Annotated in this window: 117 protein-coding genes and 1 tRNA gene (1 of these 118 cut by a window edge); 45 read left to right on the top strand and 73 right to left on the bottom strand. The window is 68.0% G+C overall.

Annotated features, from left to right (window positions below):
• The 14 genes from moaA to coxB form a co-directional block, all read right to left on the bottom strand.
• Positions 1 to 61 carry the start of a GTP 3',8-cyclase MoaA gene (gene moaA, locus ACE3N9_RS06960; RefSeq protein ID WP_374282224.1) on the bottom strand. It extends 944 nt beyond the left edge of the window, so only the first 61 of its 1,005 coding nucleotides appear in the window; it begins with the start codon at positions 59 to 61; its stop codon lies off the left edge, out of view.
• Positions 62 to 65: 4 nt separating this feature from the next.
• On the bottom strand, positions 66 to 386 hold the full coding sequence (locus ACE3N9_RS06955) for a Rossmann fold domain-containing protein (RefSeq protein WP_374282222.1): 321 nt from the start codon (positions 384 to 386) through the stop codon (positions 66 to 68).
• A complete protein-coding gene (locus ACE3N9_RS06950) occupies positions 386 to 757 on the bottom strand; it encodes a dihydroneopterin aldolase (protein ID WP_374282220.1) in 372 nt (123 codons plus the stop codon). The genes ACE3N9_RS06955 and ACE3N9_RS06950 overlap by 1 nt, the downstream gene beginning before the upstream one ends.
• A 21-nt stretch (positions 758 to 778) precedes the next feature.
• Positions 779 to 1,678 (bottom strand): class I SAM-dependent methyltransferase, encoded by a 900-nt coding sequence (locus tag ACE3N9_RS06945; RefSeq protein ID WP_374282218.1) that lies wholly within the window; start codon positions 1,676 to 1,678, stop codon positions 779 to 781.
• Positions 1,679 to 3,079, bottom strand: coding sequence for a threonine synthase (gene thrC / locus ACE3N9_RS06940; RefSeq protein ID WP_374282216.1), 1,401 nt, complete (start codon positions 3,077 to 3,079; stop codon positions 1,679 to 1,681).
• 12 nt (positions 3,080 to 3,091) lie between these two features.
• Positions 3,092 to 3,676, bottom strand: a complete 585-nt coding sequence (locus ACE3N9_RS06935; protein ID WP_374282215.1) for an SURF1 family cytochrome oxidase biogenesis protein — start codon at positions 3,674 to 3,676, stop codon at positions 3,092 to 3,094.
• Positions 3,676 to 4,074 (bottom strand): DUF983 domain-containing protein, encoded by a 399-nt coding sequence (locus ACE3N9_RS06930; protein ID WP_374282213.1) that lies wholly within the window; start codon positions 4,072 to 4,074, stop codon positions 3,676 to 3,678. The genes ACE3N9_RS06935 and ACE3N9_RS06930 overlap by 1 nt, the downstream gene beginning before the upstream one ends.
• Positions 4,074 to 4,895, bottom strand: a complete 822-nt coding sequence (locus ACE3N9_RS06925; protein ID WP_374282211.1) for a cytochrome c oxidase subunit 3 — start codon at positions 4,893 to 4,895, stop codon at positions 4,074 to 4,076. The genes ACE3N9_RS06930 and ACE3N9_RS06925 overlap by 1 nt, the downstream gene beginning before the upstream one ends.
• 100 nt (positions 4,896 to 4,995) lie before the next feature.
• Positions 4,996 to 5,553, bottom strand: a complete 558-nt coding sequence (locus ACE3N9_RS06920; RefSeq protein ID WP_374282209.1) for a cytochrome c oxidase assembly protein — start codon at positions 5,551 to 5,553, stop codon at positions 4,996 to 4,998.
• A 2-nt stretch (positions 5,554 to 5,555) separates the two neighbouring features.
• The gene (locus ACE3N9_RS06915) at positions 5,556 to 5,687 is read right to left on the bottom strand and encodes a hypothetical protein (protein WP_374282207.1); all 132 of its coding nucleotides are present in this window, start codon (positions 5,685 to 5,687) and stop codon (positions 5,556 to 5,558) included.
• A gap of 5 nt (positions 5,688 to 5,692) precedes the next feature.
• Complete coding sequence (locus ACE3N9_RS06910; RefSeq protein WP_374282205.1) at positions 5,693 to 6,604, bottom strand: heme o synthase; 912 nt, start codon at positions 6,602 to 6,604, stop codon at positions 5,693 to 5,695.
• A 27-nt stretch (positions 6,605 to 6,631) separates the two neighbouring features.
• A complete protein-coding gene (locus ACE3N9_RS06905) occupies positions 6,632 to 7,603 on the bottom strand; it encodes an alpha/beta fold hydrolase (protein ID WP_374282203.1) in 972 nt (323 codons plus the stop codon).
• Between the two features lie 71 nt (positions 7,604 to 7,674).
• Positions 7,675 to 9,360, bottom strand: coding sequence for a cytochrome c oxidase subunit I (ctaD, locus tag ACE3N9_RS06900; protein ID WP_374282201.1), 1,686 nt, complete (start codon positions 9,358 to 9,360; stop codon positions 7,675 to 7,677).
• Between the two features lie 32 nt (positions 9,361 to 9,392).
• Positions 9,393 to 10,490 (bottom strand): cytochrome c oxidase subunit II, encoded by a 1,098-nt coding sequence (coxB, locus tag ACE3N9_RS06895; protein ID WP_374282199.1) that lies wholly within the window; start codon positions 10,488 to 10,490, stop codon positions 9,393 to 9,395.
• A gap of 195 nt (positions 10,491 to 10,685) precedes the next feature.
• On the opposite strand from coxB, the gene pyrE reads away from it, so the two are divergent.
• The 7 genes from pyrE to ruvX are packed head-to-tail and all read left to right on the top strand — an operon-like array spanning position 10,686 to position 16,011.
• Complete coding sequence (gene pyrE, locus ACE3N9_RS06890; protein WP_374282197.1) at positions 10,686 to 11,270, top strand: orotate phosphoribosyltransferase; 585 nt, start codon at positions 10,686 to 10,688, stop codon at positions 11,268 to 11,270.
• Positions 11,267 to 11,998: a pyridoxine 5'-phosphate synthase gene (locus ACE3N9_RS06885; protein WP_374282195.1), complete on the top strand. Its 732-nt coding sequence runs from the start codon at positions 11,267 to 11,269 to the stop codon at positions 11,996 to 11,998. The genes pyrE and ACE3N9_RS06885 overlap by 4 nt, the downstream gene beginning before the upstream one ends.
• Positions 11,995 to 12,396, top strand: a complete 402-nt coding sequence (acpS, locus tag ACE3N9_RS06880) for a holo-ACP synthase (RefSeq protein WP_374282193.1) — start codon at positions 11,995 to 11,997, stop codon at positions 12,394 to 12,396. The genes ACE3N9_RS06885 and acpS overlap by 4 nt, the downstream gene beginning before the upstream one ends.
• Positions 12,397 to 12,416: 20 nt before the next feature.
• Positions 12,417 to 13,319, top strand: a complete 903-nt coding sequence (gene lepB / locus ACE3N9_RS06875) for a signal peptidase I (RefSeq protein WP_374282191.1) — start codon at positions 12,417 to 12,419, stop codon at positions 13,317 to 13,319.
• The gene (locus tag ACE3N9_RS06870) at positions 13,319 to 14,431 is read left to right on the top strand and encodes an AI-2E family transporter (RefSeq protein ID WP_374282189.1); all 1,113 of its coding nucleotides are present in this window, start codon (positions 13,319 to 13,321) and stop codon (positions 14,429 to 14,431) included. Before lepB ends, ACE3N9_RS06870 begins: the two co-directional genes overlap by 1 nt.
• A 3-nt stretch (positions 14,432 to 14,434) precedes the next feature.
• Positions 14,435 to 15,544, top strand: coding sequence for a DUF3089 domain-containing protein (locus ACE3N9_RS06865; protein WP_374282187.1), 1,110 nt, complete (start codon positions 14,435 to 14,437; stop codon positions 15,542 to 15,544).
• Positions 15,526 to 16,011 (top strand): Holliday junction resolvase RuvX, encoded by a 486-nt coding sequence (ruvX, locus tag ACE3N9_RS06860; RefSeq protein WP_374282185.1) that lies wholly within the window; start codon positions 15,526 to 15,528, stop codon positions 16,009 to 16,011. Before ACE3N9_RS06865 ends, ruvX begins: the two co-directional genes overlap by 19 nt.
• Positions 16,012 to 16,015: 4 nt before the next feature.
• On the opposite strand, the gene ACE3N9_RS06855 is transcribed toward ruvX, so the two are convergent.
• From ACE3N9_RS06855 to ACE3N9_RS06840, 4 genes are all read right to left on the bottom strand, one after another.
• On the bottom strand, positions 16,016 to 16,411 hold the full coding sequence (locus tag ACE3N9_RS06855) for a CZB domain-containing protein (RefSeq protein ID WP_374282183.1): 396 nt from the start codon (positions 16,409 to 16,411) through the stop codon (positions 16,016 to 16,018).
• Positions 16,412 to 16,502: 91 nt separating this feature from the next.
• Positions 16,503 to 17,408, bottom strand: coding sequence for a transposase (locus ACE3N9_RS06850; protein ID WP_374282181.1), 906 nt, complete (start codon positions 17,406 to 17,408; stop codon positions 16,503 to 16,505).
• Positions 17,396 to 18,373: a hypothetical protein gene (locus ACE3N9_RS06845; protein WP_374282179.1), complete on the bottom strand. Its 978-nt coding sequence runs from the start codon at positions 18,371 to 18,373 to the stop codon at positions 17,396 to 17,398. Before ACE3N9_RS06845 ends, ACE3N9_RS06850 begins: the two co-directional genes overlap by 13 nt.
• 15 nt (positions 18,374 to 18,388) lie before the next feature.
• The gene (locus tag ACE3N9_RS06840; RefSeq protein WP_374282177.1) at positions 18,389 to 18,538 is read right to left on the bottom strand and encodes a hypothetical protein; all 150 of its coding nucleotides are present in this window, start codon (positions 18,536 to 18,538) and stop codon (positions 18,389 to 18,391) included.
• A 120-nt stretch (positions 18,539 to 18,658) separates the two neighbouring features.
• Here ACE3N9_RS06840 and ACE3N9_RS06835 point away from each other — a divergent pair, with 120 nt between their 5' ends.
• Positions 18,659 to 19,135, top strand: a complete 477-nt coding sequence (locus tag ACE3N9_RS06835) for a PaaI family thioesterase (RefSeq protein ID WP_374282175.1) — start codon at positions 18,659 to 18,661, stop codon at positions 19,133 to 19,135.
• The gene (locus tag ACE3N9_RS06830; protein ID WP_374282173.1) at positions 19,132 to 19,536 is read left to right on the top strand and encodes a PaaI family thioesterase; all 405 of its coding nucleotides are present in this window, start codon (positions 19,132 to 19,134) and stop codon (positions 19,534 to 19,536) included. Before ACE3N9_RS06835 ends, ACE3N9_RS06830 begins: the two co-directional genes overlap by 4 nt.
• Here the strand turns inward: ACE3N9_RS06830 and ACE3N9_RS06825 are convergent.
• Genes ACE3N9_RS06825 through argH form a run of 4 tightly spaced genes read right to left on the bottom strand, consistent with a single transcriptional unit; the run spans position 19,520 to position 23,164 of the window.
• Positions 19,520 to 20,275, bottom strand: coding sequence for a bifunctional precorrin-2 dehydrogenase/sirohydrochlorin ferrochelatase (locus ACE3N9_RS06825; RefSeq protein ID WP_374282171.1), 756 nt, complete (start codon positions 20,273 to 20,275; stop codon positions 19,520 to 19,522). The genes ACE3N9_RS06830 and ACE3N9_RS06825 overlap by 17 nt on opposite strands.
• Positions 20,275 to 21,537, bottom strand: coding sequence for a diaminopimelate decarboxylase (lysA, locus tag ACE3N9_RS06820; RefSeq protein ID WP_374282169.1), 1,263 nt, complete (start codon positions 21,535 to 21,537; stop codon positions 20,275 to 20,277). Before lysA ends, ACE3N9_RS06825 begins: the two co-directional genes overlap by 1 nt.
• An 11-nt stretch (positions 21,538 to 21,548) precedes the next feature.
• Positions 21,549 to 21,785 (bottom strand): lipoprotein, encoded by a 237-nt coding sequence (locus ACE3N9_RS06815; protein WP_374282167.1) that lies wholly within the window; start codon positions 21,783 to 21,785, stop codon positions 21,549 to 21,551.
• Between the two features lie 5 nt (positions 21,786 to 21,790).
• Positions 21,791 to 23,164, bottom strand: a complete 1,374-nt coding sequence (argH, locus tag ACE3N9_RS06810; protein WP_374282349.1) for an argininosuccinate lyase — start codon at positions 23,162 to 23,164, stop codon at positions 21,791 to 21,793.
• A 172-nt stretch (positions 23,165 to 23,336) separates the two neighbouring features.
• On the opposite strand from argH, the gene ACE3N9_RS06805 reads away from it, so the two are divergent.
• The gene (locus ACE3N9_RS06805; protein WP_374282165.1) at positions 23,337 to 23,741 is read left to right on the top strand and encodes a TlpA family protein disulfide reductase; all 405 of its coding nucleotides are present in this window, start codon (positions 23,337 to 23,339) and stop codon (positions 23,739 to 23,741) included.
• Positions 23,742 to 23,750: 9 nt separating this feature from the next.
• On the opposite strand, the gene ACE3N9_RS06800 is transcribed toward ACE3N9_RS06805, so the two are convergent.
• The 4 genes from ACE3N9_RS06800 to ACE3N9_RS06785 form a co-directional block, all read right to left on the bottom strand.
• Entirely contained in the window at positions 23,751 to 24,116 is a 366-nt protein-coding gene (locus tag ACE3N9_RS06800; protein WP_374282163.1) for a cytochrome c family protein, read from the bottom strand.
• Between the two features lie 111 nt (positions 24,117 to 24,227).
• Positions 24,228 to 26,441 (bottom strand): catalase/peroxidase HPI, encoded by a 2,214-nt coding sequence (gene katG, locus ACE3N9_RS06795; RefSeq protein WP_374282161.1) that lies wholly within the window; start codon positions 26,439 to 26,441, stop codon positions 24,228 to 24,230.
• A gap of 133 nt (positions 26,442 to 26,574) precedes the next feature.
• Positions 26,575 to 27,903 (bottom strand): ATP-binding protein, encoded by a 1,329-nt coding sequence (locus ACE3N9_RS06790; RefSeq protein ID WP_374282159.1) that lies wholly within the window; start codon positions 27,901 to 27,903, stop codon positions 26,575 to 26,577.
• The gene (locus ACE3N9_RS06785; protein ID WP_374282158.1) at positions 27,900 to 28,568 is read right to left on the bottom strand and encodes a response regulator; all 669 of its coding nucleotides are present in this window, start codon (positions 28,566 to 28,568) and stop codon (positions 27,900 to 27,902) included. Before ACE3N9_RS06785 ends, ACE3N9_RS06790 begins: the two co-directional genes overlap by 4 nt.
• A gap of 87 nt (positions 28,569 to 28,655) precedes the next feature.
• Here ACE3N9_RS06785 and ACE3N9_RS06780 point away from each other — a divergent pair, with 87 nt between their 5' ends.
• Genes ACE3N9_RS06780 through ACE3N9_RS06770 form a run of 3 tightly spaced genes read left to right on the top strand, consistent with a single transcriptional unit; the run spans position 28,656 to position 34,140 of the window.
• Positions 28,656 to 29,765, top strand: coding sequence for an efflux RND transporter periplasmic adaptor subunit (locus ACE3N9_RS06780; RefSeq protein ID WP_374282156.1), 1,110 nt, complete (start codon positions 28,656 to 28,658; stop codon positions 29,763 to 29,765).
• A gap of 2 nt (positions 29,766 to 29,767) precedes the next feature.
• Positions 29,768 to 32,878: an efflux RND transporter permease subunit gene (locus ACE3N9_RS06775; RefSeq protein WP_374282154.1), complete on the top strand. Its 3,111-nt coding sequence runs from the start codon at positions 29,768 to 29,770 to the stop codon at positions 32,876 to 32,878.
• Positions 32,875 to 34,140, top strand: coding sequence for a TolC family protein (locus ACE3N9_RS06770; RefSeq protein WP_374282152.1), 1,266 nt, complete (start codon positions 32,875 to 32,877; stop codon positions 34,138 to 34,140). Before ACE3N9_RS06775 ends, ACE3N9_RS06770 begins: the two co-directional genes overlap by 4 nt.
• A 15-nt stretch (positions 34,141 to 34,155) precedes the next feature.
• Here ACE3N9_RS06770 and ACE3N9_RS06765 read toward each other — a convergent pair.
• The 4 genes from ACE3N9_RS06765 to ACE3N9_RS06750 form a co-directional block, all read right to left on the bottom strand.
• A tRNA-Val gene (locus ACE3N9_RS06765) sits at positions 34,156 to 34,231 on the bottom strand.
• Positions 34,232 to 34,295: 64 nt separating this feature from the next.
• A complete protein-coding gene (locus tag ACE3N9_RS06760; RefSeq protein ID WP_374282150.1) occupies positions 34,296 to 35,291 on the bottom strand; it encodes a MarR family transcriptional regulator in 996 nt (331 codons plus the stop codon).
• 70 nt (positions 35,292 to 35,361) lie between these two features.
• On the bottom strand, positions 35,362 to 35,895 hold the full coding sequence (locus ACE3N9_RS06755) for a murein L,D-transpeptidase family protein (RefSeq protein ID WP_374282148.1): 534 nt from the start codon (positions 35,893 to 35,895) through the stop codon (positions 35,362 to 35,364).
• Positions 35,895 to 37,184, bottom strand: coding sequence for an adenylosuccinate synthase (locus tag ACE3N9_RS06750; protein WP_374282146.1), 1,290 nt, complete (start codon positions 37,182 to 37,184; stop codon positions 35,895 to 35,897). Before ACE3N9_RS06750 ends, ACE3N9_RS06755 begins: the two co-directional genes overlap by 1 nt.
• Before the next feature lie 321 nt (positions 37,185 to 37,505).
• On the opposite strand from ACE3N9_RS06750, the gene ACE3N9_RS06745 reads away from it, so the two are divergent.
• Positions 37,506 to 38,327, top strand: a complete 822-nt coding sequence (locus tag ACE3N9_RS06745) for an alpha/beta hydrolase (RefSeq protein WP_374282347.1) — start codon at positions 37,506 to 37,508, stop codon at positions 38,325 to 38,327.
• Here ACE3N9_RS06745 and ACE3N9_RS06740 read toward each other — a convergent pair.
• The 3 genes from ACE3N9_RS06740 to ACE3N9_RS06730 form a co-directional block, all read right to left on the bottom strand.
• The gene (locus ACE3N9_RS06740) at positions 38,324 to 39,448 is read right to left on the bottom strand and encodes an ATP phosphoribosyltransferase regulatory subunit (RefSeq protein ID WP_374282144.1); all 1,125 of its coding nucleotides are present in this window, start codon (positions 39,446 to 39,448) and stop codon (positions 38,324 to 38,326) included. The two genes, ACE3N9_RS06745 and ACE3N9_RS06740, sit on opposite strands and share 4 nt — an antisense overlap.
• A 28-nt stretch (positions 39,449 to 39,476) precedes the next feature.
• A complete protein-coding gene (gene serA, locus ACE3N9_RS06735; RefSeq protein WP_374282142.1) occupies positions 39,477 to 41,060 on the bottom strand; it encodes a phosphoglycerate dehydrogenase in 1,584 nt (527 codons plus the stop codon).
• Between the two features lie 103 nt (positions 41,061 to 41,163).
• Positions 41,164 to 42,294, bottom strand: a complete 1,131-nt coding sequence (locus tag ACE3N9_RS06730; protein WP_374282140.1) for a phosphoserine transaminase — start codon at positions 42,292 to 42,294, stop codon at positions 41,164 to 41,166.
• A 182-nt stretch (positions 42,295 to 42,476) separates the two neighbouring features.
• On the opposite strand from ACE3N9_RS06730, the gene ACE3N9_RS06725 reads away from it, so the two are divergent.
• Positions 42,477 to 43,145, top strand: a complete 669-nt coding sequence (locus tag ACE3N9_RS06725; protein ID WP_374282138.1) for an extensin family protein — start codon at positions 42,477 to 42,479, stop codon at positions 43,143 to 43,145.
• A gap of 129 nt (positions 43,146 to 43,274) precedes the next feature.
• Here the strand turns inward: ACE3N9_RS06725 and ACE3N9_RS06720 are convergent, their stop codons facing one another.
• The 4 genes from ACE3N9_RS06720 to ACE3N9_RS06705 form a co-directional block, all read right to left on the bottom strand.
• Positions 43,275 to 44,030, bottom strand: coding sequence for a peptidase (locus ACE3N9_RS06720; protein WP_374282136.1), 756 nt, complete (start codon positions 44,028 to 44,030; stop codon positions 43,275 to 43,277).
• A 129-nt stretch (positions 44,031 to 44,159) separates the two neighbouring features.
• Complete coding sequence (locus tag ACE3N9_RS06715) at positions 44,160 to 44,975, bottom strand: transglutaminase domain-containing protein (RefSeq protein ID WP_374282134.1); 816 nt, start codon at positions 44,973 to 44,975, stop codon at positions 44,160 to 44,162.
• Entirely contained in the window at positions 44,975 to 45,922 is a 948-nt protein-coding gene (locus ACE3N9_RS06710) for an alpha-E domain-containing protein (RefSeq protein ID WP_374282132.1), read from the bottom strand. The genes ACE3N9_RS06715 and ACE3N9_RS06710 overlap by 1 nt, the downstream gene beginning before the upstream one ends.
• A 5-nt stretch (positions 45,923 to 45,927) precedes the next feature.
• Complete coding sequence (locus ACE3N9_RS06705; protein WP_374282130.1) at positions 45,928 to 47,355, bottom strand: circularly permuted type 2 ATP-grasp protein; 1,428 nt, start codon at positions 47,353 to 47,355, stop codon at positions 45,928 to 45,930.
• 97 nt (positions 47,356 to 47,452) lie between these two features.
• Here ACE3N9_RS06705 and ACE3N9_RS06700 point away from each other — a divergent pair, with 97 nt between their 5' ends.
• Positions 47,453 to 47,914, top strand: coding sequence for a globin (locus ACE3N9_RS06700; RefSeq protein WP_374282128.1), 462 nt, complete (start codon positions 47,453 to 47,455; stop codon positions 47,912 to 47,914).
• A gap of 4 nt (positions 47,915 to 47,918) precedes the next feature.
• Here the strand turns inward: ACE3N9_RS06700 and ACE3N9_RS06695 are convergent, their stop codons facing one another.
• The 4 genes from ACE3N9_RS06695 to ACE3N9_RS06680 form a co-directional block, all read right to left on the bottom strand.
• Entirely contained in the window at positions 47,919 to 48,701 is a 783-nt protein-coding gene (locus ACE3N9_RS06695) for a dimethylarginine dimethylaminohydrolase family protein (RefSeq protein ID WP_374282126.1), read from the bottom strand.
• Positions 48,702 to 48,777: 76 nt separating this feature from the next.
• Entirely contained in the window at positions 48,778 to 49,029 is a 252-nt protein-coding gene (locus ACE3N9_RS06690) for a GlsB/YeaQ/YmgE family stress response membrane protein (protein ID WP_374282125.1), read from the bottom strand.
• Between the two features lie 135 nt (positions 49,030 to 49,164).
• Complete coding sequence (locus ACE3N9_RS06685) at positions 49,165 to 49,722, bottom strand: DUF3617 domain-containing protein (protein WP_374282123.1); 558 nt, start codon at positions 49,720 to 49,722, stop codon at positions 49,165 to 49,167.
• A gap of 70 nt (positions 49,723 to 49,792) precedes the next feature.
• Entirely contained in the window at positions 49,793 to 50,155 is a 363-nt protein-coding gene (locus ACE3N9_RS06680; RefSeq protein WP_374282121.1) for a PilZ domain-containing protein, read from the bottom strand.
• 181 nt (positions 50,156 to 50,336) lie between these two features.
• On the opposite strand from ACE3N9_RS06680, the gene ACE3N9_RS06675 reads away from it, so the two are divergent.
• Entirely contained in the window at positions 50,337 to 51,533 is a 1,197-nt protein-coding gene (locus tag ACE3N9_RS06675) for an acyl-CoA dehydrogenase family protein (protein ID WP_374282119.1), read from the top strand.
• A gap of 152 nt (positions 51,534 to 51,685) precedes the next feature.
• Positions 51,686 to 52,816 carry an acyl-CoA dehydrogenase family protein gene (locus ACE3N9_RS06670; protein WP_374282117.1) on the top strand — a complete coding sequence of 377 codons (1,131 nt, stop codon included), beginning with the start codon at positions 51,686 to 51,688 and terminating at the stop codon, positions 52,814 to 52,816.
• A gap of 303 nt (positions 52,817 to 53,119) precedes the next feature.
• Here the strand turns inward: ACE3N9_RS06670 and ACE3N9_RS06665 are convergent, their stop codons facing one another.
• Genes ACE3N9_RS06665 through ACE3N9_RS06650 form a run of 4 tightly spaced genes read right to left on the bottom strand, consistent with a single transcriptional unit; the run spans position 53,120 to position 56,648 of the window.
• Positions 53,120 to 54,649, bottom strand: a complete 1,530-nt coding sequence (locus ACE3N9_RS06665) for a hypothetical protein (RefSeq protein WP_374282115.1) — start codon at positions 54,647 to 54,649, stop codon at positions 53,120 to 53,122.
• A 54-nt stretch (positions 54,650 to 54,703) separates the two neighbouring features.
• Entirely contained in the window at positions 54,704 to 55,477 is a 774-nt protein-coding gene (locus ACE3N9_RS06660) for an SDR family NAD(P)-dependent oxidoreductase (RefSeq protein WP_374282113.1), read from the bottom strand.
• The gene (locus ACE3N9_RS06655) at positions 55,477 to 56,070 is read right to left on the bottom strand and encodes a hypothetical protein (protein WP_374282111.1); all 594 of its coding nucleotides are present in this window, start codon (positions 56,068 to 56,070) and stop codon (positions 55,477 to 55,479) included. Before ACE3N9_RS06655 ends, ACE3N9_RS06660 begins: the two co-directional genes overlap by 1 nt.
• A complete protein-coding gene (locus ACE3N9_RS06650) occupies positions 56,070 to 56,648 on the bottom strand; it encodes a hypothetical protein (protein ID WP_374282109.1) in 579 nt (192 codons plus the stop codon). Before ACE3N9_RS06650 ends, ACE3N9_RS06655 begins: the two co-directional genes overlap by 1 nt.
• 161 nt (positions 56,649 to 56,809) lie before the next feature.
• Between ACE3N9_RS06650 and uvrB the strand changes: the two genes are divergently transcribed.
• From uvrB to ACE3N9_RS06635, 3 genes are all read left to right on the top strand, one after another.
• The gene (gene uvrB / locus ACE3N9_RS06645; protein ID WP_374282107.1) at positions 56,810 to 58,996 is read left to right on the top strand and encodes an excinuclease ABC subunit UvrB; all 2,187 of its coding nucleotides are present in this window, start codon (positions 56,810 to 56,812) and stop codon (positions 58,994 to 58,996) included.
• A 98-nt stretch (positions 58,997 to 59,094) separates the two neighbouring features.
• Complete coding sequence (locus ACE3N9_RS06640) at positions 59,095 to 59,385, top strand: type II toxin-antitoxin system RelE/ParE family toxin (RefSeq protein ID WP_374282105.1); 291 nt, start codon at positions 59,095 to 59,097, stop codon at positions 59,383 to 59,385.
• On the top strand, positions 59,309 to 59,677 hold the full coding sequence (locus tag ACE3N9_RS06635) for a HigA family addiction module antitoxin (RefSeq protein ID WP_374282103.1): 369 nt from the start codon (positions 59,309 to 59,311) through the stop codon (positions 59,675 to 59,677). The genes ACE3N9_RS06640 and ACE3N9_RS06635 overlap by 77 nt, the downstream gene beginning before the upstream one ends.
• Before the next feature lie 9 nt (positions 59,678 to 59,686).
• Here the strand turns inward: ACE3N9_RS06635 and ACE3N9_RS06630 are convergent, their stop codons facing one another.
• From ACE3N9_RS06630 to tsaD, 5 genes are all read right to left on the bottom strand, one after another.
• Positions 59,687 to 60,376, bottom strand: a complete 690-nt coding sequence (locus ACE3N9_RS06630; RefSeq protein ID WP_374282101.1) for a hypothetical protein — start codon at positions 60,374 to 60,376, stop codon at positions 59,687 to 59,689.
• A gap of 94 nt (positions 60,377 to 60,470) precedes the next feature.
• Complete coding sequence (locus ACE3N9_RS06625; RefSeq protein WP_374282099.1) at positions 60,471 to 61,202, bottom strand: OmpA family protein; 732 nt, start codon at positions 61,200 to 61,202, stop codon at positions 60,471 to 60,473.
• A 49-nt stretch (positions 61,203 to 61,251) separates the two neighbouring features.
• The gene (locus ACE3N9_RS06620) at positions 61,252 to 62,766 is read right to left on the bottom strand and encodes a lipopolysaccharide biosynthesis protein (RefSeq protein ID WP_374282097.1); all 1,515 of its coding nucleotides are present in this window, start codon (positions 62,764 to 62,766) and stop codon (positions 61,252 to 61,254) included.
• Positions 62,763 to 63,758, bottom strand: a complete 996-nt coding sequence (locus ACE3N9_RS06615) for an NAD(P)H-dependent glycerol-3-phosphate dehydrogenase (protein WP_374282095.1) — start codon at positions 63,756 to 63,758, stop codon at positions 62,763 to 62,765. The genes ACE3N9_RS06620 and ACE3N9_RS06615 overlap by 4 nt, the downstream gene beginning before the upstream one ends.
• Positions 63,755 to 64,795, bottom strand: a complete 1,041-nt coding sequence (gene tsaD, locus ACE3N9_RS06610) for a tRNA (adenosine(37)-N6)-threonylcarbamoyltransferase complex transferase subunit TsaD (protein ID WP_374282093.1) — start codon at positions 64,793 to 64,795, stop codon at positions 63,755 to 63,757. The genes ACE3N9_RS06615 and tsaD overlap by 4 nt, the downstream gene beginning before the upstream one ends.
• A gap of 44 nt (positions 64,796 to 64,839) precedes the next feature.
• Here tsaD and hemC point away from each other — a divergent pair, with 44 nt between their 5' ends.
• The 3 genes from hemC to ACE3N9_RS06595 are packed head-to-tail and all read left to right on the top strand — an operon-like array spanning position 64,840 to position 67,477.
• Positions 64,840 to 65,775 carry a hydroxymethylbilane synthase gene (gene hemC, locus ACE3N9_RS06605; protein ID WP_374282091.1) on the top strand — a complete coding sequence of 312 codons (936 nt, stop codon included), beginning with the start codon at positions 64,840 to 64,842 and terminating at the stop codon, positions 65,773 to 65,775.
• Positions 65,776 to 65,779: 4 nt separating this feature from the next.
• A complete protein-coding gene (locus ACE3N9_RS06600; protein WP_374282090.1) occupies positions 65,780 to 66,469 on the top strand; it encodes a uroporphyrinogen-III synthase in 690 nt (229 codons plus the stop codon).
• Positions 66,470 to 66,511: 42 nt separating this feature from the next.
• Positions 66,512 to 67,477 carry a hypothetical protein gene (locus ACE3N9_RS06595; RefSeq protein ID WP_374282088.1) on the top strand — a complete coding sequence of 322 codons (966 nt, stop codon included), beginning with the start codon at positions 66,512 to 66,514 and terminating at the stop codon, positions 67,475 to 67,477.
• A gap of 17 nt (positions 67,478 to 67,494) precedes the next feature.
• Here ACE3N9_RS06595 and ACE3N9_RS06590 read toward each other — a convergent pair whose 3' ends face one another.
• Together ACE3N9_RS06590 and ACE3N9_RS06585 are read right to left on the bottom strand one after the other, a co-directional pair.
• Positions 67,495 to 68,709 (bottom strand): FAD-dependent monooxygenase, encoded by a 1,215-nt coding sequence (locus tag ACE3N9_RS06590; RefSeq protein WP_374282086.1) that lies wholly within the window; start codon positions 68,707 to 68,709, stop codon positions 67,495 to 67,497.
• Between the two features lie 10 nt (positions 68,710 to 68,719).
• Positions 68,720 to 70,399 (bottom strand): alkaline phosphatase family protein, encoded by a 1,680-nt coding sequence (locus ACE3N9_RS06585; protein WP_374282084.1) that lies wholly within the window; start codon positions 70,397 to 70,399, stop codon positions 68,720 to 68,722.
• 69 nt (positions 70,400 to 70,468) lie between these two features.
• Between ACE3N9_RS06585 and ACE3N9_RS06580 the strand changes: the two genes are divergently transcribed.
• Positions 70,469 to 72,568 (top strand): protein-disulfide reductase DsbD family protein, encoded by a 2,100-nt coding sequence (locus ACE3N9_RS06580; RefSeq protein WP_374282346.1) that lies wholly within the window; start codon positions 70,469 to 70,471, stop codon positions 72,566 to 72,568.
• Between the two features lie 34 nt (positions 72,569 to 72,602).
• Positions 72,603 to 73,790 carry a serine hydrolase domain-containing protein gene (locus tag ACE3N9_RS06575; protein WP_374282082.1) on the top strand — a complete coding sequence of 396 codons (1,188 nt, stop codon included), beginning with the start codon at positions 72,603 to 72,605 and terminating at the stop codon, positions 73,788 to 73,790.
• A 4-nt stretch (positions 73,791 to 73,794) separates the two neighbouring features.
• On the opposite strand, the gene ACE3N9_RS06570 is transcribed toward ACE3N9_RS06575, so the two are convergent.
• A complete protein-coding gene (locus tag ACE3N9_RS06570; protein WP_374282080.1) occupies positions 73,795 to 74,880 on the bottom strand; it encodes a DUF5694 domain-containing protein in 1,086 nt (361 codons plus the stop codon).
• Positions 74,881 to 74,954: 74 nt separating this feature from the next.
• Positions 74,955 to 75,710 carry an SDR family NAD(P)-dependent oxidoreductase gene (locus tag ACE3N9_RS06565; RefSeq protein ID WP_374282078.1) on the bottom strand — a complete coding sequence of 252 codons (756 nt, stop codon included), beginning with the start codon at positions 75,708 to 75,710 and terminating at the stop codon, positions 74,955 to 74,957.
• A 171-nt stretch (positions 75,711 to 75,881) separates the two neighbouring features.
• Between ACE3N9_RS06565 and ACE3N9_RS06560 the strand changes: the two genes are divergently transcribed.
• Together ACE3N9_RS06560 and ACE3N9_RS06555 are read left to right on the top strand one after the other, a co-directional pair.
• Complete coding sequence (locus ACE3N9_RS06560; protein WP_374282076.1) at positions 75,882 to 76,262, top strand: protocatechuate 4,5-dioxygenase subunit alpha; 381 nt, start codon at positions 75,882 to 75,884, stop codon at positions 76,260 to 76,262.
• Positions 76,255 to 77,142: a class III extradiol dioxygenase family protein gene (locus tag ACE3N9_RS06555; protein ID WP_374282074.1), complete on the top strand. Its 888-nt coding sequence runs from the start codon at positions 76,255 to 76,257 to the stop codon at positions 77,140 to 77,142. The genes ACE3N9_RS06560 and ACE3N9_RS06555 overlap by 8 nt, the downstream gene beginning before the upstream one ends.
• Positions 77,143 to 77,282: 140 nt before the next feature.
• Here ACE3N9_RS06555 and hemN read toward each other — a convergent pair whose 3' ends face one another.
• From hemN to ccoN, 10 genes are read right to left on the bottom strand one after another with little or no spacing between them, the layout of a single operon-like run.
• Positions 77,283 to 78,596, bottom strand: a complete 1,314-nt coding sequence (gene hemN, locus ACE3N9_RS06550; RefSeq protein ID WP_374282072.1) for an oxygen-independent coproporphyrinogen III oxidase — start codon at positions 78,594 to 78,596, stop codon at positions 77,283 to 77,285.
• A 32-nt stretch (positions 78,597 to 78,628) separates the two neighbouring features.
• Complete coding sequence (locus ACE3N9_RS06545) at positions 78,629 to 78,877, bottom strand: hypothetical protein (protein ID WP_374282071.1); 249 nt, start codon at positions 78,875 to 78,877, stop codon at positions 78,629 to 78,631.
• Positions 78,874 to 79,041, bottom strand: a complete 168-nt coding sequence (ccoS, locus tag ACE3N9_RS06540; RefSeq protein ID WP_374282069.1) for a cbb3-type cytochrome oxidase assembly protein CcoS — start codon at positions 79,039 to 79,041, stop codon at positions 78,874 to 78,876. The genes ACE3N9_RS06545 and ccoS overlap by 4 nt, the downstream gene beginning before the upstream one ends.
• Positions 79,038 to 81,161 carry a heavy metal translocating P-type ATPase gene (locus ACE3N9_RS06535; protein WP_374282067.1) on the bottom strand — a complete coding sequence of 708 codons (2,124 nt, stop codon included), beginning with the start codon at positions 81,159 to 81,161 and terminating at the stop codon, positions 79,038 to 79,040. The genes ccoS and ACE3N9_RS06535 overlap by 4 nt, the downstream gene beginning before the upstream one ends.
• Complete coding sequence (locus ACE3N9_RS06530) at positions 81,158 to 81,616, bottom strand: FixH family protein (RefSeq protein WP_374282065.1); 459 nt, start codon at positions 81,614 to 81,616, stop codon at positions 81,158 to 81,160. The genes ACE3N9_RS06535 and ACE3N9_RS06530 overlap by 4 nt, the downstream gene beginning before the upstream one ends.
• Positions 81,613 to 83,058, bottom strand: coding sequence for a cytochrome c oxidase accessory protein CcoG (gene ccoG / locus ACE3N9_RS06525; RefSeq protein ID WP_374282063.1), 1,446 nt, complete (start codon positions 83,056 to 83,058; stop codon positions 81,613 to 81,615). The genes ACE3N9_RS06530 and ccoG overlap by 4 nt, the downstream gene beginning before the upstream one ends.
• A complete protein-coding gene (gene ccoP, locus ACE3N9_RS06520; RefSeq protein ID WP_374282061.1) occupies positions 83,045 to 83,962 on the bottom strand; it encodes a cytochrome-c oxidase, cbb3-type subunit III in 918 nt (305 codons plus the stop codon). The genes ccoG and ccoP overlap by 14 nt, the downstream gene beginning before the upstream one ends.
• Entirely contained in the window at positions 83,952 to 84,140 is a 189-nt protein-coding gene (locus ACE3N9_RS06515; RefSeq protein ID WP_374282059.1) for a cbb3-type cytochrome oxidase subunit 3, read from the bottom strand. Before ACE3N9_RS06515 ends, ccoP begins: the two co-directional genes overlap by 11 nt.
• A complete protein-coding gene (ccoO, locus tag ACE3N9_RS06510; protein ID WP_374282057.1) occupies positions 84,137 to 84,916 on the bottom strand; it encodes a cytochrome-c oxidase, cbb3-type subunit II in 780 nt (259 codons plus the stop codon). Before ccoO ends, ACE3N9_RS06515 begins: the two co-directional genes overlap by 4 nt.
• Positions 84,917 to 84,928: 12 nt before the next feature.
• On the bottom strand, positions 84,929 to 86,584 hold the full coding sequence (gene ccoN, locus ACE3N9_RS06505; RefSeq protein ID WP_374282055.1) for a cytochrome-c oxidase, cbb3-type subunit I: 1,656 nt from the start codon (positions 86,582 to 86,584) through the stop codon (positions 84,929 to 84,931).
• A 251-nt stretch (positions 86,585 to 86,835) separates the two neighbouring features.
• On the opposite strand from ccoN, the gene ACE3N9_RS06500 reads away from it, so the two are divergent.
• Positions 86,836 to 87,522 carry an OmpW family protein gene (locus ACE3N9_RS06500; protein WP_374282054.1) on the top strand — a complete coding sequence of 229 codons (687 nt, stop codon included), beginning with the start codon at positions 86,836 to 86,838 and terminating at the stop codon, positions 87,520 to 87,522.
• Positions 87,523 to 87,545: 23 nt separating this feature from the next.
• Here the strand turns inward: ACE3N9_RS06500 and ACE3N9_RS06495 are convergent, their stop codons facing one another.
• The 9 genes from ACE3N9_RS06495 to ACE3N9_RS06455 all read right to left on the bottom strand — a co-directional run bounded on the left by ACE3N9_RS06495 (position 87,546) and on the right by ACE3N9_RS06455 (position 94,422).
• On the bottom strand, positions 87,546 to 88,244 hold the full coding sequence (locus tag ACE3N9_RS06495; protein WP_374282052.1) for a Crp/Fnr family transcriptional regulator: 699 nt from the start codon (positions 88,242 to 88,244) through the stop codon (positions 87,546 to 87,548).
• Positions 88,245 to 88,282: 38 nt separating this feature from the next.
• Positions 88,283 to 89,026 (bottom strand): sigma-70 family RNA polymerase sigma factor, encoded by a 744-nt coding sequence (locus tag ACE3N9_RS06490; RefSeq protein WP_374282050.1) that lies wholly within the window; start codon positions 89,024 to 89,026, stop codon positions 88,283 to 88,285.
• The gene (locus ACE3N9_RS06485; RefSeq protein ID WP_374282048.1) at positions 89,023 to 91,125 is read right to left on the bottom strand and encodes a flagellar biosynthesis protein FlhA; all 2,103 of its coding nucleotides are present in this window, start codon (positions 91,123 to 91,125) and stop codon (positions 89,023 to 89,025) included. Before ACE3N9_RS06485 ends, ACE3N9_RS06490 begins: the two co-directional genes overlap by 4 nt.
• Before the next feature lie 18 nt (positions 91,126 to 91,143).
• On the bottom strand, positions 91,144 to 92,007 hold the full coding sequence (locus ACE3N9_RS06480) for a transglycosylase SLT domain-containing protein (RefSeq protein WP_374282046.1): 864 nt from the start codon (positions 92,005 to 92,007) through the stop codon (positions 91,144 to 91,146).
• A 66-nt stretch (positions 92,008 to 92,073) separates the two neighbouring features.
• Positions 92,074 to 92,433: a flagellar protein FlgN gene (locus ACE3N9_RS06475; protein ID WP_374282044.1), complete on the bottom strand. Its 360-nt coding sequence runs from the start codon at positions 92,431 to 92,433 to the stop codon at positions 92,074 to 92,076.
• The gene (gene flgM / locus ACE3N9_RS06470; protein ID WP_374282042.1) at positions 92,430 to 92,729 is read right to left on the bottom strand and encodes a flagellar biosynthesis anti-sigma factor FlgM; all 300 of its coding nucleotides are present in this window, start codon (positions 92,727 to 92,729) and stop codon (positions 92,430 to 92,432) included. Before flgM ends, ACE3N9_RS06475 begins: the two co-directional genes overlap by 4 nt.
• A gap of 81 nt (positions 92,730 to 92,810) precedes the next feature.
• Positions 92,811 to 93,305, bottom strand: a complete 495-nt coding sequence (locus tag ACE3N9_RS06465) for a flagella basal body P-ring formation protein FlgA (RefSeq protein WP_374282040.1) — start codon at positions 93,303 to 93,305, stop codon at positions 92,811 to 92,813.
• Positions 93,306 to 93,313: 8 nt separating this feature from the next.
• A complete protein-coding gene (locus ACE3N9_RS06460) occupies positions 93,314 to 93,757 on the bottom strand; it encodes a hypothetical protein (RefSeq protein WP_374282038.1) in 444 nt (147 codons plus the stop codon).
• The gene (locus tag ACE3N9_RS06455) at positions 93,754 to 94,422 is read right to left on the bottom strand and encodes a MotA/TolQ/ExbB proton channel family protein (protein WP_374282036.1); all 669 of its coding nucleotides are present in this window, start codon (positions 94,420 to 94,422) and stop codon (positions 93,754 to 93,756) included. The genes ACE3N9_RS06460 and ACE3N9_RS06455 overlap by 4 nt, the downstream gene beginning before the upstream one ends.
• A gap of 191 nt (positions 94,423 to 94,613) precedes the next feature.
• Between ACE3N9_RS06455 and flgB the strand changes: the two genes are divergently transcribed.
• The 16 genes from flgB to ACE3N9_RS06375 are packed head-to-tail and all read left to right on the top strand — an operon-like array spanning position 94,614 to position 106,711.
• Complete coding sequence (gene flgB, locus ACE3N9_RS06450; RefSeq protein ID WP_374282034.1) at positions 94,614 to 94,961, top strand: flagellar basal body rod protein FlgB; 348 nt, start codon at positions 94,614 to 94,616, stop codon at positions 94,959 to 94,961.
• Positions 94,958 to 95,368 carry a flagellar basal body rod protein FlgC gene (flgC, locus tag ACE3N9_RS06445; protein ID WP_374282032.1) on the top strand — a complete coding sequence of 137 codons (411 nt, stop codon included), beginning with the start codon at positions 94,958 to 94,960 and terminating at the stop codon, positions 95,366 to 95,368. The genes flgB and flgC overlap by 4 nt, the downstream gene beginning before the upstream one ends.
• The gene (locus tag ACE3N9_RS06440; protein ID WP_374282030.1) at positions 95,365 to 95,649 is read left to right on the top strand and encodes a flagellar hook assembly protein FlgD; all 285 of its coding nucleotides are present in this window, start codon (positions 95,365 to 95,367) and stop codon (positions 95,647 to 95,649) included. The genes flgC and ACE3N9_RS06440 overlap by 4 nt, the downstream gene beginning before the upstream one ends.
• A 9-nt stretch (positions 95,650 to 95,658) precedes the next feature.
• Positions 95,659 to 96,471 carry a flagellar hook-basal body protein gene (locus tag ACE3N9_RS06435; protein ID WP_374282028.1) on the top strand — a complete coding sequence of 271 codons (813 nt, stop codon included), beginning with the start codon at positions 95,659 to 95,661 and terminating at the stop codon, positions 96,469 to 96,471.
• 11 nt (positions 96,472 to 96,482) lie between these two features.
• Positions 96,483 to 97,226 carry a flagellar basal body rod protein FlgF gene (locus ACE3N9_RS06430; protein ID WP_374282026.1) on the top strand — a complete coding sequence of 248 codons (744 nt, stop codon included), beginning with the start codon at positions 96,483 to 96,485 and terminating at the stop codon, positions 97,224 to 97,226.
• Between the two features lie 13 nt (positions 97,227 to 97,239).
• Complete coding sequence (flgG, locus tag ACE3N9_RS06425) at positions 97,240 to 98,028, top strand: flagellar basal-body rod protein FlgG (RefSeq protein WP_374282024.1); 789 nt, start codon at positions 97,240 to 97,242, stop codon at positions 98,026 to 98,028.
• Positions 98,029 to 98,030: 2 nt separating this feature from the next.
• Positions 98,031 to 98,711, top strand: a complete 681-nt coding sequence (locus ACE3N9_RS06420) for a flagellar basal body L-ring protein FlgH (protein ID WP_374282023.1) — start codon at positions 98,031 to 98,033, stop codon at positions 98,709 to 98,711.
• A 14-nt stretch (positions 98,712 to 98,725) separates the two neighbouring features.
• On the top strand, positions 98,726 to 99,826 hold the full coding sequence (locus ACE3N9_RS06415) for a flagellar basal body P-ring protein FlgI (RefSeq protein ID WP_374282021.1): 1,101 nt from the start codon (positions 98,726 to 98,728) through the stop codon (positions 99,824 to 99,826).
• Complete coding sequence (locus ACE3N9_RS06410; protein ID WP_374282019.1) at positions 99,823 to 100,119, top strand: rod-binding protein; 297 nt, start codon at positions 99,823 to 99,825, stop codon at positions 100,117 to 100,119. The genes ACE3N9_RS06415 and ACE3N9_RS06410 overlap by 4 nt, the downstream gene beginning before the upstream one ends.
• Before the next feature lie 3 nt (positions 100,120 to 100,122).
• Positions 100,123 to 101,451 carry a flagellar hook-associated protein FlgK gene (gene flgK / locus ACE3N9_RS06405; protein ID WP_374282017.1) on the top strand — a complete coding sequence of 443 codons (1,329 nt, stop codon included), beginning with the start codon at positions 100,123 to 100,125 and terminating at the stop codon, positions 101,449 to 101,451.
• Positions 101,452 to 101,467: 16 nt separating this feature from the next.
• Positions 101,468 to 102,370, top strand: a complete 903-nt coding sequence (locus ACE3N9_RS06400) for a flagellar biosynthesis protein FlgL (protein WP_374282015.1) — start codon at positions 101,468 to 101,470, stop codon at positions 102,368 to 102,370.
• A 47-nt stretch (positions 102,371 to 102,417) separates the two neighbouring features.
• Positions 102,418 to 103,281 (top strand): flagellar motor stator protein MotA, encoded by an 864-nt coding sequence (gene motA, locus ACE3N9_RS06395; RefSeq protein WP_374282013.1) that lies wholly within the window; start codon positions 102,418 to 102,420, stop codon positions 103,279 to 103,281.
• Between the two features lie 3 nt (positions 103,282 to 103,284).
• Positions 103,285 to 104,133, top strand: a complete 849-nt coding sequence (locus tag ACE3N9_RS06390) for a flagellar motor protein MotB (RefSeq protein ID WP_374282011.1) — start codon at positions 103,285 to 103,287, stop codon at positions 104,131 to 104,133.
• Positions 104,134 to 104,157: 24 nt separating this feature from the next.
• Positions 104,158 to 104,841, top strand: a complete 684-nt coding sequence (locus ACE3N9_RS06385) for a DJ-1/PfpI family protein (protein WP_374282009.1) — start codon at positions 104,158 to 104,160, stop codon at positions 104,839 to 104,841.
• A gap of 25 nt (positions 104,842 to 104,866) precedes the next feature.
• The gene (locus ACE3N9_RS06380) at positions 104,867 to 106,024 is read left to right on the top strand and encodes a glutathione S-transferase family protein (RefSeq protein ID WP_374282007.1); all 1,158 of its coding nucleotides are present in this window, start codon (positions 104,867 to 104,869) and stop codon (positions 106,022 to 106,024) included.
• 12 nt (positions 106,025 to 106,036) lie between these two features.
• Entirely contained in the window at positions 106,037 to 106,711 is a 675-nt protein-coding gene (locus ACE3N9_RS06375; RefSeq protein WP_374282005.1) for a nitroreductase, read from the top strand.
• The last annotated feature ends 99 nt before the right edge of the window (positions 106,712 to 106,810 follow it).

Raw genomic sequence — 106,810 nt, 5'->3', positions numbered from 1 at the left:
ACAGCCGCAGATAGGAAATGCGGCGGTTGAACTGGTCGATCAGGAGCATGGGCGCCGACATGGGCTCAGCCTATCACAGATCCGGCACCCAGGTCATCCAGGTCGAGCAATTGCCCGGTCAGCCCGGACGCCCCGGCAAGGTAGGCCCGGGCCGAAGCCACCGCTGCATCGCCGCCCCCGGCCACGGCATTGACCCGGCCCGGCGCCCGCTCGCGCGCCAATTGCTGGACGGCGGCCAGCCGCCAGCCGCGATGGGTGTGATCGGCTGCATCGAACCTGATTAACAGGTCGCCCTCAGCTGGAAGTTGCGGCAGCACCTGGGCATGGAATTCCGCCGCCGCAGCCAGCGCGCCCGCAGGCAGGCCGGTTGCCGCCAGCAGGTGCATCAGCGGCGCTCCCGGGTCAGCGTCATGCCGATTTCCTCGCCATTCTCGCTGATCGCCAGCTTCACGATCTTGACCGTCAGCGCCTGGACCCGCGCGTCCTGCACGAACAGCGTGTCGCAGATATGATCCGCCACCGCCTCGATCAGCTTGAAATGCACGCCCTGGGGCAAAGCTTCGGTCGCGGCGAACTTGAGGTCCATGTAATTCTTGCTGGCATCGAGCGGGGTGTCCGGCTCGAACCGGTCAGCCGGCTTCAGCCGCGCCTGGATCGTGATGCGCAGCGGCTGCGGGCGGCCGGTCTCCTCCGAATAGATGCCGGTCAGCACATCGGTTTCGAGATTGGCAACTTCGAGGATCAGGCTGTCGGTCATTTTGTATGCTCTACTTACTAATCAGCCGCTCGTCGAGTCGTTGCGCCAACGCGCGAAGATCGCGGTGGGCAGCAGGCGTCCGTCCGGCCCGTCCTCGCGCACGGCAAGGTCGCCGAATTCGATCGTGCCGGGCAGGTGCGCCAGCGCTTCGGCCAGCAGGCCGGCGATCGCCAGCGCGCTCATCCGCACGGCATAGACGGTCAGGAACAGGAACCGGCTGTCGCCATCAAGCAGCCGAGCGCAGTCCTCGACCAGGCCGGGCAGGTGTTCCTCCAGCCGCCAGATTTCGCCTTCGGGGCCGCGCCCGAACTTGGGCGGATCGAGGATGATCCCGTCATAGCGCCGCCCGCGCCGCACCTCGCGCGCGGCGAACTTGGCCGCATCGTCGACGATCCAACGCACCGGGCGCTGCTCCATCCCTGATAGCGCGGCGTTGGCGCGGGCCTGTGCGACCGACTTCTTGCTGGCATCGACGTGGGTGACCGAACCGTACTGTGACAGCGCCAGGGTGCCGACGCCGGTATAGCCAAACAGGTTCATCGTGCTGGCATCGCTGCGCCCGGCGAGCTGTTCACCCATCCAGTCCCACACCGGGGCCATGTCGGGGAAGAAGCCAAGGTGGCGGAACGGGGTGCACTGCGCGGTGAAGCGCACGTCGTTCCAGGCGAGCGGCCAGCCTTCCTGCGGCACCGGGCGGGCGAACTGCCAGCGACCGCCGCCGTCCTCGTCGGACCCGGGCACGAATTCGCCGTGCGAGGCCCAGCGTTCCAGCCGCGGGGTCCACAGCGCCTGGGCATCCGGGCGAATGAACTGGTAATCGCCATAGCGTTCCAGCTTGCGGCCGTGACCGCTGTCGATCAGGCCATAATCGGCCCAGCCCCCGCCCGACAGGATCAGGGGTTCAGGCGCAAGCCGTGCCATTTATCCCCGCGGCACCGCGTGACTGGCAACGTAATCGGCAATCGCGTCATAGTCGCCCGGCAGCTCGGCATAACGTTCCTCGCGTTCGAACAGGTCGCCGATCCGGGCGGGCAGCGCAGGACGCTGGCCGGTCGCGCGCTCCACCGCGTCGCGGAACTTGGCCGGGTGCGCCGTGGCCAGGGTGACCACCGGGACATTGCCGGGCAGGTTCGCGGCCAGCGCGGCGTGCAGTCCGATCGCGGTGTGCGGATCGAGCAGTTCGCCGGTGTTTTCCCAGGCCCAGCGAATCGCCTGGGCCATGTCGGCCGCATCCGCGCGGTGGCTGGTGAACAGCCGGGCGGCGCCTTCGCGCTGGGCATTGGTCAACTGCATCGCCTTGCTGGCTTCGAACCCGGCCATCTGCGCCGCCAGGGCCGCGCCGTCGCGGCCATTCAGGTCAAACAGCAGGCGCTCGAAGTTCGAGGACACCTGGATGTCCATCGACGGCGCAGCCGTGGGCGTCACGGTTCCGGCGGAATAGTCCCCCTGGCTGAGCGCGCGGTGCAGGATGTCGTTGACGTTGGTCGCCACGATCAGCCGCGCCACCGGCAGGCCCATCTGCGCCGCGACATAGCCGGCGAACACATCGCCGAAGTTGCCGGTCGGCACTGCAAAGGCCACTTCGCGGTGCGGCGCGCCCAGTTGCAGCGCGGCGGCGAAGTAATAGACCACCTGCGCCATCAGGCGCGCCCAGTTGATCGAATTGACCGCGCCGATGCTGAACCGGCTGGTCATCGCGGCGTCGTTGAACATCCGCTTCACCATCGCCTGGGCATCGTCAAACGTGCCCTCGATCGCGATGTTGCGGACGTTGGGCGCCAGCACCGTGGTCATCTGGCGGCGCTGGACGTCGCTGACACGGCCCTTGGGGTGAAGCATGAAGATATCGACCCGCGCCCGGCCCGCAACCGCGTCGATCGCGGCCGAACCGGTATCGCCCGACGTCGCCCCGACGATGGTCAGCGGATCGCCGCCACGGCCAAGGAATTCCTCGAACAGCAGGCCCAGCAGTTGCAGCGCCACATCCTTGAACGCCAGGGTCGGGCCGTGAAACAGTTCGAGCAGCCACTGCTGTTCGTCAAACTGCTTGAGCGGGGTCACCGCCTTGTGCGCGAAGCGGCCATAGGCCTGGGTGGTCAGCTCCAGCAGCCGCTCAGGCGTCAGGCAATCGCCCACGAAGGGCTGCATGATCCGCTGCGCCAGCTCGGCATAAGGCAGCCCGGCCATGGCCGCGATCTCGTCCTGGCTGAATCGCGGCCATTCGCGCGGCACGTAAAGCCCGCCGTCGCTGGCCAGACCGGCCAGCGTCGCCTGTTCGAAGTTCAGCGCCGGAGCGCTGCCACGGGTGCTGATGTATTCCATTGCGCGGGCGCGTTAGCCCCCCTCGCCCCCGGCGGCAAGCCGCTTCCGCAGCGCCAGGGCATAGATCGCCAGCGCCGAGGCGGCGAAAGCGAACCACTGCAGGGCATAGGACAGGTGGTTGTTGGGCAGGCTGGCCGGATCGGGCCGGGCATTGGCGGCAAGGCCCGCAAGCGGTGGATCGGCCACCAGCGCGCCGCTGCCGTTGATCATGCCGTGCACGAGCCCGCCATTCCAGCTGACCGTGCCGGGCGCGACGGCCCAGCCCAGCACCACGTCGATCCGGCCGCCTTGCTGCAACCGGCAGGGGGCGATCCGCACCCACCCGGTTTCGCCGCCCGCATCGTGCCCAGCCCGCGCAGTGATCGACCCGACTTCGGCGCAGTCGATCCACACCCGGCGATAAAGCAGGCCATCGGGAACCCGCTCACCCTGCCAGGCGTCGAGCGCCCGTTCGGGCAGTTTTTCGGTCGCCGCATAGCGCAGCACCAGCGCTTCCTTTTCGGCCTTGCGGTCAAGCTGCCACAGACCAAGCTGGACCATCACCACGACCGCGATCAGCACGATCAGCGTGGCCACCACGGGCAAGCGCCTGAGCATCAGTCCTGCTTGAGGTCCCTGGCCCCGGCTTCATGCGCGCGGCGCTGGTATTCGGAAACGAGCAGCGCGGCCTTGCCCACGCGCAGACCCCACAGCGTCGCCCCGGCGGTGAGCGGCACCCACAGCACCACGTGAACCCAGACCGGCGGATGGAACGTAAACTCGACCCACAGCGCCAGCCCGACAATCACTGCGCCCAGGATCATGGTCAGGAAGGCCGCCGGGCCATCACCGACGTTAAACCGGCCAAAGTCGAGCCCGCATGACTGGCACGCAGGGGCAAACCGGGCCGCGCCGCCGAACAGGCTGCGCGCGCCGCATTGCGGGCAGAGACCGAAAAGGGCAGCCGGAACGAGTCCCGGCTGCCCTTCGGATTGCTTGACGCTGTCGTCAGTCATCAGTGGATCGGGTGGCCCCAGCCGCCCCAGATGTAGATGGCGACGAACAGGAACAGCCACACCACGTCAACGAAGTGCCAGTACCACGCAGCGGCTTCGAAGCCGAAGTGCTGCTTGGGGGTGAAGTCACCGTTGTAGGCGCGCTTCAGGCAGACGATCAACATGATAGTGCCGACGATCACGTGGAAACCGTGGAAGCCGGTCGCCATGTAAAAGGCGCTGCCATAGGTGTTCTGGCCGAAGGCGAACGGCGCGTGGGCGTATTCGTAAGCCTGGATGCTGGTGAACACGAGGCCGAGCAGGATCGTGGCCCACAGGCCCTTCTTGAGGCCATCGCGATCGTTGTGGATCAGCGCATGGTGCGCCCAGGTCACGGTGCAGCCCGAGCACAGCAGGATCAGGGTGTTGAGCAGCGGCAGGTCGAACGGGTCCATGACGGCTTCGATCGCCTTGGGCGGCCACTGGCCACCGACCACTTCGGACAGGGCCGAGGGGAACAGCGAGAAATCGAAGAAAGCCCAGAACCAGCCGACGAAGAACATCACTTCCGAAGCGATGAACAGGATCATGCCATAGCGCTGGTGCAGCTGCACCACCGGGGTATGATCGCCAGCCTGCGCTTCGCGCACGATCTTGGTGAACCACTGGAACATCGAGGCCAGCAGAATCGCCAGGCCCGCCCAGGGAACAACATGACCGCCCGGCAGCTTGTGCATGAACAGCACCATGCCGCTGGTGAAGGTCAGCGCGCCGATCGTGGTGGTCAGCGGCACCAGATCAGGCGGCAGAATGTGGTAATCGTGGTTCTTGGTTCCAGCCATGGTGCTTAGGTCCCCGTTGATTCCCTTGTGGCCAGGGTGTCAGCCCCCCGGCGATTTGCAGATGCCCTTATCTTGCCCGTCCCGCGTGGTCCAGTGCAATTCAAGCGCCATTTGCAGAGATGTGGAAAGTGTAGCTCAGCGTGATTTGCTGGATGTCCTTCGTCTCGGGATCGGTCATGATCGCCGGGTCGACGTAATAGAGCACCGGCATGTCCACCGACTGCCCCGGTTGCAGCGTCTGCTGGTTGAAGCAGAAGCATTGAATCTTGTTGAAGTACTTGCCCGCCAGGTCGGGCGAGACGTTGAAACTGGCCACCCCGGTGATCGGCTTGTCCGACAGGTTCTGCGCGCGGTACAGCGCCATCTTGCGCTGGCCGATCCGCATTTCCTGCGTGGTCTGTTCCGGCCCGAACTTCCACGGCATGCCGCGATCGACGTTGCCATCGAAGCGCACCGAAATGGTCCCCGCAGCCAGCTTGACCTGCGCGGCCTGCGCTTCGCTGACCCGCATGGTCGTGCCGCCAAAGCCGGTGACCTGGCAGAAGATCCGGTAAAGCGGCACCGAAGCGAAGCCCAGGGCCAGCATCAGCAGCGCCCCGCCCAGGGCCATCAGCCCGGTGCGGCGCAGGTTGGCGGGATGGGGTGTGGCGGCCGGCATGATCAGTGATTCAGCTTGGCAATGGTGATGAAGAAGAACAGCAGGGCGAAGCCGGCCAGTACCAGCCCCAGCGCGCGGTTGCGGCCGCGGATGATCCGCTGGCGCTGCGCTTCGAATTCTTCAGGCGTGGTCATCGCATTCATCCCATGATCCAGCGGTCCGCCACCAGGGCAGCGAACAGCGCGAACAGATAGAGCACCGAATAGGCAAACAGCCGCTTTTCCGGGCGCATGTCCATATCACCGGCCAGGCCGCGAAACACGGCCACGCGTAGCGACAGCAGCACGAACACCGACGAAAGCAGCAAAGCGGACGCGCCATAGACCGGGCCCGCCCCGGCAAACCAGAACGGCGCTAGGCTGAGCGGGAGTAGCAGCACGGCATAGACCAGGATCTGGCGGCGCGTGCTGTGGTGACCGGCGACCACGGGCATCATCGGAATGTTCGCCTTGGCGTAGTCCGTCTCGACGAACAGGGCGAGCGCCCAGAAATGCGGCGGCGTCCAGAAGAAGATGATTGCGAACAGCAGCACCGGCATCAGGGTGACTTCGCCCGTAGCTGCGATCCACCCGATCATCGGCGGGAACGCCCCTGCCCCGCCGCCGATCACGATGTTCTGCGGCGTGCGCGGCTTCAGCCAGATGGTGTAGATCACCGCGTAATAGACGATCGACACGGCCAGGATCACGGCAGCGAGCCAGCCCACGCCGACCCCCATCACGAAGACCGAGGCGAGACTGAGCACCAGCCCGAAAGTCAGCGCGGATTGGCGTTGCATCCGCCCAGCCGGCAATGGACGACTGGCGGTGCGCTTCATCACCGCGTCGATATCCGCTTCCCACCACTGGTTGAGCGCCGCCGCCCCGCCCGCGCCCAGCGCGATGCACAGGATGGCGGTAAAGCCCAGCACCGGATCGACCGGGACCGGCGCGGCCAGCAGCCCGCACAGCCCGGTGAAGATCACCAGGCTCATCACCCGCGGCTTGGTCAGCGCGAAGAAATCGCGCCAGTCGGCGGGCAGGGCTTGCGAAGGGATGGTTGCTGCGGTCATGATTCCGTGTCGGGCTATAGTGCGGGGTTAGAGCCGCTTCAACCAGTCTAGCAGCAGGGCGTTGACCTCATCCGGGCGTTCCTGCTGGGTCCAGTGGCCACAGCCGTCCAGTACGTGCCCTTCGACGCGCGGCGCGAAAATCCGCATCATCGCCACCGGATCGGCCACCGCCCCGAACAGCGAGGTGGCGGGATCACGGCTGCCACCGATAAACAGGCAGGGCTGTTCGAGCTGCTTGCCCTGCCAGGGCTTGAGCCACTCATAGTCCGCCTCGTGGTTGCGATAGCGGTTGAGCGGGCCGCGAAAGCCCGATGCCTTGAACTCGGCCGCGTAGAACGACAGGTGGGCATCGTTCAGCCAGGCGGGCAGACCTTCGGGATCGGCGACGTCGGGCAGACCCTGCAGGAAGATCGCGCCGGCAGGCTTGCTCCAGTAATCACCCGGCGGCACGTCGCCCGAGATCGAATACATCATCTTGCGCACCCAGGCGCGGGGATCGGCTTCGGCCTCGGCCTCGGCCACGCCGGGCTGCTGGAAGTATTCCTGGTAGAAGAACCGCCCCTTGGAGGTGAAGGCTTCGCGGAACACATCGGTAAAGGGGCGCAGCGGCGCACCGGCGAAAGGCACTGACATGCCGGCAACGGCGCGGAACACATCAGGCCGGGTAAAGGCCGAATTCCACACGATTGGCGCGCCCCAGTCATGCCCGATCAGCACCACCTGCTCGCCGGGGGCCAAGGCATTGCGCAGCCCGACCAGATCGCCGACCAGCCGTTCCATCGCATAGTCGGCCACCGCTGGCGGCTTGTCCGAACCGCCATAGCCGCGCACGTCGATCGCGCAGGCGGTAAGGCCAGCCGCTGCGATCGGACCAATCTGATGGCGCCAGGAATACCAGCTTTCAGGGAAGCCGTGGACCATGATCGCCAGCGGGCCATCGCCTTCGATGGCACAGCGCAGCGAAACTTCGCCGACGTTTACCGCACGCATTTCAACCATCGCGTCCTCTCCTCGCGAAAACGCCCCGGCCTTGCGGCCAGGGCGTGATCGGTTCAGCCATTCGGCCGTTCTCAGTGGTGACCCTTGTCCTCGATGACAGGCAGGGTTTCGAACTGGTGGAACGGCGGCGGGCTCGACAGCGTCCATTCGAGCGTGTCGGCGCCTTCACCCCAGTAGTTGGCGTCAGCCTTCTTGCCGGCAGTATAGGCGTAGATGATGTTGATGAACCACACCACCAGCGACGCGGCCATGATCTTGTACCCGAGCGTCGAGATCGAGTTCCAGTATTCATAGGCCGGAGCATAGTCCGGATAGCGGCGCGGCATGCCGTTCAGGCCCAGGAAGTGCTGGGGGAAGAAGATCATGTTCACGCCGACGAAGAAGATCCAGAAATGGACGTGGCTGAGGAACTCGCTGTGCATGCGGCCGCTCATTTTCGGGAACCAGTAGTAGAAGCCCGCGAACAGCGCGGTCACCGCACCCAGCGACAGCACGTAGTGGAAGTGCGCCACCACGAAGTAGGTATCGTGCACCACATCGTCCACGCCGCCGTTGGCCAGGTACACGCCGGTAACGCCGCCCACGGTGAACAGGAAGATGAAGCCAAGCGCCCAGACCATCGGGCTCTTGAACGAGATCGACCCGCCCCACATCGTCGCGATCCAGCTGAAGATCTTGATGCCGGTCGGCACCGCGATCACCATGGTTGCGGCGGTGAAGTACATCTTGGTGTTGAGCGACAGACCGGTGGTGTACATGTGGTGCGCCCACACGATGAACCCGACGACGCCGATCGCGACCATCGCGTAAGCCATGCCGAGGTAGCCGAACACCGGCTTCTTCGAGAAGGTCGAGATGATCTGGCTGATGATGCCGAAGGCCGGCAGGATCATGATGTACACTTCGGGGTGGCCGAAGAACCAGAACAGGTGCTGGTAGAGCACCGGATCGCCGCCGCCGGCGGGATCGAAGAAGGTGGTGCCGAAGTTGCGGTCGGTCAGCAGCATGGTGATGGCGGCGGCCAGCACCGGCAGCGACAGCAGCAGCAGGAAAGCGGTAACCAGCACCGACCACACGAACAGCGGCATCTTGTGCAGGGTCATGCCCGGTGCGCGCATGTTGAAGATAGTGGTGATGAAGTTGATCGCGCCCATGATCGAGGCCGCACCGGCAAGGTGCAGCGAGAAGATCGCGAAGTCTACCGCCGGGCCGGTTGCCCCGTAGGTCGACAACGGCGCATAGGCGGTCCAGCCGATCCCGGCACCGTTGCCCGTACCACCCGGCACGAACGCCGAGCACAGCAGCGAGACGAAGCCCGCCACGGTCAGCCAGAACGAGATGTTGTTCATGCGCGGGAAGGCCATGTCCGGCGCGCCGATCATGATCGGCACGAACCAGTTGCCGAAGCCGCCGATGATCGCCGGCATGACCATGAAGAACACCATGATCAGGCCGTGGGCGGTAATCAGCACGTTCCACAGGTGGAGCGACTGGTCGAAGGTCGGGTTGGCTTCACCGAACCAGCGGGCGAAGGTGTCGAGGTACTGGATCCCGGGCTGGGCCAGTTCCAGGCGCATCATGCCCGAGAAGGCGCCGCCGATGAGCCCCGCGAAAATCGCGAAGATCAGGTACAGCGTGCCGATGTCCTTGTGGTTGGTCGACATGAACCAGCGGGCGAAGAACGCCGGCTTGTGATCATGGTCGTGATGTCCGTGGGCTTCGTCATGAGCCTGGAAGTGGTCTGCGGTGGTGGCCATGGTGTGGAACCTTGTCCTTGCTAAATTCGGGCTCAGGCGGCGGGCTTGGCCGCGGCGGCTTCGGCCGGCGCGGCGGCGGCGGCGGGAGCCGCGGCCACGGCCGGCGCTTCGGGCGCGCCGTCGATCTTGCCACCGGCCTGGGTCAGGACCCAGGCGTTGAACTTGTCACGCGGCAGCGCTTCGATCGCGATCGGCATGTAACCGTGGCGGACGCCGCACAGTTCCGAGCACTGGCCGTAGTAGACGCCCGGTTCCTTGATGAACAGCTGGCGCTCGTTGATCTTGCCCGGAACGGCGTCGATCTTGAACCACAGCGAAGGGACGGCGAAGGCGTGGATCACGTCGGCGGCAGTCACCTGCAGGCGGATCGGTTCGCCGGCCGGAACAACCATGCGGTAGTCGGCGGCAAGCTGCGGCGGTTCACCATTGGCGATCGCCTTTTCATCGGACAGCATATTCGAGATCACTTCGACCCCGCCGTTGTCGGGATAAGAGTAGGTCCAGAACCACTGGTTGCCGGTGGCCTTGATCGTCAGCGCCTTGGCCGGGGCCGGCTCGTAAGTCTGCTTGATCAGCTTGATCGACGGCACCGCGATCACGACCAGGATCAGGATCGGCACCGCCGTCCAGACCACTTCCAGCACAGTGTTGTGGCTGGTCTTCGACGGCACCGGATTGGCGCGGGCGTTGAAACGTACCGCGACCACGACCAGCAGCAGCAGGATCAGCACGGCGATCGCCGCCGCCACATAGAGCAGCAGGTTGTGCAGCGGCTGCGCCTGTTCGCCAACCGGAGAATACTGCGTCTGCACATCCAGCGCGGAATCGACCGGCTGCCCCTTGCCCGCGGTGGGCTTCATCGGGGTGTAGCCGCCGGGCGCGACCTTGAAATGCGGATCGTTGGGATCGATCTTCGGCGCTTCCGGAGCCGGAGCGGCCGCGACCGGCGCGGCGGCGACCGGTGCCGCCACGGCGGCATCAGCCGCAGAGGCGCTCGCTTCAGCGGCGGGGCTGGCGGCCGCGGCGGCGGGCGCAGCATGCAGCGCCTGCGGAGCCGCAAGCAGCGCCAGCGAGAGTCCGATTGCCTTGATTGCGCGGGCGGTGCCGCGGGCAGTTTGGCCGAATGTCATCGTTCGAGTGCTTTCGCTTTCCTTTGCCGGCGAGAGAACACGCAGCGCCCCCTCCCGCCCCCGTGGGAGACATGTTTGGCAGGGCCTATACGCGCGCTTGCGGGTCACCTCAAGCGCCTCTAGGGGATATTTTTGACGAAGTTCAATGACGCCGCTTTTCGCAGCGTGACGAAATCAGGAAAGGCACCGAATCCGATGCAGGAAGAAGACGTTCTGGCCGAATTCCGCGCCAGCAAGGCGTTGCTCGAAGGCCACTTCCTGCTTTCGTCCGGTCGCCACAGCGCGCATTATCTACAGTGCGCGCGCGTGCTGATGGATCCGGCGCGCGCTTCGCGCCTGGCAATCGCGCTGGCCCAGCGAATCCCCCGCGAGGTGCGCAAGGACATCCAGAAAGTGGTCTCGCCGGCGATGGGCGGGGTGATCATCGGCCACGAGATGGGCCGCGCGCTGGAAGTCGAGGCGATGTTCGTCGAGCGCCCCACCGGCACGTTCGAGCTGCGCCGCGGTTTCGCGCTGGAGCCGGGCGACCGGGTGCTGATGGTGGAAGACGTGGTCACCACCGGCCTGTCGAGCCGCGAGGCGATCAAGGCGATCGAGGAAGCCGGCGGCAAGGTCATCGCGGCGGCGGCGCTGGTCGATCGTTCGGCCGGAAGCGTCGACCTCGGCGTGCCGTTCTATCCGCTGGTGGCGATCAATTTCCCCACCTATGCCGAAGACGAACTGCCGCCGGAGCTGGCCGCGACACCCGCGATCAAGCCGGGGAGCCGCGCTGCATCGTGACCCGGGGCAAGCTGCGCCTTGGCGTGAACATCGATCACGTCGCCACGATCCGCAACGCGCGCGGCGGAGACCATCCCGATCCCGTGCGCGCGGCGGAAATCGTTGCGGCCTGCGGCGGTGACGGGATCACTGCCCACCTGCGGGAAGATCGCCGCCACATCCGCGACGACGATCTGGCCCGGATCCAGGCCGCCACCGGCCTGCCGCTCAACCTTGAGATGGCCGCGACCGAGGAGATGCTGGCGATCGCGCTGCACCACCGCCCGCACGCTGCCTGCATCGTCCCCGAACGGCGCGAGGAACGCACCACCGAAGGTGGGCTGGACGCCGCGGGGCAGCACAACCGGCTTTACCCGATCGTCCAGCGCCTGCTGGATGCCGACATTCGCGTCAGCCTGTTCATCGCGCCGGAAGTGCGCCAGATCGACGCCGCGCTGCAGCTGGGCGCACCGGTGGTGGAATTGCATACCGGTGAATATACCCATGCCACCGGCGCCGCGCGCGACGCCGAACTGGCCCGGCTGGCCGACATGGCCGCGCTGGCTGCCCGCAATGGCATCGAACCCCACGCCGGGCACGGCCTGACCTATGACAATGTCCAGCCCGTCGCCGCGATTGCCGAGCTAGCGGAGCTCAACATCGGCCACTACCTGATCGGCGAAGCGGTGTTCGTCGGCCTGGAAACGGCAGTGCTGCGGATGCGCGCGTTGATGGACGCCGCGCGGTGATCATCGCCATTGGGTCCGACCTGTGCAACATCGACCGCATCCAGAACTCGCTGGACCGGTACGGCGAGCGGTTCGAGAACCGCGTGTTTACCGATGCCGAACGCGCCAAGGCAGCGAGCCGTCCCTTTACCAGGGCCGGCACCCTGGCCAAGCGCTTCGCCGCCAAGGAAGCCTGTTCCAAGGCGCTCGGCACCGGCTTCAAGGCCGGAGTGTTCATGAAGGATATCGGCGTGGTCAATTCCCGCACAGGCGCCCCCACCTTGGCCTTGACCGGCGGCGCGGCAGCGCGGCTGACGGCCATTACGCCCGCTGGCCACGAAGCCGTCATCCACCTGTCCCTGACCGACGATCATCCCTGGGCCCAGGCCTTCGTGGTGATCGAGGCCCGCAAGCTGTAGTATAAAGAATGAGCGCGTCGATGAGCGAACCCAGTGCCCCCACCCCGGCTCCGGCCGGACCCGATGCTGCCGCCGATGCGGACCACGGCATCGACTGGCTGGCCGAAATCAAGGGCCTGGCCTGGATGCTGGCGGCGGTGCTGGCGTTCCATTCGATCGTGGCCAAGCCGTTCTACATCCCGTCAATCTCGATGATGCCCAACCTGCTGGTGGGTGACCGGCTGGTGGTCTCGAAGTTTCCTTATGGCTGGAACTGGGCTTCGGCCAGCTTCCACCTGCTGCCGCGCGACGACTGGCGGGTGATGGGCAAGACGCCGGAATATGGCGACATCGTCATCGCCGTGCCGCGCAACCGCAACGAGGACCTTATCAAGCGCGTCGTCGCCCGGCCCGGTGACCGGATCGCGCTGAAGGACGGGCAGATCATCCTGAACGGCAAGCCGATCCCGCGCGAGATCGTGCCGACCGTGCAAATTCCCGCCGACGACGAGTTGATGTGCGGCGATGGCGGGTTCAAGTCGCACTGCTACGATACCTTCGCCGGCTTTCGCGTCCGCCTGCCGAGCGGGCGCGAGGTGTACGAGTTGCCGGCCTGGCGCGAAACCATGCCGAACGGGGCCAGCTATATTGTGATCGACGACCTGCGGACCGAGCAGGACACGATGGCGGAAATCACCGTCCCGGCCGGCCACGTGTTCCTGATGGGCGATAACCGCGACCATTCGGCCGATAGCCGCGTGTCGCTGGAAGAAAGCGGCCTGGGCGGCTCTGTGCCGCTGTCCGACGTCGGCGGCCGGGCCGAATTCACCACCTTCAGCCTGAATGGCAGCGAGACGCTGAACCCGCTGAGCTGGTGGGGGGCCTTGCGCGAAGGCCGCGCCTGGCGCAGCTTGCGTCCGGTCCATGTTCCGGAAGGCAAGTGATGGAAGAAGCAGCACAATCCGCCCCCGCCAAGCCGCGCCGGGCGCGCAAGACCACAGTTGAGCCGGTCGCCGTGACCAACGCCGGGCCAACCGACTTTTCCGATCCGCTGCTGCGCGCCGAAATCAAGCGCGCGGCGGTGTGGATCGGCATGGCGGTGCTGGTCGGTCTGGCGATCTACCTGGCGGAACCGCTGCTGGTGATCTTCGGCGGCATGGTGTTTGCCGCGATGATCGACGGCGGGGCGCGTCTGCTGGGCCGGGTCCTGCCCGCCCCGCGCGGGGTCCGCGTCACTCTCGTCCTGCTGGGCGCGGTGCTGTTCATGGCCTGGGTATCGATGTTTGCCGGCAACCAGATTGCCGATCAGGCCGCCGCCCTGCCCGCGATCGTCGAAGCGCAGGTGATGCGCGGGCTTGACTGGCTGCAGGCCAACGGCGCGCGGATCGATGCCAAGGCGGTCGAAGGCATCGCGGAAAAGCTGCTTGGCGGGGTTGGCCAACTGACCAGCGCGGTCGGCGGCGTGCTGGGCGGACTGACCACGGCTTTCCTGGTCATGGTGCTGGGTATCTATTTCGCTGCCGAACCACAGCTTTACCGCCGCGGCGTCGCGTGGATGCTGCCGCAGGGCGAGCGCGAGCATTTCGCCCAGACCACCGCCGAAATGGGCCGGACCCTGCGCATGCTGATGTTCGGGCGGCTGGTCGGGATGCTGGTCGAAGGGATCGGGACCTGGGCCATGCTGGCGATCTATGGCGTGCCGATGGCCGGGCTGCTCGGCCTGCTGACCGGGCTGCTTGCCTTCCTGCCCAACATCGGCGCGCCGATTTCGGGGCTGCTGATGGTGCTGGTGGGCTTTTCCGGCGGGGTCGACATGGCGATCTACTGCGTGATCGTCTACGTTGTGGTCCAGACGGTGGACGGCAACATCATCGTGCCGATGATCGCCAAGAAGACCGCCGATCTTGCGCCAGCGCTGGTGCTGGGCGCGCAGCTGATCATGGGCGCGCTGTTCGGGATCATCGGGCTGATGCTGGCCGATCCCATGGTGGCGATGATCAAGGTTGCGCTGGAACGCCAGTCGCAACGCAACACACCCGCGCCGACCAAAGGCTGAACCATGGCGCGCAAGTTTCTCTATGTTGTCGCCGCGCTGATCGCGCTGTTCGTGGCCGGCGGGCTGGTGTTCCAGCTGGCGCCCGACCGGGTGATGCAGTTGGCCTTCGTGCCTTCGAAGCCCTATGCCGCGCCCGCCGCGCTGCCAGCCAATCGCTATGCCGACCAGGCCATGTGGTTCGCCCGCCCTGGGCTGAACGGCGATCCGCTGCACTGGCAGCCAGCCGGCGCCAAGGCGGCCGCGCCGGTGCGGGCCGCGGTGTTCTTCATCCATCCGACCAGCTACCTCACCCGGACGGACTGGAACGCCCCGCTGGACGATGCCGAATCGCAAGACCGCGCCCGGCTGTTCCTGCGCGGGCTGGCCAGCCCCTTCGCCAATGCCGCCCAGGTCTGGGCGCCGCGCTATCGCCAGGCGGCGTTCGGCGCGTTCTTCACCGATGGCCCGGAAGGCAAGCAGGCGCTCGACGCCGCTTATGCCGACGTGCTGGCCGCCTTTGACCAGTTCCTGGCCGAAGCCCCTGCCGACCTGCCGATCGTGCTGGCCGGGCACAGCCAGGGCGCCTTCCACTTGCGCCGCCTGATGGCTGAACGCGCCGCGGGCAGCCCGCTCGCCGCGCGCATCGCCGCGGTCTATGCGATCGGCTGGCCGGTGGCACTGCAGCACGACCTGCCCCGGATGGGCCTGCCGGCCTGCGCCGCGCCGGACCAGCCGGGCTGCGTTGCCAGTTGGCTGAGCTTTGGCGAGCCCTATGATCCGAGCGGCATGGCCGCCTCGATGGCGCGCTACCAGGGGCTTGACGGGCAGAACCTCAATGGCGCGTCCTACATGTGCTGGAACCCGCTCACCGGGCGGCAAGGCGGTGCGGCTCCGGCCACGGCCAATCTGGGCACGCTGGTGCCGACCAGCGATCTCAAGGACGGCGAGATCAAGCCCGGCTATACCCCGGCGGCCTGCCGCACGGATGGCACGCTGTCGCTGCAGGGCACGCCCAAGATGGGCCCCTACGTGCTGCCGGGCAACAACTACCACGTCTATGACGTGCCCCTGTTCTGGGAAAATCTGCGTGCCGATTACACGCGCCGGGTGGTGGCATGGCAGACCCGGCGCTGATCACTACCAGCGCGCTGGACCTGCGCGACGCGCTGCCCCAGGGCGGCGCGCTGCTGGGGCTGGACCTGGGCACGCAGACCATCGGCACCGCCTTCTGCGATGCCGGCTGGCGGTTCGCCTCACCCGGCAAGACGCTCAAGCGCGGCAAGTTCGGTGCCGACCGCGAGGCCTTGGGCGCGCTGATCCGCGAACGCTCGATCAAGGGGATCGTGCTCGGCCTGCCGCTCAACATGGACGGCAGCGAAGGGCCGCGCAGCCAATCGAGCCGGGCCTATGCCCGCAACCTCTCCGCCACTCTGGACCTGCCGGTGCTGCTGTGGGACGAGCGCTGGTCCACCGCCAGCGCCGAAAGCGCCCTGATTGCCCAGGACATGAGCCGGGCCAAGCGGGCCGGGCGGATCGACGCCGCCGCCGCCGCAGTGATCCTGCAAGCGGCGATCGACGCCATGGCCGGCGGCTTCGCCTGACCGCTCAGGCGGCGAGCGAAGCGCCGCTAGCCTGCAATTCGCCTTTCCACTTGGTCATGGCGCGGGTCAGCTTTTCGGAAGTTTCGGTAAATTCACCATTCATTGCCAGTTCCGCTTCGGCCAGACGCCCGGCTTCGACGTGAGCCAGAACCCGGCCGGCAGAGCGATGGAATTCGGCATGCAGGCGGCGAATGACCTGGTAGGGAACCCCTTCACGCGTGGTGGCATCGATCTGGGAACCATAGAGCCACTGACCGAATTCGCAGCGGTTATCCATGCTCGCGTCGTGCGATTTGATATCGCCCCGACCGCTGCGGATCGCGCCACGCAGGCGCATCTTCCACGCCCCGTGTGCGCCAACTGCGGCGTTGATCTGATCAATGGAATGACGATTGCACATGCGACACCTCCTTCGGATTGCGGACAAACCCGAAGTGGCCCCTAAGTGGCGGAAGTTAGGCCAAAGCCTGCCCTCGCCTAAGGGGCAACACCTAGGCGCCGACCAGCGCCCCGCGCCGGGTCCTCGCTTCGACCGCGACATAGCGACTGCCCGAACCTTCCGCCTCGCGCCACAACGCGTCGCGCGCGGCCGGATCGGACTCGCGCCCGGCCAGCGCGTCCCAGCACACCAGTCGCAGCCGGTCGCTGGGGTGGCGGCGGGCGAAGGCGTGCGCCAGGTCGAGCGCCTCGTCGCCGCCCAGCCCGACCGCGATGCGCATGAACGCATCGGTCGGCCCGGGCGAGACGATTGCACCGATCTCGCCCTGGTCGAGATCGAAACGGTACTGGTCGAACCACGGCTGGACGGCAGTGGTGTGCATGACGTTGATTGATACCGAGAGCGAATCCGCCGGAATCTGCGCGTGAACATCGACATGTGCGCGGTAGAGCTGGATCTTCCCTTCCTCGAGCCGCGAGCGCTCGACGAACCGCAGCGAGGGCACGGCCTCGCCGCGAAAGCCGGTCACCGCCTCGTAGTCGAACTCGTAGTAATCGCTCCAGTAACCCGGGCCGAAGTAGCCCAGGGTCAGGAAGCTGAAATTGTGATCGTGCGGCAAGCCATAGACGAAGCTGGTCCCGCCCGAGGCGCGCATCATGTGCTCGTCGCTGCTGGGCCACATCGCCGCGCGGATGAAGAAATCGCCAGTCGGCGGAGCCAGCATCACCACTTGCGGGCCATAGGCACTGTCGAGCACGTCCTCGCGGTGGCGCTGGGCCAGTTCCTCGACCAGCAGGTCGCCCAGGAAGCTGCGGTTGTTGCCCAGTCGCCGCAGCCAGGTGGCGGCATTGGCGAGGCTGGCCTCGTCGGCAGGATCGAACCCGGCTGCGGCAATCCCGGCGACCATTTCGGGCAGCGAGGCAACCTGGGGATCGCATAGATCGATTACGCGGGGCATGGATCAACTCCGGCAAGCACGGGATATTGTTCAAGCAACTGCGCCCGCAGCGCGCCCGCGGGAGCGGCCAGCGGATCGTCGGCGCGGCGGGCGATCAGCGACAGCGCGCGGAAGCCCTCGCCCGAATCGAGCGCCAGGCATTCGCGCAGCACCTGCCAGCGCATCGCCGTGCTGCCCTGTTCCTCGGCCATGGCGGCCAGCAGGGGCGCGGCATCGCGGCGCTCCATCCGGCTGAGCAGCGAGGCCACCAGTTCCAGCCGGCTGTCGCGCGAACTGCCCGCCGCCTGGTGCGCCAGGTTGCCATCGGCCAGCACATATTCGCGCATCACCGCACCGCTGACCGGTCGGCGCTGCAGCTTGAGCGAGACGAGACTGCCTTCGACCCGGCAAAGCCACTGCGTCTCGCTCGCGCCGTCGCGCCGGGCCACCGCGCCTGTGATGACGGGCCGCCGACTGCGGATCAGTTCGGCCCCGCCCGGACGCGGTGCGCCGAACTGGACGTGTTCAGCCTCGCCGCTGCCGCGCAGGATGCGCTCGACCGTCTCGGTCGCGGCGAAGGCCACCGAAACCGGGGGCTCGCGCCGCTCCAGCGCCGCGCCGTCGACCACTTGCAGGGCGAGCGTAGCCGTGCCCCGCCGCAGCAGCATCAGCGATGCCTGCACCGCGTCGGACGAATGGCGGAACAGCACCTGGCCAAAGGCATTGTGCTGCAATTCGCCCAGCATCCGCGCGACGATGTCGGTTACCAGTTGCTCGGCGGCACTGTCATGGGGATCAAACAGGGCCGACAGGGCCGACAGGTCGTCCAGTTCGGCGCGCTGGCCGAAGCGGTGGAGGTCGGCGTCGATCGCCGCGACCACGGGCGATGCCCGCCAGCTTTCGAGCACTTCTCCCAGCCGGGCCTGGGCACGGCGCTGCGGAGCATCGTCGCTCCGCAGCGCACGCAGTTCCGGGCGGATCAGCATCCGGAACCTACCCGCTCAGGGGATCAGCGTGTCGTAGAGGAACGCCATCACAATGATGATGGTGTCGTCCGACGTGGCGTCAATCTTGTGGGCCAGGCTGCCGAACACGCCGGTCAGGGTATCCAGGTTGGGCAGGGCGGAAAGATCGATCTTTGGCAGGTTCATGGCAGGTCATCCCCAATTGCGCGGGACCTGGGTGCCCCGCCCGGCCATGTTCGCGCGGGGCCCCGCCAAGCTGAAATTAAAACATTGTAATCCGCCCGCCCGCGCCGCAGAGAAGCCTGCATGACCGACGAGACCACGGCCAAGTCCATCCACGACCTGCCCCCCGGCTTCGCCTTCGATCCGCCCATGGCCGCCCGGCTGATGACCCGCCACGGCCACGGCGGCTGGCTGGGGCTGGACTATCACGCACACGGCACCGACTGGGTGGAACTGAGCCTGCCCTGGCGCGAGGAACTGGTTGGCCTTTCCGATACCGGCGTACTGGCTTCGGGCCCGATCATCAGCCTGATGGACAACGCCACCTCGATGTCGGCCTGGACGCTGTCCGGGCGCTTCGTGCCGCATGCCACGCTAGACCTCAGGATCGATTACATGCGCGCCGCGGTGCCGGGCCGCACGGTGATCGGGCGCGGCGAATGCTACAAGCTGACCCGGACCATCGCCTTCATCCGTGGCATCGCCCACGATGGCGATCCCGCCGATCCGGTGGCCCACGTCACCGGCACGTTCATGGCCACTCACGGAACCTACCTGTGAACAGCAGCGACAATTCAATGCCGCCCTATGGCGCCGCGCTGGGCATCGTCACCGACCATGACGAGGACGGCAATCCCGTGCTGTCGGTGCCGTTTTCCGAACGGATGATGGGCCGCCCGGGCTTCCTCCACGGCGGGGCGATGAGCGGGCTGATGGAAATGGCCGCATTTGCCGCGCTGCGCGCGGAACTGGACCGCCGGGGCGAACGGATGCGGCTCAAGCCGGTCAACATCCAGGTCGAATTCATGCGCGGCGGGACCGAGCAGACCACCTATGCCATGGGCACGGTGACCCGCGCCGGACGCCGCGTTGCCCTGGTCAATGCCGAAGCCTGGCAGGACGATCGCAGCAAGCCGATCGCGCTGGCGCAGATGAAGATCCTGCTCAGCCCCGCCGGATAATCACGGTCAGGCCGCTACCAGGCTGAACCGCGCCTCCCAGCGGATGGCGCGCTGCATCGGCCCTCGCCCGCGCCAGGATGGCGGGCGGGACGGCCTCGTCCAGCAGCAGCAGATCGGCCTGCCCCAGCCAGCGCGCCTCGCGCAGGGTCAGGTCGTCGGGATCGTCAGACCGCAGGCGCAGTTCAACCAGTTGGCCCGCGCCATCGGCGGCTCCGTCCAGCCACTGTTCCACCCGCCCGGCGCTATCCGCATCGAGCGGATCGAGCATCCCGCCCGCTACCAGCGCCGTATCTAGCGCGCGGCGGCGGTCGCCCGCATCGCTCCAGCGCGCGCGCAGCCGCCCACGCACCGCGCCCAGCCCTTCGGCCAACGCGCCGAGTGAGGCGGGCAGCAGCGCTTCCAGCCGCAGCCGCAGCGCCTTGGCCAGCCCCGCCGAAACCCCGCCCGTGCCGACCGCGATCAGCACCGGGCCGCGCTCCAGCAGGCTGGGCACGGTAAAGTCGCACAGCTCGGGCCGGTCGACCACGTTGACCAGCAGGCCGCGCGCGCGCAGCCGCGCGGCGGCCGCTTCCGGTTCGTCCAGCGCGACGAAGGCCAGCCGAGCGGCGGGATCGTCCTCGCCCACCGCCCGCGCGCCGGCGCGTTCGATCAGCCGCAGCTTCGCTGCCGCCGCCTCGCCCTCGCCCAGCAGGATCACCGGCTGGCCAGTCAGGCGCAGGAACAGCGGCAGGCTGTGCATCAGTCCAGCCAGTCCGGCACTCGCTCCGCCGCGCTGATCGCTTCGGGCAGGATGCGATCGGCGACCACGGCGAAGCGGTCACCGTCAACCATCACTTCGGCCACGAAACCCCGGCTATTGTAGGAGCTGGCCATGGTCGCGCCGTAAGCCCCGGCGGTGCGGAACACCGCCAGATCGCCGGGTTGCACCGCGTCGATCTCGCGGTCCATGGCAAAGGTATCGCCGGTTTCGCAAATCGGGCCGACGATATGCGCCGACATCCTCGCGCCGCTGGGCCACACCGCGTCGAAATCGTGCCAGGCGCCGTACATTGCCGGACGGGCCAGATCGTTCATCGCCGCGTCGACCACCACGAAGGGGGTGTTGTTTGAGCTGCGCTTGACCCGCACCACCTTGGTCAGCAGAACGCCCGCGTTGCCGCAGATCACCCGGCCCGGTTCGAACATCAAGGTGCAGTCCCAGCTGCCGCAAACCCGGGCAACCATCGCGCCGTATTCGGCCGGGCTGGGGAACACCTCGCCCGCCTTGTAAGGCACGCCCAGCCCGCCGCCGAGGTCGGCATGGGTCACGCTGAAACCGGCAGCCCGGATTTCCGCGATCAGTTCGCCCAGCTTGCCGAAGGCTTCCTCCAGCGGTTCGAGCTGCGACAACTGGCTGCCGATGTGCACCGCGACCCCGCGCATATCCAGCCCCGGCAGCGCCGAAAGCCGCGCATAGATCCCGGCAGCGCGGTCGATCGGCACGCCGAACTTGTTTTCCGCCTTGCCGGTCGAAATCTTGGCATGGGTGCGGGCATCGACATCGGGATTGACCCGCAACGCGCACGGCGCACGCTTGCCCATGGCGGCGGCCAGCGCCGCCAGTTCGACGCCTTCTTCCTCGCTTTCGAGGTTGAACTGGCCGATCCCGGCCTGCAGCCCTTGGACCATTTCGTGCGCCTGCTTGCCAACACCCGAAAAGACCACGTCCTGCGCAGGCATCCCGGCGGCCAGCGCGCGGGCCAGTTCGCCGCCCGAAACCACATCGGCCCCCAGCCCTTCGCGCTGCATCACCCGCAGCACCGCCAGGTTGGGATTGGCCTTGACCGCAAAGGCCACGTGGGTGCGCGGCAGTCCCGCCAGCGCCGCCTTGAACACCTGCGCGTGGCGTTCCAGCGTGGCGCGCGAATAGACATAGACGGGTGTGCCCACTGCATCGGCAATGGCGGTCAGCGGCACGTCTTCGGCATGCAGGATGCCGTCGCGGAATTCAAAATGGTCCATGGTTCAGATACTCAGGAAGGGGGCAGGTCAAACGGATCGTCGGTGCGTTCTTCCGACCGTTTTCGCAGTTCGACGCTGCGTTCCGGGGCCGATTGCGGCGTCGGTTTGACCAGGCTTTCGGCGCTGGGCCGATCATCGCGGCCATAAGGAGCGGGCGGCAGCTGCTTGCCCGGACGCGGCTTAAGGTCCGCCTTCTGGCCGCAGGCAGCCAGGGCCAGGACAGCAGCGGCAAGAACCAGGCGGCGCATCGCGTTTACTCCAGCCCCAGCGCCACGCGCGCTTCGGCCACGCGCAGCCTTACCTGATCCGGCGCGGTTCCGCCATGGCTGGAGCGCGCCGCGACCGAGGCTTCGACCGACAGCGCGCTGTAGACGCGCTCATCGATCCGCGGATCGATCGCCTGAAGGTCTTCCAGCGGCAACTGGTCGAGCGCGACGCCCCGGCTTTCCGCCAGCTTGACCGCCGCGCCGGTGATGTGGTGCGCCTCGCGGAACGGGATGTTCGCCTGCCGCACCAGCCAGTCGGCCAGGTCAGTGGCCGTGGCATAGCCCAGTTCGGCGGCGGCGCGCATCCGGTCGGTGCGGAAGGTCGTCGCCTCGACCATCCCGGTCATCGCGGCGATGCACAGGGTGAGCAGGCCCGCCGCTTCGAACACCGGCGGCTTGTCGTCCTGCATGTCCTTCGAATAGGCCAGCGGCAGGCCCTTCATGGTGATCATCAGGCTGGTCAGGCTGCCGATGATCCGCCCGGCGTGGCCGCGCACCAGTTCCGCTGCGTCGGGGTTCTTCTTCTGCGGCATGATCGAGCTGCCGGTCGACAGGCTATCGGGCAGGCGGACAAAGCCGAACGGCTGGCTGGCCCAGATGATGAACTCCTCGGCCAGCCGCGACAAATGCAGCGCGCACTGGCTGGCTGCCATCAGGTAATCGAGCGCGAAATCGCGGTCCGACACCGAATCGAGGCTGTTGGCGGTCGGCCGGTCGAACCCCAGCGCGGCGGCGGTCATCGCCCGGTCGATCGGAAAGCCGGTGCCGGCCAGCGCCGCGCTGCCCAGCGGGCTTTCGTTCATCCGCGCGCGCGCATCGGCAAAGCGCGAACGGTCGCGCCGGACCATCTCGTAATAGGCCATCAGGTGGTGGCCCAGCGTGACCGGCTGCGCGGTCTGCAGGTGGGTGAAGCCGGGCATGATGCTGCCTGCATGCTCCCCGGCGCGGATCACCAGCGCGCGTTGCAACGCGGCAAGGCCCGCATCGACCTGTTCGCAGGCATCGCGGACCCACAGTCGGAAGTCGGTCGCCACCTGATCGTTGCGGCTGCGCGCGGTGTGCAGGCGTCCGGCGGCCGGGCCGATCAGTTCGGCCAACCGGCTTTCGGTGGTCATGTGGATGTCTTCGAGGTCCCAGTCTTCCGGCACCCCACTGGCATCATACTCGGCCGCGACCTGGTCCAACCCGCCGGAAATCAGCGCGGCGTCCTCGGCCGAGACGATGCCCTGCGCGCCCAGCATGGCGACATGGGCCTTGCTCGCCGCGATGTCCTGGCGCCACAGCGCCTTGTCGAACGGGATCGAGGCATTTATCTCGCGCATGATCGCCGAGGGTCCCTCGGCGAACCGCCCGCCCCACATCTGATTGGAGCCTGTCTTGCTGTCGTCCCGCTCGCTCAAAGCCGTGATCCTTGGCCTTACCGTGATAATCGCGCGGTGCGATAGGCAAAGCAGCGAGCCGGCGCAACCGCAAGCGTCGCCAGCGGGCAAAACCGGCGAAGGCACGCTGGACGAGAGCCACAAGGGCAGCGAAATGCCTGACTTCACTTTCAAGGACGGCAGCGGCAAGGAACTCAGGCTCGCCAGCCTGAAAGGCAAGCCGGTGCTGATCAACCTGTGGGCCACCTGGTGCGGCCCCTGCGTGGCGGAATTGCCGACTTTGCAGCAACTTGGCGCAGACCGGAAAGACCAGCTGCAAGTGGTGGTGATCAGCCAGGACATGGGCAAGCCCGAGGCCGTGGCCCAGTTCCTCAAGGATCGGGGGATCACGCAGCTGGGCGGCTGGCTCGATCCGGACAACCAGCTAGCCGACCACTACAAGGTCGAAACGCTGCCGACCACGGTCTATTACGACGCCGCGGGGCGCGAGCAGTGGCGCTGGGTCGGCGGGCGCGACTGGGGCAGCGCGGATACGGCCAAGCTGTTGAATCTGAAATGATAATCGGCGCTATTTGAGCGTCAGCAGGTAATCGACCACAGCCTTGCGCTGGGCCCGGTCGGGGATTCCGGCAAAAGGCATGGCCGTGCCCGGCACGACTTTTCTCGGCGCGGTCAACCAGCGGTCGAGCGTGGCGGCGTTCCACGTCAGGCCCGCTGTCTTGAGCGCGGGGCTATAGGCATAACCCGGCAGCGATCCGGCGCGGCGGCCAGCGACGCCGGCCAGGCTCGGGCCGAACAGATGCTTGCCCGGCTGGACCGAATGGCAGGCCGCGCACTGGGCAAAAACGGCGGGCCGCTGCGGCTGCGGAGCGGTCTGGGCCGACAGCGCGCTGGCAGAGCCAAGCAGCGGCACAACCGCAGCAAGACCGGGCACAAGCACAGCAAGACGGGACAGCAGGCGCATCGGCATTCTCACAAGTGGGCAACGGGCAGGCGATGGCCGGATCTGCTCCGGCCATCGCCCCGTTTCATCGCCGGACCGGGCTCAGAACCGGTCGGCTTCCATCACCTTGGTCCAGGCGGCGACGAAGTCCTTCACCAGCTGGTCCTGCCCATCGCTCGAGGCATAGACCTCGGCCACGGCGCGCAGCTGCGAGTTGGAGCCGAACACCAGGTCGACCGGGGTGGCGGTCCACTTGGCGGCGCCGGTGGCGCGGTCCTTGCCTTCGTAGAGGCCCGGATTGCTGGCCGACTTCGTCCAGACCGTGTCCATCGACAGCAGGTTGACGAAGAAGTCGTTGCTGAGCGCGCCCGGACGGCTGGTGAACACGCCCGCGCTCGACCCGCCGGCATTGGCGCCCAGGGCGCGCATTCCGCCCAGCAGCGCGGTCATTTCCGGCACGGTCAGGTTCAGCATGTCGGCCTTGTCGATCAGCGCCTCGGCCGGGGCCTGGTCGGCATCCGCGCCGTAGTAGTTGCGGAAGCCGTCAGCCTTGGGCCGCAGGTAATTCATCGAGGTCGCGTCGGTCTGCTGCAGCGTCGCATCGACCCGGCCCGGCTTGAACGGGACGGCGATGGTCTGCCCGGCTGCCTTGGCCGCCTGTTCGACCGCCGCGTTGCCGCCCAGCACGATCAGATCGGCAAGCGAGACCTGCTTGCCGCCGGTAGCGCCCTTGTTGAACTCGGCGCGGATCGCTTCCAGCTTGCCCAGCACCTTGGTCAGCTCGGCCGGATCGTTGGCCGCCCAGCTCTTCTGCGGTTCGAAGCGGATGCGCGCCCCGTTGGCCCCGCCGCGCATGTCGGTGGAGCGGAAGGTCGAGGCCGAAGCCCAGGCGGTGCGGACCAGTTCGGCCGTAGTCAGGCCCGAACCCAGGATGCGGGTCTTGAGCTGGGCGACGTCGCCCGAGTCAACCGGCGCATAGGTCGCCTGGGGCAGCGGGTCCTGCCAGGCGAAAGTCACCTTGGGCGCGTCCTTGCCGAGGTAGCGTGCCTGCGGCCCCATGTCGCGGTGGGTCAGCTTGAACCAGGCGCGGGCAAAGGCATCGGCGAATTCCTGCGGGTTCTTGTGCCAGCGCTGGGTGATCTTGCGGAACCCGGGATCCTCGCGCAGGGCAAGGTCGGTGGTGAACATGATCGGCGCGTGGCGCACATCGGCACGGTGCGCATCGGGCACCATGTTGGCCGCCGCGCCGTCCTTGGGCACCCACTGGGTCGCGCCCGCCGGGCTCTTGGTCTTGACCCATTCGAACCCGTAAAGGTTGTCGAGGTACTGGGTGGTCCAGGCGATCGGGTTGGCCGTCCAGGCGCCTTCAAGGCCGCTGGAGATGGTGTTTTCCGAATGGCCCTTGCCGCACTTGTTGGCCCAGCCCAGCCCCTGCTGCTCGATGCCCGAGGCGGAAGGGTCACCGGCCAGGCATTCTTCCGGCTTGCGGGCGCCGTGGGCCTTGCCGAAGGTGTGACCGCCTGCGATCAGGGCGGCGGTTTCCTCGTCGGTCATCGCCATTGCGCCGAAGGCGCGGCGGATGTCGGCGGCGGCGGCCAGCGGATCGGGGTTGCCGTTCGGCCCTTCGGGATTGACGTAGATCAGCCCCATCTGGGTGGCGGCAAGCGGGCCCTTGAGGTTGCCCTTGGCATCGCGGCGCTGGTCGGCCAGCAGTTTGGCTTCCGGGCCCCAGAACACCAGGTCGGGCTGCCAGGCATCGACGCGCCCGCCGGCAAAGCCCAGCGTCCTGAAGCCCATGTCTTCCATCGCGACATTGCCGGTCAGCACCATCAGGTCGCCCCACGACAGCTTGCGCCCGTACTTCTGCTTGATCGGCCAGACCAGCCGGCGCGCCTTGTCGAGATTGACGTTGTCGGGCCAGGAATTCAGCGGCTCGAAGCGCATTTCGCCGCCGTCCGAACCGCCCCGGCCATCGCCCGAACGATAGGTGCCGGCGCTGTGCCAGGCCATGCGGATGAAGAACGGGCCGTAATGGCCATAGTCGGCCGGCCACCACGGCTGCGACGTGGTCAGCGCCTTGCGGATATCGGCCTTGACCGCATCGAGATCGAGGCTGGCGAACTCCTTGGCATAGTCGAAGTCGGCGCCATAGGGGTTCGACTGGGCTTCGTGCTGGCGCAGCGCGGTCAGATCGAGCTGGCGCGGCCACCAGTCCTTTTCGGCGGCGGCGGCAGGGCCTTCGGCCAGCGCGGCGCTGGGCAGCGCCAGCGACGACGTGGCCAGCAAGGCGGTCAGGGCTACGTTGCGAAGTTTCATGGTCAGCATCCTCCTCTGGGGAACTGACCGGATGGCTATCTATTCGCGCGGCGCGATCCCAACGGGATATCCGCAAGACAGTAATCGCCAAAATCGCTCAATCGCGAAAACTTGGCTTGTTGTGCCGATATGTTCAGACGCGCGGCGGCAGGATCAGCCGCGCGCGCAGCCCGCCCTGGGCGGTCTCGTCCAGCACCACATCGCCGCCGTAATCGCGGGCAATGGCGCGGGCAATCGGCAGGCCCAGACCCGAATTGCCCAGCGGATCGGAACCCGTTTCGCCGATCTCGAACACTGCCTGATGCCGATCGGGCGCTATGCCGGGGCCATCGTCGCTGACGGCAATCGCGCCGCTGTCCAGCGCGACGCGCACTTCGCCCGCAGCCCACTTGCCCGCATTGTCGAGCAGGTTGTTGAGCACTTCGCTCAGATCGTCCGGGTCCATCGCCACCAGCAGGCCGGCCGGCAGATCGACGGCGAACCGTTTGCCGGGATGGCAGCGCCGCATCGCGCTGAGCAGCGGCTCCAGCACTTCGTCCAGCCGGCAGCGCGCCGCGATCCCGGCCTTGGTCCCGCCCGAGCGCACCCGCGCCAGGTGATAGTCGATCTGCCGCTGCATCCGCTCGCTCTGATCCAGCAGGGTCGCTGCCGCCCCGGGGCGCGGCCCTTCGAGCAGATGCTCGGCCTCGTCGGTAATCACCGCGAGGGGCGTGCGCAGCGAATGGGCCAGCGCCCCGGCCTGGACCCGGCCGCGCGCGACGATCTCGCCAGTGCGCTCGACATAGGCGTTAAGGTCGCTGACCAGCGGCTGGATCTCGTCCGGATAGCGCCCTTCGATCCGATCCGCTTCGCCCTTGCGCAGGCGCTGCATCGCGGCGGACAGGCGGTCGAACGGCCGCAGGCCGAACGTGATGATCGCCACGCCGCTGGCCAGCAGCGCCAGCGCCAGCGCGGTCAGCCACACGGTCAACTCGCTGGTGAAGGCGCCGATGATGCGGTGCAGGTGGCGTTCGTCCGTGGCGATGACGAAGTGGACCGGCGGTCCGCCCGCCGTTTCCCGGACGAAGCCATAGACGATCGTGTGGCCGGTCGGCCCGTCGGCAACGCGGTGCAGGATGCTGGGCGAATGGGCGATGTCATCGTTCAGCGCGCCGCGCGTCATCGACGGGGATTTCAGCGTGGCGAAACCGGGCCGGGTGACTTGCCAGTAAAAGCCCGACAACGGTTCGGCAAAGCGCGGATCGGACAGCGGGCGGGTCAGGTGCGGACGGCCCGCCGCGTCCAGCGTGGTCAGCCCGCCCAGTTCGCGCAAGTGGACAGCCAGTTCCTCGTGAAACTGCATTTCCACGTGCATCGTGAACAGCCGCACCGACGAATACCAGATCCCGCCGATCCCCAGCGCAACCCACAGCAGGATCGCCAGCAGGAAGCGGCCACGCAGCGAGTTGAACAAGGCGGTCATGGATCGAGCCTGTAGCCCAGCCCGCGCACGGTGCGAACCCGTTCGCGGCCGATCTTGCGGCGCAGGCGGCTGACCAGCGCTTCAACCGCGTTGCGATCGCGTTCGGCTTCGAGCGCATAGAGCTGCTCGAGGATTTCATCTTGCGGGATAATGTGCCCGGCGCGGCGCAGGAACAGGTGCAGCAGCGCGAATTCCTTGCGGCTGAGGTCAATCGGCACGCCGTCCAGCGTGGCCAGCCGCGCGACCGGATCGAGCGCCAGCGCCCCGGCGGCGACCACATTGGTCCCTTCGCCCCGCCCGCGCCGCCACAGGGCGTGCAGCCGGGCCAGCAGTTCCTCGAAGCGGATCGGCTTGACCACGAAATCGTCGGCGCCGCTGTTCAGCCCTTCCACCTTGTCGCGCCAGTTGCCGCGCGCGGTCAGGATCAGCACCGGCACGGTTTCGCCCTGCGCGCGCCAGTGGCGCAGCAGGTCCAGCCCATCGCCATCGGGCAGGCAAAGGTCGAGGATGATCGCAGCCGTCAGGCCGACATCGGGCCAGTCGCGCGCCATGGCGGCGGTTTGCATCCAGTCCACGGCGAAGCCCGCTCGGTCGAGCCGTTCGGCCAGCCGCCGGCCCAGTTCGGGATCGTCCTCCACCAGCATGATGCGCATGATCTTTCCCATCCTTCGCCGTCCTTGGTGGCGAACGGAACTGACGGTTTCCTGACATATTGTCAGGCTTTCGTCAGCTTCAACGGCAATTGATGCGGCATGGATCACAAGCGGATTGTTGGGGCGGGGTTGGCGGCGATTGCCGTTGCGGCCGGGGCTTACTGGTGGACTGCCGCCGACCGGACGGAAGAGGCCGCGCCCGCGGCCCAGCCCGCCGCCGCGCCGGGCAAGCTCAGCCCGCAGCAAATCCAGCGCCTGGGCATTACCACCCAGGCCGCGCAGGCAACCAGTTCCGCCGAACTGGGCCAGGTGCCCGGGGTGATCACCCTGCCCCCCGAAGCGCGCGTGGCGGTGACCGCCCCGTTCGGCGGTTCGGTGGTGCGGCTGTTCGTGGTCAGCGGCCAGGCGGTGACACGCGGCCAGCCGCTTGCCGTGGTCCGCTCGGTCGAGGCGGTGCAGTATGGCGCCGCGCTGTCGCGCGGGCAGGCGCAGCTTTCGGTCGCCCAGGCCGCCGCCGCGCGCACCAGCCAGCTGGCCCGCGAAGGGATCGTCGCCGCTGCCCGCGCCGACGAGGCCCAGGCCGCCTACCGCGAAGCCCAGGTGGCCGTGGCCGAAAACCGCCGCATCCTGGCCCAGGCCGGAGCCGGCGCCGGGGGCGAGATGACCCTGCGCGCCCCGATCAGCGGCCGGCTGGCGGCGGTTACCGTGCAGACCGGCGGGCCGATCGACGCCCTGACCGCGCCCTTCGTGATCGAGAACACCTCCAGCTTCATGCTCGACCTGCAGATCCCCGAACGCATCGCCGCGCAGGTCCACCCCGGCATGGCGGTGACCGTGCCGGGCAGCGGCGGGCAGCCGATCCGTGGCTCGATCGTCTCGGTCGGCGGGTCGATCGATCCGGCCACCCGCTCGGTCCTCGCCAAGGCGCGGATCGGGGCCGATCCGCTGCTGGTCAGCGGCAAGGCGGTGATGGCCGCGCTGGAAGGCAGCCAGCCGATCACCGGCGTCAGCGTACCGGCCAGCGCCGTGACCCAGCTTAAGGGCAAGGACGTGGTCTTCGTTGCGGGCACCGACGGCTTTGCCCTGCGCGCCGTGACCCTGGCCGGGCGCAGCGGCGAACATGTCACTCTCAGCGGCGGCCTGCGCCCCGGTGAGCGGGTGGCAACGAGCGGCCTGGCTGAACTCAAAGTCCTGCTGGGCGGCGAATAACCGTGCTGTCGCGGCTTGTCGAAAAGGCCCTGGCGGCGCGCTTTGCCGTGCTGGGGCTGGCGCTCGCCCTGGCCGCCTGGGGCGGCTACTCGTTCTACAACCTGCCGATCGATGCCTTTCCGGACATCAGTTCGACCCAGGTCAAGATCATCCTGAAGGCCCCCGGCATGACTCCGGAAGAGGTCGAAAGCCGGGTGATCACCCCGATCGAGATGGAAATGCTGGGCATCCCCCAGCAAGCCAACCTGCGGTCGGTGGCCAAGTACGCGATTGCCGACATCACCATCGACTTCAAGGACAAGACCGACATCTACTGGGCGCGCAGCCAGGTGGCGGAGCGGCTGGCCAATGTGATGGGCGATCTGCCGGTCACGGTCGAAGGCGGCCTCGCGCCGATTTCCACCCCGCTGTCCGACGTCTACATGTTCACGCTGGAAGGCCCGCAAAGCCTGGCCGAAAAGCGCCGTGTGCTGGACTGGACCGTGCGCCCCGCGCTGCGCACCGTGCCGGGCGTGGCCGATGTCAACGCGCTGGGCGGCTTTGCCGAAACCTTCGAGGTCCAGCCCGACAACGCCGCGCTGGCCGCCGCCGGCCTGACGGTGGAGGACCTGCGCGACGCGATCGAGCGCAGCAACCGCAACGACGGCGCCGGGCGCCTCAAGATCGGCGAGGAAGCGCTGATCGTCCGCTCGGTCGGCGCGATCACCACGCTCGAAGACCTCGCCGCCGTGGTCGTGCGCGCCGGCAATGGCGCGGTGCTGCGCGTGGGCGATGTCGCCACGGTGCGCTCCGGCAGCCTGACCCGCTACGGCGCGGTGACCAAGAACGGCCAAGGCGAGGCCGTGCAGGGCCTGGTCATCGCGCTGCGCGGTTCGGACGCCTCGAAAGTGGTCGAAGGGGTCAAGTCCCGGCTGGAGGAGATCAAGCCCGGCCTGCCGCAGGGCATGAAGGTCGACGTGTTCTATGACCGCTCCGACCTGATCGGCCGCGCGGTCGGCACGGTCGAAAAGGCGCTGCTCGAAGCGACCGTGCTGGTGGTAATCCTGCTGCTGCTGTTCCTGGGCGATGTCCGTGCCTCGATCATCGTCGCGCTGGCGCTGCCGATGGCCTGCCTGCTGACTTTCATCTTCATGGGCGCGGCCGGGCTGACCGCCAATCTGATGAGCCTGGGGGGGCTGGCCATCGCCGTCGGCATCCTGGTCGACGGGGCGGTGGTCGTGGTCGAAAACGTGGTCGAACGCCTGTCCGATCCCAAACACCGCCGCATGGGCAAGCTGCACGCGGTGTTCGTCGCCTCGGCGGAAGTGGCCGTGCCGGTCGCCTCGGGCATGCTGATCATCGCGCTGGTGTTCCTGCCGCTGCTGACGCTGGAAGGGCTGGAAGGCAAGCTGTTCGCCCCCGTCGCGCTGACCATCGTGCTCGCGCTGCTCTCCGCGCTGGTGCTCTCGCTCACCCTGGTGCCGGTGTTGTCGCATTTCGTGCTCAAGCAGCACGATGGGCACCGCGAACCCTGGCTGATGCGCCAGATCGCCCCGCGCCACGCCCGCGCGCTGGACTGGGCCTTTGCCAACCGCCGCAAGGTGGGCTTCATTGCTGGCGGGGCGCTGCTGGTGGCGGGGACAGCCTATGGCATGACCGGCAAGACCTTCCTGCCGACCATGGATGAAGGCGCGACCCTGGTGCAGCTGACCAAGCTGCCCAGCGTCAACATCGAGCATTCGGTCCAGGGAGATCTGCGCGTGCAGCGCCTGATCATGGAAAAAGTCCCCGAAGTGACCGACGTGATCGCCCGCGTCGGCAGCGACGAACTGGGGCTCGATCCGATGAGCCTGAACGAGACCGACAGCTTCGTGAAGCTGAAGCCGCGCGACGAATGGCGCGTGCCCGACAAGGACTGGCTGGTCGAACAGATCCGCGAGGCGCTGGCCGAACTGCCGGGGATCGAACCCAGCTTCACCCAGCCGATCGAGATGCGCGTGTCCGAAATGCTCACCGGCGCGCGCGGCGACCTGGCGATCAAGCTGTTCGGCCCCGACCTCAAGCAGCTGTCCAGCCTTTCGGGCCAGATCCAGCAGCGGCTGGAAAAGATCCACGGCACCAGCGAGGCGATCACCGTGGCCAATTCCAGCGTCGATTACCTGCAGATCGACATCGACCGGACCGCCGCCGGGCGCGCCGGGATGCCGGTGGACATGCTGCAGGACATGATGCGCGCCAATGTCGAAGGGGTGCGCGCCGGGGTGGTGGCCGAAGCCGGCCGCCGCGTGCCGGTGGTGATCCGCGGCAATGGCGGCGAAGGCATGGATCCGCAGGCCTTTGCCGACCAGCTGTACCGCAGCCCATCGGGCCAGTTGGTGCGCGCCAGCGACATCGCCCGGATCGAGCGGACCGCCGGTCCGGTCAAGCTGGAGCATGAAAACGGCTCGCGCTTTGCGCTGGTCCAGGCCTTCGTCTCGGGCCGCGACCTCGTCGGCTACGTCGAGGAGGCCAAGGCCGACATCACTGCCAACGTCAAGCTGCCGCCCGGCTACCGGATCGTCTGGGGCGGGCAGTTCGAAAACCAGCAGCGCGCCTCGGCCCGGCTGATGATCGTCCTGCCGATCGCGGTGCTGCTGATCTTCGTAGTGCTGTACCTGACCCTGCGGTCGGTCCGCGCATCGGTGCTGATCCTGGTCAACATCCCGTTTGCGGCGGTGGGCGGCATGGTGGCGCTGGCGATTTCGGGCGAATACCTGTCGGTCCCCGCCTCGGTTGGGTTCATCGCGCTGCTCGGCATCGCGGTGCTCAACGGGCTGGTCATGGTCAGCTATTTCCGCCAGCTGCGCGAACAGGGCATGGCCCTGGCCGATGCAGTGCGGATCGGCGCGGCGCGCCGCCTGCGCCCGGTGCTGATGACCGCCAGCATCGCCGCTTTCGGGCTGGTGCCGCTGCTGTTCGCCAGCGGGCCGGGTTCGGAAATCCAGCGGCCACTGGCGATCGTGGTGATCGGCGGGCTGGTCACGGCCACGCTGCTGACGCTGATACTGCTGCCGATCCTGTACGAACGCTTTGGCGAAAGCGCCGAGGAACGCAGCGCCGGCGACCTGGCCCATCCGGCGGGAGCCGAAGCATGAAGCGCCTGTTCCTGCCCCTGCTGGCCCTGACTGTCCAGCCCGCCCTGGCCCAGTCCGTCCCGGCTCCAGCCGCCCCGGCGCCAGCCGCCCCGACGCAAAGTGCCCTGCCGGACGAGGCTGCCGTGCAGGAAGCGCTGGACGCCCACCCCGCCGTGCAGGCTGCCCTCGCCCGCGTCGCCGCCGCCCGGGCCGAAGCGCGCGCGCTGCGTGCCGGCAGCCACGAATTTGCGCTGAGCGGCAGCTATGTCCAGCGCAGCGTCGACCGCGAAGGCAAGTACGACGAATACGACGCCACCCTGTCGCGCGCGTTCCGCCTGCCGGGCAAGGCGCGGCTGGACCGGGAAACCGGCGAACACGGCCTGCGTGCGGCGGAAAACCGCGCCGAGGATGCCCGCCACCAGGCCGCGATCCAGCTGAACGAAATGTGGTGGGACTGGCTGGGCGCCAGCGCCGAAGCCGCCGTGGACGAGCAGAGCGCGGCCAACTATGCCGCGACCCTGGCCGCAGTTCGCCGCCGCGTGGAACTGCGCGATGCCGCCCCGCTCGAGGCCGACCAGGCCGAAGCAGCGCTGGGTGAGGCGCGCTCCGCTGCGGCGCAATCGCGCGGCCGGGCCGAAGTGGCCCGCGCGCGTCTGGCCGCGCGCTTCCCCACCCTGCCCCTGCCCGCCGCCGCGCCCGAGGCGGAGCGTCCGGCCCTGCCAGCGCAAAGCCTGGCGCAGATGGCCGAGCAGGTGGTGGCGCGCAGCCACGAGATCGGCGCGGCCGATGCCGAGGCCGCGCGCATGGCCAGCATGGCCGAACGCGCCCGGCGCGAACGGCTGGCCGATCCCACCCTGGGCCTTCGGCTGTTTTCCGAACGCAATGGCGCCGAACGCGGGGCCGGCGTGGTGCTGTCGGTCCCGATCGGCGGCGGCGCTCGCTCTGCCGGGGCGGACCGCGCCGCATCCGAAGCCCAGGCCGCCCGCGCGGAACTGTCGCTGGTGCGCCAGGAAGTGCAGGAAATGGCCGATAGCGACCGGGCCCGCGCCGAAGCCGCACTGGCCTCCTGGCAGCGCTCGCGCGAAATGCTGGATGCGCAGGTTGCCGCCGTGCTCAAGCTGCGGCGCGGCCATCAGCTCGGCGCGATCGACCTGGCCGACATGCTCCAGGGCGAACGCCTCGTCCACGGCGCCTTCCGCAGCGAAGCCCTGGCCCGCATCGAAGCGCACCGCGCGCTGGGCCGGCTGCGCATCGACAGCCACAACCTGTGGATTGCGGATTGAGGGATTGCCCCGCACTGGTGGGCGCTGACGGGCTCGAACCGCCGACCCTCTCGGTGTAAACGAGATGCTCTACCAACTGAGCTAAGCGCCCCTTTGCGGGAGAGCGCGCTTTTAGTGCGATTGGCGGGGGCGTCAATCGCCTGTGTTACGCCGGGTCAGACCAGCGCCGGGGCGGCGGTGTCAATCGCGGCGAAATAGCGCGCCATGCCATCGGCTGCCGTGTCACTCAGCGCGATGAAGGCGCGGCGGCGGTCGCTGCGGTCTTCGACCCGCACGAACAGGCCCGCTTCGGTCATCTGGCCGATCCAGCGCAGCGCGGTGGTGGGCGGCACGCCCGAGGCGATGCACAGGCTGGTGACCGAGACCCGCGCCCGTTCGGCGCGCGCGGCGGTCAGGTCGAGCAGCATGTCCCAGGCCGGATCGGCGAACAGTTCCCCATCGAAGAACCGAGCGCGCTGCTGGCGGGCGCGGATGATCCGGCGCACCAGTTGCGCATCGGGCAGCGGCGCGCGCGGGGCATTGACCAGCCGGTCCCCCGCTGCGCCGCCCGCCCCGAAGAAGGCCGGACGCGGGCTTTCCACGCCGAAGCGGTCCTGCGCATCGTGATCCAGCCCGGCCCCGCCGCTGCGCAGCCCGATCCGTTCCAGCCGCTGCGCGATCTGGCCGACCTGTTCGGTCAGCCGCAGCAGGGTCAGCCGGTCATCCTCGGACAATTCGCGCAGCCGCAGGGATGATGCCTGCCCCAGCACCCGGCCCAGCGCGATGACGCGTTCCGCCCGGCCGGGATCGACCAGCAACTGCGGGCCGGACTGATCGAGGCAGCCGAACACATCGTCGAGCGCGGCCACACTGGTCGAGACGATCAGCTGCGCCCCTGAATGCGCGGCGCGCAGGTCGAGCCGGGCCAGCGCGGCCAGCGTGGCGGCATCGACCGTGGGGCAATCGACCATGACCACCCCGCCCAGTCCCAGCGCCTCGCCATCCAGCAGCAGGTCAAGCCCGCCGACCTGCACCAGGCGGAAGCCCGCCATTTCGGCATCATCCCGCATTTCCAGCCGCACATCGGCGCGGTCGGCAAAGATCGACAGGGTTAGCGGCACCCCGGCCGGATCACTGGCAGGCAGGCTATAGGCGAAATTGGCTTGGGCCATGGCGGTCCGACTCCGTTCCAATGCGAACGAGAGTAGAACAAACAGGGTTCATGTCAAGATCGTGGAGCGATCAGGGCAGAACGTCCACCACCGCGCCCAGCGGCACGGCGCGCCACAGCGCTTCGATTTCGGCATTGGACACGGCGACGCAGCCATCGGTCCAATCGCCTTTCAGCCGCCCGGCCTTCAGCCAGTTGGGCTGGCCGTGGATATAGATCTCGCCCCCCGGGCTGCGCCCCTGCGCGCTGGCAAGGGCCGCGGCGCGCGCATCGGGATAGGAGATGCGCAGCGACAGGTGATAGGAGCTTTGCGGGTTGCGGAAGTCGATCGAATAGCGGCCTTCGGGCGTCTTTTCATCGCCTTCGAACTGCTTGTGGCCCACCGGCGCATCGCCCAGCGCCACGCCGCGCATGGTGTGGACCAGCCGCCCGCCGGACCACAGCTGCATTTCGCGCGCGGCCTTGTGGACCACGATCCGGTCGATCCGGGGCAGGTCCGGCACCGTGGGGGCGCTGCCCGGCAGCAGCCAGGCCGCCCCGGCGATAGCCGCGAGCAGCAGCGCGCCGCCCGCGATTTGCAGCAGGCGGCGGGCCGGCCGGGCCATCAATCGACGAAGGGATCGCGCACGAGGATGGTGTCCTCGCGCTCGGGGCTGGTGGAGACCAGCGCGACCGGGGTTTCGATCAGTTCCTGCACGCGCTGGATGTACTTGATCGCCTGGGCGGGCAGATCGGCCCACGAGCGGGCGCCGGCGGTGGTGCCGCTCCACCCTTCCATTTCCTCGTAGATCGGCTCAACCTCGGCCTGGTCGGCGGCGTGGCTGGGGAAATAGTCCAGCACCTTGCCGCGCAGGCGGTAGCCGGTGCAGATCTTCACCGTTTCGAGGCCGTCGAGCACGTCGACCTTGGTCAGCGCGATGCCGGTCACGCCGCTGATCGCGCAGCTTTGCCGCACCAGCACCGCATCGAACCAGCCGCAGCGGCGCTTGCGGCCGGTAACGGTGCCGAATTCGTGGCCGCGTTCGCCGAGGCGCTGTCCGGTCTCGTCCTCAAGCTCGGTCGGGAACGGGCCCGAGCCGACGCGGGTGGTATAGGCCTTGACGATGCCCAGCACGAAGCCGGTGCTCGACGGGCCAAGGCCCGAGCCGCTGGCCGCCGTGCCGCTGACCGTGTTGGAACTGGTGACAAAGGGATAGGTCCCGTGATCGACGTCGAGCAGCACGCCCTGCGCGCCTTCGAACAGGATTCGCGCCCCGGCCTTGCGCACGGTGTTGAGCCGCTTCCACACCGGCTGGGCATATTGCAGCACGGAAGGCGCGATTTCCTTGAGATCGGCGAGCAGCTGGGCGCGGTCGACCGGGGGCTGGCCGAACCCGGCGCGCAGCGCGTCGTGGTGGGCGCAGAGCCGGTCAAGCTGGGCGTCGAGCGCATCGAGGTGCGCCAGGTCGCACACCCGGATCGCGCGGCGGCCGACCTTGTCTTCATAGGCCGGGCCGATCCCGCGCCCGGTGGTGCCGATCTTGCCCGAACCGGCAGCCGATTCGCGCAAGGCATCCAGATCGCGGTGCAGCGGCAGGATCAGCGGCGCGTTTTCGGCAATCGCGAAGTTTTCGGTGTTGATCACCACGCCCTGCCCTTCGAGCTTGGCGATCTCGTCGCGCAGGTGCCAGGGATCGAGCACCACGCCGTTGCCGATGATCGACAACGTGCCGGTGACGATGCCCGAAGGGAGCAGCGACAGCTTGTAGACCTGTTCGCCCACCACCAGCGTGTGCCCGGCGTTGTGCCCGCCCTGGAAACGGACCACGGCGTCAGCCCGGCTGGCCAGCCAGTCAACGATCTTGCCCTTGCCTTCATCGCCCCACTGGGCGCCGATGACGGTAACGTTAGCCACGGATATAGCACTCCACCCTGCCAGTGGACCCGCAGGCGCCCTTCGACAGGACTCGGCGCAAGGGGTTGGACGGGGGGCCGATGGCCCGATGTGCGGGGGCGCACTAGGGGGACCACCCTGCCCGAGTCAAGCGGCTGGCAGCACGCCCGCGCGACTATTCACCACCCGGCAAGCTTTGCCGGGCCAGAACCTTGCACCGGCACAAGGAGATACACGATGCGCAACCGGCTGATCCTGTCCGTGGCCGCTCTGGCCATACTTGGCGCGGCGGTAGTCGAGGCCCGCCCTGGCGAGCGGCTGCGCGAGCGGCTGGCCGAGCGGATGATGCAGCGCGGGCAAGATTCCGCTCCGCGCATTCCGGCGGACCAGACGCTGGCCTATGGCAGCGATCCCTTGCAGCGAATCGACTTCTACCGCGCCAGGGGAGCCACCGGCCCCGCGCCGCTGGTGATCTTCGTCCACGGCGGCGGGTGGAAGCGCGGCAGCAAGGACACTGCCGCCAGCCGCCATGCCCCGGCGCATTACACTGGCCTTGGCTACAACTATGCCGCGATCGATTATCGGCTGGTCCCGCAGGCCACCGTGGAGCAGCAGGGGGCGGACGTTGCCATGGCGCTGAGGGCGCTGCTGGACCGTGCGGGCGAATTGGGAATCGACCGCCGCCGCGTGGTGCTGACCGGGCACAGCGCGGGCGCGCACCTGGTCGCGCTGGTCGGCACGGACGAGCGCTATCTCAAGGCTGCGGGGCTGAGCTTTGCCGATCTGGCGGGCGTGATGCCGAATGACGGCGCAGCCTATGACGTACCGCGCCAGATCGCCGAAGGCGGGCGGTTCATGCACGATACCTATCTGCAGGCGTTCGGCACCGATCCTGCGCGCCAGCGGGCGCTGTCCCCCTCGCTCCAGGCCCGAGCGCCCAATGCCCCGGCCTTCCTGTTGATCCACGTCCAGCGGCCAGACGGGATCGCCCAGGCCGAGGCGCTGGAGGGCGCGTTGAAGGAGGCCGGAACCAGGGTGGAGCGGCGCGACTTTCCGGGCGAAGGGCTGCGCGGCCACGCCGAAATCAACCGCCAGCTGGGTGATCCCGGCTATGCCGCGACCAGTGTGGTCGATGACTGGCTTAAACGCCTGTTCGCGCGCTAAAGGCGGACTGCTTCGCCGCCCTCAAGCCGGTGGGTGCAGCCCAGCCGCGCCGGATCGCAATTGTCGCAGACCGCCGCCACGGTGCGCCAGCCGATCGCGCGCAGGCGGGCGGCCTGTTCGCCGTCATGACGCAGCGGCAGGAACAGCGTGTCGCGCGGGGTTTCGGCAGCGGCCAGCGCGTCGATCAGCGCATCGGGATAGAGCGAGAAGCCGATGGCCGGTTCCTCCTCGCCCGCCGCGCGGCCGAGGATCGCATAGGACCCGCCGCGCCCCAGCGCGCCGGGCAGCCCTTCGGCATAGATGGTGAAGCCGAACCACGACTGGTATTCGAAGCCGTGGCGTTCGCTCGGGTCCAGCGTCAGGCGCGCCGCGCCGCCAACCCGCGCGGCGATTTCGCGCAGCGCCTTGATTCGGCCTGCCAGCGCGCCGCCGGCATCGATCGCGGCCAGCCGTTCGATCGCCTGGTCGAACGGGCCAATCGCGGTCAGCAGCGGCAGGTAAGCTTCGCCGCCTGCGGCCACCAGCCCGCCGGCGTCCTTGGCATCCAGTTCACGGCGCACTGCCTCGATCTTGTCAGCGTCCAGCGGCAGCGCGTTTGCGGCAAGGGTATCGACCAGGTCCGGCAGAGTGAAATCGACCGAAATGCCGCTGGCCCCGGCAGCGCGCAGCGCCTCGATCGCCATGGCAACCAGTTCGCCCGCAGCGGCCACGCTGTCGCTGCCGATCAGTTCCGCGCCGACCTGCAACCGCTCACGCGTGGGATCGAGGCCATCGCCCTTGATCGTCAGCACCTGCCCGGCATAGCACAGCCGCAGCGGGCGCGGCGCGGCGCCAAGGCCCGTGGCGGCCATGCGGCCAACCTGGACGGTAATGTCGCTGCGCAGCGCCAGGGTGCGCAAGCTGGCCGGATCGACAAAGCGGAACATGCGCCGGGGCTGAACCCCGGCCATGCGGCTGGCCATCGACTTTTCGAATTCGATGCTCGGCGGCTGGACCCGGTCGAAGCCGTGGCTGTCCATCACGTCAAGCAGCGCCCGCGTCACCCGCCCGGCGGCGGCGGCGGCGGCGGGCAGGCGGTCTTCAAGGCCCTCGGGCAACAGGTCGCGGTCGGTATCAGCCATAACGCGTTTCCCGTTGCCCGATCTTGCCTCAGAACGCCAGCGCCATGACCCGCTTCACGCCGGGCAGGCCCTTGGCCTGTTCCAGCACGTCGCCGGGCAGCTTGCTGTCGAGCGAGAGCAGCAGCACCGCTTCCCCGCCCGCTTCGCGGCGGCCGAGGTTGAAAGTGCCGATGTTGATGCCGTTTTCGCCCAGCAGGGTGCCGATCCGGCCGATGAAGCCGGGAGCGTCCTCGTTGACGATATACATCATGTGGCCGGCCAGTTCGGCTTCGACCTTGATCCCGAACAGTTCGACCAGGCGCGGTTCGCTGTTCGAGAACAGCGTGCCCGCGACCGAGCGTTCGCCCGCATCGGTCTTCACCGAAACGCGGATCAGGGTGTGATAGTCACCGGCCTTCTCGGTCTTGACCTCGCGCACTTCCATGCCGCGTTCCTTGGCCAGGAACGGCGCGTTGACCATGTTGACCGTGTCCGACTGGGTGCGCAGGAACCCGCACAGCACGGCCGCGACGATCGGCTTGATGTTCAGTTCAGCCGCCGCGCCTTCGGCGTGGATCGAGATGCGCGGAATCGCCCCGGTGGTCAGCTGGCCAACCATGCCGCCCAGCTGTTCCGCCAGCGCCATGTAGGGGCGCAGCTTGGGCGCTTCCTCGGCCGAGAGCGAAGGCACGTTGAGCGCGTTGGTGACACCGCCGTTGACCAGATAATCGGCCATCTGTTCGGCCACCTGCAGCGCGACGTTGACCTGCGCTTCGGTGGTCGATGCGCCCAGGTGCGGGGTGCAGATGAAGTTCGGCGTGCCGAACAGCGGGCTTTCCTTGGCCGGTTCGGTTTCGAACACGTCCAGCGCCGCCCCGGCGACATGGCCGCTGTCGAGCGCCGCCTTGAGCGCAGCTTCATCGATCAGCCCGCCGCGCGCGCAGTTGATGATCCGCACGCCCTTCTTGGTCTTGGCCAGGTTTTCCGCGGACAGGATGTTGCGGGTCTGGTCGGTCAGCGGGGTGTGCAGGGTGATGAAATCGGCCTTGGCCAGCAGGGTGTCGAGATCGGCCTTTTCCACGCCCATTTCGACCGCGCGTTCCGGGGTCAGGAACGGATCGAACGCCACGACCTTCATCTTCAGGCCGAGCGCGCGGGCCGCGACGATCGAACCGATGTTGCCCGCGCCGATCAGGCCCAGGGTCTTGCCGGTCACTTCAACGCCCATGAAGCCGTTCTTCGGCCACAGCCCCGCCTGGGTCTGGGCATTGGCTTCGGGGATCTGACGCGCGAGGGCGAACATCATCGCGATGGCGTGTTCGGCAGTGGTGATCGAGTTGCCGAACGGGGTGTTCATCACCACCACGCCCTGCGCCGAAGCGGCCGGAATATCGACGTTGTCGACGCCGATCCCGGCGCGGCCGATCACTTTCAGGTTCTTGGCGGCGGCCAGGATTTCCTTGGTCACCTTGGTCGAGCTGCGGATCGCGAGGCCGTCGTAATCGCCGATGCGGGCGATCAGCTGTTCGGGGGTTTCGCCGGTGATGACGTCCACATCGCAGCCCATTTCGGTGAAAATGCGGGCGGCGTTGGGATCCATCTTGTCGGAAATGAGCACGCGGGGCTTGGTCATGGTTCTAGTCCTTCGTCACCCCGGACCTGATCCGGGGTCCCGCTTGTCTGCGCGGGGAAAAGGGGAAAGCGGGACCCCGGGTCAAGCCCGGGGTGACGCCAGATTACTGAGCGGCCTTGGTCTGGGCGTAGGCCCAGTCGAGCCAGGGGCCGAGGTCTTCGATGTCGGCGGCATCGACCGTCGCACCGCACCACACGCGCAGGCCCGCAGGGGCATCGCGGTAGCCGGCGATGTCATAGGCCGCGCCTTCCTTTTCGAGCAGGCCGGTCATCTTCTTGATGAAGTCCGCGTCCGCGCCTTCGACCGACAGGCAGACCGAGGTCTTCGAGCGAATGCCCTTGTCGACCGCCAGGTGGCTCAGCCAGTCGCGGTCGGCGACGATCTTGTCCAGCGCGTCGGCATTGGCGGTGCAGCGGGCCTTCAGCCCTTCCAGGCCGCCGAGGCCCTTGGCCCATTCCAGCGCGAAGATCGCGTCTTCCACCGCCAGCATCGACGGGGTGTTGATGGTTTCGCCCTTGAACACGCCTTCGGCGAGCTTGCCCTTCGAGACCAGGCGGAACACCTTGGGCAGCGGCCAGGCGGGGGTATATTCCTCCAGCCGCTGAACCGCGCGGGGCCCCAGGATCAGGACGCCGTGGCCGCCTTCGCCGCCCAGCACCTTCTGCCAGGAGAAGGTGGCAACGTCGATCTTGTCCCACGGAATGTCATAGGCGAACACGGCGCTGGTCGCGTCGGCAAAGGTCAGCCCTTCGCGGTCCGCGGGAATCCATTCGCCGTCCGGCACGCGCACGCCGCTGGTGGTGCCGTTCCAGGTGAACAGCACGTCGTCGCTGAAATCGACCTTCGACAGGTCGGGCAGCTGGCCATAGTCGGCGCGGTGCAGCTTGGGTTCGAGCTTGAGCTGCTTGACCGCGTCCGTCACCCAGCCTTCGCCGAAGCTTTCCCAGGCCAGCATCGACACGCCGCGCGCGCCCAGCATGGTCCACATCGCCATTTCGAACGCGCCGGTATCCGAACCGGGGACGATGCCGATGCGGTGCGTATCGGGCAGGCCGAGCACTTCGCGCATCAGGTCGATGCAGTACTGCAGGCGCGCCTTGCCGATCTTCGCACGGTGCGAACGACCGAGCGATTCGGTGGCCAGCTTGTCAATGGAGTAGCCCGGCGGCTTGGCGCACGGACCCGAGGAAAAGAACGGGCGCGCAGGCTTGCGAGCCGGAATCGTAGCAGACATGTAGTCTCTCCTTGCAGAGAGCACGCGCGGCGTTGGGACCGCGTGGCCCGGAGCGGCAAGTAGTGGCGCCCTGCCGGAAGTCAAGCACAACCGCCGCGCTTCACCCGGCGCGCAGCGTGGTTACGCCGCCGTTAACCATACTGGGCCTTCCCTGCTTAACCAAGCGGGCGGATAATAGGCCCATGCGCAAAGGCTTGATCCTGCTGCCCTTGCTGGCCCTGACCGCCGCTTGCGGGGCGGTGCCGCAGGCGCAGGCGCCGCGGCATCAGGCCGCCGCCCGCCCGGCAGCGATAACCATGGCCGCGCGGCCGGAAAATCGCGCCTGCCTGGCCAACCTGGGGGCCAGCCGGGCCAGTTTCACCCCCCTGCCCGACCAGTATTACGGCGCGGGATGCAGCGCGGTGAACGCGGTGCGAATCGCCGCGCTGCGCAGCGACAGCGCGCTGCTCGCCCTGACCAACCTTGGCCCGGTCACTTGCCCGCTGGCGGAAAGCTTTGCCGGCTGGGCGCGTTTCGGGGTGGACCGCGCGGCGCAGCAGATCCTGGGCAGCGCGCTGGTGCGGATCGAAACCATGGGCAGCTACAACTGCCGCAACGTGGCCGGCAGCGAACGCCGCAGCGCCCACGCCACCGCCAATGCGATCGACGTATCGGGCTTTGTCCTGGCCGATGGCCGCCGGATCACCATTTCGGGCGACTGGCACAGCGAAAGCCCGCGCGTGCGCCAGTTCCTGACCACGATCCAGGGCAGCGCCTGCAAGCGCTTCGGCACGGTGCTGGGCCCGGCCTATAACGCCGCGCACCGCGATCACCTCCACCTGGAATTGAGCGGCAGCGCGTTCTGCCGCTAGGCCATCGCGCCGGCGCTTGCCCCACTTGCGGCGTCACCCCGGGCTTGACCCGGGGTCCAGCTTTTCTGGCGAGAAGAACAGCTGGATCCCGGGTCAAGCCCGGGATGACGTGCTAATGATACGGCGGCGCTAGCCGTCCTTGGGCTGGTAGAAGCTGTAATCCGGCAGGCTTTCGAAGGCCAGTTTCAGCGCCTCGCTCCACCCTGCCGAAATTGCCCGGAAATAGGGATTGTCCGCCCCGATCCGGCGCTGGTGCGCGGGTTCGAAGCGGTCACGCTCGATCACCAGCAGGTCGAGCGGCAGCCCGACCGAGAGGTTGGCCTTGATCGTCGAATCGAAGCTGACCATCAGCAGCTTGACCGCGTCCTCGAAGCTCATGTCGCGGCTGTAGCCGCGCAGGATGATCGGGCGGCCATACTTGGTCTCGCCGATCTGGAAGAACGGGGTGTCGAAGCTCGCCTCGATGAAATTGCCTTCGGGGTAGATCAGGAACAGGCGCGGCTCCATCCCCTTGATCTGGCCGGCGACGATGATCGAGGCGGTGAACGTGCCGCTGCCCGCGCTTTCGCCGTTTTCGGCATCGCTGCGGGCGATGGTGTCGCGCAGCAGCTTGCCCACCTCGGTCGCGACCTGGAACATGGTCGGAGCTTCCAGCACGGAGTTGTGCCGTTCCGCCGGTGCCTTGTTGCGTTCCTCCAGCTGGCTGATCACCGCCTGGGTAGTGGCCAGGTTCCCCGCCGTCATCAGCGCGATCATCCGTTCGCCCGGCACCGCCCAGTGGTGCATCTTGCGGAACACGGAAATGTTGTCGACGCCCGAATTGGTGCGGGTGTCGCTCATCAACACCAGCCCCTTGTCGAGCATCATTCCAACGCAATAAGTCAAAGCAGGCTGGCCTTTGAAATTTCGTCATTGCGAGGGGCAAGGCCCCGCGGCAATCCAGGGTCGCACGCACCGCCCTGGATCGCTTCGCTGCGCTCGCAATGACGAAGCGAAGGGGGCACTGTCAATCGCTCACTGCTCCTGCACTTGCTGTTCAACCGCCAGCCGCACGGCCAGGCGGCTTTCGCCCGCGCCCCAGCTCATGCCGGTGACCGGCGCGGCCTCGCGGTAGTCGCGCCCCGTGGCGACGCGGACATAGCGTTCGTCGGGGCTGATCCCGTTCGATACGTCGAACCCGACCCAGCCCAGCCCTTCGACATGGGCTTCGGCCCAGGCGTGGCTGGCTTCCTGTTCCACGCGGTCGTCCATCATCAGGTAGCCGCTGACATAGCGCGCCGGCACCCCCAGCGCGCGGGCCGCGCCGATGAAGATGTGGGCGTGGTCCTGGCACACCCCCAGCCCCAGCGCGGCGGCTTCCTCGGCCCCGGTGTGGACGTGGGTTTCGCCCGGCGCATAGGCCACGCTGGCCAGCACCAGCGCCGACAGGCGGTGCATTTGCGCCAGCACATCGTCCTTTGGCGCATCAAGCTGGGCCATGATCGCCCGCACTTTCGGCCCCGGGCGGGTCAGCGGCGATTGGGCCAGGAACGCCCAGCGCGGCATGTATCCCGCATGGTTGCCGATCACCCCGGCATTGTCGGCCGTGACGACCAGCCCGGCGCAATGCACCGTCACTTCGCGCACGCCGGGCAGCACGGACACCAGCGTGGTGTGGTTGTGGTTGTGATCGTCGTATTCGGCTTCGGCCACGGCGCCTTCGAAGCGCATGGTCCATTCCAGCACGCGCTGGCCCTGCGTGTCCTTGGGCGTCAGGCGCAGGCGTTGCAGCCCATGTGCCACCGGCTGGTCAAACGCATAGTGCGTGGTGTGTTCAACGCGCAGTCTCATCAGGCGTAGAACCTGTAGTCCTGTTCGATCGCCTGCGCGACCTGTTGGTTGCAGGCGATGAATTCGGTGATGAATTCGTGCAGCCCGCCGTCCAGGATGGTTTCGATGCTGCTTTGGTGGAACCGCGTGCCCAGGCCCCGCAGCAATTCGTGCGCGCCGGTTTCGTGGCCGTATTCGTGCGCCAGCCCGAACAGGTTGCTGCGCAACTTGTCGATGCAGAACGCCAGGCTGCGCGGAAAGCGCTGGTCCAGGATCAGGAACTGCGCGATCCCGCGCGGGTCCATCTTGCCGGCGTTGAGCCAGCGGTAGCTGCGTTCCCCCGCGAGCGAGCGCAGCACGCTTTCCCACTGCACGTTGTCCAGGCTTGACCCCACCCAGGCGACCGAGGGCAGCAACACGTAATACTTCACGTCCAGGATGCGCGCGGTGTTGTCCGCCCGTTCGATGAAAGTGCCGATGCGGGTGAAGTTGTGGATCTCGTTGCGCAGCATGGTGCCGTCCATCGCCCCGCGCACCAGCGTCATCTGGCGGCGGATCGCGGCCAGGACATCGCCCAGCACGGCTTCGCGCACCGGGCGGGCCAGCGCGTCCTTCAGCGCCATCCAGCTTTCGTTGACCGCTTCCCACACTTCGCGGGTCAGCGCGGTGCGGACCGCGCGGGCGTTGGTACGCGCCCCTTCGATCATCGCCAGGACCGAACCGGGGTTGGCCTTGTCGCGCAGCAGGAAGTTCCACACCTTGTCCCCGGCATAGTCGGCGCCGTGGACCGCCTCGTAAGCCTGGGTCGCCCCGACCGTGGTGATGACCGAGCGCCATTCGTCCTGGCTGGCGGCCAGATCGCGGGTCAGCGCCATGCGGAAGCCCGCCTCGAGCAGCCGCGCGGTGTTTTCCGCCCGTTCAAGGTAGCGCGCCATCCAGAAGACGCCATTGGCGGTTCGTCCGAGCATGGCCATCAGTCCTCCAGCACCAAAGAGTCCTTGGTCCCGCCGCCCTGCGACGAATTGACCACCAGCGAGCCTTTCTTCAGCGCCACGCGGGTCAGCCCGCCCGGCGTGATGTCGATCCCCTGCGGGCTGACCAGCACGAAAGGCCGAAGGTCAACGTGGCGCGGCGCCAGCCCAGCCTTGGTCAGGATCGGCACGGTCGACAGCGCCAGGGTGGGCTGGGCGATGTAATTGTCGGGCTTGGCGCGCAGCTTGGCGGCGAAAGCCTCGATCTCCTTCTTGCTGCTGGTCGGGCCGATCAGCATGCCATAGCCGCCCGAGCCGTGGACTTCCTTGACCACCAGCTCCGCCAGGTTGTCGAGGACATAGGCCAGGCTGTCCGGTTCGCTGCACCGCCAGGTCGGGACATTGGCCAGCAGCGGCTTTTCGCCGGTATAGAATTCGACGATTTCCGGCATGAAGCTGTAGATCGCCTTGTCATCGGCAATACCGGTGCCGGGCGCGTTGGCAATGGTGATCCGCCCGGCGCGGTAGATGTCCATGATCCCCGGCACGCCCAGCACCGAATCCGGGTTGAACGTCAGCGGGTCAAGGAATTCATCGTCGACCCGGCGGTAGAGCACATCAATCGGGGTATAGCCGCGCGTGGTGCGCATCGCGACCCGGCCATCGACCACGCGCAGGTCGCTGCCTTCGACCAGTTCGGCGCCCATCTGGTCGGCCAGGAAGGCGTGTTCGAAATAGGCCGAATTGTAGATCCCCGGCGTCAGCACCGCGACCACCGGGCGGTCACCCGCGCAACTGGGGGCGCAGGCGGCCAGGCTTTTCGCGAGGCGGCGGGGATAGTCCTGGACCGGGCGCACGTTCACTTTCGTGAACAGTTCCGGGAACATCGCCATCATGGTTTCCCGGTTTTCCAGCATGTAGGACACGCCGCTGGGGGTGCGGGCGTTGTCTTCCAGCACCATGAATTCGTCCGGTCCGGTGCGCACCAGGTCGATCCCGACGATGTGGGTATAGACCCCGCCCGGCGGGACATAGCCCATCATCTGCGGCAGGAACGCCTCGTTCTGCGCGATCAGCCGCTGCGGCAGGCGTCCGGCGCGGACGATTTCCTGGCGGTGGTAGATGTCGTGCAGAAAGGCGTTGAGCGCGCGCACCCGCTGTTCGATCCCGCGCGACAGCTTGCGCCATTCGCCGGCGGTAACGATCCGGGGGACCATGTCGAACGGGATCAGCCGTTCTTCCCCGGCATCGTCGCCATAGACGTTGAACGTGATCCCGGTGCGGCGAAAGAAGCCTTCCGCTTCTGCCCCCTTGCGCCGCAGCAAGGCGGGATCCTGTTCGTCATACCACTCGCGGTAACCGGCGTAGGCGGCACGGACCGTGCCATCTGCGGTGAGCATCTCGTCGAACGACGAGGGCGAGTGAGTCATGCCATGCGTCCCCTTCGCCGCCTATGACTGCCGTGTGACGGAACAGAGTCAAGCGCGAAAATGCTGCAAGTGCGAAATGACTAATCGAAGCCCCCGCTTGACGCGGATCAAGGCATGGTCGCGCGCGGTCGGCCACGATCACGAAATGGAACAGACGACCCAATCTGCCCACGAGTTGATGCTCGCCTCGCTCGAAGCGGTGGCGGCGGCCGATGTCGATCTGGTGCCGCGCTTCTTCGCGCGGTTCTATGGCGCGCATCCCCAGGACCGGGCGATGTTCCACAATCCCGGATCGTCCCACGGGGCGATGGTCAACGAGATCATGGACACCCTGCTGGCGCTCGCCAGCGGCGAGGAATGGGTCGAACTGATGCTGCGCAACCAGGTGCGCACCCACCACGATCACGGCGATATTCCGCTGGACCGCTATGCTCAGGCGCTCGACCTGTTCCTTGATGTGCTGGCCGATGCGGCCGGCCCGGCCTGGACCGCCGATTGCCAGCACGCCTGGCGCGCCCAGGCCGACCGGATGATGGCCATCATCACCCGGTGGTATTGACCGATCAGGCCGCCCGCCAGCGCAGCGACATGCAGGTGAAGCCAGCGTCGATCTTGGCGATCTCCGCATTGGGCAGCGCCACCACCTTCGCGCCGTAACCGTCCAGCAGGTCGATCAGCCGGGGATAGCCCGCGCCGACCAGCAGGTGATCGCGCACCCGCAGTACGTTCGCGCCGCCTTCATCGCCCGCCGGGACTTCGAGCACGCGGTAATTGGCATAGATCCCGCTGGCGGCCAGCGGCGCGGTGGCCAGCACGGTCTCCTCGTCAACCAGGCTGCTCGCGGTCTTGAGGTGCAGCACTTCGGGCGGGGTTGCGGCGACCACGGCCTTGATTCCGAGCTGCGCCATCAGCCCCTGCAGAACAGCCGCTCCCTGCGCATCGGTGCGCGCCGACAGGCCGATATAGGCGCGGTCCGGCATGACCAGCACGTCGCCGCCATCGGCATGGCCATCGCGCTGTTCCAGCAGCAGCGGAAAGCGCTCTGCCAGCACTTCGCGCAGGTACTCGCCCTCGGCCTCGCGGCTGGGCGCGCCGGGGCGCAGCAGGATCGCGCCGTTGCCGAACACCAGCGCCGGATCCTCGACGAAGATCGCGTCGGGAAATTGCTCAAGCGGGTCCAGTTCCTGCACCGCCAGCCCCGCCGCGCGCAGCGCCGCGACATAGCCGGCATGTTCAGCCAGCACGCCGTCCAGGCTAGGGTCCTGCCCGTCGCCCGCGCGCAGGCCCTTGACCACACTGGCGCCGGGACGGCGCACGATCGCATCGGTGAAATCGAAGATTCGCATCCCGGCGTTATGGCAGAGGCGCGGCCCGTTTGGCCAGCGGGCGGCGCGCCGGGGCGCGCCGCCCCTATGCGGCAGGTCAGGCCAGGCCGAATTGCCGGGCCAGGAAGATCACCAGCATCGCGCCCAGGATCGAATAGACGAACCCGGCCGGACGCAGCGGACCGCCCGACTGCTTGCTGAGCAGGTTGCCGATGAAGCCGGCCAGGAACGCCCCGGCCACGCCCAGCACCGCGCTCATGATCAGGCCCAGCTCGACCTTGCCGGGATAGAAGAAGCGGGCCAGGATCCCCACCACCAGGCCAACCGCGGCCATGCTGACATATTGCATGTGCTTTCCCCTTCACCTTGCCCGAAGGCAGCGCTCCGCAGCCGGTTCAGTCCGGCCTTAGGCAGGCTCAAGGGCACTCCTTTTCCGCACACAAGTCAAGGCTTTACTGCGCAGCATGGCCGCGCGGGGCGCGGTCTATGCCTTGCAGTCGCCGATCCGCTCGGTGGTGACCTCCGCCTCGACGTGCATGCCGCCGCCGGGCAGGTCGGCGCCGCTGGTGTCGCCGGTCATCTTCAGCTTCGATCCGGTGGGCGAGAAACTGCCCGCAACCACCGCCTTGGTGGTCATGCCCCTGGCGGTCTGGCAGGTCATCCGCGCGTCGAGCTGCCCGCCCTCGGCCTTGAAGCTGTCATAGCGGCAGTCCCCCTCGGCGGCGTGGCGGGTAAACTCCTGGTAGCCGGCCTTGGCCTTTTCCGGGGTCAGGCAATATTCGCTGCTGTGCCCTTCCGCGCCGAACATGGTCTTCATCTGCGCCGCAACCTGCGCGGGCATGCCGGGGAACGACACGTCGATCATCCGCATGGTTGCGCGGTACTGGCCGGGCTGCGGATGCTCGGCGATGCTGCCGTCCGCCGCCTGGGCGGCCTGCGCCGCTTGATTGGCCTGGCCCGCTTCGGGCTGGTCGTCTTGCGGGCCACAGCCGCCCAGCGTCAGCGCGGCAAGGGCAAGCGGCAGGATGACAGTGCGGCGCATGGCGGGCCTTTCCGGATAGCGAAACCGAACCGCAGGCTAACAACCCGGCCGCCGCGCCACAACAGGCGAATCAGGCCGCCAGGCGCAGCTTGCCCGGCAGGTTGGCCAGATATTCCGGCGTCAGGAAGCGCTCGTGGCGGCGGTGCAGATGCTCGACCACCGGGGGATAGAGCGGCCGGTCGAATTCGATCCCGGCGGAATGACCCTTGATCCAGCGGATCACGCCGGTCAGCCCCTCGATCCCGGCGGGGCGCACCACCACCAGGTCGCCCACGTGCAGGATCAGGCCCAGGCTGTCGATTCGGCAGCCGTGCTCCGACAGGTCGGAAATCACCACCTCATCGGCAAATCCCGAGCGCGACCGGCAGCGCGCCGGCAGGATCAGTTGCAGGCGGTTCGACCGGCGCAAGGCGCGGACATTATCGCATTCCATGACAAGCTCCTTCCCCACGGGCCAGCTTGCCGTAACGGCAGCCCCGCCCCAGTCCGATAACGGCAGCAGGGGGCCCATGTTTAAGTCCCGCAAAAATGCGTCCCAACCTGCAACGCGCGCCTTGAAACGCGCGGATTTCTGCGCCAGTCTGGCTTCAATCCGTAAATTGGGAGTGATGTGAATGGACCTCGATTTCAGCCCGGAGGATCTGGCATTTCGTGACGAAGTGCGCACCTTCATCGCCGAAAACTACCCCAAGGAACTGCGCGGCAAGCAGGACGAAGGGGATGAGCTGAGCAAGGAGGACTTCCTCTCCTGGCACAAGGTGCTGCACAAGAAGGGCTGGGTCGCCCCGGCCTGGCCCGTGGAATACGGCGGCACCGGCTGGACCGTGACGCAGCGCTTCATCTGGTCGGAAGAAACCGCCCGGGCTGACTGCATCCGCCTGATGCCCTTCGGCCTGACCATGGTCGGCCCGGTGATCTACACCTTCGGCACGCCCGAACAGAAGGCCAAGTTCCTGCCCCGCATCCTGTCGGGCGAGGATTGGTGGTGCCAGGGCTATTCGGAACCCGGCGCCGGGTCCGACCTGGCCAACCTGCGCACCCGCGCGGTGCGCGAAGGCGATCATTACGTCATCAACGGCCAGAAGACCTGGACCACCATGGCCCAGCACGCCGACTGGGGCTTCTTCCTGTGCCGCACCGATCCCGATGCCAAGGCGCAGGAAGGGATCAGCTTCATCCTGGTCGACATGAAGACGCCGGGCATCGAAGTGCGCCCGATCATCACGCTCGGCGGTGAACACGAAGTCAACGAGGTGTTCCTCGACAACGTGCGCGTGCCGGTTGAAAACCGCGTGTTCGAGGAAAACAAGGGCTGGACCTGCGCCAAGTTCCTGCTCGCCCACGAACGCGTCGGCATTGCCGGCGTTGCCGCCAGCAAGCGCGGGATCGAACGCATCCGCGAAATCGCCGCGACCGAGCTGGACGGCGAAAAGTCGCTACTCGCCAACCCGTTCTTCCGCCGCAAGGTGGCCGAACTGGAAATGGACCTGACCGCGCTCGAATTCACCGAGTTGCGCACGCTGGCGGGTGAAGCCGCGGGCAAGGGTCCGGGGCCGGAAAGCTCGGTGCTCAAGATCAAGGGTTCGGAAATCCAGCAGCGCCTGACCGAACTGACCCTGGAAATGGCCGGCCACTATGGCGCGCCCTATTTCCGCGGTTTCGGCGAAGGCGACAACGAACACCCGATCGGCCCCGGCGGCTGGGCCAACCGCGCCGCGCCCAGCTATTTCAACACGCGCAAGACCACGATCTACGGCGGTTCGAACGAGATCCAGCGCAACATCATCGCCAAGATGGTGCTGGGCCTCTGACGGATATGTCACCCATCACTTCGTCATTGCGAGCGTAGCGAAGCAATCCAGGGCCGCTCAGGCCGCCCTGGATTGCCGCGGGCCGTACGGCCCTCGCAATGACGATGGAATTGCCTGAGGCGCCCGCAGCGCCACCCGAGAGGACACAACCAATGGATCTGAGCTACACCGAAACGCAGGACATGCTGCGCGACACTCTCGCGCGGTTCCTGGCGGACACTTATGATTTCGAAACCCGCAAGAAGATGCTGGCCAGCCCCGAAGGGCGCGATCCCGGCATCTGGCGCGCGCTGTCATCCGAACTGGGGCTGACCGGCGCGGCCTTTGCCGAGGAACACGGCGGCCTGGGCGGCGGCGGAATCGAAAACATGATCATGATGGAAGAACTGGGCAAGGTCATCGCGATCGAACCCTGGTTGCAGACCGTGGTGATCGGCGGCGGCGCGCTGAAGGCCGTGGGCGGCGCCCATGCCGATGCCTATATCCCGCAGATCATCTCGGGCGATGCGGTGTTTGCCTTCGCCTATGCCGAACCGCAGGGCCGCTATGACCTCGCCAATATCGCCACCACGGCGAAGGGCGATGCTAGCGGCTATGTGCTGAACGGCCACAAGGCGGTGGTCTATGCCGCGCCCTGGGCCACGCACCTGCTGATCACCGCCCGCACCGGCGGATCGCGCGCCGAACGCGCCGGGGTGGAACTGTTCCTGGTCGATGCCAAGGCCGCCGGGATCACCCGCCGCGACTATCCCACCGTCGATGGCTTCCGCGCTTCGGAAGTCTATTTCGAAAACGTCTCGGTGCCGGGCGATGCCCTGCTGCCGGGCGGGATCGAACTGATCGAACAGCTGGCTGACGAAGCCAGCGTTGCGCTGTGTGCCGAAGGCGCGGGCGTGGCGCGCAAGCTGCTCGAAGGCACGGTTGAATATACCAAGCAGCGCAAGCAGTTCGGCCAGCCGATCGGCAAGTTCCAGGCCCTGCAGCACCGCATGGCCGACATGCTGGTCGAAGCCGAACAGATCCAGTCGATGACCCTGATGGGCACCCTGCGCCTCGGCCTGCCGGCGGATGAGCGCAAGGCCGCGGTCAGCCTGGCCAAGGCCAAGGTCGCCCGCTCGATCAAGTTCGTCGGGCAAAGCGCGGTGCAGACCCACGGCGGGATCGGCATCACGATGGAACTGGCGATCGGCCACTACTTCAAGCGTGCGACCATGATCGAAAGCCAGTTCGGCAGCGCCGATCACCACCTCGCCCGCTATGAGGCGCTGACGCTGCCGGCCTGATCGGCGGTAATCAGCCTCTGGGGCAGGGCCCCACGGCACGGCGGCGACCCACTCAGGTCGCCGCCGTTGCTGTATGCGGCCTGCGCGACGGCTGGGCGGCGCGGACACAGTCACGATCCGCTGCCCGCCCCCCTGCCGCCGCCACCCCAACTCCACCGTCGCCCCGGGCTTGACCCGGGGCCCAGCTTTTCCTTGCGCGGGCAGGAAAAGAAGCTGGCCCCCGGGTCAAGCCCGGGGTGACGGGAAAGGGGGGGAGAGTAGCGCGCACACCTGCCGGTCCGCCGTCCCTGGCTCTCCTGCCCGCTAGTCCTCGGGCGGGCGCTCGTCGATGCTGGGCACGGCCGGGCCGCCGATGCCGCGGAAATTGGGGTCGCTGTCCATTTTTGCCAGGATCGCCCGGGCGGCGGCGCCCATTCGTCCGGAATGCGGGGCATAGGCCACCGGCATCAGGTTGTAGCGCGCCTCGGCCAGACGGCCTTCGCGCAGTTGCTGGCCCGCCAGGTTCATCCGCAGCACCAGGTCATAAGGCGCCAGCGCGGCGGCGCGTTCCAGCCCCTGCACAGCCAGCGCGCTCGGCGCCTGGCGCTGGGCGACGAACGAGCGGAAGTAATAGACCAGCGGCAGCGGGTGATCGTTCTCCAGGTGGTTCAGCTCGACAAAGGTGGCGCGCGCCGCCTTGAAATCCTGGGCCGCGCCGCTTTTGCCGGCCAGGCGGAACTGGGCATAGCCCTTCTGCACCCAGGCGTTGACCTGCCGCCGGTCGAGCGCCAGCGCCGCATCGGCCGCCGCGATCGCCGCCGCATCGCTGCCGGCGTCAAACTCCGCCTCGGCCAGCACGGTCTGCACGGCGGCGTCCTGGGGATAGCGGGTGGCCAGCGTGCGCGCCTCGGTCGCCGCTGCGGCCAGCTCGTCCTTGCCCAGCCCGCGGTGCTGGCGGATCCGCAGCGGCATGGCCGCCGCCTCGCCCGCAGGCAGGGCCCGCAGTGCTGGCCGCCCGGTGGTCAGCGCCTCGCCCTTGATCACGATGGTGGTGAATTTCGGCCGCCGCGCATAGGCGCCCAGTTCCTTGCCCAGCGCAGCCAGATCGCCAAAGGTGCCGCGCGCCGCCTGGACCGGCTGCTGCCCCTTGACCAGCGCGTCGTAATAGCGCGTCAGCTGCCCTTTGCGCGGCCCGCCCATCACCAGGTAGTGATAGAGCAGCCAGCTTTGCGCATAGAACGGCGTATCGCCGAGCGAGCGCGTGCCCGGATCGACCAGTTGATCCACCGGCAACGCCTGCATCTTCGCGAGCTGGTTCAGCCGGCCGGGATTGGGCCGGCCGATGGTCACCTGGCCATCCTTTTCGAACCCGGCCGAGGAAAAGAACTCCGCCGCCCCCTCGTTCGCCCACAGCGGGATCGGGAAGTTGCTGGTCGAAATCAGGAAATGGTGCGCGTATTCGTGCAGCAGCGTTTGCAGGGTGCGGTCGGCATCGGTGCTTTTCGCGGTCGAGATGTCGGGCACGATCGCCATGGTCCGCCCGGCGCGCGGAACATAGAAGCCGCCGATAAAGCGCGCCTGCGGCTTGTCGCCATACAACTTGCGAACCTGCGCCGGGCTGCCCACGACATAGACTGTCACCCGGTTCGACGGGCTGGGCACGCTGTTGGCCTGGCCCGTGACCAGTGCCAGCGCTGCGTGATAGCGTTCCAAATTGGCAGCAAAGCGGGTCAGGTCCTGCGCCGGGGCATCGGCATAGACCACGAAGTGATCGCTCGACGCTTCGTGCCAATCGGCCTGGGCAGGTGTCGCGGCCAGCAGGGCCAAAGCGGGAAGCGCGATTTTTGCAAGCATGGGCATCAACTTAGCCGCACCGCCGCGCCCCGCAAGCCCCTTCCCTGCGGACGATCAGGCGTTGCGCGCCATCAGCCCGCCATCGACCGGAATGACCGCCCCGGTGATGAAGCTGGACGCCGGCAGGCACAGGCTGAGCGTGACGTGCGCCACCTCGTGCGGGGTGCCATAGCGGCGCAGCGCGGTGCGGCGCTGGGCAAAGACCTGCTTGTCCGCTTCGCTGACCTTTTCGGTCATCCCGGTCAGGATCGGTCCCGGGCAGATGCAGTTGACCGTGATCCCTTCCTTGCCCAGTTCCACCGCCAGGGCGCGGGTCAGCCCAGTGACGCCGGCCTTGGCCGCGCAATAGGGACTGTCGCGGTTGGTCGCGCCCAGCGCTTCGGTGCTGGCGATGTTGACGATACGCGGGGCACTGGACTTGCGCAGATGCGGCAGCGCGGCGCGCACCAGCCGCTGGTGCGCGGTCAGCAGCACCACCAGCGCGCGGTCCCACACCGCGTCGTATTCATCGGCGTCCAGCGGGCAGAAGGCGCTGATCCCGGCATTGTTGACCAGCGCGTCGAGCCCGCCAAAGTGCGCCGCAACCTCGTCCGTCACCCGGCGGATCGCCGCTGCATCGGATACGTCCAGCGCCCAGCCCCGCGCGCTGTGCCCCTTGGCGGTCAATTCGGCGGCAATCGCCTCGACCGCATCGGCCGACAGGTCGGTCAGGGCGACATTCGCTCCTTCCGCCGCAAACACCTCGGCCGTGGCGCGGCCCATCCCGCTGGCCGCGCCGGTGACCAGCACCGTCAGACCCTTGACCGACCGGCTAAGCGCTCCGCTCATCACAACACTCCCGCATAGCCGATCGGCGAAAAGAACTTGCCCGCGCTGGGCGCCGCGCCCTGGGCAACGGTGAACGACCCGTTGTTGAGCAGGATGATCCGGTTGGCGAAATGCCCCTTCCAGTCGGGCGCGGCAGTATCGGTCGATTGCCAGTCCGACCAGACATAGACCTCGCACCGCCCGTTCACCGGCTGCATCTTGGTGGAAAAGCGCACCGTGCCCGAGATGGAATCCCGGTTCAGGCTGGCCGCCCGGCAGGCCCCCGGCGCATTGCCGAGCATGATGTCGGTGCGCCGGAAACTGTAGACCGCCTCGACGCTCGAACGCGACACCAGCTTGAGCACCTGGACAATGACCCGGTCCGAATCGCACGCAGCTTCGTTGCTGCTGCCAAAGCGCAGGATCTGCGACCCCTTGTAGGTCGAATAGCGCATCAGCTTGTCGATGGTGTTTTCATCCTTCACCACCTGCGCCCGGGTGCAATCGCCTTCATAGATGGCATTGTCGGCCCAGGCTGCCTGGCTGGTCAGCATGGCGGCCATCCCCGCCATTGCGGCAAACGTCCGCAGCGGCCTTGTCACGGCATCTTTCATTACAACACCCCTGTGTAACCGATCGGCGAAAAGAACTTGCCCGAGCCCGCTGGCGCGCCCTGCGCAACCGTGAAACTGCCGCCACTCAGCATGATGACCCTGGTCGAAAAGGCGCCGCGCCAGTTGGGATCATTGCTGTCCGTTTCGGTCCATTCCGACCAGACATAGACTTCGCAGCGCCCATTGACGGTCTGCAACCTGGTCGAGAAGCGCACCGTTCCGCTGGTCGTATCGTTGCGAATCTTCACGCTGCGGCAGGTGCCCGACACCGTGCCAAAGTCCAGGTCGGTGCGCTTGTAGCTGAAGACCGCCTCGGTGGTTGAACGCGAAACCAGGGTGAGCGCGCGCATCATCACCGTTTCGGTTTGACAGGCCGCTTCATCGGCCGAGCCGAAACGGCCAACCGCCACGCCCTTGTACCTGGAATAGGACATCAGCTTGTCGATGGTGTTTTCATCCTTGACCACCTGGGCGCGGGCGCAATCCCCTTCGTAGATGGCATTTTCGGCCCAGGCCGCCTGGCTGGCCAGTGTCGCGGCCAAGGCCATCACTGTCCCCGCCCCGCGCAGTGCTCGCATCGTGCTGTCTCCCCTGTCGACAGGGTCGATCATTGCCCGAAACGCGCGCCGCGTCCAGAGCGCCAGGGCGCTGGCCGCATGGTGAATTTGGCACAAACGCCCGCTGACCGGCGCTGCACAGCCCATTGCAGAACAGGCCAAGAACGGCCACATAGGCGCCAATGGCCGAACTGATCATCCGCCGAGGGCTGGACGAGCCCGACACTTCGGGCAGCTTCGTGCCCCACAAGCCCGCGCGCCCGGAAAAGAGCGAGGCGGGCAAGGCGTTCCGGATCGTGTCGGACTATCAGCCGGCGGGCGACCAGCCGACCGCGATTGCCGAACTGGTCGCCGGGGTGCAGGCCGGGGACAAGACCCAGGTGCTGCTGGGGGTGACCGGCAGCGGCAAGACCTTCACCATGGCCCAGGTGATCGAGGCGACCCAGCGCCCGGCGCTGATCCTGGCGCCGAACAAGATCCTGGCCGCGCAGCTGTATGGCGAGATGAAAAGCTTCTTCCCCGACAACGCGGTGGAATATTTCGTCTCGTACTACGACTACTACCAGCCCGAAGCCTATGTGCCGCGCACCGATACCTACATCGAGAAGGAATCGAGCGTAAACGAGGCGATCGACCGGATGCGCCATTCGGCCACCCGCGCGCTGCTGGAACGCGATGACGTGATCATCGTCGCCTCGGTCTCGTGCCTTTACGGCATCGGCTCGGTCGAAACCTATTCGGCGATGATCTTCGACCTCAAGCGCGGCGACAGCCACGACCAGCGCGAGATCATCCGCAAGCTGGTGGCGCTGCAATACAAGCGCAACGACGCCGCGTTCCAGCGCGGTACGTTCCGGGTGCGCGGCGACAACCTGGAACTGTTCCCCAGCCACCTCGAAGACACGGCCTGGCGGATCAGCTTTTTCGGCGACGAGATCGAGGAGATTTCAGAGTTCGACCCCCTTACCGGCAAGGCTGGCGGGCGGCTCGACAAGGTGCGGGTCTATGCCAATTCGCACTATGTCACGCCGGGCCCGACGATGAAGCAGGCGACCGAGGCGATCCGCTTTGAACTCGCCGAGCGGCTCAAGGAGCTGGAGGCCGAGGGCAAGCTGCTGGAACACCAGCGGCTGGAACAGCGCACCAATTTCGACCTCGAAATGATCGCGGCGACCGGCAGCTGCGCCGGGATCGAAAACTACAGCCGGTTCCTCACCGGCCGCCTGCCGGGCGAGCCGCCGCCGACCCTGTTCGAATACCTGCCCGACAACGCGCTGCTGTTCGTCGATGAAAGCCACCAGACCGTCCCGCAGATCGGCGCGATGAGCAAGGGCGACCATCGCCGCAAGATCACGCTGGCCGAATTCGGCTTTCGCCTGCCCAGCTGCATCGACAACCGCCCGCTGCGCTTCAACGAATGGGACGCGATGCGCCCGCAGACCGTGGCCGTGTCCGCCACGCCCGGATCATGGGAAATGGAGCAATCGGGCGGCGTGTTTGCCGAACAGGTGATCCGCCCGACCGGCCTGATCGACCCGCCGGTGCTGATCCGCCCGGTGGAAGACCAGGTCCAGGACTGCATCGAGGAATGCCGCAAGACCGCGGCGCAGGGCTACCGCACGCTGGTCACCACGCTGACCAAGCGCATGGCCGAGGACCTGACCGAATTCATGCACGAGGCGGGCCTGCGGGTGCGCTACATGCACTCCGACGTCGAGACGCTGGAACGCATCGAGCTGATCCGCGACCTGCGGCTTGGGGTCTATGACGTGCTGGTGGGGATCAACCTGCTGCGCGAAGGGCTGGACATTCCCGAATGCGGCCTGGTCTGCATCCTCGATGCCGACAAGGAAGGGTTTCTGCGCAGCGAAACCAGCCTGGTCCAGACTATCGGCCGCGCCGCGCGCAACGTCGATGGCCGCGTGATCCTTTATGCCGACCGGATGACCGGCTCCATGGAACGCGCCATCGCCGAAACCGACCGCCGCCGCGCCAAGCAGCAGGCCTATAACGAATTGCACGGGATCACCCCGCAGACGATCAAGCGCAATATCCACGATATCGTCGCCGATACCGCCAGCCGCGACGGCGTGCTGGTCGAGATCGAGGACGAGACCCGCAACAACCTCGTCGGCCACAACCTGCGCGCCTATATCGAGGAACTGGAAGGCCGCATGCGCGCCGCCGCTGCCGACCTGGAATTCGAGGAAGCCGGCCGCCTGCGCGACGAGATCCGCCGCCTCGAAGCCGACGAGCTGGGCCTGCCCGAAGGCGAACGCAAGGCCCCGGTGGTGGGCCGCAGCAACGAAGGCAAGCCGGGCACCCGCAAGACCCGGTTCGGCAAGAAACAGCAGAAGTGGGGGCGCTAAAGCGCGGCTGACGGCGGCAACGAGTGCCAATCAGCTGGTTCATTCTGGTTCAGGGAAGGCAAATTGCGCTCGCCAATTCAAGCACTAGACTGCCCGCCATGATCCTCTCCTTTGCAAACACCAAAGCCCAAACCGAGCGCGTCTGGAACGGAGAGCGGAGCAAGCGCCTGCCTGCTGATATTCAGGCCCGCGCCTATCGCAAGCTGATGTTACTTCATGCAGCGGAAAGTCTTGATGATCTGAAGAATCCACCCGGCAACAAGCTTCACCCGCTCTACGACGACCGGGCCGGGCAACATGCCATTTGGATTAATGACCAATGGCGTGTATGTTTCCGTTTCAACGACGGAAACGCTTACGATGTCGAAATCGTCGACTACCACGATTGATCCCGACTGGCTCCACAACCCCCATGCTGGCGAACTGCTGGTATCGGAGTTCATGGAACCGGCTGGCCTGACCGAAGAGGCTTTGGCCTTGGCGATCGGTGTTGATCGCGCGCGGCTGCACGCCATGATTATCGGGAGCGAGCCTGTCAGCGGTGACATGGACCTTCGGCTCGGTCGCTATTTCAGGATGTCGGAAGGTTTCTTTCTGCGCCTGCAGGACCAGTACGAGTTGCTGGAAGCCAAGCGCACCCTGAACGGCGATCTGGATCGCATCGTACCGCGCGCCGCCTGAGGCGCCCCCTTACAGCTTGCCGAACTGCGCTTCGAACGCGGCCTTGTCGCCCGCGGCGAGGTGGCGGGCCTGGTCCATCCAGTTGTCCTTTTTCGGGCGGCCGGCGAAGGCGCCCAGCTTGCCATCCAGTTCGGCCAGCGCGGCATCGTCCAGCGCGGCAATCTGGGCATAGGTGGTGATGCCCAGCTGCGGCAGCAGCGCCTGCAGCTTGGGGCCAAGGCCCTTGATCTTCGACAGGTCGTCAGCCGCAGCAGTCGCCGGAGCGCTGGGCGGCGGGGCAGGCTCTACTTCCGGTTCGGCCGGGGTTTCCTCGGGCGCGGCAGGGGCGGGTTCGGGCGTGGGCGCGGGGACCTGTTCCGGCTCGGGCGCAGGGGCCGGTTCGGCCGGGGCAGGCACTTCCTTCTGAGCAGCCACTTCCTTCTGCGCGGCGACTTCGGCCTGTGCGGCCATGGCGACAATCTCGCCCATCCCGCCCAGCGCGTCTGAGGCGAGCGGGGGCGGCACGATCTGCGCGGCGGGCGGCGCGTCGATCAGCGCCTGGTTGCGCTGCGCCGGGCCCTGCCCTTCGTCCAGCACGTCGGGGCGGTAGGAGCGGTCCCGCGGGGTCGCGGCGCGGCCGAACAGCCACCACGCCACCAGCAGCCCGATTACCAGCGCCAGCGCAAACGCCAGCCAGTTAGCCTGCACCATGTCGATCATTTCGTCCGTCCCCAGATTGCCCAGCCGATCGCCAGGCCCAGTCCATAGGTGAGCAACATAAGCCCGAGCATCTCAACCAGCAACGGCATGCAATCTACCCCGCGTTCGGCTGGTCGACCGGCGTCGCTTTTTGCGGCGCGGGCGAGATCACGAAGAATTCGATCCGGCGGTTGGCCGGATCGGCGGCTTCCAGCCCGGTCAGCGGACGGGCAGAACCCAGCCCGCGCGCGCGCAGGTCATCCCGCGCGATGCCGCGCGCAATCAACGCCTCGCGCACGGCGCGGGCGCGTTCGAGCGAGAGCGCGACATTGTCCGGCTCCAGCCCTTGCGCATCGGTATGCCCTTCGACCGCGACGATCCCGCCCTGGCACGGGCGCAGCGCGGCGGCCACTTCATCCAGCAGTTCGGCGCTGTCGTTATCGATCCGGGCGCTGCCTTCGGCAAAGCGGATCGTCCGGGTCTTGAGAATCGCGGCGACATCGCTGGCGCAATCGGGCGCGACCGGCAGCGCGGCGCCGCGCGCGGCTTCGCGCCGCCATTGCACGCCGCCCGCCCCCGGCACGGCGGCCACGGCCTGCGCGGCGGCAAGGCGCTGTGCATCGCCCAGCCCGGCCCCGCCGGACAGGGTGGGATGGCGCGTCGGCCAGCCCCGATCGGTGCGAAATTCAGCCTGCACGGCAGGCGTGCCGGCACGGGCCAGCGCCTCGGCCGAGCGTGCCTCAAGCCGGGCGATCAAGGCCGGGCCATGCGCCCAGACGCTCGCCACGGCGATCAGCGCGGTGGCGAAAGCGCCGGCAAGCGGCAGGATCAGACGCGGCGTGGCCATGGGCGGCAGCGATAGCCGCCCCGTCCCCGCCCGGCAATGGCCCCCCGCGTCAGGCGCCCACGTTCTTGCGGAACAGCACCCGGTCTTCCGGGCCAAAGCCGCGATGCCAGATTACCCAGCCATAGACCCCCAGAATCGCCGGAATGCCCAACGCCAGTTCGGCCCATTCAGGCAGGTAAGTGGTGACCACCCAGCCGACCAGCACCGCCGGGGCGGCGGCCCAGACCAGCGGCCAGCGCCAGTTGTTGATCGGCTGCCCCAGAAACCGCGCCAGCAGCCGCGCCTTGACCAGCGAGGCCATGGCGAAGGACAGCATCAGTGCCAGCGCCACGGCGCCAGCCTGGTAGAATTCGACCCGGTCTGCCGGAAAATGCAGGCCGCCGGGCAGGTTCCAGCTGGGCGCATCGCGCACCAGCAGCACCAGCGCCACGGTCAGCACTGCCTGAAGCGAAATGGTCAGCAGCGAAACCCACAGGTTCTGCATCCGCTGGACATAGATCAGCGCCGCTTCGCTGACGACCGCCGTGGCCGCCACCACTTCGGCGGCGAGCAGGAACGAGAGCGCAGCGGTGCCGCCGACGAAGGCCGGGCCGACCAGCCCCATCACCCCTTCGCCGGGGATCGCCAGCGCCAGCGCGATCCCAGCCTGCGCGGCGGTGATCCAGAACCCCACCTGGCAGACCTGCTGCGCAATCGCGGCATAGTTCTGTTCGCGCAGGTTGCGGGTAATCACCGGGCCAAGCACCGGCTCGAAACTGGTCTTGAGCTTCTGCGGCAGCGAAGCGACCTGCTGCGCCGCGTAATAGACCCCGACCGCCGTCGGCGTCGAAAAGAACCCGAGCAGCGCGATGTCCATGCGGCGCGAGCCCCATTCGACGAGGTCGGCCACGGCCAGCGGGCCGGACACCAGCGCCAGCCGCCCCAGCCGCAGCGGATGCGGCTGCCAATCGCGGGGCAGGCCGTGGGTGCGCAGCAGCGGCACAAAGGCCACGGCAGCGGCAGCCGTCTTGGCCAGCAGATAGGACAGCGCCAGCCCGGCTTCGGGCACCAGGAACAGGAACGCGACCGAGGACAGGACCTGGGTCCAGGGTTCCACCACCGAACGCGCGCGCACCGTGGTGGCCACGTCATAGCGATAGGCCAGCGCCGACAGCGCGATTTCGGTCAGCGCGTTGGGCAGGATCGCCAGCGGCAGCAGGCGGTCGAACTGGCTGTATTCGCCGCTGGGAAACATCGGCGCGGGAAACAGCCACAACAGCGAAGCCACGCCCAGCGCCATCAGCAGCGTCAGCAGCAGGCCATCGGCGACCACGTTGGCCGGTTCGCGGTCATCCTCGGCCAGCCGCTGCGCGAGGCCGCGCCGCTGGCCCAGCGCGCAAAGCTGCGAGGCCAGTTCGACCACCACCAGCGCCGAGGCATAGCGCCCCAGCGCTTCCACGCCATAGAACCGCCCGGCGATGAACAGGAACGGCGCCGTCCCCGCGAGGCGCAGCAGGAAGCCCAGGAAATTGGTCCGTCCGCCCTTGGCCAGGGCCTGGATGTCCGCTTGCGCCTTCTCGTTCACGCGGGGCCTTCCAGCTCGGCCTTGAGCGGGCGGGCGAGCAGGCGGGCGACCACTTCGCGCGCCGGGGCCGTACCGGCCAGCAACTGGCACACCGCCTCGACAATCGGCATGTCGATGCCGTCGCGGCGGGCGAGATCGGCCAGCACCGGGGCGGTCGCCGCGCCTTCGGCCACGCTGTTCTTGCCGGCCAGCGCCTCGGCCGCGCTCAGCCCTTCGCCCAGCGCCTTGCCGAGCGAGAAGTTGCGGCTGGAGGTGGACGAACAGGTCAGCACCAGATCGCCCAGCCCGCACAGGCCCGACAGGGTTTCGGCCCGCGCGCCGCGCGCCAGGCCAAAGCGCAGCATTTCGGCATAGCCGCGCGAGATCAGTGCGGCGCGGGCGTTCTGGCCCAGCTTGAGCCCGTCGACCACGCCGCAGGCAATCGCCAGCACGTTCTTCACCGCGCCGCCGATTTCCGCGCCGGTCACATCGTCGGAATAGTAGGGCCGCAGCATCGGCCGCGACACTTCGGGGGCCAGCCGCTGCCACTGCGCCTCGCCCCCGGCGCAGGCCAGGGTCACGGCGGTGGGCAGCCCGGCGGCCACTTCGTGCGCAAAGGTCGGGCCGGACAGGACCGCCAGCGTGGCCTGCGGCGCGGCCTCGGCCGCGACATCGGCCATCAGCCGGCCGGTGCCCGCCTCGATCCCCTTGGCGCAAAGCACCAGGTCGCGCGGGCCCGGTGGCAGATCGGCCAGCACGCGGGCGAGGAACTGCGCCGGGACCACTGCCAGCAGCACCGGGACCTGCGCCAGATCGGCCAGGTTGCCGGTGGCGCGGACGGTCGGGGCGAGGCTTGCTCCGGGCAGGAACAAGCTGTTGGTGCGGCGCTGGTTGATCTCCTCGACCAGCTCGCTTTCACGCGCCCACAGCAGCACGGGTGATCCGTCGCTTGCCATGGCCTGGGCCAGGGCCGTGCCCCATGCGCCCGCGCCGATTACCCCAATCGTGGTCATGCCTTCACTCCTGCCCCGCGCACCGGGGCCGCATCGGGATCGAGCGGCCAGCGCGGCCGCGCGGCGATGTCGAGCGGATCGGTGGCGGCGGCGTCGCAGGCCAGCCGCTCCACCCCCGCCCAGGCGATCATCGCCGCATTGTCGGTGCACAGTTGCAGCGGCGGCGCGACGAACGGCAGGCCGTGCTGCGCCGCGAGCGCCTGCAAGGCGGCGCGCATCGCCTGGTTGGCCGCGACCCCGCCCGCGACGACCAGCGCGGTGGCGCCCGAGACGCTGGCCATGGCAATCCGGGTGCGGTCGATCACGCAGTCGATCGCCGCCTGCTGGAACGATGCGGCCAGATCGGCATCGCTGCACTGGCCGGCCTGCTTGGCGCGCAGCACCGCGCTTTTCAGCCCGGCGAAGGAAAAGTGCACTTCCCCGCTGCCGACCAGCGGGCGCGGCAGTGGCACGGCGCGGGGGTTGCCCTGCCGCGCCAGCCGTTCCACCGCCGGACCGCCGGGATAGCCGAGGCCCAGGATCTTGGCGGTCTTGTCGAACGCTTCGCCCAGCGCATCATCGATCGTTGTCGCCAGGCGGCGGTAGCGGCCATAGGCTTCGACCAGCAGCACCTGGCAATGCCCGCCCGATACCAGCAGCAGCAGATAGGGATATTGCAGCGCCGGATCAGCCAGGCGCGGGGACAATGCGTGGCCTTCCAGATGATTGACCGCGATCAGCGGCTTGCCGGCGGCCATGGCCAGCGCCTTGGCCGTGACCAGCCCGACCATCACCCCGCCGATCAGCCCCGGACCGGCAGTGGCGGCAATCGCGTCTACCTCGTCCAGGCGCATCCCGGCATCGGCCAGGGTCGCCTCGATCAGCGGAGCCAGCCGGTCGGCATGGGCGCGGGCGGCGATTTCGGGGACGACCCCACCGAACGGGCGGTGTTCCTCGTCCTGCCTGGCGATGCGCTGCGCAAGGATGCGCCGCTGGCTATCCACCAGCGCGGCTGCGGTTTCGTCGCAGGAGCTTTCGATGCCGAGAACAATCCCCATCCCCACTTCCCCTTAAAGAGAATGGCGAATAGGACAAGCGGCCCATGACCACCTTTGCACCCGATCGTCCGCTGAAACTTGGCACCCGCCGCTCGCCGCTGGCCATGGCCCAGGCCGAGGAGGCGCAGCGCCGGCTGGTGGCCGCCCACCCCGGCCTTGTGGTGGAGATCGTCCCCGTCACCGCCAGCGGCGACAAGATCCAGGACCGCCCGCTCGCCGAAATCGGCGGCAAGGCGCTGTGGACCAAGGAACTGGACCAGTGGCTGCTGGACGGCGAGATCGACTTTGCGGTCCATTCGTCGAAGGACGTCGAAACCCTGCGCCCCGCGCAAATCGCCATCGCCGCGATCCTCCCGCGTGAGGACGTGCGCGACGTGCTGGTCGGCGCGGCCAGCATCCGCGCGCTGCCGCAAGGCGCGGTGGTGGGGACCAGCGCCCCGCGCCGCGCCGCGCAATTGCTCCACGCCCGGCCCGATCTGAAAGTCGTCTCGTTTCGCGGCAATGTCGCCACGCGTCTCGCCAAGCTGGCGGCGGGCGAGGCGGACGCGACCCTGCTGGCCCGCGCCGGGCTGAACCGGCTGGGCGAAAGCGGCACCGGCCACCCGCTGGAACCGCACGAATGGCTGCCCGCCCCGGGGCAGGGCGCCATCGCGATCGAATGCCGCGCCGATGACGCGGCGACGCGCGGCCTGCTCGCCGCGATCGACCACGCGCCGAGCCGCCATGCGGTGCTGGCCGAACGCGCGCTGCTGGCGGGGCTGGGCGGCAACTGCCACAGCCCGATCGCCGTGCTGACCGAGGCTGAGGGGCCCCAGCTCGTCATGCGCGCCGCGATCTTCAGCCCGGACGGGGCCGAAAAGGTCGAACGCACCGCCCGTTTCGCCCCCGGCGATAGTGCCGCCCCGGCGGCGCTGGCCGCGCAATTGCTGGCCGAGGCGCCCGAAGCGGTGCGGGTCCACTTTTCCGGCCCGGAAGGATGAAGGCATGGTCCCGCTGATCGTGATCCGCCCCGAACCCGGCTGCGCCGCCACCACGGCGGCGGCCCGGGCGCTGGGGCTGGACGCGGCGGGCCATCCGCTGTTCGCGGTCGAGCCGCGCAGCTGGCAGGCCCCCTTGGCGGACGAGTTCGACGCGCTGCTGATCGGCAGCGCCAACGTGCTGCGCCACGGCGGGCGCGGGCTGGATGCGCTCAACGGGCTGCCGGTCCATGCCGTGGGCGAAACCACCGCGCAGGCCGCGCGCGAGGCGGGCTTTACCGTCGCCAGCACGGGCAGCGGCGGCTTGCAGGGCGTGCTGAACGCGCTGCCCCCCGCGCACCGCCGCCTCCTGCGCCTGGCCGGGGACGAGCGGGTGCCGCTGACCCTGCCGCCCGGCACCAGCATGGAGGAGCGCGTGACCTATGCCAGCGTGCCCCGGCCGCTGCCGCCGGAGCTGGCCGAACTGCTGCGCGCGCCCGCGATCATCGCCGCCCATTCCGCCGAGGCCGTCCGCCACCTGACCGCCGAATGCGTCCGCCTGGGGCTGCGCCGCGCGCCGCTGCGCATCGCCGCGCTGGGGCCGCGCGTGGCCCAGGCCGCCGGGGATGGCTGGGGCGAGGTGGCCGTGGCCCAGGCCCCCAATGATACGGCATTGCTGGCCTTGGCCCGCCAGATGTGCCAAGACCCCTGGCGATAAGCCTGCCGGGTCGCACCGCAGCCAGGGACATATCACCCACGCATGCCTGACGAGTTGTTCGATCGCCCCCCGCCCAGCTTTGCCCCGCGCCGCCGCGGCCCTTCGCTGCGCCTGCTGGGCGGCTTGGTGCTGCTGGCCTTCCTGGGTGGCGCCGCGCTGGTCAGCTGGCTGGTCTGGGGCGAACGGGTGACGATCACCAAGGACCTGCGGTTCGACCTGAAACCGGCGGCCAGCGCCTCGTTCGCGGCGCTGCCGGCGCCCTCCCCCGCGCCCGGCGCCGACCCGGCGGCGTCCCCTGCCCCGGTCGACCAGTTCGACCAGCGCATTGCCGCGCTGGAACAGCGCTTGACCCGGCTCGACCTGCAAGCCGCCGCCGCCGAGGGCAACACCGCCCGGGCCGAAGCGCTGCTGGTGGCCTTCGCCAGCCGCCGCGCGATCGACCGGGGCGTGCCGCTGGGTTACCTCGCCGACCAGCTCAAGCTGCGGTTTGGCGATGCCCAGCCCAATGCCGTGGCCACGGTGATCGAAAGCGCCGCCCAGCCGGTGACGCTGGACCAGCTGTCCGCCCAGCTTGACGCGCTGGAACCCGTGCTGACCAAGGTTCCGGCGAACGAGGATGGCTGGACGCAGCTCAAGCGCGAAGTGGCCGGCCTGTTCGTGATCCGCCGGGGCGACAGCCCGTCCGCCCGGCCCGAGAACCGGCTTGACCGGGCGCGGCTGCTGCTGCGCACCGGGCAGTTCGACGCCGCGATCAAGGAAGTCCAGACCATGCCCGGCGCGGCCGGAGCGCAGGCCTGGGTGGCCGCCGCGCAGCGCCACGCCATGGCCCAGCGCGCGCTCGACCTGATCGAGACGACCGCCCTGCTCGAACCGGCGAAACTCAAGGACGGCAGCGGTGTGCCGGTGCAGCAGGCCAGCCCCGCCGCGCAGGCAGCGCCGGTCGCCCCTGTCCCGTCCGCCGCGCCAACACCGCCGCCCGCGCCCGCCGCGCCAAAGGGCGCGGTCTAGCTGCGAGGTCGGGGGGCCTAGGCCCGCAGCAGCTCGGGCAATTCGCCGCTCATCCCGCGGGCTTCGTCCATGAAGAACCGCTTGAGCCAGCCGGTGCGCTGGACCACGCCCATGCCCAGTCGGCGGATTGCGCTGGGCAGGCGGCCGGGAATGCCGAACAGGCGCACCAGCCCATCGGTCGCCGCCATCACGCTCAGGCTGTCGACACTGCGCCAGCGCTCGTAACGCGCCAGCAATTGCGCGTCGCCCGGCTCCAGCCCCAGCCGCATGCCATCGGCCAGCACCTGGACCAGGGTGCCGACATCGCGCAGCCCCAGGTTCAGGCCCTGCCCGGCAATCGGGTGCATCCCGTGCGCCGCATCGCCGACCAGCGCCAGCCGGTCCGCCACGATCCGCCCGGCGTGGTGAAAGTTGAGCGGCCATGACAGGCGCGGCGCGCACAGTTCGACCGCGCCGAAAATCCCGTCCATCCGGCTGGCCACTTCGCCCAGGAACACCGCGTCCGGCAGGCCGGTGATCCCGGCGGCATCCTTTTCCGCCACGGTCCACACCACCGCGCTGCGATGGCGGCCATCTGGCAGGTCGAGCAGCGGCAGCAGGGCCAGCGGCCCGGCCGGGTAGAAGATTTCCCAGGCCACGCCGCCGTGCGGCTGTTCATGTGTGATCGCGGTAACAAAGGCGCGGTGGTGATAGTCCCACTTCGCGGTGTTGAGGCCAGCATCGGCGCGGGTCGGGCTTTGCCGCCCTTCTGCGCCGACCAGCAGGCTGCCCGCCAGCACGCGGCCGTCATCCAGCGTGACCGTGACGCCGTGCGGCCCGCGCTCGCGCTGCACCGGCTCGACGCCGGAATGCCAGGCGATCAACGGCTCCTCCCGCGCGGCTTCGAACAGGGCGAGGCGGATGTCGCGGTTGGCATACATCCTGCCGAGCGTGCCGTCGTTCGCCTCAGGCCGGAAGTCGATCCGGCCGGGGCGCATCGCGTCGGTCACCGCGATTGCCTCGATCTTGCAGCCCAGCGGCTCCAGCCGTTCGCCCAGGCCAATGTTGCACAGCAGGTTCCAGCTGGCGGTGGAAATGGCCGAAGCGCGGCCATCCACCCCTTCGCGGGTCAGCTCCTCGGGCAGGGCCTTGTCCACGACATGGCTGGAAATGCCCTGCCGCGCGGCGGCCAGGGCCAGCGTCATGCCGACCAGCCCGCCGCCCAGGATCACCAGATCGCGCCTGTCGCTCATCGCGCTGCCCTCACTTCGCCGCGCAGGTGTTGCCCGCGCCGCCATCGATGTCGAGGCAGCGCCCGTCGAACTGGCCATCGGCCACTTTCAGCCGCAGCAGCGCGGCCAGCGTCGGGGCGATGTCGACCGTTTCGACCGGGGCGGGCTGTTCGAAGCGGGTCAGGCCCTTGCGCCAGAACAGCAGCGGCACGCGCCGGTCATAATCGAACGCGCTGCCATGGGTGGCAACATACATCCCCGCGATCGGTTCGGGGATCGGCGTGATCGCGCGGTCGAGCAGGATCACCAGATCGCCCGAGCGGCCCGGATGGAACGAGGCGCGGGCGCGCTCCTTCAGCGTCCAGTCCTGCGGGTTGCCGGTGGGCGAAGGCGTGGCGGCCAGGTCCGCGGCGGTGAACACGGCCACGACCTGTGGATGGGCGCGGGCAATCTGCACCACGGTGTCGATCACCTTGGCGCGCTGATCCGGAGCCAGCGCCGGGCTGACCCACACGTCGCCGCCGTCCGAGGCGAGCAGCGGCCCCTTGTCCACGGTGATCCCGGTGCGCGCGAACACGGCCTTGGCCAGCGGCCCGGGGCTGAGCGCATCGTCCACCCGGACGGCGCGCGGCAGGGCCTGCTGTTCCAGCCGTTCGGGCAGGTCCAGCCCGCCGTGATCGGCGCTGAGCACCACGGCATAGTCGATCTTGCGCTTGTCGAGGTGCGCCAGCAGCTTGCCCAGCGCGGCATCGAGCTGCGCCATCTGGATGCACATTTCCGCGCCTTCGCTGCCGGTGCCATGGCCGATGTAATCGGTAGCCGAGAGGCTGACCGACAGGACGTCGCTCGCCGCGCCCTGGCCCAGCTTCATTTCATCGACCAGCCGGTTGGCGAGGTCCACCGTGGCCGCGTCCATTCGCGGGCTGATGCGGAACATGTCGCCGCGCGCCTTTTCGGGCGCGTCCTTGGGCATGGCGAAGCGGCCCTGGCCGACCGCGCCCTTGCCCACCGCAATCGAACGGTCCGCCGCGCCGCACCAGGCCGGCAGCGGCAACGCCGGGAACCCGGCCTTGAGCTGCTTGGCAATCACCGCGTTCTGCGCTTCGACCGCCGGAGACAGCGTGCGGCCCTTGAGCGTGGTAAAGCTGGCGCCCTTCCACCAGTAGGCGGCGTCGATCTTGTTGCCGCCCATCATCATCACCGCGCGGTCCTTGGCCGAAACGGCCACGTTGCGGCTGGCGGGATTGGCCTGCTTCATCAGTTCGCCCAGCGTCGGCACTTTCAGGTGCACCGCCGAAACGACCGGATCGCGCGAGGTGCTGGCCGGATCGCTCTCATCCTCGGCGCAGTAGACGCGCTTGTCGGCGCGGGGCAGCGACAGGTTGAACCAGTTGTTGGCGATGATCCCGTTGCGCGAAGGGTGCGCGCCGGTCAGCAGGGTGGAATGGCCCGGGCAGGTTTCGGTCGCGGCGTGGCTCTGGAAAGCGCTGGGGAACACCGCGCCCTGCAGCAGCCGGGCCAGCCCCTGGGTGTAGAACTGGCGATACTGGGCAAACAGGTCGGCGCTGAACTGGTCGACCGAGACCGCCACGACCAGCCGGGGCGGCGGCGCATCGGCGGGGGCAACGGCAGCGGCCTCTTTCGCCATGGCGGGCACGGCCACGGCGGCGGCGGAAAGGGCAAGGGCACTGGCAACAAGCAGACGGCGCATCAATGGATCCCGGTTGGCGCGCCGTGCCTTGCGGGGAAGGGCAAGGCGGGGCAAACAGCGCGCGTGAACATGATGCGCCCGCTTATGCCGTCCGCCCCGCCTGCCCGCAAGCGCCAGTCCGCGCGTGGTGTGCCGATTGTCTGGCAGCTGTGTGTTGCGGCCGTGTTGCAGTTGCTGGCCGTGCTGCTGCCCGCCCCCGCGCTGGCCGCGTCCAACCACATCGCCGCGCAGCTGCTGGCCGAAGGGCCGGCCCGCCCCGGCGGCACGGTGACCCTGGCCTTTGCCATGCAGCCCGAGGCCGGCTGGCACGGCTATTGGCTGAACCCGGGCGATGCCGGGCTGGGGATGACCACCGACTGGACCCTGCCCGCCGGGGCCAGCGCGGGCGCGCTGCAATATCCGGTGCCGCAGACGCTGGTCGTCTCCGGGCTGATGAACCATGTTTACGAACACGCCTATGCCGTGCTGGTGCCGCTGACCCTGCCCGCCGATGCGCAAGCGGGCGCGGTGCTGCCCGTGCGGGTCAAGGCGCAGTGGCTGGCCTGCACGCACGAGGTTTGCGTGCCCGAGCAGGCGGAGCTGGCCACGACGGTCACCGTCGGCCAGCCCGGCGCGCCCGATCCGCGCTTCGATGCCTGGCGCGCCGCCCTGCCCGCGCCGCTCGGCAGCAAGGCCGCCTTCCAGCTGAGCGGCAACCTGCTGCGCGTGGCGATCCCGCTGCCGCAAGCGGTCAAGCTGGAAAGCCCGCACCTGTTCGTCGCCACCGATCGCGCAGTGGACTATGCCGCGCCGCAGGTCTGGCGGCGGCAGGGCGATATGCTGACCGTGGAACTGCCCCGCGCCAAGTTTGCGCCGGTCGATCCGGCCAGCCTGTCCGCCGTGCTGCGGCTGAACCGCGCGGGTGACGGCGTGACGATCGAGGCCGCGCCCGGCGCGGTGCCGAGCGGGGGCGAAGTGCTGCGCGATGCGGCCAGCGCCGTGCCCGCGCTGCCCTGGCTGCTGCTGGCGGCGCTGGCGGGTGGGCTGCTGCTCAACGTCATGCCCTGCGTTTTTCCGATCCTCAGCCTCAAGGCGCTAAGCCTGGCCCGCGCGGGCGAGAGCGAGGGCCAGGCCCGGGCCGAGGGGCTGGCCTATACCGCCGGGGTGGTGCTCGCCTGCCTGGCGCTGGGCGCGCTGATGCTGGGCCTGCGCGCCGCCGGGCAGGAAGTGGGCTGGGCCTTCCAGTTGCAGGAGCCGCTGGTGGTGGCTGCCTTGCTGCTGCTGGCCGTGGCGATCACCGCAAACCTCCTTGGCCTCTATGAATTTGCCGTGCCGGGCTTTGCCAGCGCGGGATCGCCGCAGGGGGCCTTTGCCACGGGGCTGCTCGCCGCCTTTGCCGCGACGCCCTGCACCGGGCCGTTCATGGCCGCGGCGATGGGCGCGGCGCTGCTGCTGCCGACCCTGCCCGCCATGTTGCTGTTCGGCGCGCTGGGGCTGGGGCTGGCGCTGCCGTTCCTGGCCATTGCCTATGTCCCGGCGCTGCGCCGCATGTTGCCGCGCCCCGGCGCGTGGATGGTGTGGTTCCGCAAGGGCATGGCCATGCCGATGGCACTGACCGCGCTGGCGCTGGTCTGGCTGGCCAGCCGCCTGGCGGGCGGTGCCTTTGCCCTGTCGCTGGCGCTGCTGGGCTTCCTGCTGGTGGTCGTGCTGATGGTGCTGGGCCGCCGCCAGCGCCACGGCCTTGGCAGCACGAAGCAGCTGGTGCCCGCGCTGCTGGTGCTGGGCGCGATTGCCGCGCTGGGCCTGCCCAGCGTGGTTCGCGCCCCCACGGCGGAAAGCGCCGGCCTGCTGCCGAGCGAGCCGTTCAGCGAAGCCGCGCTGGCCAAGGCGCGCGCCAGCGGCAAGCCGGTCTTCGCCTATTTCACTGCCGACTGGTGCCTGACCTGCAAGGTCAACGAAGCCGCCGCGATCGAGCGCGAGCCGGTCCGCGATGCCTTTGCCAAGGCCGGGGTTACCGTGCTGCGCGGCGACTGGACCCGGCGCGATCCGGCGATCACCCGCTACCTGACGGCGCAGGGCGCGGCGGGCGTGCCGCTCTACATTTGGTATCCGGCCGGCGGCGGCGCGCCGCAGCAGTTGCCGCAAGTGCTGGGGCCGGATACGCTGCCCGCCCTGGCCGCAGCGAAATAGTCGGCAGGCACGATAAACGGGGGGAGGATCGCAGATGCGCAAACGGACCATGGCCTTTGGCGGCCTAGCAGCATTGGCGCTGGCGGGCGGCGCCTGGTATTCCAGCCTTGACCGTGAAACGCGGGGTCTGCTGGCAGTCATGCCGACCAATGCCGACGTGCTGAGCTGGCAGCAGGACCAGCGCGACGCCGCCTTCCGGGCAATGGACCGCATCACCCTGCTCGCCACCCATGCCGAAATCGCGCCATCTGCCACGCCGCTGCCCCTGCCCGCGGGCAAGCCGCTGGCAGTGCCGGGGATCGACCAGTACCTGGCCCAGCAGCGCGCCGCCGGACTGGTCATCCTGCAGGACGGCAAGGTCCGGCTGGAACGTTATGGCCTGGGCTTCGATGCCAAGGGGCGCTGGACCAGCTTCTCGGTCGCCAAGTCGTTCACTTCGACCCTCGTCGGCGCGGCGGTGCAGGACGGCTATATCAAGAGCCTGGATGACAAGGTCAGCCAGTACATCCCGGGGCTGCGCGGTTCGGCCTATGACGATGTCTCGGTGCGCCAGCTGCTGATGATGAGCAGCGGGGTCAAGTGGAACGAGGATTACGAAGACCCGAACGCCGACGTCGCAAAGTTCAACAATGCCAAGCCCGAAGGCGGGCTGGACGCGACGGTCAGCTATATGCGCAAGTTGCCCCGCGCCCATCCGCCGGGCGCGGTGTGGCATTACAACACCGGCGAAACCAACCTGATCGGGGTGCTGGTCAGTTCGGCCACCGGCAAGAAGCTGAGCGAGTACCTGCAAGAGAAGGTCTGGCAGCCCGCCGGCATGGAAGCCAAGGCAACCTGGCTGGAAGGCAAGACCGGGCACGAGATCGCCGGGTGCTGCCTGCAGGCCGCGACGCGCGATTTTGCCCGCTTCGGGCTGTTCGTGCTGTCCGGCGGCCAGGCCGGCGGCAAGCAGATCGTCCCGGCCGACTGGTTTGCCCAGGCCACCACCAAGCAGAAGGACATCGGGCGGCCGGGCAAGGGCTATGGCTACCAGTGGTGGACCTATGACGATGGCTCGGTCGCGGCGCAGGGCATCTTTGGCCAGGGCATCTTCATCGATCCCAAGCGCAAGCTGGTGATCGCCAGCAATGCCGACTGGAGCCGAGCCAGCCTTGGCCCCGAACCTGAAGCGCGCGAGGCGTTCTACAAGCAGATCCAGGCGCTGATCGACGCAGGCGGCTGATCCGCTAGTTCAGCAGCGTGCCCGGATCGACCAGCGTGGCATCGTGCAGCTGGCCAAGGTAGCGTTCGAAATAGGGCCGGTGTGACGAGCCGACCAGCGCCAGCACCTTGCCACCGGGGGCCTGCGCCGCAGCGGCACGGATCGACGCGATCATGCGCAGGTTGCGCACTTCCCACCAGGCGACATAGCGCCGGCCCCATTGCCGGTCAGGACCGTCCTTGAGTGCTGCGGCGAAATCGACGTCGATCTGGCGGCGCTGGCGATCGGCGCTGTTTTCGGCGCGGTATCCGGCCAGCACTCCGGCCGGGCTGGACATGGCCTTGCCCTGCGCCTCGATCGCCGGGCGCAGCGCGCGGGCGGCGGGGTTGTCCCAGATGCGCTGCATCGCCTGTTCAAACTCCGCGCCGCCCGCTGCGGTCATGGCATCGGCGCTGTGATCGTCGGCGGGATAGACCCGCTCATGCCCCAGCCGCGCGGCCAGCACGGCGGCCAGCGCATAGTTCTCGTTGCGCCCGGCGCGGACCTTTTCCAGCAGTGCGACCAGCGGCTGGGTCAGCCCATCGCCCACTTTGCGCTCTGCCTCGGGCAGGCGCAGCCACTGCACCAGCGCGGACGTGCGGTCATTGGCGGACAGGAACAGCATGGCCAGGTGCCGACGCGCGGCAGGCGTGGGCGCGCGGGCAATGTCGGCGAGGGCCTGCGGCAGCGCGGCCTCTGCCGCGATCAGCGAAACGCCGCTTTCCCGCTCCACCTCGGCCGCGTCCCAGCAGTATTGTTCGGCCACGCCGGGATAATTGGCCTGGTAGCGCAGCAGCAGCTCGCACTGCGGGCCGGGCAGGCTTTCGATGGTGACCACATCGGGCCGCCAGTCCGCCAGCCGGTCCAGCACCAACGAGAGGTATTCAGGTTTGAAGCTGTCCGGCATTGCGGCAAGGTGCGGCGTGCCCAGCACCATGTAGCGGGTGCGCGCCTGCGGCGGGACCGCCCGGTCCACCGCGCCAAGATCCAGCGGGCGATAGGGCGCGGCCTGAACCTGGGTGGACGCTAGAGCGGCCAGCGCCCCGAGCAGCAGGAAACGGCTTCGAAACAAGCGCCTTCTCCCTTGGTGTATTGTATGAATATAACACCAAGGGAGCACTTGCCAAGCGGTGATTGCCTGCCGCGTTACAGCACCTGCCCGTCGTCCACCGTCAGCGTCGCCCCGGTGACATAGTGCGAGGCATCGCCCGAGAGGAACAGCAGCGGCGCATCCAGCGCCTCGATCGGGCACAGCCGGCGGCGGTGGAACGCCGCGATCTGGCGCTGGCCGCCTTCGGTCTGGAACCAGTCGCCGGCAATCTCGGTCTGGATATAGCCGGGCTGGATAGTGTTGACGTTGACCCCCTGGCGCACCCATTCGCGCGCGAACTGGCGGCCCAGGTGCGCCACCCCGGCCTTGGTCGCGGCATAGGCGGCATCGCCCTGCGCGGTCAGTTCCGCCGTGATCGAACCGATCAGCACGATCCGCCCGCGCCCGTGATCCTTGAACCCGGCCGCGATCATCCGCTTCGCCCCTTCGCGCGCGGTCAGGTAGACGCCGTTGAAATTGGTCGCAACCAGGCTGGCAAGGTCCGCCGCGCTGACTTCGGTCGAACGCCCGTCGGCCGAAATGCCGGCATTGGCGATCACCGTGTCGACTGTGCCGAAGTGCGCTTCGGCGGCGTCATAGGCAGCCTGGATCGAGGCTTCGCTGGTCACGTCCATCGCCACGGCCAGCGCCTTGTCGCCCAGCTCGTCGGCCAGGGCCTGGATCCGGTCGGTGCGGCGCGCGCCGATCACCACGCGCGCCCCTTCGCGCACGAACAGCCGCGCGAAGTGCGCGCCGAAGCCCGATGAGGCGCCGGTGATAAGGGCGATTCGCCCGTCCATGGAGAGCTGCATGGTGCCTGATCCTTCCCAGATTGTTTGATTTGCGCACAAGCAGCCCCGCCCCGCCCGCGTCAAGTGCGGTTCTTTGTATGCGATGCTTACAATTTTTCGGTTTTGTTGATCCTGATCAAGGTCGGACCGCCCCGGTCCTGCGCATATCCTGCGTCAGGAAAGGAGCCGTCGATGGCCAGTGCAGCGAACAAGCCGATTCCCGGCACCCACATCTTCGACGGTGCGGCCGCGCAGAAGGGCTATGCCCTGAACGCCATGTGCTACTCCTTCAACAGTGCCGCCAACCGCGATGCCTTCGTCCGCGACGAGGCGGCCTATATCGACAAGTTCCAGCTGACCCCCGAACAGCGCGCGGCCGTAGCGGCCCGCAACGTGCTGCAGATGATCGCGGCGGGCGGCAACGTCTATTTCCTTGCCAAACTGGCGGGGATCCTGGGCCTCAATGTGCAGGACCTGGGCGCGCAGCAAACCGGGATGAGCGTCGACGCGTTCAAGCAGATGCTGCTTGACCAGGCCAAGACCCCGGCAGCCAGGGAGGCTATCTGTGGCTAAGGTCATCGGCGGCGTCTTTACCAGCCACGTGCCCGCAATCGGCGGGGCGATCCAGCGCGGCGCGCAGGACGAACCCTACTGGAAGCCGTTCTTCGATGCCTGGCCGCCGGTGCGCGAATGGCTGGACGTGCAGCAGCCCGATGTCGTGATCATGTTCTACAACGATCACGGGCTGAACTTCTTCCTCGACAAGATGCCGACCTTCGCGGTCGGCGCAGCGCCCGTCTATCGCAACGAGGATGAAGGCTGGGGCCTCCACCCCTTCCCGATCCCGCCGGGTCACACCGAGTTGAGCTGGGCGATCATCGAAAAGCTGGTCGAGGAAGAATTCGACATCACCACCTGCCAGGACATGGCAGTCGATCATGCCGCCTCGATCCCGCTGGCCCTGGCCTGGCCGGGCCGTGAAGCGCCGGTCCGGATCGTGCCGATCACGATCAACACCGTCCAGCACCCGCTGCCCAGCGCCAAGCGCTGCCTGGCTCTGGGCCGTGCGGTGGGCAAGGCGCTGGCCGAATGGCAGGGGCCGGAAAAGATCATGGTAATGGGTACCGGCGGCCTGTCGCACCAGCTTGACGGCGAACGCGCCGGGTTCATGAACGCCGAATACGACAAGTTCTGCATGGACAACCTGTCGAGTGATCCCGACGCGCTGACGAAGCATTCGGTGCACGAGATTGTCGAGTTGTCCGGCACACAGGGCGTCGAAGTGCTCAACTGGATCGCCGCGCGCGGTGCGCTGGGCAGCGCCGCCAGCGAAGTGACCCGCACCTATCACATTCCGATTTCCAACACGGCAGCCGCAGTCATGGTTCTTGAAACCGAAGCGGCTGTCCAGTCTGGCAAGGCCACGAACGAGGCAACCCCCGCCATGGCCTGACGCCAAGCAACCAGTTCTCCCCACCTGGAGCGGCTGATCCATTGGACGGCCGCTCTCTTTTTGTCTGGTTGCGGCGCAGACATGCCAGCGCCGCGCCGCGACTGCAAGCGATTTGCAAACAGGCAAGGGATTGGCGGCGGTCAGACCGCCGAGCTGAACCGCCGCAGCGAATCCTGGCGATAGGGATCGAACAGCGCCGCGACCGTGCGGGCATAGGGCAGCCCGCCCGGCAGGATGCGCAGCATGGCGCCATCGAGCGCGGCCAGCTCGCGCTCAACGAACGGCGCGATCCGCCCCGCCACTTCGGCCAGCAGCGCGGGCGGAACCTGCGCTTCGCCCTGGCACAACAGCTCGCTGATCACGCCGCCGCGCAGGCGGTCGTCGGCGCTGCGGCGAATGCCGTGATTGGCCGGCAGCATGTCCTGCGACAGCAGCATGCGATAGCGCCCGGCGTTCTTCTCGTTCTGGACCAGCAGGTCATCGAAGCAGCTGATGGCGGAAGCTCCCAGCCCGATCAGGGTCGGCGCCTGATCGTCGGTAAAGCCCTGGAAATTGCGCCGCACGCGCTTTTCGCGCGCGGCAATCGCCATCGGATCGTGCGGCAAGGCAAAGTGATCGAACCCGATCGGGACATAGCCCGCCGCGGTCAGCCGCTGATAGCCGTATTCCGCCATGGCAAAGCGCGCGTCCTGCTCCGGCAGGGCGGTGGCATCGATCCGGCGCTGGCGCGGCAGCATGTGCGGCACGTGGGCATAGCCGAACAGCGCGATCCGGTCCGCGCCCAGCTCGATCGTGCGCGCCAGCGTGCTTTCCAGATGGTCCATGGTCTGCCCGGGCAGCCCGTACATCAGGTCGAAGTTCAGGCTGGTAACGCCCGCCTTGCGCAGCATGGCGGTGGCTTCGACAATCAGCTGGTCCGGCTGGATCCGGCCAATCGCGGCCTGCAATTGCGGCTCGAAGGTCTGCACCCCCATGCTGGCGTGGCTGACCCCGATCCAGCCCAGCACCTGTCCCCATTCTGGCGTCAGGGTGCGCGGATCAAGCTCGATCGACCAGGTCGGATTGTCGAGCGCGGTGTGCAGCGTCAGCGCATCGACCAGCCGCACGAAATCGGTCGGGGCAATGGCATTGGGGCTGCCCCCGCCAAAGGCGATTCGCCGCACCCGCACCCGCCCGTCGAGCCGTGCCCCGGTGATCGCGATGTCGCGGTGCAGCGCGTCGAGATAGGCGTGCAGCCGCTGGGTTTTGTTCGCGGCGCCCGTGTTGCACCCGCAATACCAGCAGATCTGCTCGCAGAACGGGATATGGACATAGAGCGAGACATCGCCCGCCACGGTGCGCAGCGCTTGATTCGCCTCGTCAGCGCCGACCGCGCCGGAAAACTCGGCAGCGGTGGGAAAGCTGGTGTAACGCGGCACCGGAGTTGCCAGCAGGTCTGGATAATAAGGCCACATACTGGTGCTTAAATCGCATCAGCGCGGGGCAATCATTGCGCGGGCGCAAAATTCTTCAAGCTGCGCTTGCGCGATGAACCCGCGTGGCAACCCTTGGCGCAGCACGCCCCGTTCGATCCGCCCGGTGCCTGCTGGCCATCGACCGGGACCTGCACCATGTGGACCAGCCCGTCGCCGGTGCAGACCGGCACCAGCAGGCTGGCGCCAGCCGCCGGCGCGCTGATGTTCAGCGCGGCGGGCACCAGCGCGGCCATCGCGAAATGGACCAGGCTGTCTTTCATGGTTTGCCGCCCCCCGGCAGATCGTCTTCTTCATCGATCAGGATGCGCGCGGCGGCGCCGTCCAGATCCTCGAACTGGCCGCGCTTCAGCGCCCAGAAGAACGCCACCAGCCCCGCCAGGCCCATCAGCAGCGCCACCGGTATCAGGATCGCCAGCCCGTTCATCGCGCCGCCCTGACCAGCCGCAGCGAATTGGCGATGACGATCAGCGAACTGGTCGACATCGCCACTGCCGCGATCAGCGGGGTGACATAGCCGGCCATCGCCAGCGGCACGGCCAGCACGTTGTAGCCGATAGCCAGCACGAAGTTTTCCTTGACCACCGCCATGGTCCGGCGCGCGCCGCGCACCGCGCGCGGCAAGGCGGTCAGGCTGTCCCCCATGAACACCAGGTCGGCGGCCTGCCGGCCCACATCGCTCGCCGTGCCGGGCGCGATCGAGGCATTGGCGGCGGCCAGCGCCGGCCCGTCGTTCAGGCCGTCGCCCGCCATCAGCACCTTGTGCCCCTGCGCCTGCAAGGCGGCGATTGCGGCCTGCTTGTCCGCGGGCGAAGCCGCGCCCGTGCCTTGCAGCCCGGTGGCGCGCGACACTTCGGCCACGGCGGCGGCATTGTCGCCCGACAGGATCGCCGGTTCGATCCCCAGCGCGCGCAGCTCGGCCAGGGCCGCCTGCGCATCGGGGCGCAGCCGGTCGGCAAAGGGGATCAGCCAGGTCGGCCGCCCGGCAATGTCCAGCGTGGTGGCAATGCCGCTGGCGCTGTCCGGCCGGCGCAGCGCCACGGCCTGGCCCTGCCACGTAGCTTGAAGGCCGTGGCCGGCTTCCTCGCTGACCTCGGTCAGGTCGGCGGGTTTGACCCCGCGCGCCGCCAGCACTTCGACGAGCGCGCGGCTGAGCGGGTGGCGGCTGTGCGAAGCCAGCCCCAGCGCCACGGCGGCGGCATCGGCGGGCAGCGCGTCGATCACCGCCGGATCGGGCAGCGGGCGGCCCATGGTCAGCGTGCCGGTCTTGTCGAGCAGTGCGCGGTCGAGATCGGCCATGCGTTCCAGCGCCGAACCGTCCTTGACCATGATCCCCTGTTTCATCAGCGCCCCGCAGGCGACCACCTGGGCCACCGGCACGGCCAGCCCCAGCGCGCAGGGGCAGGTGATGATCAGCACCGCAATGGCATAGACCAGCGCCTGGTGCGCCCCCACCCCGGCAATCATCCACCCGGCAAAGGTCAGCGCCGCCAGCGTGTGCACCGCCGGGGCATAGAGCCGCGAGGCGCGGTCGGCGATGCGGACATAGGCGCTGCGGGCCTGGCCCGACACTTCCATCAGCCGGGCGATTTCGGCCAGCGTGGTGCCCTGCCCGGCGGCGGTCACCTTCACATCGACCGGCGCATCGAGATTGAGTGTCCCGGCCAGCACCGCGTCGCCCGCATGAGCGGTAACCGGATCGCTTTCCCCGGTCAGCAGCGACTGATCGAACCGGCTGGCGCCAGTCACGATTTCGCCGTCAGCGGCCAGCCGTTCGCCCGCCGCGACCCGCATGACCATTCCGGGGACGAGATCAGCCGCGGGAAGCCATTCAAGCCCCCCCTCCCGCGCCACGACCATCGCCCCCGGGGCCGCCTGACGCAGCAAGGCATCGACCCCGGCGCGTGCGCGATCGCGCATCGCCGCGTCGAGCGCGCGCCCGGCAAGCAGGAACAGCAGCAGCATCAGCGTGCCATCGAACCAGGCATCCGGCCCGTGATTGGCGGTTTCGTAAAGGCTGAGCCCGGTGGCCAGCGTCACGCCGATCGAAATCGGCACGTCCATGTTGGTGGTGCGCCGCTTGAGCGCGCCCCAGGCCGAAGTGAAGAACGGCATCCCGGCATAAAGGATCGCCGGCACGCCGATTGCGGCGGACAGCCAGTGGAACAGGGCCTTGGTGGCCCCATCAGCGCCCGACCAGATGCTGACCGACAGCAGCATCACGTTCATGCAGGCAAAGCCCGCCACCGCCAGCGGGGCCAGCAGCGGCTTGACCGCCGAAGGCGGCGGCGCCAGATCGGCCCCGCGCGGCTGGCTGGCAAAGCCGACTGCGTTCAGCGCATCCATCAACTGCGGCATGGTCACTGCGGCGGCGTGTTCGACGCCGACTTGCCGCGCGGTCAGGTTGACCCGCGCGCTGGCCACCCCCGGAACCGCCTGGAGCGCCCGCTCGACCTTGGCCATGCAGCCCGCGCAATGCATGCCGGGAACGACCAGCACGGTCGTCTCGTCATGCGGCGCGTCAGTCTGGCGGGCAGCGGCGGTCACCGCAGTTCCTGTTCCGTGCGCCAGCGCGCATCGCCCGCGCGGGCTTCGAGCCGCAGCCGCCAGCGCCCGGCGGGCAGCGGCTGGTTGGCAACGAAGCTGCCATCGGCCTGGGCGGCAAAGGTCAGCTGCTGGTCGGGCATGCGGCCCAGCGGGTGCCAGGCATCGCCTGCCAGAGTCGCCCCGGCAGGCGCGCCGGCCAGCATCACTTCCACCCGCCCGTCACCACGGCGGCGGGCCTGGGCCGACCAGCCCAGGGCCTGTTCCTTTTCCGCTTCCTTCAGCCACTTGTTGTAGTGCTGGCTGGCGACATAGGAATTTTCGACCACGACCCCGCCGAACGTGGACGAGGCATAGCGCGCCATGACCAGGTTGACCGCGATCACGACGCCGAAGAACGCCACCATGATCGCGGTAATGTGCCGGCCCGTGAAGGGGCCGGTGGTGAAGGCTTTCATTCTTCTTCTCCCGGCGCGTCGAAGCGCACCTTGCTTTCATCCTCGCCGCCTTCGGCATCGAGCGCCTTGAGCTTGAATTCGAAGTGCTGCGGGCGCGTGCCCGAAGGCGCGACGACATAGAAGCGCATCGGATCGGCGCGGTCGGCGGCCACATCGAACTTCAGCGTCCGGGCAGCCTTTTCGCTGGGCATGTCGTCGGTCCACATCGTCCCGCCGGGCAGGCCGTCAATGGTCACCTGCATCGGGCGCGGGCGCGATTCCATGTTGCGCAGCTTGACCGTGTAGGCGTTGCGCAGCTCGCCCCCGCTCATCAGCATGTAGGGCGGGTTGCGGTCTTTCTGGACCGAAATGTCGAGCCGCTGGCGGTTGCCGAGCGCGAACAGCAGGGCAAAGCCGATCGCCGCCCAGACGCCGACGTAGATCAGCGTGCGGGTGTGGAACAAAGCGCGGGAAATCGGCCGGGGCGTCTCCCCTTCGCGTTCCAGCTTGCAATCTTCCAACGTGGCATAGTCGATCAGCCCGCGCGGACGGCCCAGCTGGACCATCACCTTGTCGCAGGCATCGATGCACAGCGCGCAAGTGATGCACTGGATGTCGGGTCCGTTGCGAATGTCATAGCCCGTGGGGCAGACCGCGACGCACTGGTTGCAGTCGACGCAGTCGCCAACCCCGCCGGGGTTCTTTTCCGCCTTCTTGACGCTGCCGCGCGGTTCCCCGCGCCAGTCCTTGTAAGTGACCAGCAGCGACTTTTCATCGAGCATCGCGGTCTGGATGCGCGGCCAAGGGCACATGTAGACGCAGATCTGTTCGCGCATGAAACCGCCGAACAGGAAGGTCGTGGCGGTCAGCACTGCGACCGTGCCATAGGCCACCGGGGCGGCATCCCCGGCCCAGAATTCGCGGGTCAGCGTGGGCGCATCGGCGAAGTACATGATCCATGCACCGCCGGTCCAGAAGCTGATCGCCAGGTAGATCGTCCACTTGACCGCGCGCTTGAAGATCTTTTCCGCCCCCCAGGGCGCGGCTTCAAGCCGCAGCTGGGCGTTACGATCGCCATCGATCAGCCGGTCGACGTGCTGGAACAAGTCGGTCCAGACCGTCTGCGGGCAGCTGTAGCCGCACCAGGCCCGGCCGACCGCGCTGGTGATCACGAACAGGCCGACGCCCGCCATGATCAACAGCCCGGCCACGAAGTAGAATTCGTGGGGCCAGATTTCGATCCCGAACATGTAGAACCGGCGGTGGGCAAGATCCACCAGCACCGCCTGGTCCGGGGCATAGGGCCCGCGGTCCCAGCGGAGCCACGGGGTGATGTAGTAAATCCCCAGCGTTACGATCATCACCAGCCATTTCAGGCGGCGGAAGCGGCCGTCTACCGCTTTGGGAAAGACGGCCTTGCGCTTCTCGTAAAGGCTGGCGGGGACGGATTCAGGGCTTTGCATTTCCAGTGGTTCCCGCTGCAGGGTTGGTCGGAGCTTCCGCGAAGTCTTCACCGCCCCCCAGCGAGTGGACATAGGCTGCCAGCATCTTGATCGTTACCGGATCAAGCTTGCCGCCCCATGCCGGCATCACGCCCGCATGTGCCTTGGTAATGCTGCCGACGACCTGATCCTTGCTACCCCCGTAGAGCCAGATCGCGTCGGACAGGTTGGGTGCGCCGAACTGGCGCAGGCCCTTGGCATCGGCCCCGTGGCACGCGACGCAGTTGGCCTCATAGGCCAGCTTGCCGTTCGCGTTCATCGGCGCCTTGCCCGACAGCGACAGGACATAGTCGGCCACTTCGCTGATCTGGGCAGCGGTCAGGATCCCGTCCTTGCCGAAGTTCGGCATCAGGCTGGTGCGGGTCTGGTCGTTGCCCGGCTGGCGAATGCCGTGAACCAGCGTGGTTTCGATTTCCTTGAGGTTACCGCCCCACAGCCAGTCGTCGTCGTTCAGGTTGGGATAGCCGATCCCGCCGGCCGCGCCCGAACCGTGGCACTGCACGCAGTTCACGCGGAAGGCGGCCTTGCCCCCGGCGATCGCCTTGCGCATCAGGTCGGGATTGGCGGGCAGCTGTTCGATCGGCGTCTGCGCCAGCGCGGCCAGGGTTGCGGCGCGGCCGGTCTGGGCATCGTCCAGTTCCTTGGCCAACTGGCCGCGGCTGGACCAGCCCCACATCCCTTCGGTGCCCTTGCTGAGCAAAGGCCAGGCCGGATAGACCACCATGTAGCCGATCGCGAAAACGATCGTCAGGTAGAAGGAGATCAACCACCAGCGCGGCAGCGGATTGTTCAGTTCCTCGATGCCGTCCCATTCGTGGCCGACGGTCTCGACACCGGTCGGTTCGTCGATGCGCTTATTGGACATTGTCGTTACCCCTCGGATCTTCTTCGACGAAGATCGAATTCGCGGCCGCTTCGTTCTGTTCCTTGGCGCCTGGCCGGAACGGCCAGGCGGCAAGAGCAAGAAACAGGATCATCGTCGCGACCAAGCCCCAGCTGTCGGCAAGCTGCCGCAGCAACTCGTAGGTGGAATGCGTGCTCACCGCCCGCGTTCCTTGGCCAGTTCCTCCTGCGCCTTGGCACCGTTCACGTCGACCAGCGTGCCAAGCATCTGCAGATAGGCGATCAGCGCATCCATTTCGGTCAGCCGGTCCGGATTGCCATCGTAATCGCGGACCTGCGCCTTGGGATAGCGCTTGACCAGGTCGGAACCGTCGGCGCCGGCGTCAGCCTGCGTCTTGAGGTCCTCGTTGGCCTTCTCGATGTCGGTCTTGGTATAGGGCACGCCCACCCGCGACAGCGCGGTCAGCGAAGCCGACATGTCGCCAGCCTTCAGGTCCTTTTCGGCCAGGAAGGCATATTGCGGCATGACCGATTCGGGCACCACGCTCTGCGGGTTCTTGAGGTGCTGCTGGTGCCATTCATCGGAATAGCGCCCGCCCACGCGCGCCAGGTCGGGCCCGGTGCGCTTGGAACCCCACTGGAACGGATGGTCGTACATCGATTCCGCGGCCAGGCTGTAGTGACCATAGCGTTCCACTTCGTCGCGGAACGGACGGATCATCTGGCTGTGGCAGACATAGCAGCCTTCGCGGACGTAGATGTCGCGCCCGGCCTGTTCCAGCGGCGTGTAGGGACGCATCCCGTCCACCTTCTCGATCGTGTTGTCGATCCAGAACAGCGGCGCGATTTCCACGATCCCGCCCACGGTCACCGCGAGGAAGGCAAACACCCCCATCAGGGCGACGTTGCGCTCAAGCTTCTTGTGGCGGCCCCACTTTTCCTTGGGGGCGTGTTCGTTTGCAGTTTCAGCAGTCATTGAACTTACCCCTTATTCGGCAGCAACTGCGGGCAGCGGACGGTCGGCGGAGGCGTCATAGGCAGCCTGGCGCAGCGGTTCTTCCTGGCGAAGCTTGCCGGCAATGGTCTGCCAGACGTTGATCGCCATGATGATTCCGCCCGACAGGTACAGGACCCCACCGAAGGCACGCAGCAGGTACATCGGGAACTTGGCGGCAACCGTTTCGGCGAAGCTGTTCACCAGGTAGCCGTCGGCCCCGTATTCACGCCACATCAGGCCTTCCATGATGCCCGTGACCCACATCGCCGAGGCGTAGAACACGATCCCCAGGGTCGCGAGCCAGAAGTGCCAGTTGACCATGCGCAGCGAATAGAGCCGTTCGCGGCCCCACAGGCGCGGCGCGAGGTAGTAGATCGCCGAGAAGGTGATCATCCCGTTCCAGCCCAGCGCGCCCGAGTGGACGTGGCCGATGGTCCAGTCGGTATAGTGCGACAGCGAGTTGACCGACTTGATCGACATCATCGGCCCTTCGAAGGTCGACATGCCGTAGAAGGCCAGGCTCAGCACCATCATGCGGATGATCGGATCGGTGCGGACCTTGTCCCAGGCGCCGTTCAGCGTCATCAGGCCGTTGATCATGCCGCCCCAGCTGGGCATCCACAGCATGACCGAGAACACCATGCCCAGCGTCTGCGCCCAGTCGGGCAGCGCGGTATAGTGCAGGTGGTGGGGCCCCGCCCAAATGTACAGGAAGATCAGCCCCCAGAAGTGGATGATCGACAGGCGATACGAATAGACCGGGCGTTCGGCCTGCTTGGGCACGAAGTAGTACATCATGGCCAGGAAGCCGGCGGTCAGGAAGAAGCCCACCGCGTTGTGGCCATACCACCATTGCACCAGCGCGCCCTGCACGCCGGACCACAGCGGATAGCTGAGCGAGCCGAAGATGCTGACCGGCAGGTTCACGTTGTTGACCAGGTGCAGCATCGCCACGGTCAGGATGAAGCTGAGGAAGAACCAGTTGGCCACGTAGATGTGGGGTTCGCGGCGCTGCATGATCGTGCCGACAAACACCGCCAGGTAGGCCACCCAGACCAGCGTCAGCCACAGGTCGACGTACCATTCGGGTTCGGCATATTCCTTGCCCTGGGTGATCCCCAGGACATAGCCGGTGGCGGCCAGCACGATGAACAGCTGGTAGCCCCAGAACACGAACCGCGCGAGGCCGGGCAGCGCAAGGCGCGCGCGGCAGGTACGCTGGACGATGTAGAACGAGGTCGTGATCAGCGCGGTGCCCCCGAAGGCGAAGATCACCGCCGAGGTGTGCAGCGGCCGGATCCGCCCGAAGGTGGTCCATTCCAGCCCGAGGTTGAGCGCCGGGAAGGCAAGCTGCAAGGCGATGACCAGGCCGACCAGGAACCCGACAACACCCCAGAAGGTGGTCAGGATCACCCCGATGCGGATCAGGTCGTCGTCATACCGACCCTGGTCCACGGCAAGCCGCGTCCCGTTGGCCACGGCAAGATAGTCGGTCTTGCGCAGCGAGATCACCAGGCCGGCCAAAGCCGCCAGGCCAAAAACGGCCATGTGCACCGCGAATCCGGTATCAACCGCATTCACGAAGAACACAATGGCCACGAAGAGCGCGGCTAGCCACATGCCAGCGCGAGCAACAACGGATTCCATGAGCCCCTTCCCCTCAAGCTAGGGTTTAATAAGCAGACGCTAATATTACTAGTAGCGTCCCATTTCAACCTGCAACTGCATTGCAACATTGACCCGGATCAAATTGCGCCCTGCCGAACAAAAATACCCGGAAAAGCGCGATAAATTGCGCAAGATCAATGTTAGCAACTGCACCATCAGCGCATTGACCCCGTGACGCCGTAATAGCCTTGGCCGCATGGTGCGACCGCTGCGGCGCCGGATGAGGGACAATGAAAAAGCTCACCATCGCTGCGGCGCTTGCTGCCGCCTCCATGCTCACCGCGCCGGCCCAGGCCGCCAATGCCGACGGCAAGCTTCAGGTCAAGCTCATGGCCACGGGCGTGTTGCCCGATGGCAAGATCGACAAGATCAACACGGTCATTCCCGCGGTTGCCACCGCGCTGGGCGCGACTCCGGGGACCAAGGCCAACGACAACGTCGTGCCGACCCTGGCGGTCGAATATTACGCCACGCCGAACATCTCGATCGAAACGATCTGCTGCTTCACCCAGCACCACGTGACCGGCACCGGCTCGATCGCCGGCGCGAACATCGCCAACCACGTGCTGATCCTGCCCGCCACGGTGACGCTGAAGTATCACCTCGATGCCGGCCCGATCAAGCCGTACATCGGCGTTGGCCCGTCGGTGTTCTTCTACTTCGATGAAAAGTCGGGCGCCGTTCCGACCGCGCTGGGCGCGACCAAGCTGAAGATGGACAACCGTCTGGGCGTGGCCCTGCAGGGCGGCGTGGACGTTCCGCTGGGCGACAGCGGCCTTGGCATCTCGCTCGACGCCAAGAAGTACTTCATGAAGACCAAGACGCACTTCCTCACCGCTGGCGGTGTCGAAGCGCTCTCGACCACCCACAAGCTTGATCCGTGGGTTGTGTCGGGCGGCGTGTACGCGCGGTTCTGATCTGGTAAGGGGCCGAAGCCGGTTCACCCGGCTTCGGCTGCCAGGCTTTCGCGATCGAGGATAACCACCTCGCGCCGCGAAGGCAGATCTATGATCCCGTCGGCCTTGAGCCGGGTAAACTGGCGGCTCACCGTTTCGATCGTCAGGCCCAGCACGTCGGCCACCTGCTGGCGCGAAAACGGCAGGGCAAAGCGGCGCAGCGGCAGGTCCGGAGCATCGACGCAGCCGGGCTGGACCAGGCGCTCGGACATTTCGAGCAGGAAGCTCGCCACCTTTTCCCCGGCCGACTTGCGGCCCAGCAGCAACATCCAGCGACGGGTGCGGTCCAGTTCGCCCAGGGTGCGTTGCAGCAGCTTGTGTTCCAGGCTGGGGTGTTCGCGGGCGAAGGAATCAAAGTCCTTGCGGCTGAACACGCAGACGCGCGCATCGGTCAGCGCGGTGACGCCGTGGCCGCTGGTCGAACCGAACGGCCGGCCAATGAAATCTGACGGATAGACCACGCCGACGATCTGCTCGCGCCCGTCCTCGGTCCCCGTGGACAGCTTGAGCACCCCTTCGATGACATTGGCGACAAGGACCGAATCCTCGCCTTCCCACATCAGCGATTCGCCGGGGACCAGATTCCGCCGGCGACCAATGGCGTTCAGCGCCTTGAGTTCTTCGCCATCCAGCGACGAACAGATCGCGCGGTTGCGCACAAGGCAGGTATCGCAAGCGGTCATGCCGCGGTTCTATGCCGCCAAGCGCCATGGCGCGCAAGCTAGATGATATCCGCAACCCCCGTCAGGGCGGCCCGCAGCTTGTCCAGCGCCTGGGCCTTCAATTGGTGCACGCGCGGGATCGAAACCTGCAGCGCTTCGGCTATCTCACTGAGATTCAACTCTTCCACGAAGTAGAGCTGGATCACCAGTTGCAGCCGCTCGGGCAGGGTCGCGATGGCCTGGGCCACGCCGTGGCGCAGTTCCTCGTCGGCCAGCAGGGCGAAGCTGTCGGGGCGCTCGTCGGCAAAGGCCATGTCGCCATCGGAATAGGCCTCGTCAATCGACTCGAAGCGGATCTGCTCGCTCGCCGCGCGCTGGGTGTCGAGTTCCGCCTCGTCCAGCCCCAGCGCCTGGGCCAGTTCGGCGTCAGTCGGCGCGCGGCCGAGTTGCTGGCGCAGCTGGCTTTCCTTTTCCGCCAGCTGGCGGCGGCGCTCCACCGCGCCGCGTGACAGCGGCACGTGGCGGCGGATCAGGTCAACCATCGCCCCGCGCACGCGCAGCTTGGCATAGGCGGCAAAGCCGTCCTCGGTCGGCCCGGAATGGCGCTGCGCGGCTTCGGTCAGGGCAACCATTCCGGCCTGCATCAGGTCTTCCAGCTCGATCCCCGGACGGCCGCCGCCGTGGACGTGCCAGGCCAGCCGCCGGACCATCGGCACGAACCGGCGGATCCGGTCGGCGGCGTCGCTGCGATAAGCGCCGGCGGCCTTCATGGCGGGCGCAAAGCTGCGGTAATCGTGTTTCATGCGGCCAGGCTTTCACTTTGGGCAGGTTGCAGTTCGGGATGGGGCAGCGCGGCCTGCGGCGGCGGCGGCCCGCCGATCACGGCGATCACCTCGATCGGTTGGGAAACGGGCAGTTCGGCAATCGACAGCACCAGGCAGGCCGGGGCGCGCAGCCGCAGCAGGCCAGCCAGCGCACGGCGCGCGCGCGGCTGGACGATCAGCGCCAGCGGCGGCGCATGCGGCCCGCGCTCGGCCATCAGGTGGGCGATGTGTTCGCCAATGTTGCGGGCAAGATCGGGTTCGATCACTGGCTGGCCCGACACGGGATCGGTCAGGCCCGAAACGATCGCCCCTTCGAGCTGGGCATCGAGGGTCAGCACCGGCAGCCGCTCGCCCGGCGCGCAGATCCGCCCGACGATCAGCGCGCCAAGATCGGCGCGGACCAGATCGACCATCCGGTCGTGTTCCACGGTCTGCTGGACCGCGTTCGACAGGCTGGACAGGATAGGCAGCGGATGGCCGATGGGAATGCCGTCTTCCAGCAGCGCGCGCAGCAGCCGGGTCAGCGCGGCGAGCGAGAGCGGCTGCGGGTGGACCGCGTCGACCAGCCCGGCGGCGTGATCGCGCACCCCATCCAGGATCGAGCGGACCTCGTCCGGGCCCAGCAGCGCCTGCGGGCGGTCGCCCAGCAACTGGTTGAGCTGGGTGGCGATGACCGTGCTGGCATCGACCGTCAGGAACCCTTCGGCAATCGCATGGTCGCGCGCGGCGGGATCGATCCACAGCGCCGGGCAGCCGAAGCTGGGATCGACGGTCGCCTCGCCCGCCAGCTGGTGCTGGGCGCGCGCTTCGCCGGCATCGATCGCCAGCACCTTGTCCGGCCGGACCGAGCCGCCGCCCAGCGGCACCCCGCCCAGCATGATCCGGTAGTCATTGGGCGACAGCTCCAGGCTGTCGCGCACGCGGAACTGCGGCACGACAAAGCCGAACGCCTGGCTAAGCTGCTTGCGCACGCCGGTGATCCGCGCGACCAGCGGCGATCCGCGCCGGTCATCGACCAGGTGGACCAGGCCGTAACCCAGCTCGACCGTGACCAGGGTGTGATCGGACACGTCTTCCAGCGTGATCCGGCCGGGATCGACCGCCGGGGGCGCTTCGACCACCGGTTCGGGCCGCGCGGCGCGCTTGCCCAGCGCGTGCCACAGCCAGAAGGCCAGGCCCGCAGCCGGCAGGAAGATCGTCTGCGGCATCGCCGGGATCACGCCGATCGCGCTCAGGATCACCGCCACCGGCAGCCAGGTGCCGGGATTGCCCAGCTGGCCGCCGATCTGCCCGGCAAGGTCGCGGCTGTCCGACACGCGGGTGACGATCACCGCCGCCGCGATCGACAGCAGCAGCGCCGGGACCTGCGCGACCAGCGCATCGCCCACCGCCAGCGTGATGTACTTTTCCGCCGCTTCCCCGGCGCTCAGCCCGTGGCTGATCATCCCCAGCGCGAAACCGGCGATGATGTTGACCCCCAGGATCAGCAGCGCGGCGATGGCATCGCCCTTCACGAACTTGCTGGCGCCGTCCATCGAGCCGTAGAAATCGGCCTCGGTCGACACTTCGCGGCGGCGGGCCTTGGCTTCGTCGGCGGTCAGCAGCCCGGCGGCCAGGTCGGCGTCGATCGCCATCTGCTTGCCGGGCAAGGCATCCAGAGTGAAGCGCGCCGACACTTCCGACACGCGGCCCGCGCCCTTGGTCACGACCACCATGTTGATGATCATCAGGATCATGAACACGAACAGCCCGACCGCGAAATTGCCGCCGACCAGGAACGCGCCGAAAGCTTCGATCACGTGCCCGGCGGCCGCCCCGCCCTCGTGCCCATAGACCAGCACGACGCGGGTGGAGGCGACGTTGAGCGCGAGGCGCAGCAGCGTGGCGAACAGCAGGACCGAGGGGAACGAACTGAAATCCAGCGGCTTTTCCGCGTTCATCGCCGCCATCAGGATCGCGACAGACAGCGCGATGTTGAGCACGAAGAACACGTCGAGCAGGACGGCGGGCGTGGGCACCACCATCAGGCAGATCAGGGTCAGGATCCCGGCGGGCAGCGCGAAGGCGCTGATTTTCATGCGGCTGAACATCGCGGCTTACAGCCCCAGCGCCTGAAGCTTGCCATAGGCCGCGCGGACGTGGCCCGGCGCGCCGCCGCCCCCGCCGCCAAGCCCGAAGGTCGAAGCCAGTGTATCCGCCATCGAGGCGCGCGGCGTGGCGGCGTTCCCGCCGGCCAGCTGCGCCGCGCCGTGAAATTCGCGCGCGATCGGGCCAAGCGCCGGGTCCGGCGCAGCGTTGGCCCACTGCGCGGACGACAGCGGCGGCAGGCTGCCATCCCCCATCGCCGCGTCAACCTTGCCGCGCATCAGCGCCATGACCCCGCCCAGCGAACGCGGGCCGGCATCGTCATAGAAGATCGCCCGGTTGGCCGCCGCCGCATCGGGCAGCAGCGCCGCGGCGCTTTGCGTGGGATCGGCGGCCAGCGCGGTCAGGAACCGCCCGGCCCCTTCCGCGCCCAGGAAATGCGCCATGTAGAGTTCGGCCGGATCGGGCTCGCGGCCCAGCCGCTCGCTCAGCCCGGCGCGGTTGTCGCTGGCCAGTTCGGCGGCCATCAGCGCGGAGGCCTGCGGATCGAACCGCAGCGCCATGATCTGCGCGCGCAGTGCGGGATCGGCAACCTTGCCGCCGTCGATCGCCGCTTGCGCCCAGTCCAGCCCGTGCTCCGCCCCGTGGCGGTCAAGCATGGCCAGCCAGGTGCCCTTGGTGAACTGGTACAGCCCGGCCGCGCTGGACGTGCCGGCACGCGCCGTGGGGTTCAGGCTGGATTCGATCTTGGCCTGGGCGAGCAGGTAGGAAAAGTCGACGCCCGTCGCCTGGGCGGCGCGGGCGATGGCGCCATGCACCTCGGCGCGCGGGGCGCTGCTGGCGGCAAGGCTGGCAATGGCAGGTGTCTGGCTCAAGCCGAATTCCCGATGCGGTTGGACATCGGGACATGTTCAGCAAGGGCCGTGCCAAATGGCCTGGGATCAGCCGCGCGCCCCGGCATAGGCATAGGCGCCGCGCGCCCCGGTGCCCGCCCGGTAAAGCGCCGGACTGCCGGTCAGCGCATCCAGCCGGGCGGCCACATTGGCCGCGATCAGGTTGCGAACCTGGCGGTTTACCTCGTTCAGCCGCCGCACGGCGTCGAGCAGGCCGCGGCATTCCTCGTCGAGCGCGAAGCCATCGGCGAAGGGGCCGGTTTCATCCAGCGTGCCGCACAGCGCGATCTTGTCCTGCGAAGCGCCGATGATCGCATCAAGGTCCAGCCCGGCAAGGGCCTGCCGTTCGGCCTGCAGGACGGCAATCATCTGCCGCAGGTTGTCGCGCAGCTCGCTCGATGCACTCATTGTCCGCTCCTCAGTAGCATTCCGGCTGCGATCATGGCATCGGCCACCCGCATCGGGATGACCGGATAGTTGCCGCTTTCGATGGCCTTGCGGATCTGCGCGACGCGTTCGGCATCGACCGGGGCCGCGCCCGGATCGCGCGCCGCGCTGCGTTCGACGGCAACCGTATCGGTGCTGGCAGCCGGGCTGGCCTGGCTGTCCTTTGCTCCGGCGGCGCTGCGCACGCTCCGCGCATCCACCGCGCCCACGGCGCGAGCCGCTGGAAGACCCGAAGGTCCGATTTCGATGGGAGGCATGGTGCCGCTCCTGGTTTGACTACGTAGCCAAGGACGGCAGGTCCGCCTGGCAGTTAAGCCCGGCGGCAAGAAAATGCCGCCTTACGGCAAATCGATTCCGGCCAGCCCCGGGCGCAGCACCCGCGCGCGCAGCGGCTGGGCGCCCTGGCCCAGCGCGCGGACCTTGATCCAGGCGCCGACGGGGCCGGATTCCAGCGCCTCGCCCGGCTGGGCCACGGCAAAGCCTTCGCCACTCACCGCGATGCTGATCGCATCGCCGCGGGCAATCGCCGGGGCTGCGACCTTGTCGCCGCCGGCGCCCAGGATCGGCACGTAGAGCCGCCAGCCGCCCGCCACCGGGCAATCGACCTGCACCCGGTCCTGCGCCGCGCCATACCAGCTCAGCGTCAGCGGCACGCCGCAGCGCCCCAGCCGCAGCCGCCGGTCAACCGGCGCGGCGGCCCCGCCCGGCGCGCCCAGCGGCGCCCCGGCAAAGCGGGCCACCGCAGCGTCGATCGCGGACAAGTCGGCCAGCGCGGACTGGGCCAGCGCGGGGGCGGCGAGCAGGAGCGCGGACAGCGGGATCAGGTGCTTCATTATCGCAGTTACCTTGCAGGAGGGTTTGCTCCAGCGGATTGCAAGGGCCGTGCCATGTCGGGCGACTGGTCATAGGTCAGCGTGGCAAAGGGCGCGCCGGCACTGCCCGGTTCCAGCAGGATCCGCGCCGGCCGCCCTGCCCCGGTCGCCAGGCGCAGCGCCTCGCCGGGCGCGGCCGCGCTGCCGACGATGGTCAGCCGCTGGCGGGGATCGCTGGGCTGACTGGTCAGCCACTGGCCGAGCGGGGGCGAGCCCGCCCCGCCCCGCCAGACCGCAATCGGCTCGCCCAGCGCGGGCGCGGCCAGCGCGGCCGGCACCGGGGGCGGCGCGGACGGCGCAGGGCGGCGCGGATCGGGCGGCGCATCGTTGACCGCCGCCGCCGTGATCATGAACAGGATCATCGACAGGTCGGTCATCACATATTGCCAGCCGGTCCCGGCGCGGGCCTTCATACCAGTTCCAGCGCCACCGGGCGGCGCGGCGCGGTGCGGCGCGGCGGGATCGATCCGGCGACCTGCGCGGCCAGCCATTCGATCACGTCCTGCCGCGCGGCTTCCTCGGCGCTGGCGGCGCGCTCGACCACGCGGGCCAGCGGGGCGAGCAGCAGATTGGCGGTGAGCAGCCCGTAGAGCGTGGTCACCACCGCCATGCCGATCGCCCCGGTAAAGGCCCCGCGCGCCAGCCCATCGGCCGGCAGCTGGCTGAGCGAGACGAGCGTGCCCGCCAGCCCGAACACCGGGGCCAGTTCCGCCGCCTGGGCCAGCGTGCGCACCGCGCGTTCGCTTTGCGCCAGCCGCCGCGCCTTGTGCGCCTCGTGCCGGTCAAGCAGCGCGCCGAGCGAGCGGCTGCCGATCAGGGCGTCGGTCGCCTCGTCCAGTTCGGCATCGCCCATGCGGCGCGGCTCGGCGCGCAGCAGCCCGTCCTGGCGGATCTGCTGGACCTGCACTGCCAGTTCGGCGCGGGTGGCGGCGGCATCGAAGGCCGGGCGGCGCAGCTGGACCAGCTTGGCCAGGGTGATCCGGCAATCCGCCAGGCCGCAGCGCAGCACGGTGGCCAGCGCGGTCCCGCCCAGCACGATCAGGGCCGATGGGCCGTCCACCAGGTTCAGCAGGTTCATGGGCGTGGCACTCCTTCCCCTGCCAGAACGGCAGCGGGGCGGCGGATTTTCCCCCCGCGGTCGAATTTTGCCGGAGCGCGGCAGGATCTTGCCGCCTTCCCTTGCCGCTGCCGGGCCCAACCCGCCGCTTTGCCCAATTGGCACGCCCCTTGCTGATTGGAGCGCGACGCAATGCAACTGGAGCCGATGCGATGGCTGATAGTCTGTTCGGAATTCATGGCCTGGCGCTCGAACTGCGGTCCGAGCGGCTGGGGCTGATCACCTCGAACATCGCCAATGCCGGGACCCCCGGGTACAAGGCGCGCGATTTCGATTTCGCCGCGGCGCTCAAGGCGCGCAGCGAGGGCCTGGGCAAGGACCAGGCGGTATCCCGCACCACGTCCTACCGCGTGCCGGTGATGCCCAGCCTTGATGGCAACACGGTGGAAATGGCCACCGAGCAGACCGCCTTTGCCGAGAACGCGGTCGGTTATCAGGCCACGCTCGGCTTCATTCGCGGGCGGGTCGACACGCTTACCCGCGCGCTGAAGGGGGATTGAGCGTGGCCGCCCCCCTGACCCTGTTCGATGTCGCCCAGCGCGCCATGTCGGCGCAGCTGGTGCGGATGAACGCCGCCAGTTCCAACCTGGCCAACGCCGGGTCGATCAGCGCCAGCGAAGCGGACGCCTATCGCCCGATCCGCGCGGTTTTCGCGACCGAAATGGACAAGGCCAGCGGCCTGGCCACGGTGCGCGTCGGCGCGGTCCAGCGCGATAACGTGACCCCGCTCAAGCAGCACAATCCCGATCACCCGCTGGCCGATGCCGAGGGCAATGTCTGGGCCGCCCCGGTCGATGAGAACGCCGAGATGGTCGAGATGCTCGATGCCTCGCGGCAGTACCAGAACATGATCGAGGCGCTGTCCACCGCCAAGCAGCTGATGCTCGACACGATGAGGATGAAATGACCATGATTTCAGCAGTTTCCACCTCGCCCGCTGGCAGTCCGGCGGCGGCCAAGAAGACCACGCTCGGCCAGGCCGACTTCATCAAGCTGATGACCACGCAGATGAAGCTGCAGGACCCGCTGGAGCCGGTCGATAACAAGGAAATGATCGCGCAGATGGCGCAGTTTTCCTCGCTTGCGGGGATCAACGACATCAACGCCACGCTGCAGGCGATCTCGGCCCAGCTGGCCCAGGTCATGCCCGCGCAAAGCAGCGCACAGCCCACCCAGAACAACGCCTAGGAGACGCACATGTCGTTCTACACCTCGCTCAACGGCCTCAAGAACGCGCAGACCGAGCTGTCGGTCATTTCCAACAACCTGGCCAACGCCGAAACCACCGGGTTCAAGAAAAGCCGGATCAACTTTGCCGACATCGTCGCCGGTTCGGCCAGCAGCAATCCCAAGCTGGTCAAGGGCATCGGCTCGACCGTCCAGTCGATCGACCAGAACTTCTCGCTCGGCCCGATCCAGCAGACCGGCTCGTCGCTCGACATGGCGATCAACGGCGAGGGCTTCTTCGCCAAGGTCAACCCGGTGTCCGGCAAGACCTTCTATACCCGCAACGGCAACTTCAGCATGGACGGGGCCGGCTATGTCACCGACACCACCGGCAGCCGCCTCCAGGTCCTGCCGGTCGATGCCCTGGGCAACGTCACTTCGACCACGCCGATCGACGGCCAGGCCCCGGTGACCAACGGTGCCGGGTCAGACTTTGTCGCCGTGCAGATCAAGCAGGACGGCTCGGTCATCGCTTCTTACGCCGATGGTTCGAACACCAATATCGGCAAGATCGCGCTGGCCAACTTCGTCTCGCCCGGCGGCCTGCTGCAGACCGGCGGGCAGGACTGGCAGGCCACCGGGATTTCCGGCGCGGCCAATTACAACCAGCCGGGCGCGGGCCGCTTCGGCACGATCCTGTCGGGCAGCCTGGAGCAGTCGAACGTCGACATTGCCGAGGAAATGGTCGGGCTGATCACCGCCCAGCGCTATTTCCAGGCCAATGCCAAGGCGATCGATACGGCCACCCAGCTGTCGCAGACCATCGTCAACCTGCGGACCTGAGGCACTGACCGATGGACCGCATGATCTGGACCGCCGTCACCGGCATGAACGCGTCGATGGCGCGCCAGCGGATGATCGCCAGCAACATGGCCAACGCGCAGACCATCGGCTTTCGCGCCGAAGTGATGCGGGTCACGCCGATGACGCTGGATGGCCCCAGCCTGGAAGCCCGCGCGATGACCGATGCGCAGGTCCACGGGGCGATCATGACCCCCGGTCCGATCACCGGCACCGGCCGCGCGCTCGACGTGGCGGTGGAGGGCGATGCGCTGCTCACCGTCCAGGCGATGGGCGAGGAGGAGGCCTATACCCGGCGCGGCGACCTGTCGATTTCGCCCAACGGGCTGCTGGTCAACGGCGAGGGCTTTCCCCTGGTTGGCGAAGGCGGCCCGATCAGCCTGCCACCGGGCAGCGACGTGTCGATCGGCCCGGACGGCGCCGTGCTGGTGCGCGACCGCGCCAATCCCGAAGCCCCGCCCCAGCAGGTTGACCGGCTGAAGCTGGCCAACTGGCGCGGCTCGAGCGTGCTCAAGGGGCTGGACGGGCTGTTCCGGGTCGAAGGCGGCGGCGCGCTGCCGCGCGACGATGCCGCCCGGCTGGTGTCCGGCAGCCTGGAACAGTCGAACGTCAAACCCAGCGAAGTGCTGATCGAAATGGTCGAGGCCCAGCGCCTCTACGACATGCGCACCAAGCTGGTCGCCACCGCCAAGGAACTGGACGAGGGCGGCGCCAGCCTGATGCGACTTAACGGATAACAGGAGACCCCCCATGCCCGCTTCCGCCCTGCACGTCGCCCGCACCGGCCTCGAGGCCCAGGACACCCGCATGCGGGTGATCGCCAACAACCTGGCGAACATCGGCACCACCGGCTTCAAGCGCGACCGCGCCAACTTTGCCACCCTGGCCTATCAGGACGCCCGCGTTGCCGGGCAGCAGAGCAGCACCGAAACAGCCTATGCCACGGGGCTGAACCTGGGCACCGGGGTGGGGATCCAGTCCACCACCTCGATCACCACCCAGGGCACGCTCAGCACTACCGGCAACGCGCTGGACCTGGCGCTGGACGGCGAAGGCTTTTTCCAGGTGCAGCTGCCCGGCGGCAAGCTGGGCTATACCCGCGCCGGCAATTTCAGCCGTTCGGCGGAAGGCCAGCTGGTCACCGCGCAGGGCTATGCGGTGCTGCCTGCGATCACCATTCCCGAAGGCGCCAGCGCGATCACCATCGGCGCGGACGGGACCGTTTCGGCCAATACCGCCGGGGCGACCGCCCCGGTCGAACTGGGCCAGATCACGCTTGCCAGCTTTGCAAACCCGGCCGGGATGCAGGCGCTGGGCGACAATTACCTCGGCGAAACGGCGGCCAGCGGCCCCGCGCAGATCGGCCCGGCCGGCGATGCCGGGCGCGGTTCGATCCGCCAGGGGATGCTGGAGGCAAGCAACGTCAACGTGGTCGAGGAACTGGTCGACATGATCGAATGCCAGCGCGCCTACGAGATCAATTCCAAGATGATCTCGGCGGTCGATGAAATGCTCAAGAACGCGAACCAGACGCTGTGACCATGACCCGCCAGCTTTCCCCGCTGCTGATCGCCGTGGCCGCCGCGCTGGCGACCGCCGCCGCCAGCCCACCGGCCCAGGCAGCCAACAAGCCCAAGCCCGGCTTCGAACCCGCCCTGCCCGCCGCCCCGCTTCCGGCCCCGGCAGGCAGCGGCGCGATTTTCAACGTCAATGCCGGCTATGCCCCGCTGCACAACGGCAACCGCGCCCGCGCGGTGGGCGATCCGATCACCATCCAGCTGGTCGAAACCACCACCACCAGCAAGAGCGCCGGATCGAAAACCCAGCGCAGCGGCGGGGCCAGCATTATCCCGCCCACGGCCGGTCCGCTCGGCTTCCTCAACCCCAATGCCCTTAACGCATCGAGCCAATCGTCGTTCAACGGCCAGGGTAACGCCTCGCAGACCAGCACGCTGGCCGGCGAAGTGTCCGTCACAATCGCCGAAGTGCGCCCTAACGGGACCGCACTGGTACGCGGAGAAAAGCGCTTGTTGCTGAGCCAGGGCCAGGAATGGATCCAGTTCGCCGGGATCGTGCGGCTGGCCGATGTGGATGCGGACAACCGCATCCTGTCCAGCCGCGTGGCCGATGCGCGGATCGAATATGCCGGCAACGGCAGCGTCGCGCGCGCCGGCAAGGAAGGCTGGCTGAGCCGCTTCTTCAACCTGATCAGTCCGTTCTGAGGGGGATGCGCGCCATGTTGATCCGCCTCATCGCCCTGATCGGGATTACGCTGGCCCTGCTGCTGCCGAGCGGTGCCCACGCCGAACGCGTGCGCGACCTTGGCACGTTCCAGGGGGTGCGCTCCAACCAGCTGACCGGCTACGGGATCGTCGTCGGCCTGGCCGGCACCGGCGACGACAGCCTGGAATATGTCACGCAGGCAATGCGCGGCGTCTCGGGCCGGGTCGGCGTACAGCTGCCCGCCGGGATCAATCCCAGCCTGAAGAACGCCGCCGCGGTGATGATCACTGCCGATCTGCCCGCCTTTGCCAAGCCCGGGCAGCGGATCGACGTGACCGTTTCCGCGCTGGGCAAGGCCAAGTCGCTGCGCGGCGGGGCGCTGATCCTGTCCCCGCTCTACGGCGCGGACGGGCAGATCTATGCCATGGCGCAGGGCAACCTGGCGGTAGGCGGCCTCGGCATTTCCGGGGCCGATGGTTCCAAGCTGACTGTCAATGTCCCCACCGTGGGCCGGATTGCCGATGGCGCCAGCGTGGAACGCGCGGTCGCCACCGGGTTCGACAGCGGCGATACGCTGCGCTGGAACCTGTTCCAGTCCGATTTCCTGACCGCCGCGCGGGTGCGCGATGCGGTCAACCGGCAGTTCCCTGGTACGGCCTCGGTCGAGGACGGCGTGACGCTGGCGCTGCGCCTTCCGGCCGGGGCCGATGCCCGCGCCAGCGTGATGGCCGCGATCGAGATGCTGGACGTGACCCCGGCGGAAACCCCGGCGCGGGTGATCGTCAACAGCCGCACCGGCACGGTCGTGATCAACAATGCGGTGCGCCTGTCGCCCGCCGCGATCAGCCACGGCAAGCTGACCGTGCGGATCGATGAAAAGCCCCAGGTGGTCCAGCCCGCGCCGTTCAGCCAGGGCCAGACCGCCGTGCAGCAAGACAGCCAGCTGTCCGCCGAGGAAGAAGGCCGCAAGGTGGCCCTGTTCAAGCCCGGCGCTTCGCTGGCCAAGCTGGTCGATGCGCTCAACCTGCTGGGCGTCAGCCCGTCGGACCTCGTCGCGATCCTCGAAGCCTTGAAGCAGGCCGGGGCGCTCAAGGCGGAAATGGTGGTGATATGAGCCCGGTGTCCTCCCCCCTCCTCGCCCAGGGCAGCCTGGTGCAGAGCCACGGCACCCAGCGCGAGCAGCTGGCCGGAGCCGCGCGCCAGTTCGAGGCGATCTTCGTGCGCCAGATGCTGGCCGCCGCGCGCAAGGCCGATTTCGGCGATCCGCTGTTTGGCGGCCAGGGCATCGACACCTTCCGCACCATGCAGGACGAACACTTTGCCGATGTCTCGGCCAAGTCCGGCGCGTTTGGCCTTGCCGCCCAGATCGAGGCGCAGCTGGCGCGCTTCGTGGACAAGGGAGCCTAAGCCATGGCCTCGGACCTGTTCTCGATCGGCTCCAGCGGGCTGAAGGCCGCGCGCGCCGGGCTGGAAGTGACCAGCCAGAACATCGCCAATGCCGCGACCGAAGGCTACGTGCGGCGCAGCGTCAGCCTGGCGGAAATGGCGGCGGCGGGCGGCTATTCGCGGCTCGGCGATCTGTCGCTGTCGGGCGTGCGGGTGGCCGGGATCCAGCGTAACGCCGATGTGTTCCGCCAGGCGGAAATGCGCCGCACCGGGGCCGATGCGGCCCGCGCCGGGGCGGAACTCACCGGGTTCGAGAATATCGAGGCCGCGCTCGACCAGTCCAATGTCTTTCCGGCGATGACCGCGTTTGAAGGCTCGCTCCAGCGGCTGCTGGCCGATCCGGTCGACCCGTCGCTGCGCGCCGCCGTGCTGGAAGATGCGCGCACCGCCGCCCGCACGTTCAACATCGCCGCCGATGCGCTCGACAATGTCGGCAAGGGGCTGCGGTTCGAAGCGAGCGATGCTGCCGCGCAGGTCAACGGCCTGGCGAGCGAGCTGGCGCGGGTCAACCTGCAGCTCAATCGCACCGCGGCCGGCACCAGTGACCAGACCATGCTGCTCGACCAGCGTGACCAGTTGATGCAGCAGCTGTCGGGCCTCGCCGATATTGCCACCACCATCGGCGCCGACCAGACGGTCGAAGTGCGGATCGGCGGCGCGCCGCTGGTCCAGGGCGGCAGCGCCAAGACCTTCGCCATGGCGGCGGCTGGCGACGGGACGATTTCCTTCACGCTGGACGGCGCGCCGGTGACCGTTTCCAGCGGATCGCTGGCCGGCAAGGCGCTGGCGCTGGTCGCCGTGCGCGACAACAAGATTGCGCTCGACGACATCGCCGACAACCTGGTGACCGCCACCAACGGCGCGCAGACCGCCGGGGCGGCGCTCGACGGCAGCGCCGGGCAGCCGCTGTTTTCGGGCAGCGGCGCGGCCGGCATCGCGCTGGCGCTGACCAGCGGCAGCCAACTTGCCACATCCCCCGCCGGAGCGGGTCCGGGCAGCCGCGACACCGCCAACCTTGAAGCGCTGCGCAGCGCCCTGACGGGTGCGGGCGTGGCCGACGATCTCGACGGGATGCTGTTTGCCGTGTCGAGCGGGGTGGCCGGGCGCAAGACCACGGCCCAGGCGCTCGATTCGATTTCCAGCGCGGCGCGGATCGCCTTCGAACAGCAAAGCGGGGTCGATCTTGACCAGGAAGCGGCCAACCTGGTGCGCTTCCAGCAGGCGTTCCAGGCCTGCGGCAAGGCGATCCAGATCGCCTCGGACTGTTTCGACACCCTGCTGGCCCTGAAGTGATAGCGGAGCGACGCCCATGACCCTTGTCAGCACCAGTGCCTTCTACGACCGGTCGACCCGCGACCTGTCGAGCCTGCGCACCCGGGCCGAGGGGCTGCAGACCGCGCTCAGCACCGGGCAGCGGCTGCTGAAGCCGTCGGACGATCCGGTCGGCGCGGCGCAGCTGCGCAGCCTGATGCGCGCCGATCACTTTTCCGCGATCGACCAGACCACCGCCGCCCGCGCCGCCAGCGACCTGACCCTGACCGACAGCGCCCTGTCGAACTTCGCCAACTACGTCATCCGCGCGCAGGAACTGACCACCCAGGCCGCCAGCGGCACGCTGACCGCCGCCCAGCGCAGCGGCATCGCCACCGAGCTGACGCAGATGGCGGACGAACTGGTCCGCCTCGCCAATTCGCGCGACAGCAGCGGCCACGCGCTGTTCGGCGGTCAGACCGCGGGCAATGCCTATTCGGTGACAGGCGCGGGCGCGCTGCAATACGACGGCACGGCCGTGGCCAGCGAGTTGCCGCTGGGCGACGGGCAGACCGTGACCAAGGGCGTCACCGGCCCGGAATTCCTGAACTTTTCCGGCACCAACCTCTACGCCGTGGTCAAGGGCCTGGCCGACGCGCTGAGCGGCGGCGCGCCCGATCCGGCGCAGGCCGCGCGCGATGCGCTGGGCCAGCTCGATGCCGGGCTCGATTCGATCACCACCGCGCAGACCGTGGTCGGCGCGCGGCTCAACTGGATCGACCTGATCGGCGAGCGCCGGACCCAGCAAGGCGAGTTGCGCGCCAGCGAGGAAGCCGAGGTCGGCGGCGCCGAACTCGCCTCGACCGTCACGCAGTTGCAGCAGGTGATGACCGTGCTCGAAGCCAGCCAGGCCAGCTTCGCCAAGCTCGCCAGCCTGTCCTTGTTCGACCTGCTGCGCTGATCCGCGCGCGGGCCATTCTGACGTTTCAATCCGGGGGGTAAGTTACAATGTACGCGGCAATCGGCATGGTCATCCTGGTCGTCATGGTGTTCGGCGGCTTCGCCATCACCGGCGGCGCGCTCGGCCCCGTGATGCACGCCATCCCGCACGAAATGCTGATCATCCTGGGGGCGGCCGCCGGCGCGATCGTCACCGGCAACAACATGCACGGGATCAAGGCCTTCGCGGGCGGCTTCGCCAAGGTGTTCAAGGGGCCGCGCCATACCAAGCAGGATCACATCGACGTGATCATCCTGTCCACCAAGCTGATGAAGATGCTGCGCAGCGAAGGCCCGGTGGCGCTGGAAAGCCATGTCACCGATCCGTCCACTTCGGCGATCTTTGCCGAATTCCCCCGCATCCTCGCCAACAAGGAACTGACCGGGCTGATCTGCGACACGCTGACCTTGATCGTCGTCTCCTCCGGCACGCTTGAAGTGCACGCGGTGGAAGAAGTGATGGACAACGCGATGAAGCAGCACTTCCACGAAATGCACGAACCCCAGCACGCGCTGCAGAACCTGGCCGATGCGCTGCCCGCGCTGGGGATCGTCGCGGCGGTGCTGGGCGTGGTCAAGACCATGGGCTCGATCGACAAGCCGCCCAGCGTGCTGGGGGGCATGATCGGTTCGGCGCTGGTCGGCACTTTCATGGGCGTGCTGCTGGCCTATGGCATCGTCGCGCCGATGGCCGGGCGGCTGAAGCAGGTGATCGAGGCGGACGAGCAGATCTTCCACGCGGTCAAGCAGGTGATCATCGCCAGCTTGCACGGCTGGCCCCAGCCGCTGGTGGTCGAAAGCGCCCGTTCGGGCCTGGGCCACGATTTCCGGCCCGGTCTGTCCGAGCTGCTCGACAGCCTGCGCGGACGTTAAGCCATGGCCGCTCCCAAAGGCGCGCGCGGCAAGAACGAGCCGCCGCCCCCGCCGATCATCGTCAAGAAGATCACAGTCGTCGCCGGCGGCCACCACGGCGGCGCGTGGAAAGTGGCCTATGCCGACTTCGTGACCGCGATGATGGCCTTCTTCCTGCTGCTGTGGCTGCTGGGCGCGACCACAGAAAAGCAGCGCAAGGGCCTGGCCGACTATTTCACCCCCACCCTGGTCAAGCTGAAGGAACAGAGCGCCGGGTCGAACGGCATGCTGGGCGGTTCGTCGATCACCGATGCCGACAACTATCCCAACCGCGCCGGGCAGACCGGCAACAAGGCCATGACCATCCCGCGCGACACCACCGGCGGGCCGAAGGAAGGCTCGGAAAAGGCCAAGCAGGTTGCCAAGATGCAGGAAAAGCTCGCCGCCAAGCTGCAGGCCAGCGCCCGGCTGGCCCGGCTGGCCAAGCAGGTGCGGATGATCGACACCGCCGAAGGGGTGCGGATCGACCTGGTCGACGATGCCGACTTTTCGATGTTCCAGCTGGGCACCACGGTGCTGACCGGCGACGCGGCCGAACTGCTCGACGTGATCGCCCAGACCGTCGCCCCCGAAATCGGCGCGCTGTCGATCCGCGGGCATACCGACAGCCTGCCGTGGAAGGGCGGCGCGGGCGCGAACAACTGGTCGCTATCGGCCGGGCGCGCCGAAGCCACCCGCCAGGCACTGATGCGCAATGGCATTGCCGAACCGCGCTTCCGCAAGATCGAAGGCGTGGCCGACCGCGAACCGCTGGTCCGCGACAAGCCCGAAGACCCGCGCAACCGCCGCATTTCGATCCTGTTGATGCGCTAGGGTGGACATGGCAGGAAGGCGGTCATGCACCTTGCCTTCCTGCTGTTCCCCGGCCTGACCCAGCTTGATCTGACCGGCCCGGTCCAGTTCCTTTCGCGCCTGCCCGGCGCGAAAGTGGACCTGGTCTGGGCCAGCCTTGATCCGGTGCCGACCGACGCCGGCTTTTCGATCCTGCCGACCGCAACCTTTGCCGATGTGCCGCGCGCCGATCTGCTGTGCGTGCCCGGCGGAATGGGCGTGGCCGGGGTGATCGGCCAGCCGCGTGCGCTCGATTGGGTGCGGCAGGTCGGGGCCGAGGCGCAGTGGGTGACCAGCGTCTGCACCGGAGCGCTGGTGCTGGGCGCGGCGGGGCTGCTGCGCGGCTACCGGGCGACGACGCATTGGGCCTGGCACGATCTGCTGGCGCTGTTCGGGGCGGAGCCGGTCCAGGCCCGCCACGTGATTGACCGCAACCGCGCGACCGGCGGCGGGGTGACCGCCGGGATCGACTTTGCCCTGGCGCTGATCGCCGAGATTGCCGGGCCGGACCATGCCCGCGCGGTGCAACTGGCACTGGAATACGATCCCGCCCCGCCATTCGAAGCCGGATCGCCGGACAAGGCCGGCCCTGCGCTGGTCCAGGTCTATCACGAGCGCGCCCAGCGCCTGGCGCCTAGCCGCAAGGTCGACTTGATCGCAGCGGCGGAGCGACTAGGGTTCGCACCCTAAAAGATCCGGGGAGGATGATTCTGTCATGGCCACTGGCCGCTATACCCTGTGGGGCACGCCCCATTCGCTCTATACCGGCAAGGCCCGGTCCTACCTGATCAAGAAGCAGGTCCCGTTTGACGAGGTGATGGCCAGCGACGCGCACTTCATGGGCGAGGTCATTCCCCAGGTCGGGCACATGGTGATCCCGGTGGTGCGCACGCCTGGGGGCGAGCTGATCCAGGACACCACCGCGATCATCGACCATATCGAAGCGCAGGGCCAGGGCGTGAACCTGGCCCCCGCCGGGCCGGTGCAGCGCGTGGTGGCCGAATTCCTCGATGCCTTCGGGTCGAACTACCTGTTGCCGCTGGCGATGCATTACCGCTGGACCTATCGCGACCGGCAGGAACTGTTCCTCCAGGCCGAATTCGCCCGCGCGATCCCGACCTCCATTCCTTATGAAAACCGGCTCGCCACGGCGCAGATGCTGATGGGCAAGTTCAGCGGCTTCCTGCCCAACCTGGGGGTCACGCCCGCAGTGATCCCGGCGATGGAAGAAAGCTATGCCGAGCTGCTCGCCGTGCTCGAAGCGCATTTCCGCGCCCATCCCTATCTGCTGGGCGGGCGGCCCAGCGCGGCCGATTTCGGCCTGATGGCCCCGCTTTACGCGCACCTCGCGCGCGATCCGGTGCCCGCCTTCCTGATGCGCACCACCGCGCCCAACGTGGCGCGCTGGACCGAGCGGATGAACGTGGCGACGATCCCCGACACCGACTATCCCGATCCCGGCGGCGACTATCCGGCGGATGACGCGATCCCCGAAACGCTGCATGCGGTGCTGAAGGTCGCCTTTGCCCAGTGGGGGCCGGGGCTTGCCGAAGATGCCGCGCAGTTCGATCGCTGGCTGGCCGAACTGGACGATCCCGCCCCCGGCACGCTGGTATCCAAGGGCGGCGAACGGCAGGTCCACCCCAATGTCGGGCGGATCAGCTATGCCTGGCGCGGGGTGACGATGGAGCGCGGCAGCCAGCCGCATTCGCTGTGGCAACTGGCCCGCGCGCAGGCCCTCGCCGCCGAACTGCAGGGCGATGCGCGCAGCCGCCTTGCCCAGTTGCTGGAACGCACTGGCGGCGCCGCCACCATGGCGCTACGCACCGCCCGCCCGATCCGGCGCGAGAACAACGTGCTGGTGCTGGGGTGAATGGGAGAGAACATGGAATTCGATGATGTGATCATGGGCCGCCGCTCGATCCGCGGCTATCTCGACAAACCGGTCCCGCGCGATCTGATCGAGGAAGTGCTGACACTGGCGATGCGCGCGCCCTCCTCGATGAACACCCAGCCGTGGAATTTCCACGTCATCACCGGCGAACCGCTCGCCCGGATCCGCGCCGGCAATACCGAACGCACCCTGGCCGGGGTTCCCGACAGCCGTGAATTCCGCAAGGGCGTGCCCTTTGCCGGCGTCCACCGCGACCGCCAGGTCGAAGTGGCCAAGCAGCTGTTCGGCGCCATGGGGATCGAGCGTGATGACAAGGCCGCCCGGCAGGACTGGGTGCTGCGCGGCTTCCGCCAGTTCGACGCGCCGGTCTGCGTGATCATCACCTATGACAAGGTGCTGGACGGCAGCGACGATACCCCGTTCGATTGCGGCGCGGTGACCACGGCGCTGGTCAACGCCGCCTGGTCGCGCGGGCTTGGCTGCGTGATCAACAGCCAGGGCATCATGCAAAGCCCGGTGGTGCGCGAACAGGCCGGCATCCCCGACGACCAGGTGATCATGAAAGCCGTCGCGCTCGGCTGGCCGGACGACAGCTTCCCCGCCAACGCCGTGGTCCCCGACCGCAAGAGCGTGACCGAAGCGGCGACGTTTGTGGGGTTTGATTAAGGATTTTCTCTCCGCCTGACGGCGGTGCGGAAGGGCCATCCGGCCCTTCCTTGCAACACCAGCCCGCTCCCCCGGCCCGACCACCCGTTCAAGGTACCC

The sequence above is a fragment of the Novosphingobium sp. genome, assembly GCF_041905565.1.
GTDB lineage: Bacteria > Pseudomonadota > Alphaproteobacteria > Sphingomonadales > Sphingomonadaceae > Novosphingobium.
This window is presented reverse-complemented; position numbering and strand designations above follow the sequence as displayed.

Excerpts from the sequence above, each read along its gene's own strand:
- ACE3N9_RS06955 (WP_374282222.1), bottom strand. The coding sequence starts at position 386 with ATGCACCTGCTGGCGGCAACCGGCCTGCCTGCGGGCGCGCTGGCTGCG.
- ACE3N9_RS06950 (WP_374282220.1), bottom strand. The coding sequence starts at position 757 with ATGACCGACAGCCTGATCCTCGAAGTTGCCAATCTCGAAACCGATGTG.
- ACE3N9_RS06945 (WP_374282218.1), bottom strand. The coding sequence starts at position 1,678 with ATGGCACGGCTTGCGCCTGAACCCCTGATCCTGTCGGGCGGGGGCTGG.
- thrC (WP_374282216.1), bottom strand. The coding sequence starts at position 3,079 with ATGGAATACATCAGCACCCGTGGCAGCGCTCCGGCGCTGAACTTCGAA.
- ACE3N9_RS06935 (WP_374282215.1), bottom strand. The coding sequence starts at position 3,676 with ATGCTCAGGCGCTTGCCCGTGGTGGCCACGCTGATCGTGCTGATCGCG.
- ACE3N9_RS06930 (WP_374282213.1), bottom strand. The coding sequence starts at position 4,074 with ATGACTGACGACAGCGTCAAGCAATCCGAAGGGCAGCCGGGACTCGTT.
- ACE3N9_RS06925 (WP_374282211.1), bottom strand. The coding sequence starts at position 4,895 with ATGGCTGGAACCAAGAACCACGATTACCACATTCTGCCGCCTGATCTG.
- ACE3N9_RS06920 (WP_374282209.1), bottom strand. The coding sequence starts at position 5,553 with ATGCCGGCCGCCACACCCCATCCCGCCAACCTGCGCCGCACCGGGCTG.
- ACE3N9_RS06915 (WP_374282207.1), bottom strand. The coding sequence starts at position 5,687 with ATGACCACGCCTGAAGAATTCGAAGCGCAGCGCCAGCGGATCATCCGC.
- ACE3N9_RS06910 (WP_374282205.1), bottom strand. The coding sequence starts at position 6,604 with ATGACCGCAGCAACCATCCCTTCGCAAGCCCTGCCCGCCGACTGGCGC.
- ACE3N9_RS06905 (WP_374282203.1), bottom strand. The coding sequence starts at position 7,603 with ATGGTTGAAATGCGTGCGGTAAACGTCGGCGAAGTTTCGCTGCGCTGT.
- ctaD (WP_374282201.1), bottom strand. The coding sequence starts at position 9,360 with ATGGCCACCACCGCAGACCACTTCCAGGCTCATGACGAAGCCCACGGA.
- coxB (WP_374282199.1), bottom strand. The coding sequence starts at position 10,490 with ATGACATTCGGCCAAACTGCCCGCGGCACCGCCCGCGCAATCAAGGCA.
- pyrE (WP_374282197.1), top strand. The coding sequence starts at position 10,686 with ATGCAGGAAGAAGACGTTCTGGCCGAATTCCGCGCCAGCAAGGCGTTG.
- lepB (WP_374282191.1), top strand. The coding sequence starts at position 12,417 with ATGAGCGAACCCAGTGCCCCCACCCCGGCTCCGGCCGGACCCGATGCT.
- ACE3N9_RS06870 (WP_374282189.1), top strand. The coding sequence starts at position 13,319 with ATGGAAGAAGCAGCACAATCCGCCCCCGCCAAGCCGCGCCGGGCGCGC.
- ACE3N9_RS06865 (WP_374282187.1), top strand. The coding sequence starts at position 14,435 with ATGGCGCGCAAGTTTCTCTATGTTGTCGCCGCGCTGATCGCGCTGTTC.
- ruvX (WP_374282185.1), top strand. The coding sequence starts at position 15,526 with ATGGCAGACCCGGCGCTGATCACTACCAGCGCGCTGGACCTGCGCGAC.
- ACE3N9_RS06855 (WP_374282183.1), bottom strand. The coding sequence starts at position 16,411 with ATGTGCAATCGTCATTCCATTGATCAGATCAACGCCGCAGTTGGCGCA.
- ACE3N9_RS06850 (WP_374282181.1), bottom strand. The coding sequence starts at position 17,408 with ATGCCCCGCGTAATCGATCTATGCGATCCCCAGGTTGCCTCGCTGCCC.
- ACE3N9_RS06845 (WP_374282179.1), bottom strand. The coding sequence starts at position 18,373 with ATGCTGATCCGCCCGGAACTGCGTGCGCTGCGGAGCGACGATGCTCCG.
- ACE3N9_RS06840 (WP_374282177.1), bottom strand. The coding sequence starts at position 18,538 with ATGAACCTGCCAAAGATCGATCTTTCCGCCCTGCCCAACCTGGATACC.
- ACE3N9_RS06835 (WP_374282175.1), top strand. The coding sequence starts at position 18,659 with ATGACCGACGAGACCACGGCCAAGTCCATCCACGACCTGCCCCCCGGC.
- ACE3N9_RS06825 (WP_374282171.1), bottom strand. The coding sequence starts at position 20,275 with ATGCACAGCCTGCCGCTGTTCCTGCGCCTGACTGGCCAGCCGGTGATC.
- lysA (WP_374282169.1), bottom strand. The coding sequence starts at position 21,537 with ATGGACCATTTTGAATTCCGCGACGGCATCCTGCATGCCGAAGACGTG.
- ACE3N9_RS06815 (WP_374282167.1), bottom strand. The coding sequence starts at position 21,785 with ATGCGCCGCCTGGTTCTTGCCGCTGCTGTCCTGGCCCTGGCTGCCTGC.
- argH (WP_374282349.1), bottom strand. The coding sequence starts at position 23,164 with ATGTGGGGCGGGCGGTTCGCCGAGGGACCCTCGGCGATCATGCGCGAG.
- ACE3N9_RS06805 (WP_374282165.1), top strand. The coding sequence starts at position 23,337 with ATGCCTGACTTCACTTTCAAGGACGGCAGCGGCAAGGAACTCAGGCTC.
- katG (WP_374282161.1), bottom strand. The coding sequence starts at position 26,441 with ATGAAACTTCGCAACGTAGCCCTGACCGCCTTGCTGGCCACGTCGTCG.
- ACE3N9_RS06790 (WP_374282159.1), bottom strand. The coding sequence starts at position 27,903 with ATGACCGCCTTGTTCAACTCGCTGCGTGGCCGCTTCCTGCTGGCGATC.
- ACE3N9_RS06785 (WP_374282158.1), bottom strand. The coding sequence starts at position 28,568 with ATGGGAAAGATCATGCGCATCATGCTGGTGGAGGACGATCCCGAACTG.
- ACE3N9_RS06780 (WP_374282156.1), top strand. The coding sequence starts at position 28,656 with ATGGATCACAAGCGGATTGTTGGGGCGGGGTTGGCGGCGATTGCCGTT.
- ACE3N9_RS06770 (WP_374282152.1), top strand. The coding sequence starts at position 32,875 with ATGAAGCGCCTGTTCCTGCCCCTGCTGGCCCTGACTGTCCAGCCCGCC.
- ACE3N9_RS06760 (WP_374282150.1), bottom strand. The coding sequence starts at position 35,291 with ATGGCCCAAGCCAATTTCGCCTATAGCCTGCCTGCCAGTGATCCGGCC.
- ACE3N9_RS06755 (WP_374282148.1), bottom strand. The coding sequence starts at position 35,895 with ATGGCCCGGCCGGCCCGCCGCCTGCTGCAAATCGCGGGCGGCGCGCTG.
- ACE3N9_RS06745 (WP_374282347.1), top strand. The coding sequence starts at position 37,506 with ATGATGCAGCGCGGGCAAGATTCCGCTCCGCGCATTCCGGCGGACCAG.
- ACE3N9_RS06740 (WP_374282144.1), bottom strand. The coding sequence starts at position 39,448 with ATGGCTGATACCGACCGCGACCTGTTGCCCGAGGGCCTTGAAGACCGC.
- serA (WP_374282142.1), bottom strand. The coding sequence starts at position 41,060 with ATGACCAAGCCCCGCGTGCTCATTTCCGACAAGATGGATCCCAACGCC.
- ACE3N9_RS06730 (WP_374282140.1), bottom strand. The coding sequence starts at position 42,294 with ATGTCTGCTACGATTCCGGCTCGCAAGCCTGCGCGCCCGTTCTTTTCC.
- ACE3N9_RS06725 (WP_374282138.1), top strand. The coding sequence starts at position 42,477 with ATGCGCAAAGGCTTGATCCTGCTGCCCTTGCTGGCCCTGACCGCCGCT.
- ACE3N9_RS06715 (WP_374282134.1), bottom strand. The coding sequence starts at position 44,975 with ATGAGACTGCGCGTTGAACACACCACGCACTATGCGTTTGACCAGCCG.
- ACE3N9_RS06710 (WP_374282132.1), bottom strand. The coding sequence starts at position 45,922 with ATGCTCGGACGAACCGCCAATGGCGTCTTCTGGATGGCGCGCTACCTT.
- ACE3N9_RS06705 (WP_374282130.1), bottom strand. The coding sequence starts at position 47,355 with ATGACTCACTCGCCCTCGTCGTTCGACGAGATGCTCACCGCAGATGGC.
- ACE3N9_RS06695 (WP_374282126.1), bottom strand. The coding sequence starts at position 48,701 with ATGCGAATCTTCGATTTCACCGATGCGATCGTGCGCCGTCCCGGCGCC.
- ACE3N9_RS06690 (WP_374282125.1), bottom strand. The coding sequence starts at position 49,029 with ATGCAATATGTCAGCATGGCCGCGGTTGGCCTGGTGGTGGGGATCCTG.
- ACE3N9_RS06685 (WP_374282123.1), bottom strand. The coding sequence starts at position 49,722 with ATGCGCCGCACTGTCATCCTGCCGCTTGCCCTTGCCGCGCTGACGCTG.
- ACE3N9_RS06680 (WP_374282121.1), bottom strand. The coding sequence starts at position 50,155 with ATGGAATGCGATAATGTCCGCGCCTTGCGCCGGTCGAACCGCCTGCAA.
- ACE3N9_RS06675 (WP_374282119.1), top strand. The coding sequence starts at position 50,337 with ATGGACCTCGATTTCAGCCCGGAGGATCTGGCATTTCGTGACGAAGTG.
- ACE3N9_RS06670 (WP_374282117.1), top strand. The coding sequence starts at position 51,686 with ATGGATCTGAGCTACACCGAAACGCAGGACATGCTGCGCGACACTCTC.
- ACE3N9_RS06665 (WP_374282115.1), bottom strand. The coding sequence starts at position 54,649 with ATGCTTGCAAAAATCGCGCTTCCCGCTTTGGCCCTGCTGGCCGCGACA.
- ACE3N9_RS06660 (WP_374282113.1), bottom strand. The coding sequence starts at position 55,477 with ATGAGCGGAGCGCTTAGCCGGTCGGTCAAGGGTCTGACGGTGCTGGTC.
- ACE3N9_RS06655 (WP_374282111.1), bottom strand. The coding sequence starts at position 56,070 with ATGAAAGATGCCGTGACAAGGCCGCTGCGGACGTTTGCCGCAATGGCG.
- ACE3N9_RS06650 (WP_374282109.1), bottom strand. The coding sequence starts at position 56,648 with ATGCGAGCACTGCGCGGGGCGGGGACAGTGATGGCCTTGGCCGCGACA.
- uvrB (WP_374282107.1), top strand. The coding sequence starts at position 56,810 with ATGGCCGAACTGATCATCCGCCGAGGGCTGGACGAGCCCGACACTTCG.
- ACE3N9_RS06640 (WP_374282105.1), top strand. The coding sequence starts at position 59,095 with ATGATCCTCTCCTTTGCAAACACCAAAGCCCAAACCGAGCGCGTCTGG.
- ACE3N9_RS06635 (WP_374282103.1), top strand. The coding sequence starts at position 59,309 with ATGACCAATGGCGTGTATGTTTCCGTTTCAACGACGGAAACGCTTACG.
- ACE3N9_RS06630 (WP_374282101.1), bottom strand. The coding sequence starts at position 60,376 with ATGATCGACATGGTGCAGGCTAACTGGCTGGCGTTTGCGCTGGCGCTG.
- ACE3N9_RS06625 (WP_374282099.1), bottom strand. The coding sequence starts at position 61,202 with ATGGCCACGCCGCGTCTGATCCTGCCGCTTGCCGGCGCTTTCGCCACC.
- ACE3N9_RS06615 (WP_374282095.1), bottom strand. The coding sequence starts at position 63,758 with ATGACCACGATTGGGGTAATCGGCGCGGGCGCATGGGGCACGGCCCTG.
- tsaD (WP_374282093.1), bottom strand. The coding sequence starts at position 64,795 with ATGGGGATTGTTCTCGGCATCGAAAGCTCCTGCGACGAAACCGCAGCC.
- hemC (WP_374282091.1), top strand. The coding sequence starts at position 64,840 with ATGACCACCTTTGCACCCGATCGTCCGCTGAAACTTGGCACCCGCCGC.
- ACE3N9_RS06600 (WP_374282090.1), top strand. The coding sequence starts at position 65,780 with ATGGTCCCGCTGATCGTGATCCGCCCCGAACCCGGCTGCGCCGCCACC.
- ACE3N9_RS06595 (WP_374282088.1), top strand. The coding sequence starts at position 66,512 with ATGCCTGACGAGTTGTTCGATCGCCCCCCGCCCAGCTTTGCCCCGCGC.
- ACE3N9_RS06590 (WP_374282086.1), bottom strand. The coding sequence starts at position 68,709 with ATGAGCGACAGGCGCGATCTGGTGATCCTGGGCGGCGGGCTGGTCGGC.
- ACE3N9_RS06585 (WP_374282084.1), bottom strand. The coding sequence starts at position 70,399 with ATGCGCCGTCTGCTTGTTGCCAGTGCCCTTGCCCTTTCCGCCGCCGCC.
- ACE3N9_RS06580 (WP_374282346.1), top strand. The coding sequence starts at position 70,469 with ATGATGCGCCCGCTTATGCCGTCCGCCCCGCCTGCCCGCAAGCGCCAG.
- ACE3N9_RS06575 (WP_374282082.1), top strand. The coding sequence starts at position 72,603 with ATGCGCAAACGGACCATGGCCTTTGGCGGCCTAGCAGCATTGGCGCTG.
- ACE3N9_RS06565 (WP_374282078.1), bottom strand. The coding sequence starts at position 75,710 with ATGCAGCTCTCCATGGACGGGCGAATCGCCCTTATCACCGGCGCCTCA.
- ACE3N9_RS06560 (WP_374282076.1), top strand. The coding sequence starts at position 75,882 with ATGGCCAGTGCAGCGAACAAGCCGATTCCCGGCACCCACATCTTCGAC.
- hemN (WP_374282072.1), bottom strand. The coding sequence starts at position 78,596 with ATGTGGCCTTATTATCCAGACCTGCTGGCAACTCCGGTGCCGCGTTAC.
- ACE3N9_RS06545 (WP_374282071.1), bottom strand. The coding sequence starts at position 78,877 with ATGAAAGACAGCCTGGTCCATTTCGCGATGGCCGCGCTGGTGCCCGCC.
- ccoS (WP_374282069.1), bottom strand. The coding sequence starts at position 79,041 with ATGAACGGGCTGGCGATCCTGATACCGGTGGCGCTGCTGATGGGCCTG.
- ACE3N9_RS06530 (WP_374282065.1), bottom strand. The coding sequence starts at position 81,616 with ATGAAAGCCTTCACCACCGGCCCCTTCACGGGCCGGCACATTACCGCG.
- ccoG (WP_374282063.1), bottom strand. The coding sequence starts at position 83,058 with ATGCAAAGCCCTGAATCCGTCCCCGCCAGCCTTTACGAGAAGCGCAAG.
- ccoP (WP_374282061.1), bottom strand. The coding sequence starts at position 83,962 with ATGTCCAATAAGCGCATCGACGAACCGACCGGTGTCGAGACCGTCGGC.
- ccoO (WP_374282057.1), bottom strand. The coding sequence starts at position 84,916 with ATGACTGCTGAAACTGCAAACGAACACGCCCCCAAGGAAAAGTGGGGC.
- ccoN (WP_374282055.1), bottom strand. The coding sequence starts at position 86,584 with ATGGAATCCGTTGTTGCTCGCGCTGGCATGTGGCTAGCCGCGCTCTTC.
- ACE3N9_RS06500 (WP_374282054.1), top strand. The coding sequence starts at position 86,836 with ATGAAAAAGCTCACCATCGCTGCGGCGCTTGCTGCCGCCTCCATGCTC.
- ACE3N9_RS06495 (WP_374282052.1), bottom strand. The coding sequence starts at position 88,244 with ATGACCGCTTGCGATACCTGCCTTGTGCGCAACCGCGCGATCTGTTCG.
- ACE3N9_RS06490 (WP_374282050.1), bottom strand. The coding sequence starts at position 89,026 with ATGAAACACGATTACCGCAGCTTTGCGCCCGCCATGAAGGCCGCCGGC.
- ACE3N9_RS06485 (WP_374282048.1), bottom strand. The coding sequence starts at position 91,125 with ATGAAAATCAGCGCCTTCGCGCTGCCCGCCGGGATCCTGACCCTGATC.
- ACE3N9_RS06475 (WP_374282044.1), bottom strand. The coding sequence starts at position 92,433 with ATGAGTGCATCGAGCGAGCTGCGCGACAACCTGCGGCAGATGATTGCC.
- flgM (WP_374282042.1), bottom strand. The coding sequence starts at position 92,729 with ATGCCTCCCATCGAAATCGGACCTTCGGGTCTTCCAGCGGCTCGCGCC.
- ACE3N9_RS06465 (WP_374282040.1), bottom strand. The coding sequence starts at position 93,305 with ATGAAGCACCTGATCCCGCTGTCCGCGCTCCTGCTCGCCGCCCCCGCG.
- ACE3N9_RS06460 (WP_374282038.1), bottom strand. The coding sequence starts at position 93,757 with ATGAAGGCCCGCGCCGGGACCGGCTGGCAATATGTGATGACCGACCTG.
- ACE3N9_RS06455 (WP_374282036.1), bottom strand. The coding sequence starts at position 94,422 with ATGAACCTGCTGAACCTGGTGGACGGCCCATCGGCCCTGATCGTGCTG.
- flgB (WP_374282034.1), top strand. The coding sequence starts at position 94,614 with ATGGCTGATAGTCTGTTCGGAATTCATGGCCTGGCGCTCGAACTGCGG.
- ACE3N9_RS06440 (WP_374282030.1), top strand. The coding sequence starts at position 95,365 with ATGACCATGATTTCAGCAGTTTCCACCTCGCCCGCTGGCAGTCCGGCG.
- ACE3N9_RS06435 (WP_374282028.1), top strand. The coding sequence starts at position 95,659 with ATGTCGTTCTACACCTCGCTCAACGGCCTCAAGAACGCGCAGACCGAG.
- ACE3N9_RS06430 (WP_374282026.1), top strand. The coding sequence starts at position 96,483 with ATGGACCGCATGATCTGGACCGCCGTCACCGGCATGAACGCGTCGATG.
- flgG (WP_374282024.1), top strand. The coding sequence starts at position 97,240 with ATGCCCGCTTCCGCCCTGCACGTCGCCCGCACCGGCCTCGAGGCCCAG.
- ACE3N9_RS06420 (WP_374282023.1), top strand. The coding sequence starts at position 98,031 with ATGACCCGCCAGCTTTCCCCGCTGCTGATCGCCGTGGCCGCCGCGCTG.
- ACE3N9_RS06415 (WP_374282021.1), top strand. The coding sequence starts at position 98,726 with ATGTTGATCCGCCTCATCGCCCTGATCGGGATTACGCTGGCCCTGCTG.
- ACE3N9_RS06410 (WP_374282019.1), top strand. The coding sequence starts at position 99,823 with ATGAGCCCGGTGTCCTCCCCCCTCCTCGCCCAGGGCAGCCTGGTGCAG.
- flgK (WP_374282017.1), top strand. The coding sequence starts at position 100,123 with ATGGCCTCGGACCTGTTCTCGATCGGCTCCAGCGGGCTGAAGGCCGCG.
- ACE3N9_RS06400 (WP_374282015.1), top strand. The coding sequence starts at position 101,468 with ATGACCCTTGTCAGCACCAGTGCCTTCTACGACCGGTCGACCCGCGAC.
- motA (WP_374282013.1), top strand. The coding sequence starts at position 102,418 with ATGTACGCGGCAATCGGCATGGTCATCCTGGTCGTCATGGTGTTCGGC.
- ACE3N9_RS06390 (WP_374282011.1), top strand. The coding sequence starts at position 103,285 with ATGGCCGCTCCCAAAGGCGCGCGCGGCAAGAACGAGCCGCCGCCCCCG.
- ACE3N9_RS06385 (WP_374282009.1), top strand. The coding sequence starts at position 104,158 with ATGCACCTTGCCTTCCTGCTGTTCCCCGGCCTGACCCAGCTTGATCTG.
- ACE3N9_RS06380 (WP_374282007.1), top strand. The coding sequence starts at position 104,867 with ATGGCCACTGGCCGCTATACCCTGTGGGGCACGCCCCATTCGCTCTAT.
- ACE3N9_RS06375 (WP_374282005.1), top strand. The coding sequence starts at position 106,037 with ATGGAATTCGATGATGTGATCATGGGCCGCCGCTCGATCCGCGGCTAT.